The organism is Cytobacillus sp. C11.1 (assembly GCF_058145115.1).
The window spans coordinates 3,626,038-3,741,380 of record NZ_CM176935.1; the positions used below are offsets into that span (position 1 = coordinate 3,626,038).

Genomic DNA, 115,343 nt, shown 5'->3' on the forward strand with positions numbered 1-115,343 from the left:
CTGCAGAAGTAGCAGCGGCATTTGAGAAGGAAGCAAAAGCAATATCTGTGCCGGAAGAGTTAAGTGATCATGCACAAGATATCGAAGCTTCGGTTGACAGCTTATCTAAATACTATGCTAAAAAGGCTGAACTATTAAAAGCCGGTTCAGAAGACATGGCGGAAGCCGAGCCATTAAAAGAGGAATACATCAATACAATGACGAAAGTTTTCGAAGATGTCGAGCTCTCTGCTCCAGCCTTCAACAGCGTTTTCCAATAAAAGCAAAAAGGATGGTACCCGAAAGTCTTGGGGCCATCCCTTTTTTGTTTTTCTGTTTTCGCAAACTTTGTTGCTATTTAAACTGAGCTTTAATAGTACTCTGCTGCCTTTCTAAGGAATATCATGGCCCATTGAGCTTTGCAGAATCTCAAACCATTGATCTCTGTTAAGATGGTGATTTAAAGCAAGTACGGCTCGTTCAATTCGTTCCTTTTTGCCTGATCCTACAATTGGCATTATGCTTCCTGGGTGATTTAAAAGCCAGGCATAAAGAACTTCATCAATGTCACTTGCACCAATTTCTTCAGCAATCTTTATGAGTGTATTTCTCAAGCGTTCAGATTTTTCACCATCACCACTGAAGATTTTCCCTCCAGCTAAAGGCGACCAGGCCATAGGGGCGATTCTTTTTTCCTGGCAAAGGTTTAATGTGCCATCCTCAAAGTTCTCAAGATGAAAAGCCGAAAGCTCAATTTGATTCGTAATCAATTCGAAATCCAAATAAGACTGCAGCATCGTAAATTGATGGCTTTTAAAATTGGAGACCCCAAAATGCTTCACCTTGCCGGAAGTCCTCAACTCAGTAAAAGCCTCTGCAACTTCCTCAGGATCCATAAACGGGTCAGGCCGATGAATCAACAAGGTATCTATGTATTCTGTTTGCAGGTTTTTCAATGACTTTTCTGCAGACAATATGATATGTTTTTTGCTTGTATTATAGTGATGAGTTTTATTCTCCGGCCGGTTTGGCGACTCAAGCACAATACCGCATTTCGTAATTATCTCCATCCTGTCACGAAGCTCCGGTTTTAGCTGAAGAGCCTTTCCAAAAAGAGCCTCACATGTATAGCTGCCATAAATATCGGCATGGTCGAATGTCGTAATCCCAAGCTCAAGGCAATGTTCAATTAAATCGACAATTTCCTCATCATTATAATTCCAATCAGCTAATCTCCATAACCCATGAATAATCCGTGAAAATGATAAATCCTCTGCCATCTGTACTCGTTCCAAACTGTTCAGCTCCTTGGTTGTTTATTGCATTGTTATTATCTCTGAAATTGATTATAAAACCAAACGAATCGTCTTATTAGAAAGTTATCCTGCGAAGATTAGATTTCTCTGCATATAGATTTTTTTCTCTGCGTATATCCACATTTTCTCTGCATATAAAATTTTTTCTCTGCACATAACAAATTTTCACTGCTTATAGCACGAAGAGGCTATTGGTGCATTTTCCATCCATACAGCACCCATTACATACTTAATAGCAGACAGTCTTATTATTGGAAAGAATATACGCTCATACTTTTTGCGTCTGACGGAAAATTAATGAATAAGAAGGGAGGTTACAGAATGGATAAACTAATCATAAAAATCTTTAATATTCTTTTATTGATCCTGGCTGGCTCCGTTTTAACCCGGAATGGCTATATTAAAAACCAAATGAACTATTGGGCGAGAAGAGCATTTTATAATTTTCTAAGAATGGCTACATAAAAAGGAGGTGACTGTTTTGGTCATCTCCTTTTTATACACATATTTTCTGAAGTGGCTCCACCATTTGTTCATGCAATATCATAATTTTTGAAGTAAAGGAACGGTGCTCTTCATAAGTGAATTGCAGTTCATGATAAAAATCAATTAGTTCTCTAATGCTCGAAATCAGCTCTGCATCAAAGAGCCCGGATCGGTTGAGAAAAATATTTTCATATTTCTCTACAAGCTTTCTTGTTCTTTTAACCAATTTCCAAGCGTCCTTCATCCTTATTGCATCGTTCAGTTCAACAAAAAATTCATGTAAGTCTTTTTGTAAGATTTTTTTGAGTTCCTGGTTGATTATGTCAAAGGATGGAAGTTCGTTGTCCATAAAAATAAATTGCTGCAGCATAATTAAATCAGTTTTTGCATATTGCTCTTCAAAAGCCTGGTAAATTCGAAATGTATTATAAGCATCATACATAGGATGATGCGGCTCTCCAGTAAACCCAAGACCATAAAACGATAATGCCTTTTCCACTGAAGGTGATGTGCGGGCCGCCCTTTTTGTAAAAATAGCCTGAAAATCAACATATCTTTTTGATATTTTTTCAATTGTGGCCTCAGGCAGCTGATGTCTGATTGCGTCAGCCTTTAATCTCAAGAGGTCACTTGTTGACCACGAAAGGAACCGTGTCTTTTTGACGCCCCCAACCCAATAAAGAAACTCTTTGAATACCTCTGTAAAATCATCCGCTCCATTAATATCCGAATCTTTAATTCCAGTCAACTCTTTGCAAAACGCGCTTAAAGGTGATTGGTCCTGAGGACGGATGTACCGGTCAAACCCAGTGATTTTCCCTGTTTCCAGCTCATATTTAACCGCACCCAGGCGGATTGCTTCCATATCTTCAAAGAGCATTCCTTTTTTGCTGCAAAGCATTTCAAAATCAAAGAAAACCAGCTGCTTTAACTCTGCCATTCATCCATCACCCCTTTATCTATTCCAACAAGCTATTATATAGGTAAATCAGTGAATAAGGAAGGAACAAATTTATCCAGTTAACTGGAAATGGTGATTCTCAGGAGAGGCTACAGCAGGTTTTAGAAGCACACAATAAACATTAAGGGATGACTATATCTTTTTCCCCAGCTTTGTACCATATTGGTTTACGATTTCTTTTTAAACGTTTACACTGAAAGAGTACATATTTTGCAATCGCTTTATCCATAAGGCATTGCTTCCTGGATTTGAAGGATCTTTTATTTTTAAATTCGAAAGGATGAATGAACAATGGGTATTTCTTTATCTAAAGGACAAAAGATTGATTTAACAAAAACAAATCCCGGATTGTCGAAGGTTATTGTTGGATTGGGCTGGGATACGAATAAATATGATGGCGGTCTGGACTTTGACCTGGATGCAAGTATATTTTTATTGGATGCAAACGGAAAATGCGCATCTGATAAAGATTTTATTTTCTATAACCAGCTTGAAGGCGGCAATGGTTCAGTCGTACATACAGGCGATAATCGGACAGGGGAAGGAGACGGCGATGACGAGCAGGTTAAGGTAAACCTTGGCGCCGTGCCTGCAACCATCGAAAAGATTTCCTTTGTCATTACAATCCATGATGCTGAAAGCCGCGGACAAAACTTTGGACAGGTTTCAAATGCTTTTGCAAGAATCGTAAACGAAGAAACAAATGAAGAAATTATCCGCTATGATCTTGGGGAAGATTTCTCCATTGAAACTGCTATCGTTGTTGGCGAACTATACCGCCATAATGGCGAATGGAAATTCTCTGCTGTCGGTTCAGGCTACCAGGGCGGACTTGCCCGAATTGCAACTGACTTTGGATTGCAGGTAGGATAAGTTTCCTGTAGCCAGGAAGAGCAGCTGCTTTTCTTGGCTTTTTAAAATAGGGCTGTGTTAATGCTAATTGTTGGTCTTTGCATTTTGTTTATGGAACGCACTAGTTTCTCGAAAATACTTTCGTATTCCTTCGTGTGCAGTTTATTCGAGGGGGCTAATTCAATGTCCTGCGGGAATGATGATACAAGGGAGCCCCAGCAGGCTTGATGCTTCAGGAGTCTCCAGGACCGCCCGCGGTTGGCTGAGTGCCTGGTACGGAAATCAACAGGCAAGGTTTACAGGGCCTTAAATAAATATGTATTTTTCTTTTTTTAAGGAGGGGCTAATTTGGGTATTCAATTATCAAAAGGACAAAGAATTGATCTGACAAAGACCAATCCGGGGTTGACAAAGGCAGTTATCGGATTGGGCTGGGATACAAACAAGTATAGCGGCCGACAAGATTTTGATTTAGATGCTTCTGCATTTCTTGCTGATCAAAATAGCAAATGTGTGAACGACCACGATTTTATTTTTTACAACAACTTGCAGCATCCAAGCGGGGCAGTTGTACATACCGGGGACAACCGGACTGGCGAAGGAGACGGCGATGATGAACAGCTTGTTGTTGATTTCACAAAAATCCCTGCCCATGTTCATCGGATTGGAATAACAGTCACAATTCATGATGCTGAAGTCAGACAGCAGAATTTCGGCCAAGTCTCCAATGCTTTTGTAAGGCTTGTGGATGAATCAAACAATCAGGAATTGCTCCGTTTCGACCTCGGCGAAGACTTTTCCATTGAGACAGCAGTTGTATTTTGCGAATTATACCGCCATGGAAATGACTGGAAATTTAATGCCATCGGAAGTGGTTTCTCTGGCGGGCTAGCCGCCCTTTGCCGTAACTATGGTTTACAGGTGTAATTATACCTAGGTACCTGATTTGATTAGGTGCCTTTTTTTATTGAAAAGATTAAGCGCGTTAACAGGAATATGGCAAAGGCACATAAACAAGAATGCTGCTAAAACCGAAAAAAGGGCTTGCCCACAAACTAATTTATCTCTTCCATGTCACTTTATGCAAAAATCCGCTTACTATTGGAACTAATCAACCTCGTTAGGGTCACCGAATCGAAAAAAGAGCCTGCCATCGGATCTAATCAATCTCTTTAAAGGCACTGAATCGAAAAAAGAGCTCTCCAACGGAACTAATCAACCGCTATAATTCCCCTGAAAGGACAAAACCAAATATTTTGGTTAATACTCCCATACTTAAAACAAAATGAATGGGAACACTAGGTTTGAAAAACCTTGAGAGGAAGGGATGCAGCATGTCACTTGAATGGTTTGACAGGGTAAGCGGTGAATTACAGGATCATTTGGAATCAATTTGCAGTAAATATGATCAGATTGGCCATATGTCTATTGACAGGGGTGCCAAGCATCCCAGAATGGAGTTTTTTATTGAAACAGAGGATAACGAAAGGGAGTATTTTTGTACTCTCTTCTTTGATCCCCATAACGAGGAGTTCTATGTAGAAGACTTTGATTTTGAGCTTGGCCATACATCTAAAACCATGCTTTTTGATATTGAAGACATTATTGATACAGTCCATGAAAGCCTCCATGATTATATGAATGGAGAAGATGACGACTTTTATGAATTTGAAACGGATGAAGAGGACGATGTAGTCTTTGCCTCTGAAGATGATGATTATGTTATTGCGGATGAATATGAAGTCATTGAAGATGACGATGGAGATATTTTTGAGGAAGTAGATGTGGAATGGGAAACACCTGAGGTAACCGCTTTTTACAAAGAAGATGAAGTGGAAGTATCATACCAGTTTGGAGTGGTCCAGGAAACTGGTGATGGAGTGCTTCGACGGGTTAACCGCATTTGGACAGATGATGAAGAAATGATTAAAGATGAAGACCATTTTATCTTCAGTAAAGAAGAAGCGAGCACAATTATCGCCATGATTGCCAGCCATATGGATTCCTTGAGCGGACATGAAGCTGATTATCAGTAATTAAATGCTGAACTTTGTCAGTTCGTCAGCATAAATAAGTTAAAAATACTTAGTAAAGGGAAGTAACTTCCCTTTGATGACACTTATTTATCAATAACTAATTTAAATGGTTACTTACAGACCTTCCAATTACCTAAAAAGAAGTGATCGCTAAAATAGCAGCTCAAAAAGACCGTTAGACAATGCATTCAGTGTAGAAAAGCCTGTTCCCAATGGAATAGGCTTTTCTTTTTTGCAAATAGCTTTCCTAAAGGGATAGCATTCTATCTTTAGTACTATTCGCGCTTGCCTTCGCCATAAACTAATTAAAGGATAGGAAAAAGAGGTGAAAAGATGGGGATTCATGTGATTCAGTCAGGTGATAGCTTATGGGCACTTTCACAAAAATACAATGTTTCCATTCAAAGTATTATAAAGGCAAACGGCCTGGAAAATGCACCAAGAATTATCCCTGGCCTGGCTCTCTATATTCCAGAAGACGGGGCTGTAACCAGGACTTATATGGTTAAGCCGGGGGATACACTTTGGAGAATTGCCCAGCGTTTTCAAACAAGTGTAGATGCAATCCTTTCAGCAAATCCGGGAATAAGACCTGAATGGCTGTATATCGGACAAAAAATTAACATTCCTACTACCGTTAAAATGAGCATGCAAACGCTCGGTTTCATAGTTCCATATTCTTCTGAAGCTTTTATACCCATTTTTAGGCAGACAGCAAAAAACCTGACGTTTATTGCTATATCAGCCTACTCCCTTACAAAGGAAGGTTATGCATATGCAGAACTCGAAGATACGGCTATCGTTGCCGAGAGCAAGAGACTGAATGTTACTCCGCTACTAATGATCCGCAATCTGGCTTATGGAGAATTCAGCGCTGAACTTATTGGCGGAGTACTCGAAAATTCTATTTATAGACGGAACTTAATTTTAAGTTTGATGAATTTCGTTAAACAGAAGGGGTATGGTGGCGTAAGTCTGGATTTTGAATTCATTCCTCCGCCCAGGCGGCAGGACTACAGCTTATTTTTAAGAGAACTAAAAAGTGCAATGGGTTCCCTTATTCTCCATGTCAATGTCCATGCCAAAACAGAGGATATACCAACAAACCGAATTATTGGAGCTTATGATTATAAAGTGATTGGGAGTGCTGCTGATATTGTGGCAATCATGACCATGGATTACGGCTACCCGACTGGTCTCCCAGATCCGGTAGCTCCTGTATGGTGGGTAGAAGAGGTTATAAAATATTCCGTTACCCAAATTAATCCGGAGAAACTGCAAATTGCTCTGCCTTTGTATGGCTATGATTGGAGGACAGCAGACAATTTAACTCGTGCTTATTCTATGCAAGCTATTCAAAACATGGCCTTAAGCTCAGGGGCCATCATTCAGTACGATCGATATGCGGCCTCTCCATGGTTTAAATATTGGAGAGGGGCAGAAGAACATCTAGTCTGGTTCGAAGATATCCGAAGCATCACTGAAAAATATAAGTTAATTGATCAGTATAATCTTATGGGTATGACCTATTGGCAATTGAGTTTGCCTTTCCCTCAAAACTGGTCTTTTGCTGATAAAAATTTTACAATTGTAAAGCCAAGAACTTAAATAATCTCTTTCATTTCCTCTTCAAAGTAAAACATCTTCGGATTCTCTTTGATTGTATATGTGTATTTTTTCATTTTAGCCACATAGCATGATTTGTTGATCGTAACCTTCTCGCCTGTATTAATTAAAATAACGGTATCATTTTGTTCAAATTTATTTCTCCGTTTCAAAAATATCCCTGCTTTCTATACATCAATACTTAAAGTGTTATTAATCCATTATCTCATACTTCTTGGGAATTAACCTCTATTTCTGCTAATTGAAGCTTTTTAACAAATAAACGTGAAAGATGGAAGCGTGCAGCCTCCATCTTTCTTTTGCATATCGGCATGTAAATGATATATTAATCTAATTGAATATTTATATCGAATAAAACAAAGGAAGAGAGATATGACTTCAACACTCACTTACATCAGAGATTGGCAAAAAGCGATCCTGGCTGAAATTATTCATTTAAAAAAATACGGCAGCACCCGTTACTTATTGCTAAATGGGCGATTACTTTCAAAATCGGATTCATTTACTTATTTTTTTGATACACCTTCAACCATCAAAGTTCCAACAGGCTCTTCTGTGAAAATTGAATGGGGCAGCAAGAAGGTTGAGGGCCGTATTCTTTCTTCGGAAGGCAATAATGTAATTCTTGCCTTGGCGGAGAATATTGGGATGGATTTATCTGAGGCCCATTTGCTTCATGACCCTTGGGAGCTATTAGATCAGCTTTACCAGCGCTTAGAAGAAATCAAGGAGAGCAAAAGGAAAAGAGCCAGAATAAAAAAAATGATGGATCCTTCTATGCCAGCCAAACATCCCGCAGATAAAATAAAAACAAGCACACATGAGCTAATTTTACGTTCAAAGTATAATCCGGTAACGTATGTATGGGGACCTCCAGGAACGGGTAAGACCTATACACTTGCCCGTGTGGCTGCCAATAAGTATTTTAAAGGACAAAGCGTACTGATCCTTGCTCATAGCAATCAGGCCATAGATGTATTGATGGCTGAAATCTCAGCTTTTTCAGCAAATAAACGGAAAGTGCCGGACGGAGAATTGCTCAGGTATGGTTCGCAGATTGGGCCCGCTTTATTAAATCATCCTTCACTGACTGCGAACTACCTTTTACAAAAACATCATTCCGAACTTGCTGAAAGGAAAGATTCCTTATTTGAAGAGCGGCGGTTGCTAAAACATGATTTATCCCGTTCTTTCAGCAACAGAGATTCCCATCAGCTGATTGACATCGAAAAGAAACTTTCTGGAATCCTCGAAAAAATCAGGCAGAAAGAACTAGAGTTTATCGAAAGTGCTTCTGTAATAGGAACCACGTTGGCGAAAGCTGCGAGTGATCCGGCTATTTATGAGAAGAATTTTGACCTAGTCATTCTTGATGAAGCCAGCATGGCCTATGTTCCACAGGCAGCCTTTGCAGCCTCTCTAGGGAAAAGAGTCATTATATGCGGCGATTTTAAGCAGCTTCCGCCAATTGCTGCCGCACGCCATAAAATGGCTGAAAAATGGCTGAGAGAAGATATATTTCATCACTCAGGAGTTTCTGATGCAGTGAAGGATGGATATCTGCACCCCCATCTTTTTCTTTTAAAAGAGCAGCGCCGGATGCATCCTGAAATATCTGCTTTTTCCAATAAGCATATTTACCATTCTCTGGTGGGGGACCATCCGGATGTCCTTGCAGCCAGGACCGATATTGCCGCATATACACCTTTTCCCGGCAGAGCCTCCATTCTGCTTAATACTGAGGGTGCAGGGGAATATGGCATTAAAGACGGGCACACCAATTCAAGGATTAATCTGTGGGAGCTGCTGCTGTCATTTCAGCTCATTCACGAGTCCTATTTAGGAGGTAGCCGTTCAATCGGATATGTAACTCCATACCGGGCTCAGGCTGGATTAATGGAACAATTGCTTGGAGAATTGTATGAAAAAGAACTGACAGAAGCGGATATCATTGCTGCAACTGTCCATCGCTTTCAGGGCAGCGAGCGGGAAGTGATGATCTTTGATACGGTTGACTCCTTTCCACATGAAAGAGCTGGAATGCTATTGATCGGGAAAGAAAGCGAGAGGCTTTTAAACGTAGCCATTACAAGGACGAAAGGAAAATTCATCCACATTTGTGACCTGGACTTTATCCAGAAGCATGTATTCAGGAATAAAACATGGCACCGGCTGGCTGACCATCAGCTGGAAAACGGACAGGCAGTCCATCCGGATAAAATAGGCAAATGGATCAAAAATCAGCATGCACGCCTTCAATGGATGCATGCACGGAAAATGGACAGAGTTAAAGAGGATATTCAGTCTGCACAAAGGGAGATCGTTATTTCCCTGCCGGAGCCTAAAAAACTTGGAGAGGCATGGGGCAAAGCGTTTTCTTTAAGACATAAAAGAACAAAGTTAATCCTGCTTGCTCAGAATCCCATACCAGCCATTCAGGCTGACGAAGTAATTCCGCATAGCTTTCCATTTCCATTCTTATTAATTGATGGACAAATATTATGGCTTGGCATGCCTGCAGAGACGCATAAAAAGGCAAAACCTCCGTATGTAGCTGCAAGGCTGGATTCTGTGATTGCAGGCACCTATCTTACTTCACAATTCAAACAGAGATAATAAAAAAGACGCCCATAAGGGCGTCTTTTTATACGTATTGCGGCGACCCGACTGCACTCCACATAGTGCATTGCCAATTAAGGATGTCTGTCGTCTTATGCAATTAGCTCATCGCTTTATTAATATAACATTAATATTTCTTGAACACAAGACTTTTTTACCCTGAGTGCCCTTTATTGCAATCCTTGAGAAGTTCATTCAAAATATAAAAAAAAGGCTGTTTTCGCAAGCTTTGTTGTTTTTTATAGAAGTATTGAGTTCTGCTCCGGGTGGGCGGTGAGCATCCTCAGCGCGCAGGACCTGTAAGGTCTCCACTGTACCGATCCTCCCGCTGAATTTTGAATAATTACCACGCTTAGGAAATGCGAATGCATTTTCGAGGATCTCACACATTTAGCTCCAATCAATCAACCTTATTTATAAAACCTATTTAAAAACAACAATCTTTTAGAAAAGAGCCCTAAAATAAAAGCTGGGGTTGTGATCATTTGAATCTGAAACCACTAAAGGGGCAGCACCATGTATCTGCCATAACAGCAAATGCCCAAAAAAACTATGAGTTTTATACAAAAACACTTGGAATGCGTCTTGTAAAAAAGACAGTGAACCAGGACGACACTTCCATGTACCATTTATTTTATGCGGATGAAAGAGGAAACCCCGGCACTGACTTAACATTTTTCGAGATACCAAATGCTGGCCGTACCTATCGCGGAACTGACAGCATTACCTGTACCTTTTTGCGTGTACCATCAGATGAATCACTGCACTACTGGAATAAAAGGCTAGAAGATATTCGCGTTATCCATGAAGATATCCGTGAAGCAGGCGGAAGGAAGGCACTGTTTTTTGAAGATTTCGAAGGCCAGCGCTTGGCCCTTATTTCCGATCAGAATTATAGAGGGGTAAAAGGGGGACACCCTTGGAGTAAAAGTCCTGTTCCTCAAGAACATGGTATTATAGGGCTTGGACCGGTAATGTTGACAGTCTCCGATTTGGAACCGACAGAAGAAATGCTTATAAAGGTAATGGATTTCCGGAAAAAGGAACAATACACTCTCGAATTCAATGAAGAGAATACAGTACACATCTACGAAACAGGCGAGGGTGGAAACGGGGCAGAGGTCCATATAATTGAACGTCCGGACTTGGGCCAGCAGCGGCCAGGCCGCGGCAGTGTCCACCATGTTGCCTTCCGTGTAGAAGATGAAGAAGAATTGAGGAGATGGGCTCAAAAGCTAAAGGACCAGCGGATCGCGAGTTCTGGATTCGTAGAAAGATATTATTTCAAATCAGTGTATTTCCGTGAACCGAACGGGATTCTGTTTGAGCTAGCAACAGACGGGCCGGGATTTGAAGAAGATGAATCCTTCGAACATTTAGGCGAAAAGCTTGCCCTGCCTCCATACTTTGAAGGTCAGCGGGAACAAATTGAGGCAATAATAAAGCCGCTTAATACAAGTAATCCATAAAATATTTATGAGGGATGAACATGAATGTTCGTCCCTTTCTATATAAAGGAAACCTTTTATCTTGAAACTTTTTATAGAGTTTGTTCGTTTAATATATAATAAGAGGACACTATCAAGTTGAAACTTAACAGAGAATAAGAAGGAGTCACCATGGATAAATATCAAAATTTCAAAGAAGCTTTTGTAAGGTTTTGGCGAAAAAAACATTTAACACAAATACTGCTTCTTTTATTACTGACGATCATTCTTTTGACGATTTTATTTTTCGCATTTCTGGCTGCTACGGCAAACGTTGAGTCCCTTAAAGAAGGTTTAAGGCAATCTACCGTCATATACGATAAAGATGGCGATACTGCCGCAAACTTGGCAGCGAACAGGGCAGAGGGTGCTAATATTGAAGAGCTTCCTGATTATGTCGGCAATGCTGTTGTAGCTATTGAAGATGAACGTTTTTATAAGCATAACGGTTTCGATATTAAAGGAATCGCGCGGGCATTTTTCAGCAATCTATTTGCAGGAAGAATTACCGGCGGAGGCAGTACCATTACACAGCAGCTGGCGAAAAATGCCCTGCTTTCACCTGAGCAAACATATAAACGGAAAGCTGAGGAGCTGTTCCTTGCAGTTGAGATCGAAAAAAATTATAAAAAAGACGAAATCCTGCAAATGTATTTAAATCAGGTGTATTTTGGCAGCGGCGCCTGGGGAATTGAACAGGCAGCGAACAAGTATTTTAGCAAAACACCTCAGGAAATAACCATCAGCGAAAGCGCACTGCTTGCAGGGCTATTGCAATCTCCTTCTGCACTCGACCCATATAATCATTATGAAAGGGCGATGGAAAGAAGGAATGTTGTTCTTGGAAAAATGAAGGAACATAAGATGATCTCCGTGCAGGAGTATGAGAATGCAGTAAATGAACAAATAGAGCTGAAGGAAGGCACAAAGAGTAAGCAGGAAAGGAAATATCCTTACTATGTGGATGCTGTCCTGGATGAAGCAATTAATCAATTCGGCTTAACACAGGAAGAGATTTTCACAAGAGGATATAAAATTTTTACGGAAATGGACCAGAACCTTCAAACAAGCCTGGAAAAAGTATATGATAGAGACTCTATTTTCCCGCCTGGCATGAATGGCGAAATCGTCCAAAGCGGTGCAGTCCTTATGGACCCGCAAACAGGAGGAGTCAGAGGGCTTGTTGGAGGACGTGGGGAACATGTTTTCAGAGGTTTTAACAGGGCCACACATATTAAAGCCCAGCCAGGCTCAACTTTAAAGCCGCTTGCTGTTTACACACCAGCACTGGAGGAAGGCTACTCACCTACATCCATGTTAAAAGATGAACCTGTAACATATGGAGATTACACACCAGCTAATGCTTCTGGCCAATATTCCGGTGAGGTGTCTATGTATAAGGCAGTAGAAGAATCAATCAATGTTCCAGCTGTCTGGCTCCTTAACGAAATTGGATTGGATAAAGGACTTGATGCGCTTGACCGATTTGGGATCCCTCTTGAAAAAGAAGACGAATATTTAGGTATTGCACTCGGCGGAATGAGAAAAGGAATTTCTCCTCTAAAACTTGCAGAGGCGTATTCCACTTTTCCCAATGGCGGAAAAAGGCATGATGCACACTTGATTACTAAAATAGTCGGACCGACAGGAACGATAATTGCTGAACGAGACAAAAAAACTGTTAAGGTGACGAGCAAAACTGTATCAAACCAAATGACTTCCATGCTCCTCAATGTAGTTGAATCAGGCACAGGAAGCGCGACAAAAATTGAAGGAGTCCAGATTGCCGGCAAAACTGGTTCCACCCAGCTCCCATACAATGACATTAACGGAACAAAGGACCAATGGTTCGTGGGCTATACCCCTAACCTGGTAGGAGCAGTTTGGCTTGGATATGACCAAACTGACCGGGAGCATTATTTATCAAAAAGCAGTTCTGAAACGGCTGTACCTGTGTTCAGAGCGATTATGGAAGAAAGCCTGCCATACATGGAAGGTGATGAGTTCTCTACTAAATCTGTAAATGAAAAGCTGGCCAAGAAAGAGTTAACAGAAGAAATAGAGCAGACCATTAAAGAACAGACAGAAAAGATCGAAGGCAAACTTAGAGAGGATTTCCTGTATGGAAAGAAAAATTAAAAGAAGGCAAGCAGGAACTTGAGGAATTCGGTAAATTCCTCAAAGAAAAATGGGACCAATTTAATAATTAATCATAAAAAAGAGAATAGCATCCGCTATTCTCTTTTTTAATTTTCGTTAACCTTTATACTGGAATAATTCGAAAAAACAGTGTAACCTAAGTATTTATAGCAGACCCTAACACTTCGACAGCATTCGCTAGCGAAAAGCTAGCAATTAGATATTAATCGCTAGGAGGATTTTTTAATGAGTGGAGAAACCCGCATACAGCTTAATGTTCGCATATCAAAAGACACATATAATAAGCTGGATGAGATTGTTGAATACTATCAGGAAAACACGAAGCTTGGCAGAATTTATAAAGGCGATGTATTAACCGATATTATCGAAAAATCATATGAAGTAATGAATAAGCAGAAAAAGCTGAATAAAAAATTTTAGCAGATAAATTTTTTATGGGAGTATTGGAGGAATTTTTATGAGGGATGTAAAATTAACGGATATTATACAGCACCGGATTGCCCAAAAATATATAACCCGGTCCGGTATCGCTCATGCAATAGCTGTTTCCTATCATGCTTTCCAGCTTGCCAAGGATCAAGATGAAGATGTCGACTCGGCTGCAAAAGCCGGTTTTATGCATGACATTGGCCATTACACCTGGTACAAAAATGGTAAATGGGATTATGATCTTTACAGGCAAAATGATATTCATGCAATTAAAGGTGCAGAGCGAGCACATAAACTCTTAATTCGTCTTGGAGAAAACCCAGTAAAAGCGAAAGAAATTGCTTTGGCCATTCTCTTTCATACAGATTCTTTTCTGCCAGGCGGAGAGGTTGAGAGAACCCCGCTGCAATCCATTGTCAAATTGGCAGATGAAAAGGATGAAGAACCAGGAGGCGCTCATCATTATCGTGAACTTGATTTTAAAAGGGCGATGAAAAGTCTGCAGATCCTCGATGAAAAAATTGATGAATTTTTGCAGAAAAAATGAAGAATAAACAGGCATTCTGTCTTATTATGCGCTTCCCCAGGAAATCAGTTCATTATTTTCCGAGCCGGCGAAAGAAGGGAAGCGCACATAGTAAGCAGAATACTTTTAGCAGGGAGATGAATAATTGTCAAAATAGTTAAAATTTTGATAATATTTTAGTAGGAAGGTGATGGTAAAGTGCGTGCAAGAAGCCGAAAACAGCAAACATTTAATGTGGAAGAATTTAAATTTGGATTAACAACTGTCTTTCTGCATCTATCATTTTATGCACTAATCCTTTTTATACTTATACTTTTTATTGAGCTATTTAGTTAATTCCGAAATAGATTGATACATATTAAAGCCGCCTCCAGAGCAGGCTGGAAGCAGGCTCTGGAGCGGACCCTAATCTTTAGAAAGCAAACCCTTATCCATCAAATATCTTTCAACTTCTTTAAATTCCTCAACAGGTATAAATGGTACTTTCTTTTTGCGAAGAGATCCTGCAGCCCATTTTTTGCAAAGGTGTAGTCGGCATACTCTGCAGGGTGGGAATCTGGTTCACTGTCGCCAATAAAGTACACAGTTTCATACTTATTCTTAAGTTCCTGAATAACCTTTGACTTATCAATTCCATACCTATCAGAATAATGCCTGTGATTTTTATCTATATTCATATGGACATTCTTCTCATGATAATAGCCCTCATTGGAAAATACCTTAACATCTTTAATTCCATATTTATTTAAAATATGATGAATATAATAATCTGTCCCGGCACTCAAAATATAAAAATCACCTCCGTTTTCCTGGATAGATTTTATAAATTCTGGCACATCTTCATCAATAGGAATTGAAAGAATATCCTCAATAATTTGATCTTCCTCCTGGTCTATCGAGGTAAATACTCTATTTAAAAATTCGATATCCTTTATTTCACCAGCTTTCCACTGCGGCATAAGCTTACGGCCCTCTGGAAAATATTTATCCATCATAATTAAATAAAAGTCCCTCTTCGAAATGGTTCCATCAAAATCAGATACAAAAGCCCACTTTTTCATCCTATTAACCTCCCGTAATTGCATTTCTTTCTAAGATGAATTCGTTTATTAGTGCTCTATTAGCAATACCCTTTCTTTTTTATGTTCAATCAAAGAAAAATACGCCTTTTAATTTTATTCCTGAAGAGATTAATGGTATTATTAATTTGATTTTCACATAAGGAGATGAATTAGCATGGCAGAAAAAGGATACATAGTATTGAAAAATGGTGAAAAGGTAGAATTCGAATTGTACCCGGAAGCAGCTCCAGGCACCGTTGAAAACTTTAAAAAGCTTGCAAACGAAGGTTTCTATAATGGTCTAACTTTCCACCGTGTAATTCCTGGATTTGTTAGCCAAGGGGGATGCCCAAATGGAACAGGTACAGGCGGTCCTGGCTACACAATCAACTGCGAAACAGAAGGCAACCCTCATAAACATGAGGAAGGTTCCCTTTCAATGGCACATGCTGGCCGCAATACTGGAGGAAGCCAGTTCTTTATCGTTCATGAACCACAGCCGCATCTAAATGGCGTTCACACTGTTTTCGGAAAAGTTACTTCTGGCATGGAAGCAGTAAAAGCGATGAGAAATGGCGATGTTATGGAGAAAGTAGAAATCTTAGAAGGATAATTTGTTTAACACAAAAAAGAGCCGCAACGGCTCTTTTTTGCTTTTTCGCAAATAGCCTATTGTGTTATTTCTAATACTAAAGATAACGTTATACACAAGGAGATGACGAAAATGGGCGCCATTGAAAGAAGCGGCTATCGTTTTGAGCCGGAATTCAGTGTAATCAACCAAAATGGGGCTATCCATGTATATCAGAATGGAAAGTTCATAGAAGAAATTTCATTTAAATTTACTGGCAAGTTTCCAGAAAATGACCAAATTGAAGAAATCGTTGATACTTATTGCAATAATCACGGACTTTAAGGTTCCTCTTTTACTGGCGTCCTGGCATTGTCAATGACAGGACGCAGTACCTCTTCATTCATCTCAGAAATACTTTTTATTTTTTGTTCCCATTTAAGTAAGATACAATAGTCAATACCAGCATCTATGGAAGGAATGAAAATTTTATGGAGCCTATTAAAGACCATTTAAAGGAAAACCTTGATTTGCTGTTTGTCGGCTTTAACCCAAGCATTCGCTCAGGTGAGACAGGGCACCATTTTGCAAACCCCAATAACCGCTTTTGGAAAATCCTCCATGAATCTGGATTAACACCAAGGAAATTTGATCCCACTGAAGATTACAAGTTGCTGAAATTAGGCTACGGCATGACTAATATCGTACCAAGACTTACAAAAGCAGCCGATGAAATAACGAAAGAAGAATATAAAAAAGGGAGAGAAGAGCTGATTAAAAAAATTAGTGCATACAAGCCCAAGGTTGTTTGTTTTGTAGGAAAAGGTGTATACCAGGAATACAGCCGAAAAAAAAAGCTTCCCTGGGGAACCCAGGACGAATCAGTCGTGCCAGGCACCATCGATTTTGTCGCTCCATCATCCTCAGGACTAGTCAGAATGAAGGTTGATGAAATTGTTCAAATTTATGCTGAGATTCCTAAGCTAATAAGGTCCATAAAGTGAGATTTGGTTTTATTAGTCTAAAATAATTTTAATCTGATTAAAACCATGTGTCAGTTGTGAATATAGAATCGTGGCCGTACTCCAGATTAACGTCCATATTCTGAACCAAACTGCATTTTGGGCTTTATCTCCCTTCAATTAGCGACCATGTTGCGAGCCAAACAAGCATTTTTGGGCTTTATTCCTTTCGATTAACGACCATGTTGCGAGCCAAGCTGGCATTTCGGGCTTTATTCCTTTCGATTAACGACCATTTTCGGAGCCAAGCTGGCATTTTGGGCTTTATTCCTTTCGATTAACGACCATTTTCGGAACCAAGCACGTATTTTGGGCTCTATTCAATTCGTTGAGCGACCATATTTCAGGAAGAGCAGGCGTTTCGGGCTTTATTCCACTGAAACTACTTTTTTTCACGATCCTTAAGTTGTCCTTTTTATAACCAACGCCATAAAGGAAATAAGGGAAAGTAATTTTATTCAAAACTCCATAACCTAGTGCAAATAGCACAAATTCTTCCTTTTTTCTCACCCAAGTCTAGTAAATTCCCTACGAACGATACTGTCAAAAAAGATTCAGAATTGTTAAAATGGTTATAACAGCTAGAACCAGCTTCAATTTAATCTCTTAAGGAGGGAAAGAAATGGAGCAATATGTTCGCGTTATTCCTTATAAGGTGATCCAGCAGGAAGAGGAAGTTAAAGAAGTGCCAAAAGGTGTTGAATTAATTCAGGCGCCAAAGATTTGGAACGAAACCAAAGGAAAAGGCATTAAAGTTGCTGTCCTGGATACAGGCTGTGATGTCAATCATCCTGATTTAAAGGATCGTATTGTTGGCGGCCGCAATTTTACAGACGATGATAGCAGCAACCCTGATATTTATACAGACTATAACGGACACGGCACTCATGTTGCCGGTACAATTGCAGCGCAGGAAAATGATGCAGGTGTAATCGGAGTAGCCCCGGAGGCAGAACTCCTGATTGTAAAGGTTTTAAACAAAAATGGATCCGGACAATATGAGTGGATTATCAATGGCATTCATTATGCAATCGAGCAAAATGCGGATGTTATCTCGATGTCCCTTGGCGGACCGGCTGATGTACCTGAGCTGTATGATGCCATAAAATCTGCAGTCAAGAAGAATATCCTTGTTGTTTGTGCAGCAGGCAATGAAGGCGATGGGGATGATTCAACTGATGAGTTTGCTTATCCTGGCTGCTACAATGAGGTTATTAGCGTTGGAGCGATTAGCCTTGAAAGAGACTCATCTGAATTTACAAATTCCCATAACGAAATTGATTGCGTTGCACCAGGTGAAGGCATCCTATCAACCTATTTAAATGGAAAATATGCTACACTTAGCGGCACCTCCATGGCAGCTCCTCATGTCTCCGGTGCACTGGCACTGATTAAAGATTATGCAAACAGGCATTTCGAAAGAAAACTTTCTGAACCTGAGCTGTATGCACAATTAATCAGGCGGACTGTTCCGCTGGGCAATTCACCAAAGCTTGAAGGGAACGGGCTCGTCTATCTAACAGTTCCTGAGCATTTGGCCGGCATTTTTGACCAAAACTTTAAAACCATGGTTATGAATGCAATATGATTAAAGTGAACAGCATTTCCGAGGCATGGATGACAGCTCAAACGAAATATATTGATAGTGTTCAAAATGAAACTTATTATGATTCAGAGCTGGATTTAAAAAAGCAAGAGGCATACTACAGCAAGGTGGATTTTGAAAAAGAAAATATTGCAGTACAACTCCATTCGCTGCTTGAAAGTACGCACACCCATCAATTGGATTATTCACCGCATCAATATGTATATCCTTGGGTTGATTTGCAGGAGAACCTTAAGCTTAAGAGCCTATACTCTGGCACTGGACTCGACCCACTCAAAACAATTGATCAGGATTTAAGGCTCTTGCAAATGATTCAGGAAGAAGGCTTTACCTCCAGCGGGAGGGTCATTTTTAATACTGAGCATGTTGTGCCCCAATCCTGGTTTGGAGGGAAAGAGCCGATGAGAGGGGATCTTCATCATCTTTTTGCTTGTGAACCGGCATGCAATAGTATGAGAAGCAATTTTCCATACTATGATTTTGAGTCATATGTTCCTGAATTCCAAGCTGTGAAAATTAGAAACGGATGCGGGATGGCAGAAAATGAAAAGTTTGAACCTGAATATGGAAAAGGGGTCGCAGCAAGAGCAGTATTCTATTTTGCAGTAAGATATACAAAAGTGATCAAGATGGAAACCAAAATAGATCTGCACCTTTTGCTGAAATGGCATGAAGAAAATCCTGTGACTTTATATGAAAAGCACAGAAACACTGCAATCCATGATCTGCAGGGCAACCGCAATCCCTTTATTGATTATCCTGAACGTGCTAAGGAAATGCTCGGCTTATAAGTGAAACCGCCTGAATTCAGGCGGTTTTTTGTTTATAATATTGCTATAAACAACTAGTTAGAGGAGCCTTAATATGCAGCCGTTTACCATAAAAGCTATTAAGATTATTCAAAACATCCCTTCCGGAAAAGTTATGACCTATGGACAAATTGCAAAACTTGCCGGCAGTCCGCGGGGTGCAAGGCAGGTAGTCCGAATCCTTCACTCCCTAAGTGAAAAGCATCAGCTACCCTGGCATCGGGTTGTAAACGGGAAAGGGGAAATAGGCTTTAAAGATGACCTTTCTTTTAACCTTCAAAGAGAACTGCTTGAAAAAGAAGAAATTTATGTATCTACAAAAGGAATACTGGATTTGCAGGAGTATTTATATGACCCTTTATACCACCATTCGTAATCGCTCAATAAAAACCCTGTATTCCAAAGAAATACAGGGTTTCCACTAATTAGAAATACCTATTTTGTTCTTGATGCAAATTCCTTAATCATTTCAATTGTTACCAACTTCCTGGCAGGTACAATGCCCTGTTTAGATAATTCATTAATCCTCGCGGTTACTTCATTTATCTTATCCGCAGAAAAAGGCAATCCTTTTCTGCAGTTATCCAAAGCTTGTTCAATATAATTTTCACGTTCCTGATCAAGAGCTGCGAAGCTTGTTATGATTTTATTTTGTTTGCCAACATGTTCTGATATTGCTTTATGTACACTCATTCTTCCACCCCTTAAAAAATTCACTTATTGCTATCATACCATTTTTTATAAAAATTTTTTAAGATTAATTATTTTAAATAACAATAATAAATTCAGTTAAAAAAATTTGGGTATGAAGAGCCAGTCCTCATAACTTTCAAGGAGGAGAATAAAATAGTGAAGTAGATAAAAAATGAATCTTTTTCCTCATACTGGAAATAAAGGGAACTCACCTTTCAAAAAAGAAAAGGTTAGGAACTAGAAATGAAAGGTGGCTTATATATGAAAAAAACACTGAAAATAAGTATTAGCATGTTATTGATTCTTGTACTCGCATTTGTTCCTTTTTCCCAAACAGAGTCTCCTCAGGTAAAGGCTACTGAAGAAGGAAGCGATTTAGTTCAGCAACTAAACCACATCCTTAACAATGACCCCATTTTACAGGGAGCACTGGCCGGGGTCAGTATCCGTAATGCAGAAACAGGAGAATTGATTTATGACCATATAGGAGATATACGCTTACGGCCAGCTTCCAATATGAAGCTTCTGACTGCTGCTGCAGCTTTGGATACTTTGGGTGAAGATTATAAGTTCAAAACAGAACTTCTTCATACAGGTTCGCTGAACGGGCAGACTCTGCAAGGTGATCTGATCTTAAAAGGAAAAGGAGATCCCACTCTTTTAAAAGAGGACTTTGATGCATTTGCGGCAAAGGTGAAGGAGGCTGGCATCAAAGTGATTCACGGCAACCTGATCGGTGATGACACGTGGTACGATGATGAGCGCTATTCAACAGACCTTTCCTGGAGCGATGAATCCTGGTATTACGGTGCACAGGTTTCAGCATTGACTGCCTCTCCAAACGAAGATTATGATGCAGGAACTGTGATTGTAGAGGTGTATCCTGGAGAAAAAGCAGGACAAGAGCCAGTTGTTAAGATGGTGCCGGAAACAGATTACATAAAAATTGTAAACAAAGCAAAAACGGTTGAAAAAGGCGAGAATAAAGATATCAGCATTGAACGTGACCACGGCACTAACACTGTAACCATTGAAGGAGAAATCCCGGTTGACGGCAGCCGTTCCAGGGAATGGATTGCTGTTTGGGAGCCTGCTGGTTATGCACTTGATCTCTTTAAACGATCCCTTGCCGAACAAGACATCAAGCTGCAGGGGAAGATTATTGCTTCTGCTTCGCCTGAAGGTGCCAAGGTTCTTGCAGAGCATCAATCCATGCCGCTTTCAGAATTGCTTATTCCCTTTATGAAATTAAGCAACAATGGACATGCCGAAACACTCATCAAGGAAATGGGGAAAGTCGAAAAAGAGGAAGGCAGCTGGGAGAAGGGGCTTGAGGTTTTAGAAGATCAAGTCAAAGATTTTGGCATGAATGAAAAAACTCTAGTACTTCGTGATGGATCAGGAATTTCACATGTAAACTTAATTCCGGCAAATGAGATTTCAAAGCTGCTTTTTGAAATACAAGGTAAAGAATGGTTCCCATTCTATTTAAATTCCCTGCCGATTGCCGGAAACACAAACCGCATGGAGGGGGGAACTCTTCGGAATCGAATGAAAAACTCTAATGCTGTTGGAAATGTCAAAGCAAAAACCGGTTCAATCTCGACAGTCAGTTCATTATCAGGGTATGTCACAACAACTACCGGAGAAGAGCTAATCTTCTCAATTGTACTAAATAACCTAACGGATGGTTCTCGAGGAAAATTAATTGAAGACCAAATTGCCAAATTATTAGCTGACCAATAAAGACTACACTAAAAAGGGCAGGACTCCATTTTGGATTCCTGCCCTTTTCCTTAATTATTCAGCTTTGGCAGCCTGAATTTGCAGATCAATTTTCACTTTATCGCCAACAAGGACACCGCCAGTTTCAAGGGCAGAGTTCCAGGTTAAGCCGTAGTCGCTGCGCTTAATTACGCCCGCGGCACTGAATCCCACTTTTTCATTTCCCCACGGATCTTTTCCAGAACCCTCATAAGTAACCGTAAACGTTTCAGGTCTTGTTACTCCATGAATCGTTAGATCCCCTGATACATCATACTCATCGTCACCTTTGCTTGAGATGCCTGTTGATTTGAACGTCATTTTCGCGTGTTTTTCAACATCAAAGAAGTCAGCTGAACGCAGATGGTTATCACGGTCTTCATTCCGTGTGTCAATACTTGAAAGATCTACATTAAATTGAATGTCCGCTGTTGTTAAGTCCGCAGGATCTGCTTCGATTTCTGCATCAAAGCTATTAAAGCTTCCTTTCACGTTTGCGATCATCATATGTTTGATTGAAAAGTCAACACTGCTGTGTGCTGGATCAACAGCCCATTTTGTTTTTGCCATTATTTTCTCCTCCATTTGTTTTGAATCCAATTGTTTCGAATTCAAGATATTTTAATTCTAGATAAATTATATGACCGTTTCAGTTTTCTGTCAATGATATTTTTTCAAAAGATGGTAAAATGAAGACTACTTAATTTTTCCTTAAGATACATAACCTAATACATAATGATTACAGCACAAACTAATTGTGGAGTTTAAAGGGGAACGAAACATGAATCAACTTGAACAAATTTATAATAATGCTGCAGAGCACACTAAAATAAAAATACTTGAAGATGTCGACCGCTATCTTGGGAGTAAAGAGGCCATGCCAACTTATAAGGAATACCTGTCTGAAAGGTTCCATTATATCGACCAAATTTGGGTGAATGTCTGGCTGAATAAAATTACGACTAAAATTTCAAAGCACGAAAAAAAGAAGTACTTAAGCGACAAAGGATATGAAACAGAGAATGTGGACAGGAAATTGATCAATCATATATTTAGAACTGAGATGAGGGATTATCAGCCGTTTAATACCTCAGAATGGCTTAATGATAAGTTCGAAAGCAAAGATGAGGAATGGGAAGACCGCTATAAGAAAGCTCGAGCCCACTATCTTCAAAAAGCTGAAGAAGAAAGGCTGCAGCGAAAAAAGTATTTAATCCGCGAAACGATTGAAGGGAAAATTGATGAAATCATTGAACAAGAGTATAGCCTTCTTTATTTATATATAAGACATATGACAGCAAAGCAATTAGCATCGGATTTTAAAAACAAAGTAAGATACTGCAAGGTCGATACCTTTGCACTGGAAGAAAAGCTCGAGGAAGCAGAAGGCTTTAATTCCGACGAGTATAATGCTATGGCTGACTTCCTTGCCGAACTGACTGGAAATATCCATAAAACCTTGCACTGGGGCCAGGGCTATTTTGAATACGAAACCTACTACTATGTGTATAAAAACAATATTTCCGGATATCTTTCCGATACCCTGCAAACCCTTGTCCTGCAAAACCTTCCCCATGAATTATTTGAGGAGTATGAAGAAACTTACGGCAAGCCTTTGACAGGGAAGGCCATTAAAAAGCTGATTACCCATACTCTTCACGATATCAATGAGAGCTTTTTTGAAAGTATTCAGGAAGAATATGTTGAAGACCTGCTAAAGCTCGCTGACATCCCGTTTGCCCCAGATGTCCATAAAGAGTTATTTGAGAAGGACCTTAAAGACAGAGAGCGTAAAAAAGCTGAGGAACTGGCAGAACTGCAGCGGCAAAAGGAAGAAGAAGCCCGAATGCTGGAGTATGTTTTCGGACAGGAATACAGTCCTTCGGTGGAACGGGCAAAGCGCTATGTTCTTCATATTGGGGAAACCAATACAGGCAAGACCCATCACGCTCTTGAAGGAATGAAGCTGGCAGGCAGCGGTATGTACCTGGCCCCGCTTAGACTGCTTGCCCTGGAAGTATATGATAAGCTGAACCGTGATGAAGTGCCCTGCTCCTTGAAAACAGGGGAAGAAGAAAAATTAGTATCCGGTTCACAGCATCTCTCCTGCACGGTTGAAATGTTTCATGAAAAAGATTTTTTTGATGTGATCGTTATAGATGAAGCCCAGATGATTACAGATAAAGATCGCGGCTTTTCTTGGTATAAAGCGATCACAAAAGCAAATGCCAATGAAGTGCATATTATCGGCAGCCGAAGTGCAAAGAGCATGATGCTCCAGCTGCTTGGCGATGCAGACATCAAACTGAATGAATATAGCCGCGATATTCCGCTGGAAGTGGAAGAGAAAGAGTTTAAGTTCAAAAATGTGAGAAAAGGAGACGCGCTTATCTGTTTTTCCAGGAAAAGAGTGCTGGAAACAGCCTCTAGACTTCAGCAGGAAGGCCACTCGGTCAGTATGATTTACGGCTCCATGCCGCCTGAAACAAGAAAGAAACAAGTATTGCGCTTTATTAATGGCGAAACTTCCGTGATCGTGTCAACTGATGCCATTGGGATGGGTCTTAACCTGCCAATCCGCAGAATCGTCTTTCTCGAAAATGAGAAGTTTGACGGCACAAAGAGGCGGCTGCTTACATCACAGGAGGTTAAGCAAATTGCAGGGAGGGCTGGCCGCAAAGGCTTATACAATATTGGGAAGGTCTCGTTTACGAAAGATATTAAAAGAATGAAGGCATTGCTTGAAATGGAAGATGAACCTGTCCATACCTTTGCGATTGCCCCAACAAATACTGTATTTGAAAGGTTTCAAAGGTATTATCGTGATTTGGGCACTTTTTTTGAGCTATGGGATAAGTTTGAAAGCCCTAAAGGCACCAAAAAAGCGGCTCTAACAGAGGAAAGAGATCTATACGAGAGGGTTCGCGGAACTGAAATAGAAGCTAAGCTTGGCATTATGGATCTGTACGGCTTTCTCCATCTCCCGTTCTCAAAAAAAGAGAATGATCTTGTACGGCAATGGGAAGAGACCATGTATGCCATAATTGATGGTGTTGAGCTGCCCGAGCCGCGGATCAAGAACCGCAACCTCGAGGAGTTGGAACTCACATACAAAGCAATTGGCCTGCACCTTCTGTTTCTTTATCGGCTTGAACAGAGAACTGAAGCATTATATTGGGAAAGGTTACGGGAAGAAATAAGTGATCATGTCCATGAAAGGCTGAAAACAGACATTAAAGTGCTCTCAAGAAAATGCCGAAGATGCGGCAAAAAGCTTCCCTGGGAACATGAGTTTCAAATTTGTGATGAGTGCCATACTACCCACTCCAGGAAGAGATATAACTACTATAGAAGGTAAACAATCCAGGGATGATTGGATGGGATCAGAATGTTATTTGGCTGCCATTTAAGCATTAGGGAAGGCTACTTAGGGGCTGCAAAAGCTGCTGAAAAAATGAATGCTTCCGCCTATCAGTATTTCCCTAAAAACCCGAGGAGCTTAACTGTTAAGGATTTTGATCAAGAGGATGCTAGCCTTTGCAGGGATTTTTGCGAAGACCACGGGATTTTTTCTATTGCACATACACCATATCCGACAAGCCTGACACCGCTTCCGGAGAAACAGGATATTACGATTAAGTCCTTGCTGAATGACCTTGATATAGCTAACAGCTGCGGTTCAGCGGGAGTAGTCGTACATTTCGGCAGTCCTATAAGCAGCAGGGACCCGCTTGCTGGCTATCACTTAATGATTGAAATGCTAAATAAAGTGCTTAGGCAATGGGAGGGGCCGTGTCTTATTCTACTTGAAAACACTGCCGGCCATCCAGGGACAATGGGGACGACCATAGAGGAACTTGTTCAGGTCCGCAGCTTATGTGATTACCCTGACAAAATTGGCTTCTGCCTGGATACCTGCCATGCCTTTGCAAGCGACCTTTGGAATGGGGACAACCTGGAAGATTTCCTTCAAAAAGGAGAAGAACTCAACTATTTTGAGCATTTAAAAGCTATTCATTTTAATAACTCCAAATATCCATCGGGTTCAGGAAAGGACCGGCACGCCAATATATTCAACACAGGACATATAACCGAAAAACAGTTTGATGAGTTCGTAAAAGCAGAGCCATTTAAAAAGCTGCCTTTTATACTGGAAACACCGTCTGATGAAGGAATTAAACATGCAGATGAGGTAGCGCTTCTTATAAAAAAATGGGTAAATAGCACCGATGTAATTTGAAAAAGCCTGCTGGCAAAACAGCAGGCTTTTCATGATCAAGGCTTTAAAACCACTTTAATGCAATCATCTTCATGTCCATTAAAAATTTTATACCCATGACTTGCCTCATCCAGGTTAATTTTGTGCGTGATGATGTCCTTCGGATCAAATTCTTTGTTTACGATTTTCTCATATAGCTTAGGCATAAATGGTATGACAGGCGCCTGTCCCATTTTCAGCGTAATGTTTCTGGAGAAAAATGCACCCAGCGGGAACATATTATAATTTGCACCATAAACCCCGGTAATTTGGACTGTTCCTGTTTTTCTGACAGCTTTTGTCGCAATTTGAATCGGTCCCAATGTCCCGCCTTGAAGCTTTAACTTTTGCTCTAAAAACTCAAGAGGTGACTTTTTCCCATCCATGCCCACACAATCAATGACAACATCAGCTCCCCCATGAGTTATTTCCTTTAAATGCTCTCCCATATCCGGGTACTTAGTGAACTCATATACTTCCACTTTATTCGTTGCCTCGGCATGATTAATCCGGTAATCAAGATAATCAACTGCAATGACCCGCTCGGCACCTTCCATCCATGCAAATTTTTGAGCCATTAGACCAACTGGACCACAGCCCAGGACGATAACCGTATCACCCTTTTTAACACCAGCATTTACAACACTCCAATAGGCAGTAGGAAGGACGTCAGATAAAAATAACAGGGACTCATCCTCCAGTTCACACGATTCCGGAACGAGAAATGGTGTGTAATTGCCGAAAGGAACTTTTAAATATTCTGCCTGTCCTCCAGGATGATTTCCAAATTTTTCGGTGTATCCAAAATAACCTCCCGAATCATAATGCGGATTGGAATTATCGCATTGGCTGGTTTGATCCTGCTGGCAATAAATGCACTGTCCGCAAGATACATTAAATGGGATAACAACTCTGTCGCCCTTTTTCACTTTTGTCACCTCAGGGCCTGTTTCTTCGACAATGCCCATCGGTTCATGTCCGATAACATATCCTTCGGGAAGGGGCATATTCCCCTGATATAAGTGTAAATCCGAACCGCAGATCGCCGTGGACGTTATTTTAACGATAATATCATCTTTTTTTTCAAGCTTCGGGTCATCTACATTCGTAACAGCTACACGATTAGGACCCTGATAAGTGACAGCCTTCATTTTCCACACTCCATTTGTTTGTTTTCCCAAATTCGTTTCAATGAAATGAAAAAGGGATTCTGGTTTGCTATACTTGTAAAAGAATTTTTAATATCGCTGTTTTCGCAAAGTTTGTTGCTTTCGAACCATTTTTAATCACTGAGTTGATTGGAGCGGAAGGCGCGAGACTCCTACGGGAGTAGCGTTCCAAGGGAGACCCCGCAGACGCAGAGCGTCGAGGAGGCTCCCGGTAGCCCCGTGGAAAGCGAGCGCCTGCAGCGGAAATCAACGGGCAGAGTTCAAAGCAAAAACAACGATCTATACGAAAAGAACCTTTAATATAGAAAAGAAACCTACTGGCACAATAATCATCAATAATATAAGTTTCGCTCGTTTGCTAATAATTATTCGATTTGTATCATTTAACATAGGAGGGAAAAAAGATTGTTTATTGTCAAACTATATAACCAAAGCGCTGAGGTTCTCCATATAGGCCGTTTCGGAACTTTGCAGGAAGCAGAAGCGGGAGCATCCAGAGGATTAAAATACAGCAGTACAGCTATCGTCTATGATGGAGAAATACCTGTGATGCTGTTTGATCATGCTTCCTACCCGGAAGGATTCCCGCTGGGTACGGGAAATTATTAATTTTTGAAAGAGGGGGAAACCTTGAAATTAAGTATTTTGGATCAGGCACCTATTTCTTCAGGATATTCACCAAAGGATGCCTTAGAGGCATCCGCCGGGCTTGCACAAGCTGGAGAGAGGCTGGGGTATACAAGGTATTGGATTGCAGAGCATCATGATTTATCCGGTTTAGCCTGCTCCGCTCCCGAAATTATGTTAAGTTATATTGGTTCCAGAACAGATAAAATCCGTATCGGTGCGGGCGCCATTTTACTCCCGCACTATAAACCATACAAGATTGCGGAATTGTTCAATATGCTTGCTACTTTGTTTCCAAATCGAATTGACCTCGGGATCGGCAGGGCACCAGGCGGATCAGCTGAAGCCACGATGGCACTCTCCGACAATTTTTTGGAAGGTGTCCGGAAAATGCCCGAAACAGTGAAGGAGCTGCTTCAATTCTTAAACAAAGACTTTCCGGAAGATCATATGTTTTCAAGGATATCCGCTTCGCCTGTTCCAAAAATCAGCCCCGAGCCATGGATTTTGGGAACCAGCTGCAAAAGTGCTATTATGGCTGCCGAGAACGGTGCAGCCTATGCATTTGGCCAATTTATGAGCGAAAAAGATGGAGAAGATTTCATAAGGCAATACAGGGAAAATTTCAAAGTAAGAGGAAGCCTGCAGAAGCCCAAAGTGATTTTAACAGTATCCGCGATTTGTGCAGAAACGGCGGAGGAAGCAAAAGAGCTAGCTCTCAGCAGCATTCTGTGGAGGCTGAAAACAGATAAAGGCGAAGGCAATCAAGGAATCCCTTCGATTGAAGAAGCAAAAAGCTATTTTCTCAATGTAAATCAGGACCCTTTTAATAAAAAATCCAGCTTAATTATAGGCAATCCCACGGATGTTGCCCAGGAGCTTAGAGATATGCAGCACCGGTACCAGGCGGATGAGATCATGATTGTAACCATTGTTCACCGTTATGAAGACCGTCTGCGTTCATACGAACTTATTGCCGAAGAAGTACTGAGGTAATTTAAAAAATGATGAATCTCGCCCGCCTATTTTGAATACATATTCAGGGAAACCAACTATGAAAAACTTCAAAAGGGGCGGTAAATATGCCAAACTGTACACATCAGGCGGAAGTGAATGTACCAATTGGGGCGATATGGAATTTTGTCAGTGATATCGACAACTGGGCACCTCTAGTACCCGGATATATTGCACATGAGGTACTTAATAACAAAGAATCAACATGGAGCTTTAAAAGCGATTTGGGGATCCTGAAGAAAAAAATTGAATTAAAAGTGGACATCACCGGCTGGCAAGAGCCAACTAAGGTGACGTTTAATTTAACCGGGATTAATGAGAAGTTTACCGGGCATGGATATTTTCTTGCAGCCAATGGCCGAAATAATAAAAACCTGATGACTGGTGCTCTGGACATTAAGGCAGAAGGTATGATGGCTAAAGTGGCAAATTCCTTGCTTAATACATCCCTTCCTGAAATTACCACAGAGCTGACCGAAGCGGTTGCGACAAAGCTGGAAGAGGAATATAAGGAGCATGCAGGCGTTTAATCGCAGATTTAAACAAGCAGTGAAAAGAACTCATTTTCTGAGTTCTTTTTTAACCCTTATTTCGTATAGCGATTGGCGTAGCTTGAGGCAACGAATGCTTCCGGCTTTATTTTTGGCTCCAAACCGATAGACTCAATCCTCGACACCATTTCCTTCACAAATTCCCTCGTTTTATTTCTTTTGCCGGATCCGATGTCCATATGACCCTCCATCGAAAAGGAACCTCCTTTATAAATAAATGGCAGAACAATCTCAAACATCCTATCTTTTCGGTCGTCTGTAAATAGGGAGACCACTTCTTCAGTGAGAGAGGTTTCATATGAAATCCTTTCATGCAGATGCAGCATTTTTCTTGGAATAATGGTTTTTCTTATACAGGCCCAGGCTCCTTTCCTCTGGTTTTGAATCACAATTCCGGTAATAAACACTGTACGGTTGCAATGAACCTGAGAATCTGTTCCAATCATTAAACGGAAGTTTCCATCAGGATTTCTTTTCATAAATAGTAAAATACGGTTAAACACCTGATCGAACGTCAATTGCCGTTCCTGGAGATTTTGAAAATTATATTCAGCACTCACCTGTTATCACCACATTAAGTATTTTGTTTTGAAATAACACGATTTCAACAACCTTTAACTTAAAATAAAAAAATATATACTATCATTATATTGAGAGGTTTCGAACAAGTTGTTATTTTTTTAAGAAAATTGCTTTTCCAATGGAAAAACGATTCATGAATGGGAAAAGGAAGTGTGTTAAAAACTAAAGCATAAAGGAGGAAAACAGATGAATAATACGATGATTTTAATAATTAAATTTATATCCAGTGTGATTGCGTTTGCAATTGCCCTTGATGTATTTTTCGATGCCACTTTTGCTGATATCGTTTCATTCAGCATTTTGGTTACGATTATGTCCTACATGCTTGGTGACCGAATAATCCTTCCTAGGCTGGGGAACCGGAATGCCCTCATAGCTGACTTTTTTTTAGTTTATGCGGCTGTATGGGTTTTTGGAAGTGTCCTGCTGAACAGTTATTTACAAATTGCATGGGGGAGTATTATAGCTGCTGGAATCATCACTCTTTCAGAAGTGTTTGTCCATCGTTTTCTGTCAAACAGAATGGAAGTCAGCCAGGAGGAAAAGCGGAGCGAATCTGCGATGAATCCAAGACTTGCTTACGGGATGGAACTTGGGGAGGAAAAGGATCCATTAAAAGATTGAGTTTGACTATTTCTTTATATAAATTCGTTACTATACGTAAATACACGAAATTAGCGGAATAAAAAAACCAATGCAGACTTTTTATAGTCTGCATTGGTTTTTTTGATTTAATGCCATCTATTCAATGAGGTCTTTTCCTCTGAAATTAGAATATTCATTAATAGTAGAGAGGCCGAATGATAAAGGGTGTTGCACATGCACGAATTGTCTCTTATGGGCGAGCTGCTTCACATAGTGGAGGAAGATGCCCGCCAGAGAGGCTTCATTAAGATTAATAGTATTTCAGTCATTGTCGGGGATTTATCCAATGTGCTTCCGGATGCTCTGGAGCTTGCATTTTCTTTTTTTCAAACACAGTCAGACTGCATTATAGATGAAGGAACACAGTTATTGATGATCAGGGAGGAAGCAAAAGCAGCCTGCTTAGTTTGCGGGACTGATTTTGTGCCAGATTATCGAATTGCCCTTTGTTCACAATGCAATCAAACAAAAACGGTGCTGCTATCAGGCGAAACGTTTCGGATAGAGTCTTATGAAGGAAGTGATAAAAATGAAGATCAAGTTGGATGATGATGTTTTGAAGAATCAAAATAAAGCCGCTGATTTCAACAGAATCATATTTAAACGGAATCAAACACTTGTTATCAATTTGATGAGCTCACCTGGTGCCGGAAAAACTACGCTGCTTGAGCAAACTGTAAAAGCCCTTGCGCATGAATATCAAATTGCTGTTATTGAGGGGGATTTGGCAACAGAGAGGGATGCAGAACGTCTTCGTGCCTTAGGGATAAAAACGGTACAAATCAATACTGTAGGCGGATGCCATCTGGATGCAAGAATGATAGCAAAAACTTTACCAGATTTTAAGCTTGAAGAGATAGATATCCTCTTTATCGAAAATATCGGCAACCTGGTTTGCCCTTCAGGCTATGATTTAGGACAAGATTACAAAGCCGTCATCCTTAGTGTGCCAGAAGGGAATGATAAAATCCCAAAATACCCGGTAATGTTTCACCGGACCCATTTGACGATTATAAACAAAACAGATTTACTTCCATATGTTCATTTTGATTTAGAGGAAGCACGTAAGGATTTACATTGTATAAACCCCAATGCTGATTTTCTTGCGCTTTCCGCCCAAACTGGAGATGGTATGGAAGAATGGCTGAATTGGATAAAGGAAGTATACGCCAATGCTGTGCGCAGTCAAGATTAAAGTGACCGGAAAAGTGCAGGGGGTTGGGTTCCGCCCCTTTATTTACAGTCTTTCAAAAAAGTACAAGATAAAAGGAACAGTCCAAAATAATTTGGATGGTGTTCTTATTCATGCAGAGGGCTCTGACGATTTAGTTACTGCTTTTATCGACCACATACAAACCAGCCCTCCTTATCTGGCAAAGGTTAGTGAAGTCATCGTGACTGAAAACCAGCCCTCCAATTATTTGGAATTTACGATTATTCCAAGCAAACGAACAGGCTGTCATACACCTTTAATCCCTGCAGATGCCGCAATCTGCAAGGACTGCTTAATCGATATTAAAAACCCGGATAACAGACGATATCGTTATCCTTTTACAAATTGCACCCAATGCGGACCGCGCTATACGATCATTCGGGATCTTCCATATGACAGGTCCCAAACATCTATGATCGAATTCCAAATGTGCCCTTCCTGCCAAGAAGAATACGAAGACCCGCTAAATCGCCGCCATCATGCACAGCCGGTATGCTGTCCTAAATGCGGACCTGTACTAACACTTTATCATTCTAAAAAAAAGCCTGTAAAAACAACTCAAAATTCCATTCAGGAAGCTGCACGCGTTTTATCGGAAGGGAAAATTCTCGCCATAAAAGGGATAGGCGGTTATCACCTTGCCTGTGATGCACATAACCTAAGCGCGATCAAGGAGCTACGGAAACGGAAAAGAAGGCCGCAGCGCCCACTGGCGATCATGGTGAAAACACTCGAAACAGCTAAGAAGTATTGTCACGTATCAGAAGCAGAAGCTGAAATGCTAAACAGTCCTGAAATGCCTATCGTTGTATTGAGAAAAAATGAAGACTGCGGACTCCCTGAGATTTTGTCTCCAGGATTATCCACACTAGGAGTAATGCTTCCATATTCGCCTCTTCATTTTTTATTGTTTGAGACCAGCAGATTGGAGAGTATAGTCCTGACAAGCTCAAACTCTTCCGGGTTCCCGCTCCAATACAGAGATGATTCAGAGGATCTAGGTGACTTTGTTCTCACACATAACCGCCGCATCCTTCACCCTATTGATGATTCCGTTATTGAGGTGAATCAAGAAGGAGAGATCACCTTTCTTCGCCGTGCAAGAGGATTCATACCTGAAGTGTTTACAACGATGTACCCAGTCGATCACATTCTGGCATTGGGAGGCAATCAAAAAAATACGTTTGCAGCCGGGAAGGAAAATAGCATATTTATGGGTCCGCATATTGGAGACTTGGAAAATGAAGAAATGCTTCTGCATTATGAGTGCCAATTGGACCATTATATAAGCTGGTTAGGATACAAGCCAAAATACATTGCCCTGGATTCACATCCAGCCTACCTGGTAAATAAGGCGGCGAAAAGGTTAAAGGGGGCTTTAATTCCAGTGCAGCATCATCATGCACACCATGTATCTTGCATGGCAGACAATGGTCTAAAGGAGCCATGTTTCGGCCTGATACTGGATGGCACAGGCTATGGGGAAGACGGACATATTTGGGGATTTGAATTAATGTATGCCAGTGCCGATTCCTGCGAACGAATAGCACATCTCACATATAGTCCGCTGCCTGGAGGGGAAAAATCCATAAAAGAGCCATGGAGGAACGCAGCAGGGATGATCTTACACTTCTGGCCGGATCAGGGCAGGAATCTTGCTGAAAAACTTTTTCCTGAAAAGAAGCGGGAAATCGGCATAATAGAAAACATGCTTAAAAGGAAAATCAATACCCCCTTGGCCGGTACATGCGGAAGGCTCTTCGATGCTATCAGTGCCATTTTAGGTATATGCCAAACTTCAACTTATGAGGGAGAAGCCGCTATTAAGCTAGCAGATTACATGATTACGGAACAGACTAATAACTCCCCCGGCAATTACTCCTTTAAAGTCAGAAAAAACAACGGTAAACCGCATCAGCTTGATTTCTCGCCCATGTTGTATGAGATTATTCAGGACCACTTAATAGCGAGGCCGCTTCAAACAATTATTCATAAGTTTCATCAGACTCTAGTGTCTGCGTCGGTACACATGATTTTGATTTCTGCAGAAGAAAAACCGGAGCTGAACAGGCAGATTGTTCTTTCAGGAGGCTCGTTTCAAAATAAGTTCCTGGCACAAGAGCTTTCCAGACAGCTGACGCAGAATGGGTTTACTGTTTTTACACATAAAAAAGTTCCCTGCCATGACGGGGGATTATCTTTAGGGCAGTTAATTGTGGCTTCCCATAAAGTTCAAAACACTAATGAGTGAAGAAGGCGGTGATCCAATGTGCGTGGGTGTTCCATCGAAGGTAATTGAAATCGAACAAGACCGGGCTTTGGTGGAGGTTATGGGAGCAAAAATGTATGTAGGCATCCTCTTTGTCCCAGAGGTCAAAATAAATGACTATGTCCTGCTCCACGCAGGCCAGGCTATGACAATAATCAACGAGGAATTCGCCCGGGAAAGCATTGAAGAATGGAGGAAAATAATTGATGGACAGCATGGCACCTTTTTCTGATCCTGTATTAAGCCAGCGGTCGGCAGAGACAGTGATCCAGCTAGCGAAACAGTATACCAGAAAGACTGGACGCAAGCCTGTATTTATGGAAGTATGCGGCTCCCATACAATGGCTCTTGCAAAAACAGGGGTTAAAACGAGATTAAAAGATTATGTTCGATTAATAGCAGGGCCGGGATGCCCTGTTTGTGTCACAGACCAAAAAACTATTGACAGCATGATCAGCTTATCCGAAGATCCTCGCAGAATTCTATGTACTTTTGGAGATATGGTGCGCGTCCCAGGGTCCAAGCATTCTTTGATGGATGCAAAAACAGAGGGAAAGGATATTCGCGTTGTCTATTCTCCACTGGACAGCCTTCGAATTGCAGAAGAAAATCCAGATAGGGAGGTAGTATTTTTCGGGATAGGATTTGAAACCACCATCCCTCTCTTGGCTGCTGCTATAAAAGAAGCGGAAAAAAGGGGATTAAACAACTTTACAATTTGGATGACCACTAAATTGGTTGAACCGGTTTTGCGGTCACTTCTTGAGGCGGGAGAAATTCATCTTGACGGCTTTCTGCTCCCCGGCCATGTGTCCATTGTCCTTGGAAAAGAGAGCTACTCATTTTTAGCGGAGGAATACAAAATGCCTGGAGTTATTTCAGGTTTTGAACCTGTACAGCTGCTCAGCAGCATTTACAAATTATTGCAGCTATGTCTAGAGAAGAAAGCGGATATCATTAATGATTATCCATACATTGTCACGGAGACAGGGAACTTATCATCCCAAATCCTCATGCAAGAATACTTAAAGCATGCTGATGAAGATTGGCGCGGAATTGGAACGATCCCCAATAGCGGCATGGTGCTGAAAGAGGAATACGAAAAGTTTGATGCGAAAAAGAAGTTTAAGGTCATCACAGAGCCGCCGCGAAAAACGAAATGCCGCTGTGGTGAGGTAATCCGTGGCCTTGTTGAACCTGAAAAGTGTGTCCTTTTCAATAAAGCCTGTACACCTTCCAATCCAATTGGTCCATGCATGGTTTCAGCAGAAGGTACATGTGCAGCCCACTATCACTATATGAAGGAGGAGTAATCATGCAGCAGAGGATTAACCTGGCCCATGGGGAAGGCGGGGAGCTAACGCATAAACTAATTAAGAATGTCTTTGAAGAAGCATTTGGCCATGGAGAACACACCAAGTATGATGCCCCCATGTTTGAATGCAAATCTGATACCATTGCGTTCACAACTGATAGCTATGTTGTAAAACCGATCTTCTTTCCCGGAGGAAATATTGGTACGCTGGCTGTTACCGGGACTGTTAATGACCTCGCTGTCAGCGGCGCTGTTCCAAAATATATGACAGCAGGATTCATTATTGAAGAAGGACTTTCTCTTAGAGATCTAAAGGAAGTTGTAGACAGCATGGCTGCTGAAGCTAAAAAAGCAGGAATCAGAATTATTGCGGGAGACACGAAGGTGGTTGAAAAAGGGAGTGCTGATCAGTTATTTATTAATACTGCAGGTATTGGCATATTGGAAAGCGGGCAAAAACTTCAGCACGAAGACATTCAGGAAGGTGATTCTATTATCTTGAGCGGCACAATCGGAGACCACGGAATTGCAATTCTCAGTGCCAGAGAAGAGCTTGGCCTCATTTCGGATATTAAAAGTGATTGCGCCTCTCTAAATGGGCTGATTCAAGAACTGCTGCAAACGGTAAAAGGAATTCGAGCAATAAAGGATCCCACCAGGGGCGGCCTAGCCACAGCACTTGTGGAGCTTTGTGAGGATTTCCATTTTACCTCCGAGATCTGTGAGGAATCAATACCTATTAGAGATGATGTTCATGGAGCCTGCGATATCCTTGGCTTTGATCCTCTTTATCTGGCAAATGAGGGGAAAATGATTTTAATTGTAGATTCAAAAAACAAGGAACGGGTACTTCAAATCTTAAAGAAACACCCTCTAGGAGAAAAAGCTGCGGTAATCGGGCGGGTAGTCGGCAGAAATCTTAGGGCAGGGGAGCTATTTTTAAAAACGCCGCTAGGAACATCTCGGCGATTGCAGCGCCTCTCCGGAATGCTATTGCCCAGAATTTGTTAAAGTTTTCTACTCCACTGCATAAGATAGGGTATGAAAGCCTAAGGAGAGAATGTTATGCAAAACATCAGGATGCTTCAGCAGCAGGTTAATAGCCTTGTGACACAGGCACGGCATGATATTTACACCATCTCAGTCACCACAGACCATACAACCAAACAATTAAGCCTTCAGCGATTATGGGATACTTTAACGAGTATTCAATTTTTGAATGATCTTTTGGCTAACCACGCTATTCCAGCAAATAACGGTTCAGTCCTGCCGATGTTTGCTTCAAATAATCAGCTAAACTCTCAGAACACATCTGCAGCGAACCCTCCATTAATTCAGCCTAATCAATCTTTCACCATTCAAGAATTAGCGAATTACGATGGCAAAAATGGAAGGCCTGCATATGTAGCCGTGGGCGGCATCGTCTATGATGTTACCAATAACAGGGCTTGGGCCGCTGCCACACATTTCGGTTTGGTTTCAGGGAAGGATTATACCCAGGAGTTCGCCTCCTGCCACACAGGACAGCAATCGATTTTAGCGACTTTGCCGGTTGTAGGGAGGTTGGTATAATGGAAAAATATATTTTGCCGCCTGAGTCATTAACCAATGAAGCGATTGCAGCGAGGTTAACCACAGGTGCAAGAAAAGGGATTGAGGACGGTTTAATTAAAAAAAAGAACCTTGTTTACTTGGAGCTGAACGGGTGCTCCGGCAATATCATTTCTTTGCTTAATGGGGAAAATCCGGATTTTGAATATTTGATGGGCTCCATGGTCAATCTCGTTTATAGCAATAGCTTAATGGCTTCTGAGGGGAAGCAGGCCATAGAAAGGCTTATGGGCGCCTTAGATGAAGATTATATTCTAGCAGTGGAAGGAGCAGTTGCATTAAGGGATAATGGATTATATAACATAATCGGCAGCTGGCAGGAAAAACCGCTTACCGGTTTGGAAGCGGCGAAAATGCTTGGGAAAAGAGCATCCCATATTCTCGCTGTTGGAGCATGTGCGACCCACGGAGGTGTATCAGCAGCCAGGCCCAATCCTTCCCAGTCAGTAGGACTGCAGGATGTCCTCCCTGATAAGAATATGATTAAACTGCCTGGATGCCCTGTCCATCCGGACTGGTTTTTGGGAACGTTAGCCCATATTCTTTTATACGGTAATCCAGATACTGACAACCTCGGACGGCCATTAATGTTTTATAGTACGCTCATTCATGACAGATGCCCAAGGCGGCCTTTTTTTGACCGGGGTATTTTTGCTGAAAAGCTCGGGGATAAGACCTGTCTATTTAAGCTGGGCTGCCGGGGGCCAGTCACCAGGACTGATTGTCCGACAAGGCAATGGAATGGGCATGTGAATTGGCCGATAGGAGATGATACCCCCTGCATTGGCTGTGCCCAGTTTGGATTCCCTGATGCGATGGCTCCTTTTATCAGTTTTGACACGACAAGGGTGGTGAAGGATGAGTAAACGGATCGTTATAAATCCATTGACAAGAATCAGCGGATTTATGGAAATAGAAGTTGTTGTCGATCAGAATCAGGTTGTTGATGTGAAGACAAAAGGAAACCTGTTCAGGGGCTTTGAGCAAATGCTCGTCGGCAGAAGCCCCTTCGATGCTGTTTATTTTACCCAGCGCATATGCGGGATATGTTCAGCAGCCCACTCTATGGCATCTTCAACCGCTTTGGAGGATGCACTGAAAGTTAGCCCTACTGAACAAGGGAAATATTTGCGTGATATTATCCATTGCTGTGAGTTTTTACAGAACCATATCCGCCACTTTTATCAATATACTGTGCCTGATTTTGTGAAAATTGAAGGGAATACATTGCTGCAAGCAGACCATAATGATTTCAGACTGCCAAAACATGTGAATGCGGCAATTTCACAGCATTACTTCGAATCTTTGGAACTAAGCAGGCTTGCGCATCAAATGCTGGCCGTTCTCGGAGGAAAAGCTCCGCATAACCACGGTGTTTTTATCGGCGGCATAACCACTCAGGCTACAGCCGAAAAAATCGTTCATCTGGATTCCATCCTTCTGAAAATATCCAGATTTATCGATGAGAAAATGATCCCTGATGTTTTTGAAATAGCAAAGTACTACCCGGAATATTACCGCTTGGGCGGCGGATATGGAAATCTATTGACCTACGGCGCTTTTCATCATTATAAGGATAATAAAACATTATATGTTGACCCCCTTGTGTATACTGATAAAGGAATCCAGCCATTTGATGAAGCAAAAATTCAAGAGAAAATAGATTATTCCTGGTATCAGTCATCCACAACGAGTTACTTTCCTAATTATAGTATTCCTGAACCAGACCGCACTAAGCAAAAAGCCTATTCATGGGTAAAGGCCCCCAGATACGATAATCTCCCCTTTGAGGTGGGGCCTTTAGCAAGGCTGATTTTAAGCGGGGAATATACGAATGGTATCTCTGCTATGGACAGAACCATAGCCAGAGCACTGGAAGCGAAAAAAATCGCCGGAATCATGAAAACTTTATTGGATTTGCTCATCCCTAATACAGATGTTCAAAAAAAGTATGAGCTGCCAGATGAAGCTATAGGAAGAGGGCTAGTTGACACCACACGAGGTGCATTGGGGCATTGGCTTAAAATTAAGGATAAAAAGATCGCTTTCTACCAAATTATTACCCCTTCAACATGGGACTTCTCCACTCGTGACGATAACGGATACCTTGGAACAGCTGAAGAAGCGCTTATGGGCACTCCTATTCAGGATCCTGAAAACCCTGCTGAAATCGGGAGAATCCTTCGCTCTTTTGATCCTTGCATGTCATGTGCGACACACGTACATAGACCCGGAAAAGAAATCAAGACCATTCAGGTGTTCTAATGAAAAATATCATTATTTTAGGAATAGGCAATAAGCTGATGATGGATGATGGCATCGGGGTGTATCTTGTTGAAGAACTAAGTAAAACAGAGACGAATCCGCAAATCAAATATGTTATTGGCGAGTCGGACATTGATTATAGCCTTTCACAGCTTGAAGGCGCAGAATTTGTCATTATACTTGATGCAGTACTTTATGGTAGTAAACCAGGTGACCTGACAATTTTTCCGCTTGACCGGGTCCACTCACATAAGAAGCTTGATTTATCGCCTCATAACCTGCATTTATTCCAAGCTTTATACTATCAAAGAGACAAAATTAAAGGAATTCTTATCGGCATTGAACCTTCCAAAATATCTTTCCAAATGGGTTTGAGCAGAGTGCTTTCAAAGAAATGGCCCGAGATTTTATACTCAGTGAAGAAAACAATTGAGGAACTTCTTTTGAAAGAAGTTTAGTCATTCAGGGTGAACGGATTTTGGGTCATCCTTTTTTTGTGTTTTCTTTAAATAAGAATGCTTGCTATTTTTTCTGTAAACACACAATATAAATAAGGGCATAATATTCTAAAAGAATTTCTCTCCTTAAAAAATACGCTAGGAAAAGAAAGTAGGGTTTTATTTGCAGGAATTTTTATCATTAGGCATCTCAGAGCAGCTCTCAAAAACATTGCTCAGCCAGGGGATCGGGAAACCGACTCCGATTCAGGAGCAGGCAATTCCTGCTGTAATGGAAGGCAAAGATCTGATTGCCCAAGCACAAACGGGAACGGGCAAAACATTTGCTTTTATTCTGCCGATTCTGGAAAAGATCGACCTGTCTGCAGCATATATCCAAGCTCTGATTGTAACGCCTACCAGGGAATTGGCTTTGCAAATAACAGACGAGATTCAAAAGCTCACTGCAGACAATAATGCTATAGATGTATTGGCAGTATATGGAGGACAGGATGTTGACAAACAGCTCAAAAAGCTCAAAAAAAATGTTCATATCGTTGTCGGAACTCCCGGCCGTTTGCTTGACCATATTAAAAGGGAAACCATTGATTTGTCCCGCACCGATTTTTTAGTATTGGATGAAGCAGACCAGATGCTTCATATCGGATTTCTGAATGAAGTAGAAGATATTATAAAAGAAACATCGCCCGAAAGGCAGACTATGCTGTTTTCTGCAACCATTCCTGCAGAAATTCGAAAACTTGCAAAAAAACACATGAAAGAGCCAGAGTATATTCAAATTGAAAAAACTCAAGGACCTGCCCACTCAGTAAAGCAGTTGGCCATACATACAACAGACCGCGCTAAGCAGGCAACCATTATGGAGCTGGTTCAAACACACAGACCCTATTTAGCCGTCATTTTCTGCAGGACTAAACGCAGGGTAAGCAAGTTATACGAGGTACTCAAATCGAATGGTTTTCAATGTGATGAGCTGCACGGCGATTTATCCCAGGCAAAACGGGAACAAGTAATGAAACGGTTCAGGGATGCTGAAATTCAGTTATTAATTGCCACAGATGTGGCTGCCAGAGGCCTTGATGTCGAAGGAGTTACACATGTCTTCAATTATGATATTCCGCTTGATCCGGAAAGCTATGTTCACCGCATTGGAAGAACGGGGCGGGCAGGGACAAAAGGACTGGCGATTACCTTTTATTCATCTGCGGACAAGCCTCTCCTTGAAGTAATCGAAAAAGGCCTTAATATCCATATTCCTAAGCAAAATCTGGGAAATAGCAGCCAAAAGGACCAAGAAAATAAGAAACCTGCCCGGAATTCAAATAAAAGCGACCAAGCCCGAAAGCGCCAGGGCTCATCTGGAAGAGGGACGGGAGGAAGCAGGGAAGAAACAGCCCGGAAAGATAAAGACAGCAGAGGTCCAAATAAAAAAAGCAGGCAAGGGAATAGCAAGCGATCGGAAACATCAAGTTCCACTCTGTCAGGCCGCAGAACATCGCAGGGAAAAAAGAAGACTGCAGCAGCCAAGTCTATGAGAAACACGTCAAAAAAACGTGGCAGGTAATCATTATTAAAGGAGGAAGTGCACCTTGTTAAAAGAACGGATTGAAAAACACTTGAAGGAACAAGGAAACAATATTTATATGGAAGAAAAAGTATTTGCTGAAAAACACCAGCTGCTATCAGAAGCTGATGCAAATGATGTGAAGAACCCTTATAACCGGTTTGCGGATGCTTATATTGAGCGTGGTGACAAAGAAACGGAGGAAGTTCTCAGCCAGGAAACGGCAGACTTTTTAAATCAGCCGATTCAGTACTTCCAAAAAAATAAAAATGAATTTATGTACCTGGAGTCAAATTGGTTTGACCTAATAGGCGCAGAAGCGGTGTCCTTTGAAACAGATGCTGTTTTTGGGAATTATGAAGTTATGCTGGGATTGAAACTGCCCAAGAAATCAGAAGCTGCCATAAAATCATTTATAAATGAAAACACCTCATCCGGTTCTGCCAAATACAGCTTAATGTTCAGCCAGCAGGATGGGCTTTGGGATTTCAATTTCTCATTAAACGATATTGAAGGTTTTAAAGAGGATTTAACAATAAATGAAGCCTACCAATTAATATACCGTTATCTCTTTCACCTTGTTTCCACTGTAGAAGAAAAACGGGCATAATTGCAAAGAAAAAGATAAAAATATTAGGTGATAATAGGATCAGCTCTTAAATTTCATGTCCAACCATGACATTTATCATGGGTGGGACATGACACCTATGTCTTCAAAGCATGCTGGAAACCCTTTATTATTAAATTAACGTCATGATGAAGGGAATTAAAAAATGACTTCTAAACAAAAACAACTCAACTTAAAAAAACAGATGGCACCTTATGAAAAATCAGATTTAAATCGCAGTATTATGCAGTTGATCAATACTCTTGGACCATTTTTCCTGCTTTGGTTTCTTGCGTATAAAAGCTTGAGTGTGTCGTATTTCCTCACTCTGGGTATTTCCTTAATAGCGGCAGGATTTCTGATCAGGACTTTCATCATTTTCCATGATTGCTGTCACCATTCCTTCTTTAAAAATCGTTCTGCCAACAAAATTGTTGGAACAATAACCGGGATTATGACTGTTTTCCCTTATCACCAGTGGCAGCATGACCACAACGTCCACCATGCCACAAGCGGAAACCTGGACAAGCGCGGAACAGGAGATATTTGGACTTTGACAGTGAATGAATATCAGGCTGCTTCCTTTTCAACTCGTGCAGCTTACCGCATGTACCGCAATCCATTTGTCATGTTTCTAATAGGGCCGATTTATGTTTTTCTGTTAAAGAATCGGTTTAACCGCAAAGGTGCGAGGAAGAATGAGCGTATAAATACTTATCTTACAAACACCTCAATCGTTGCTTTATACGCGCTAATGTGCTGGGCAATCGGCTGGGAAGCTTTTCTGATGGTTCAGGGCCCAATATTTTTAATTTCAGGAGCAGCTGGAATATGGCTGTTTTATGTACAGCATACATTTGAGGATTCTTATTTTGAAGAAGACGATAAATGGGAATATGTCAAAGCAGCTGTTGAGGGAAGCTCATTTTACAAGCTTCCAAAAGTTTTGCAATGGCTGACAGGAAACATCGGGTTCCATCATATCCATCATTTAAGTCCGCGAGTGCCTAACTATAACCTGGAAGATGCGCATTATAATACGGCAGAGCTTAAAAATGTGCCAACGATCACACTTTCTACAAGCCTGCAGTCACTGCGATTCCGATTATGGGATGAGGAACTACAGAACTTCACAGGCTATCAGGCTGCTAAAAAAGCGGCACGCAGCAAAAAGGAAAACAGAACGGGTAAAACTGCATCAGTAAAGCCTTAACATGAGAACGGGACAAGTAACCAGTCCCCGTACTAAAGAACAGCTCCTTTGTGTTATGATGACAAAGGAGCTGTTTATTTTTATAATAGCTTGTATATATCCTCTCAATCAAAAAGGTGTCAAAATCAAACAAATGGCTTTACTTAGCCTTAAAGAAAGCAAAAGAGGTTTTCATTTATGTTTAAGAAATTCTTTAACACTTTAAAAAGCTCAGGCATCTCTCCATATATTTGGAGTGTATTTAGCATATTGCCTTTTTATTTCATATTCAGATCCACCTCTAAAATTGAAATTGCCGTAGGGATTATTCTGACGATCCTATTTTTCATTTCCTTGCGTTTTGCTTTTCTCTCTCGGCAATGGCCTGTCTATCTTTGGACTGGTATTTTAATAAGCATTTCCATTACGATGGCGATTCTTTTTCAGTTTGTTTATTTCGCTTTTTATATCGCCTATTATAATGGCCATATAACAAACAGAATTGCTTTTTTAACTCTATATGTCATTCATTTGGTCGCTACCACGATCTCAATCAATTATAATTTTGTAACACAGGACCCCTTATTTTTGGAGCAACTGCCCTTTATTATCATTATCTGGATCAGTGTTATTTTGCTTCCATTTAACATACACAATAGGAAGAAGCAGGAAAGACTGGAAGAGCAGCTGGAAGATGCCAATAAAAGGATCGCTGATCTCGTAAAGCAGGAAGAAAGGCAGCGTATTGCCCGCGACCTTCACGATACTCTTGGCCAAAAGCTATCTCTCATCGGCCTGAAAAGTGACCTTGCGAGAAAGCTAATCAGCAAAGATCCCGAACAGGCAAAGGAAGAACTTGTTGACGTCCAGCAAACCGCAAGAACGGCTTTGAACGAAGTAAGAAATATGGTTTCCCAGATGAGGGGCATCAGGCTTAAAGATGAAATCATTCTAGTTAAACAAATATTGAAAGCCGCATCGATTGACTTCATCGGCGAAGAAGAGATCAAATTAAACAATGTTTCATTATTTCTTGAGAATATTTTAAGCATGTGCATGAAAGAAGCAGTTACCAATGTCGTCAAACACAGTAAAGCGACCGAGTGCCGCATCAGCATCGAACAAAAATGGAATGAAGTCAGAATCACTGTACAAGACAATGGCATCGGAATGGTTCCCTCAAAGGATATAGGCAAAGGGTCAGGACTGCTGGGATTAGGCGAGCGCCTCGATTTTGTTAACGGGAGTCTTGATATTATTTCTAATAACGGAACCACGATAATCATGAAAGTGCCAACAGTCGTAAAGCAAACAGAAAAGGAGGAGCGTCCATGATACGGATTGTCATTGCAGAAGACCAACGCATGATGCTGGGGGCTTTAGGATCCCTGCTAAGCCTTGAAGATGACATGGAGGTTGTCGGCAAGGCATCAAATGGAGAAGAGGCCATTTCACTTGTGAAAAAACTACAGCCTGATGTATGCGTAATGGATATAGAAATGCCGGAAAAAAGCGGGCTGGAAGCCGCCGAAGAGTTGAAGGGGATAGGCTGCAAGGTAATAATTTTAACAACCTTTGCAAGGTCTGGGTATTTTCAGCGTGCATTGAAGGCGGGGGTAAGAGGATATTTATTGAAGGATAGCCCGAGTGAGGAGCTGGCCAGTTCCATCCGAAGTGTAATGGAGGGCAAGCGCATCTATGCACCCGAGTTAATGGACGATGTTTATGGCGAAGAAAACCCTCTGACAGACCGGGAAAAAGAAGTGCTTGAGCTGATTGCGGACGGAAAAAACACAAGGGAAATCGCCGATAAGCTCAGCATTAAAACAGGGACTGTGAGAAACTATATATCTGCAATTCTAGATAAACTTGAAGTAACGAACAGAATTGAAGCCATTACTCAATCCAAGGAGAAGGGCTGGTTTAAATAAGAGTCATAATTGTAATAAAGGACGGCAGCCTATTTGGCCTTGCCGTCCTTTTTCAATTTTTTCATCTCTTCCATGACCACAAAGGCAAGATCGCATCATTGCCGAACATGGAGAGGACTCCAAGCAGCGTCTGGTCAGGCACATCGCCAGCTTCCTCCTTAGGGACTGTCAGATCAATTGCTTCTTGTAAAGCCTGGTTTTTTGCCTGGCCGGGATAAGCTTTTAAATAAATTTCTTCAGGGTTCAAATCATGATTTATGCACCACTGGGCAAAAACAAGAATCATCATTTTTTCTTCGCCCTGATAGTTTTGAATAATCTTTTCTTCGAGCTCTTTATGATTCATCATACTTCTCCTTATGAGTTGATATATTTATTATAGTTCCAAATCCCAGCTATTTCATCTAATAAGGAATAGTAATTGTGAACAGAATTTTCAACATATCGGATTTATTCAAAATTTATTGTTAATTCTTATTGACATTTAATCATTAGAATATCATAATATTAGAAAAACTTATAAAAACTTTAACGGATAACTGCACTACTGCCTTGAAGTAGAAAGAGCGAAAGGCAAACCTTATCATTCCTAAGAAAAAACAGCATTAAAGTCCTTTACTAATGAAAGCCATTGCTGGATTTTTAAACTGTTTTGCATCCATATTGGTTGTTGCCGGGAAGCAAGCCCTTTCGTCCACGCTCGGAGGATGACTGGGCGTTTTTATTTACCCTCTTAAGAGCAGCAGGAACAGCAGGCATTAGGTTTTTAAATCATCTACAGATGGGGAGTAATAACAATGACAGAATTTAAAATTGAAATCAATCGTACACCAGAGAAAAAACAAAAACCTCAATTTGACAGCTTAGAGTTCGGCAAAAACTTTACAGACCATATGTTTGTAATGGATTATACTGCCGGCCAAGGCTGGCATGATCCAAGAATCATTCCTTACCAGCCGCTAACCCTGGATCCAGCAGCAATGATTTTCCACTATGGCCAAAGTGTCTTCGAAGGATTAAAAGCATACCTTACAACGGATAATGAAGTTTTGCTATTCAGGCCTGAAAAAAACATGGAAAGATTAAACCGTTCCAATTCGCGGTTATGTATCCCGGCAATTGATGAAGAGCTTGCCCTTTACGCGTTAAAAGAGCTGATTGCGCTTGACCGGGAGTGGATTCCAAATGTTGAAGGAACTTCTCTTTATATCCGCCCATTTGTTATTTCTACTGAACCTTACCTGGGAGTTGCACCTTCCAAGAGATATAAGTTTATTATTATCCTATCTCCTGTTGGCGCCTATTACAAAGAAGGCATCAATCCAGTCAAGATTGCGGTACAAAGCGAATACGTGCGTGCTGTAGCCGGCGGAACTGGTACGGCAAAAACAGGCGGAAACTATGCAGCCAGCTTAAAGGCACAGGAGCTTGCGGGTTCATCAGGATACTCACAAGTATTATGGCTTGATGGCAAAGAAAATAAGTATATTGAAGAAGTAGGCAGCATGAACATTTTCTTTAAAATAAATGGGGAAGTTGTTACACCTGCCCTTAACGGAAGTATCTTAGAAGGAATTACACGAAATTCTGTTCTTGAACTGCTAAAACACTGGAACATCCCAGTATCTGAGCGGAGAATTTCGATTGAAGAGATCTACCAGGCCCATGCAGACGGCCAGCTGGAAGAAGCCTTCGGAACGGGCACCGCTGCTGTCATTTCACCAATCGGCCAGTTCTTCTGGGAAAACAAAAAAATTGGGATCAACAATGGTGTAACAGGTGAATTATCCAAGAAAATTTATGATACATTAACAGGTATCCAAAAAGGCACTGAACCGGATCCATTCGGCTGGAGCGTAAAAGTTGAGAATAAAGAGGCAGCTGCTGTTAAATAAAATAGAAAAGAATTGGCTTGTTATTGTGGTGAAAACTCAATATTACAAGCTAAATAACATTTGAATTCACACGTTAAATTAAACAGTAGATAACACGCAAAAAAGCTCAGAGTATAAACTCTGAGCTTTTCTTTTTCAGGGAGGCTCCTTCACTTAAAGCCCCCAGTTGTTGAAGATGACATTATTCTATATCACTTGTATATTTTTCTGGTAATAGTTCCATTACATTACACTTTACTAATTTATCATTATAAGAAATGATTACATCTGTGTTTTTTCCATAATCACTAATTAACTCTCGACACATACCACAAGGAGCAACCACCCAGCATTTTTCTATATCTTCGTGTGGATGAGGGTGAGCCACCGCTACAATCGTTTCAAATTCGTGGTTTCCTTCAGATATAGACTTACCAATAGCCATTGCTTCCCCACACACTGTTATTCTTCCGACATTCGCCTCTACGTGAACTGCCGAAAAAACATTACCCAATGTTGTTCTAACTGCTGCACCAATGTGATGTCGTCCATACCTATAATTCTTTTCTATTACTTTTTCGGCTTCCTTAATCAATTCATAGTCTCTATTTTCTAAAGGCCTTACTTTTAATATAATTATTCTCCTCCCTAGTAGACCAGTTTCCCGTTCGTATAACAGAACAAGAGCATTTGCCCCCTTTATATTTTAACATATTTTACCTTTCCCTTTTGTATATATTTTAAAACCTTGAATAACACCCTTAATCTCATCAAAAATAACGAATTGACAATAGTTGTTATTATCCTGTTAATTAGTATGCTGTTCCACTTGCTAATTCGATAACTTTACATTTCGGCAAAAAAACGAATATAAATCCTATGCGATTTCATATCAAATTCCAATGCTAATTCATTGTTTCTCCACGTTATCTGACTCCTAACTATACTGAGCCGGTCCTTTTTTTTATATTAAGCATGAAACCACTTTTAAATGGGAATATAAAGAATGAACCAATTTGGAGAGGAGATGGAAAACATGGACAAGATCCAAGTCGGCGAGGTTTTTACGATCAGTGATGAGAGCGGACAGGAAATGGAAGTGGAGGTTCTTGCCTCTGCGGACGTTGAGGGAGTTAGTTATGCTGCAGTCAGCTTTGTTGATGATCTGGAGGAAGACACGGAAGAGGATATTGACGTGTTCTTCTTAAAGCTTGATGAAGATGGAGACTTTACTCCCATTGAGAGCGAAGAGGAATTTAACAAGGTCTCTGCTGTATTTGATAACATGATTGAAGAAGAATAGAAGAGAAGGGGTTATTCCTTCTCTTTTTTATATACAAAAAGGACCAGAAAAAACAGGTGAGAATATGAAAATATTGTGTATTGATGGCGGTGGGATTCGGGGTGTTTTTGCTGTAAGTATTTTAAAAGCCTTGGAGGACGAACTTAAGCAGCCTGCAGGCGATTTTTTCGACATGATTGCAGGAACCAGTACCGGATCGATAATAGCCTCTTCCTTAACCTTAAAAAAGGATATGGACAATGTATTAAAAGCGTATGAATTGTATGGAAAGAAAATTTTTGTCAAGCAGGCGAAAGTTGGCCTTTTTAAAAGCGTCTACAGCGATAAATACTTACGCCGTTTTATTCGGAAAGCCTTCGGGGAAACAGCCCTTTCCGAAATTCAAAAGCCCCTTTTAATTCCTGCTGTGGACGTCACACATGGAAAGCCGTTTGTACACCGTTCCAATTATGGCCATCCGGGCAATGAAAGCTTATCCATGAAGCTTTGGGATGCTGTTCTATCCTCCTGCTCAGCACCAGTGTATTTTCCACCTAACAATATTAATAACCGTTACTTATCCATTGATGGCGGTTTGTGGGCCAATAACCCTTCGCTAGTATGCATTACGGAAGCTATGCATTATTTTAAAAAGGAGCTAAGAAATATTAAAATCCTTTCACTCGGAACCGGATTACAGAAAATTGATTTCACCATCGACCATGATAAATATTGGGGAGTAAAGCATTGGCTTCCGTTCCAACTGCCATCCATGAAAGTCACACCAAAGCTGCTCGATCTTGCCCTTCATCTTTCATCGGAATCAGTTACATATCATTGCCATCACCTGTTGGCAGACAATTACTTGCGCATTAATGAGGAGCTTGGCGAAGAAATGCCTTTTGATGATATTCGGTTTGTGGATGAGTTGATTAATCTCGGGAAAAAGGTTTACACGGACAGAAGGAAGGAGATCAAAGAGTTTTTGCTCTCCTGATTGGATCATTTGTAAAATAAGGGATACACCTGTAAGGTAAGAGTTATCAAAACTAATAAAAGAAGGGAAATCGATCCATGCGTTTAAAAGGAAAAAAAATATTAAGTTTAGTGCATCATGACTTTGAAGATCTGGAACTATGGTATCCGATACTCAGGCTGCAGGAAGAAGGTGCAGATGTCCATTTGGCGGGGGAGCATGCAAGCGAGAAATACATTGGCAAATACGGAGTCCCAGCAACTTCCCATTATTCTTATAGTGAGGTAAAGGGGGAGGAGTATGATGCCATCCTTGTACCTGGCGGCTGGGCACCGGACAAAATCCGCCGTTTTCCGGAGGTGCTGTCCCTAATTAAGCACATGGAGGAAAATAAAAAACCAATCGGGCAAATATGCCATGCAGGCTGGGTGCTCATATCGGCAAAAGTATTGGAGGGAAAAAAGGTAACTAGCACTCCAGGGATTAAGGACGATATGGAGAATGCCGGTGCCAAGTGGTATGATGAGCCAGTTGTTGTCGACGGACACCTCGTCTCCAGCCGCCGTCCTCCAGATTTACCGGATTATTTGCGGGAACTGATTAAGGTAATTGAGAGCAAGTAAAGTTGAACTTAACAGAAAGAGCAAGGGGCTTCTCATGCTCTTTCTTTTGGCTTGTCTATTTAATCCTAATTTTTTACTGAATAGTATTTTACTGGTTTTGTATCCGAGTCTTTAAGGACCTCTGCAATCGCTCCAGTAAGACTGTAGGACCCTTTGGCATCATGGCCGACTTCCCAGATCATCATGCCCCCAAACCCGCTGGTTAATGCAAGATTTGTTTTCTTTTGCATGGTTGATTCACCATTATAATAGTAGGTTGTGCCATTCATACTGATTTTGTCCTGCCAAGCATTTTCCGGGTTGCGGTTTATAATTGCTTCATAAGATACCTGTTTGATAGAAGGATCTTCAGGCTGTGCATAAAAGGGGACACCAAGAACTAATTTTTCTTTAGAAATATTGTGTGTATCAAAGAGATTTGCCCAATAGTTTACGATATTCTCTGTAAAAGGATATGGAGACAAATTGGCTGCATTATAGCCACCATCCCAATGTCCGTCATAAGCCATGATATTGACATGATCGACCTCCCGAAACATGGAAGGCTTATAAATTATACTTCCTGCCTCTGTGCCTGTAACACTATGAATCTTCGAATGGACTGCTACAGAAAGCTCTTTATCATTTGCATGAAGCTTTTGACTAAGATCATGGATAAAAACTTCGAGGAACTCCGCTTCTTTCAGTGAACGCGGATGTTCAAAATCAATATCTATACCATCAAGTTTTTCCCTGACTGTTAAGCTGACAAGTTCATTCACCAGCTTGTTCCTTGAAGCTGGCCTTCCTATCGCTGATTTAAAATATTCATACGATTCTCCGCCTTTTATATGGAACCATCCGCCTACTGCCAGAATCGCTTTTGTATCATGCTTGTGTGCGTTCGAAACCATACTCCGAAGATTATTTAATGCCGTATCGCCATTAAAAGAAAGGCTGCCATTCTTTTCGGGGTGGGCAAATGAAAAAATAACATGCGTCAGACTTGAATAATCAACAGTATCGGGATCACGATAATCCTGTACATAACCAATCAACACCTTTGAGGATGCATCGGGTAACTCAGGAGTACTTTTTTGAACTGGATTTTTACCAGACTGAGCTGCTGTTCTTGCAAGTTTAAAAGAATCAGGCTGCTCACTATTTTTTGTAAAAATCGTTCCCGCCGCAAAACCGCCTGTAAAAATGATCGCAATCATAATAAGGATCTGATATATTTTCTTCATTAAAAGTTAAACCTCCGTTTTTCATCCCTTAAAAGTGTAACAAAAAAGGAATGAATAAGGGGGTGGTAATATCAGGCTTACATTCCATCAGTGCGCATAAAACCAAACTATTTTCCTCCTCTAAAATGCTGGACCAGTCTCTTAACATTGAAAGCTGTGAACTAAAATACCCCCAACCTATGATGTTCATCACATATCAATCTTTCTTCGTGTGTTACATTGCTAATGAGAAGTATTATCAAACTCAACAATTCAAGTTTGGTATACAGGAGGTAATGGAAATTGAGCGAAATTATTAATAACCGTGAACATCAAATAAACCTTAACAATCCTATTCAAGACACTTCAAGAGAACGCCCGCTGTATAAGCCGGAAGATCAGCCTGGGCACCCTATCCACACGTTTATTCGTGAAAACAGGGCGATTGATAAACATCTACGGGAAAAACTAAAGGTGAGTCTGGAAGCTTTTATAAACGATGATAACGAAGAAAATGTGTATAAACTTTTGGAAGACTGCACGCTTTTGCTGGATCTTGATAAACATTACAGCCGCAAAGAGAATTTACTTTTCCCATACTTGGAGAAGTATGGAATATACGGTCCCACAAACAATATGTGGAGAATTGACGATTTTATCAGGGATGGCATTAAAGAAGCTAAACAACTGCTGTCAAATTACAATGGGGACAAGCAGAAGGTAATTCAAGAAGCGCAATTTATCTTTAATGAGGTAAGTGCCATGATTTACCGGGAGGAACACATCCTTTTTCCAATGGCATTAAAAAACCTGACGGAGGATGAGTGGATCAAAATTGCGCATGAAAGCGACGAGATAGGCTTCTGCCTGACAGGCCCTGAAGCCGAGTGGAAGCCAGAACGCAAAGCGATTGGCGATAAAGCCATTTCAGAAGGCTATATCAAGATGGAAACCGGCATATTATCGTTAAAGCAGCTAGAGCTTATCTTGAATCACCTTCCAGTTGATATAACCTTTATTGACCATGAAGATGTGGTCCGCTATTTCTCCCATGGAAGGGAAAGGATTTTCGCCAGGACAAAGGCAGTTATCGGGCGCACTGTGCAAAATTGCCATCCACCGCGGAGCGTGCATGCTGTCGAGGAATTGCTGGAAGATTTTAAGGCCGGCCGTAAAGATTCTGAGGACTTTTGGATCAAGTTCAGAGACAAGTACGTTTATATCCGGTATTTTGCTGTAAGAGACGAAAACAGCTCCTATGTGGGCACCCTGGAATTTACACAAAATATCAATCCTATTCAGGAAATTGAAGGGGAAAAAAGAATACTTTCGTAAGCGAACAAAAAAGCTAAAGAGCAGAATCTCTCTTTAGCTTTTTTTTATTTTCGAAGGGTTGTTGATTTTATAGGGAACAGGCTCTTCTATAATGAATTCCTCTTCACAATCTTTCCCTTTTGGCAGTTTCTTTTTGACGATTTTTCCATCAAATTCGAGTGTTTCACCAGGCTCCAATTCAAACTTCTTCAAGGTTTTCGAATGAGAGCACCAGGCAAGGCCTACTTCAACAGGATCGTCCTGTTGAATGACGACATTCTCGAGAACGACGACTTCATCATTTTCTTCATTAAAATGATTCCAGCTTAAAGCAAATTGTTTTACTTTAGCGGAAAAATGCACTTTTTCTGCAGGAAGCTCCAACGCTGGCTGCTTTTCTTTCTTTGCTTTTTTGGCAGCAGGTTTATTCTTTGTGGGGTTTTCCTCTAATTTCTTTAGAGCATCCGCAGGTTTATCGTTATCATCCTTTAAAGCTTTCTTTTCAGATTGAACTGAAGCTGGTCCGCCAAAGTCGGCAATGATGGCTTTTCCAAAGCTCGGAGCCTGCATTTCTTTCAGATAAGCAGGGTGTATGCAGCTTAGGTTTCCGTCCTGAAATTCAATAACAAGGGTATGATAATCTCCGGATTCCCCGTAAGCCTGAAAACCCTTAATCGTAACGAGGCGCTGATGAGTTTTTTCCTTATACCAGAATTCCTTTTTTACTTCCTTTGTGGTTGATAATCCCCATTCCCTGACTTTCTCTTCATAGTGAGCATCATCTTCAAAGGTTTCATATTCACCCTTAGGAGGAAAATACGCAGTATTGTTTGCATCTTCTATTTGAGGCAGAGTAATTGCCAAGCCGTCCACATCCTTTCATGAATATTTTAATGGTCAAGTAAGATAAAATCAAAAAAGATGAAGGGTTTTACAGATAACTTTTGAATATAGTTAATAATAGAATTAAAGCTATTCTATAAAGGAGTTTAAAAGATGAATACATACAAAAACAGAAATGAAGTGCCTGAAATTGAAAAATGGAATCTAAATGATATTTATCCCAGTATGGAAAAATGGGAGGAAGACTACCAGCATATTGAAAAAATAGCTGAAAAACTGAAGGAATATGATGGCCATATTACAGATGGATCTCTCTGTATCAATATCTTGAACAAAAAGAAAAACTTTCTTACTTATTTAATAAGCTTTATGCTTATGCCATGCTTAAAACAGATGAAGATACGAGGGTGACTGAATCACAATCTTATGTGGACAGAGCGAAGCAGTTAAGTGTAATAATCAGTTCATCCACGTCTTTTTTTATGCCCTATCTTTTAAGCTTGGCGGAGAATACATTAAAGGGCTATATTGCAGAAGAAAAGGGCTTGAAATACTTCGAGGAAGACCTGCTTGAATCCTTTCGCTACAAGCCTCATGTCCTCAATAAAGATAAAGAAGAGGTTTTATCACAGTTGGGTGAGGCACTTTCCGCACCAAGCGACACGTTTGGAATGATAAATAACGCGGATATGAAGTTTGGGGAAGTAACTGGAGAAGATGGAGATAAGGTAGAGCTAACCCGTGGTATGTACGCAAAAATTATGGAAGACGAAGACCGGTCAAAACGGAAGGAAGCATATAAGGCCTACTACCAGCCATATATCCAGCTGAAAAACTCAATTGCGTCTACTCTATCGGCAGCCATCAAAAATAATGTAACAATGGCTAAAATCCGAAACTATCCATCCGCTCTTGAAAAGGGGTTGTTTGGAGATAAGGTGCCAAAAGAGGTTTATGATAACCTGATTGAAACGACAAAAAACAATATAGGGCCAATGCATCAATATACCAGGATCCGAAAGGAAAAGCTAGCCCTTGAGGAATTGCGCCAATATGACATGAATGTGCCTTTAGTAAAAGGCGTAAAGCCCGTTATCACTTATGAGGAAGCCTATGACACCATGTGCAAAGCTTTATCTCCTTTGGGGGAAGATTATGTCAGCATCCTGAAGGAATTTAAAACAGGACGCTACATTGATGTACGCGAAACGCCGGGCAAGCGGTCAGGTGCATATAATTTAGGTATATATGGTGTTCACCCATATATTTTGCTGAACCACCGTGATGACCTTGACAGCTTGTTTACGCTTGCGCATGAATGCGGCCATGGCGTACACAGCAAACTAAGCTCACAGCATCAGCCGCAAATTACCGCCCGCTATAGTATCTTTGTCGCTGAAGTGGCATCAACCGTAAATGAAGTATTGCTAATTAACTATTTATTAAACAAAGAAAAAGACGAAGAAGTGCGCAAACATTTGCTTAACCATTTTATTGATCAATTTAAGGGAACCTTTTTTACTCAAGTCATGTTTGCCGAGTTTGAAATGAAAACACATGAAATGGCGGAAAAAGGACAGCCGCTTAATGCCGAAGTCTTTAATAAAATCTATGAGGGCTTATTCCGTGAATACAATGGCAATGAAATCGTTTTTGATGAAGAAGTCAAATACGGCTGGTCGAGAATCCCCCATTTTTATCGCCCTTTTTATGTTTACAAATATGCGACAGGCTTTGCTTCAGCCATTCATCTGGCGACAAAAATTCTCGAAGGAGACAAACAAACTCTTGACACCTATCTTGAGTTTCTGAAAAGCGGCAGCTCCGATTATCCGCTGGATCTGCTGAAGAAAACAGGTGTTGATTTGACCACGCCGAAGCCAATTGAAAACTCACTCAAGAAATTCCGTGAGCTAATAGAGGAATTCGGAGAGCTATAAGTACTTAAAAAAGCCTGCTTCCAGGTTGATGGGAAGCAGGCCTTTTTTTCTATCAGACATTTCAGATACAGACATACAAATGATGGACAGATTGAAATATTCCTGCAATAATTGATGCAGACTTTTAAATGAATACTTATACAGCGAATTATTTAAGACAAAGGATGAAATCCATGAAAGTACTTCTAGCAAGCCCCAACTTTCACCAGGCAAGAGGCAATACCGTTACCGTCCAGCGGATATCTGACGGACTGAAAAAGCTTGGCATTGAAACTGAAATAATTAACGTGAAAGAGGGCAGCAAGCCTTCAAACATGCCCCAAGCTGATATTGTTCATGGTTTTCATGCTCACCGGTTTGGCCAATTTATAGACAAGCTTGATACAAAGCCAGAATCCTATTTGGTTACAATGACCGGCACTGATTTAAATGTGGATCTTTTTGATAAAATGAAAAGATCTGATGTCATTCGGACATTATCAGAGGCAAAAGCCATTCACGTGTTTGATGAAGAAGCAAAGCAGATACTGAGCAGCGAAATTTACGGTATTCAGACAAAGATCACCGTGATTCCCCAGGGCACTGTAGAGTTCCCTGAAACTGCACCGGTTATCAAAAAGGAGCAAAATACCTTTTTATTTGTTCTTCCGGCAGGAATCCGCAAGGTGAAAAATATCCCTTTCGCCATCGAGCAGCTTAAATACATTTATAAAAACCATAAAAATATCCGTCTATGGCTGGTGGGCCCTATCATTGAAGAAGATGAGGGGCGTATGGTTATGGAATTGGCAGAAAAGCATAAAGAATGGGTTCAATATCTTGGGCAGATTCCACATGAATCCATGGGAGAATTATACAAACAGGCAGACGCGGTTTTAAACACATCCCATTCTGAAGGTCAGCCTGCTGCCATTTTGGAAGCCATGCAATACAGCCTGCCTGTCCTGGCATTCAATAATTTAGGGAATAGAAATATCATCACACATAGGAATACCGGTTTAATCTATACTAATCCGGTCGAATTTCTTGATTATGCGGAGAATCTAGTCAATAATAACGAAATGAGGATAAAAATAGGGCGTGCTGCCAAATTCTATGTAGAGTGCAATCATTCTTCTGAATACGAAGCAAAAACATTGCAGAAGATCTATGAGAGTATTTTAGTAAAGAACCGCACCAGTCCTTCTTCTTCAATTGATAAATAAAAAAGGAGAGAGAAACATGTCTAAAGAAGATATTATAAAACTTACTTCTTTATCTACCAAAGGCGGCTGAGGATGCAAAATTGGTCCTGAAGACCTGGCGCAGGTTCTGCGCCATTTGCCAAAGTCTGTACCTGATCCCAACCTGCTTGTAGGGCTGGATACTTCAGATGACGCAGGCGTATATAAAATTAATGATGATACTGCACTTGTGCAGACACTAGATTTCTTTACTCCTATCGTTGATGACCCGTATATGTTTGGGCAAATTGCTGCAGCCAATTCCTTGAGCGATATATACGCAATGGGCGGTAAGCCAATAACAGTTATGAATATTGTGGGCTTCCCGATTAACAAATTGGATAAGAGCATTTTGGCGGACATATTGGCAGGAGCATCAGATAAAGTGAGAGAATCAGGTGCTGTTTTAGTTGGAGGCCACTCGATTGATGACCAGGAGCCAAAATTCGGCTTATCTGTTACAGGAACAGTCCATCCTGAGCGGGTAAGAACAAATGCCGCGGCAAAACCGGGTGACAGCCTAATTTTAACTAAGCCAATCGGCGTCGGTATTTTAACACAAGCTATTAAAAAAGACATGCTAGACCAGGAAGGCATTGACCGGGTCATGAAAGTAATGGCAGCCCTAAATAAAGAGGCTGCTGAAGCCATGGATAATTTCAATGTCAATGCCTGCACAGATGTTACAGGTTTTGGTTTGCTGGGCCATGCTATGGAGATAGCTGAAGGCAGCGGCACAGGCATTACAATCGACAGCAAATCTGTACCTGTCCTGCCAAAGACACGCGAGCTTGCCGAGCAGAATATCATCCCTGGAGGTTCTAAAAAGAACCATAAATGGCTTTCCGAACGGATTCAATATGAGAATGTTGACGAAGTAGATCAATGGATCCTTTGCGATGCCATTACATCCGGAGGCCTGCTGATCTCTGTTCCTGAAGAAGAAGCTGAAGCGCTTTTAGGCGTGCTTCATAAAAATGGAGTACAGTCAGCAGCCATCATTGGGAAAGTAACAGACAAACAGCCTGGACGGATTACGGTTATTTGATAAAAAGGACTCGCAAAGGGTCCTTTTTATCGTAAATTTTCATCGTCCAGGTACATAAATTTTTAGATCTATAATTAGGAAGTGAAAAACATGAAAAAAATACTATTGTTTTTGACCATTATTTCATTGATGCTTTTAACCGCCTGCAGTGGAGATGAATCAGAGGGTAATAAAAAAGAAGAAACAGGTGAAGCTTTTACGATTGGTGTCATTCCTGTTCAAACTGAGGGGTCCATGGAAGGCGCAATGGAAAAATTACAATCCACACTATCTGAAAAACTTGATCGCGAGGTAGCGGTTGAGGTGTATCCGGACTATAACGGGGTTGTTGAAGCCATGAACTACGATAAGATTGACATGGCTTACTTTGGGCCGTTAACTTACGTTGTTGCCCATGAAAAAAGCGGCGCAAAAGCCATCATTACACAGCTGATTGATGGAGAACCATTTTATTACTCTTATATCATTACCCACAAAGACAATCCTTGGAATTCACTTGATGAATTGCTCGAAAAGAGCAGTGAAATCGACTTTGCTTTTGGTGACATTAACTCTACCTCCGGATCTTTAATTCCTTCGATTGAACTGAAGGACCGAGAAGTTTACGAATCCGAAGAGACACATAGCTTTAACTCTGTCAGATTTACAGGTTCCCATGATGCGACGGCATTGGCTGTCCAAAATAAACAAGTCGATGCTGGTGCCATTGACAGTGCCATCTACAACCAATTAGTTGATTCTGGAAAAGTAGATGGCGACCAAATAAAAACCATTTGGGAATCAGAGAAGCTGTTCCAATATCCTTGGGCTGTACATAAGGATACGGACCAGAAAACAATCACCGCTCTTAAAGAGGCTTTTCTAGCTATTGAAGATCCAGAAATCCTTGATGCATTCGGGGCAAGCGGTTTTACAGAAGCCAGCAACGAAGATTACGAAAGCATCCGCCAGGCAGCCCTTAAAGAGGGAATCATTAAAGAATAGGGCTGATTAGATTGTGGTTTAAAAGACGCAGCATTATCACATATGCTCTATTGGCTTTATTTGTTTATTTAAGTATGAAGCTGACAGAGTTTGATTTATCCAAATTCAGAGACTTCCGAAACATGATTGATTTCCTGTCCCATTGGTTCCCGATGGATTTCTCTCTTCTTCCGAAGATTTTGGAGGACAGTCTGGAAACACTGGCCATGGCCTTTCTGGGAAGTTTTTTCGGCCTTCTTATCGGTTTGCCTTTAAGCTTTATGGCTGCCAAAAACACAGCCGGTGCACCGTTTGTTTATCATTTAACCCGTGTTGGTCTTAGCTTTGTACGATCCATACCTGAGATTGTATTTGGCTTGATTTTATTAACTGCACTTGGTCTGGGGCCTTTCCCGGCTGTATTGGCTATAATGTTTCACAATATTGGTGTATTGGGAAAATTAATCTCGGAACTTATAGAAGCATCCGATCCGGGGCCGCAGGAGGCCATGAAAGCAGTAGGCGCCAAGAATTGGTTTGCTTCCCTTTTCAGTATATTGCCGCAAATCTGGCCCAATGTTTTATCCAATTATTTCTACCGATTTGAGGTTGCCATCAGGACTTCGCTTGTACTTGGTTTTATTGGTGGGGGAGGAATTGGCCAAAGACTATTTAATGATTTTAAAACCTTCCAATATACAGCTGTATCGCTTGATGTGCTTATTATTATGATCATCGTCATTCTCGTAGACTTTTTCGGAAGCTATGTAAGGAATAGAGTTATTTAAATGGAGGCCAGCAAGATGCTTGAGATACACAATGTAACAGTCCGCTATCCAGGTATGAAGGATAAAGCGCTGAATTCTATTAACCTCACTTTCCATAATGGGGATTTCATATGTGTTCTTGGTAAAAGCGGTGCGGGGAAGTCAACATTAATACGTTGTCTTAACGGATTACAGAAACCAACATCAGGTGAGATTGTCTGGGATGGTCTTCCTTTGTCCGCTCTTAATGAAGAACAGCTCCGAAAGGTCCGCAGGGAAATGGGCATGATTTTTCAGCATTTTAACCTTGTTCCCAGATTGACTGTTTTCCAAAATGTGCTGACAGGCATGTTCGGCTACAGAAGCACCTTTAAAAACCTGTTTGGCTGGTTTACGGATGAAGAAAAATACCAAGCTAGACAAGTGATTCAGGAGGTTGGCTTGACTCCTTTTACCGATCGGAGAGTCGAGCATTTAAGCGGCGGGCAGAAGCAAAGAGTCGGCATTGCCAGGGCATTGCTGCAGCAGCCTCGGGTTCTGCTGGGAGACGAGCCTGTTGCCAGCCTCGATCCAGGCACTTCAGACCGGATCTTTAGTTTATTAAAAGATATGCACCATCGGCATAAATTGCAGACAATCATCAATGTCCATGATGTTCAATTGGCAAAACGTTATGCCACCCGCATTATTGCTTTGAAAGAAGGCGAAGTCATCTTTGATGGCAACCCTGAAGAATTTACTGATGACATGTATGTCCATACGTATGATGCTTATAGCGAAAGGCCCTATACACTTACTACCTAGGCAGAGGAGGAAATTTGATGGCAAACTGTCCATGAGTGGTCGATAGCTCGAACGTCGTGTACGATTCGAATGATCCTAATGTTATGGTATATAATAAACGGGCAACTTCTAAGAAAACAGTAGTATTAACCTTTGACGATGGACCTGGCAGAGTTCTGCCGGAAATCCTCGATATCCTGAAAGAAGAAAAAGTTCCGGCTGCCTTCTTCTGGCAGGCGAGGCTTTTATATCCGAAACGCCCATGGAAGAGAGTAATGGATGATGGGCATATGATTGGTACACATTCTTCTAAACATAACAACCTGGTAAATTTGCCATTACCCGAACAGCATCAAGATTTGCAGTACAGCAAATCAAAGATCGAAACCATTACCGGCCAGAAAGTGAAGTACTTCCGTCCGCCATTCGGGCAATACAACAACAATACGATCTCTGCAGCAAAAGAGCTGGAATTAAAAACCGTTATGTGGAGAATCTCTTCAATGGATTGGGAGCTTAGGGAAAGGCCTGAACAGATTATCACCAATGTGATTGATAACCTCGAAGACGGAGCCATCATACTTCTGCATGAACTGCCTCAGACTGTTGAAGCTCTTCCGGATTTAATTGATGAAATACGAAAGAAGGGCTATGAGTTTACCCTTCTAAAATGAGCCTATAGCCTATTGCTATAGGCTTTTTCATTTAAAATATATTTTTCTCAAATTATTGACAGCAGAAAAATAATATGATATTAAAATTATTGGATTAGCACTCCAGAAAGCAGAGTGCTAAATTGCAAAAATTCTTAAAGGAGAGGTTGATATGGAAAAGAAACAGTTTCAAGCAGAATCCAAGAGATTATTAGAAATGATGGTTAACTCCATTTATTCTCAGAGAGAGGTATTCTTAAGGGAGCTGATTTCCAACAGCAGCGATGCCATCGATAAAATTTACTACAAAGCGCTGACAGATGAGTCTTTAACCTTCGACAAAGATAGCTATTACATAAAGGTAATTCCAAATAAACAAAACAGGACTTTAACAATTAGAGATACCGGAATTGGCATGACAAAAGAAGAGCTGGAAAATAATCTTGGCATCATTGCAAAGAGCGGTTCATTGTCATTCAAAAAAGAAAATGAAATCAAAGATGGACATGATATTATCGGCCAATTCGGTGTAGGTTTCTATGCCGCTTTCATGGTGGCCGATGTTGTAACGGTGATCAGTAAAGCACTTGGCAGCACAGAAGCCTATAAGTGGGAATCTGAGGGTGCAGACGGTTATACCATCACACCATATGAGAAAGATACAGTGGGCACCGAAATTATCCTTAAGATCAAAGACAATACAGAAGAAGAAAACTATGATGAGTATTTAGAGGAATACCGCTTAAAAACCATCATCAAAAAGTACTCTGACTTCATCCGCTATCCAATTAAAATGGATAGTAAGACCAGAAAGCCAAAAGAAGGCAAAGAGGACGAATTTGAAGAGGTTTCAGAAGAACAAACGATTAATAGTATGGTTCCGATTTGGAGAAAAAATAAAAACGAGCTTACGGACGAAGATTACGAGAAGTTTTACAAGGAGAAGCATTATGGTTTTGATAAGCCGCTAAAGCATATTCATATTAGTGTTGACGGCAGCATCCGCTATAATGCGATTCTGTTTATTCCCGAAAACATTCCCTTCGATTACTATTCCAAGGAATATGAAAAAGGGCTTGAATTATATTCTAATGGCGTTTTAATCATGAATAAGTGTGCAGATCTGCTGCCGGATTATTTCAGCTTTGTGAAAGGCATGGTGGATTCGGAGGATCTATCTCTTAACATTTCTAGGGAAATGCTGCAGCATGACCGCCAGCTGAAGCTGATTGCCAAAAATATCAGCAAAAAGATTAAAAACGAACTTCAAAGCCTGCTGAAAAACGAGAGGGAACAGTATGAACAATTTTACAATTCATTTGGCAGACAGTTAAAATATGGGGTTTACAGCGATTTCGGCACCAATAAAGAAACACTGCAGGAATTACTGATGTTCTACTCTTCAAGAGAAAAGAGCATGGTAACACTTGACGAATATGTTTCTCGAATGAAAGAAGATCAGAAATATATTTATTACGCTTCTGGAGAGTCGTACGAGAGGATCGAAAAACTTCCACAAACAGAGCTGGTTGCAGATAAAGGCTATGAAATCCTGTATTTTACAGAGGACATTGATGAGTTTGCCATTAAATTGCTTATGTCCTATAAAGAGAAGGAATTTAAGTCTGTCTCAAGCGGAGACCTTGGCATTGAGGAGGAAGATGTAAAACAATCTGAAGCTGAAGAAAAAGAATACAAAGAGCTTTTTGACAGTATGAAGGAGATTTTAGCAGGAAAAGTCTCAGATGTCAGGATTTCAAAAAGGCTGAAAAGCCATCCGGTCTGCTTATCTGCTGATGGGGAAGTAACCATTGAAATGGAAAAAGTCCTCAGCTCTATGCCTGACAATCAAAATGTTAAAGCAAATAAGGTACTGGAAATCAATCCAAACCACGAAGTCTTCCAGTCATTAAAACAGGCACTGGCGAAAGATAAAGAAAAGCTTAGCCTATATACAAACCTACTTTATAATCAGGCTCTGTTAATTGAAGGCCTGCCAATCAGCGATCCCGTAGAGTTTACAAACAATATATGCAAAGTTATGGTTTAAACCATATGAAAACAGCCCGGTATGAGGGGCTGTTTTTTCTATTAGTGGCGGAAAATGCATTGATAATAAAATTCAGGTTGAGTTTGATCCTTTAAATACAAAAAATCCCAAGAGAAATTTAATCTCATACGGTTACATTAATGGATGTACAGTTATATGAAGAATAATTCACATTTATTTATACACAATAACCATAAAAGGAGGAGTAATATGCAGCATAGTAAGGCATTAGCTATTAAATTCCTAGCCAGTCTTGTTCTTCTTTATGTCATTCTTGGCCTTATTTATGGAATGAGTTTTGGAAATGTTTTTATCATAACCGCCATATTAGGAATCGCCTCCTATATATTAGGCGATATGCTAATTTTGCCGAGGAGCAGCAACACTGTTGCCACAGCGGCCGATTTTGGATTGGCATTTGTGCTAATTTGGTTTTTGAGTTCGATTTTAACACTTGGAGATAACCTCTTTATTATGTCTTTAATTGCAGCTGCGGGAGTTGCCTTGTTTGAGTACTTTTTCCATAGTTATTTAGTTAAAAATATGACAGAGGCCAGTACGGAACGAGTAACCATCAATCAGGGAAACCTGCGTTATAACACGGAAGCTTCTGAAGATTTGACACCTGTTAGGCCGGACGTTAGAAGCGATGATAAGGAGTAAGGCAAAGAGTTAGGTACTCGACTCCCTAAATGTCAGGGAGTCTGGAAATACATTCTTAGAGCTTTCGGGAAGGGGATTAGTATGTCTGTTTTCGTATATCAAACCTTTGAAGTAAAACAGGATAAATTTGTGGAAGCATTAAAGAACCTGAGAATGATTCAAAGCTATAGAAATGAAAACTATGAACATAAGATAGAACTTTTGTCTCCTATATCAGGAGCTGACCATACTTATGCTTTTTTATGTACTTATGAGGGCCTAGCAGAAATGGAGCTACAAAATAAAAAGATGTTTGAAGATGAAGAATATAAAAAGCTTATAGAGGAGTTCTTCCTTGAGGATATTGTCCAGGGCAGCATGAATACCCAGCTGTTCCGGTCGGTGACTGGGTTAAAAAGCGACAGTGCAGAGAAAAGTAAATAGACGCTTTGGAACAAGTCCTTTGCAGATTCGAAACGGAGCCGATCACCATAAGGAATCGGCTTATTTATTTGGATGTAAGTGACGTAATACTCTTACTTAAACGGACAGAAGGTCGGATAGAGGGAACCTGTTCGAAAAAGGAGGTACATCATGGATTTTTTTCTTCCCAGCGGCAATTCTTCAAAAGAAAGTGAATCTGGTGATTTAAAATGGTGGCAATTATCATTAATTGGTGTCGGATGTACAATCGGTACTGGTTTTTTTCTTGGTTCAGCAATTGGCATCAAAATCACCGGACCCTCCATTGTCTTTTCATTTATTCTAGCGGCAATCGGAACTTACATTGTTTATAACCTGTTAGCTAAGATGACAGCTGAAGACCCTCAAGAGGGATCGTTTTGCTACTATGCCAACAAAGCATATGGAAAGTGGGCCGGCTTTAGCTGCGGATGGAATTATTGGAGTTCAAACATTCTAATCATGGGAAGCCAATTAACCGCACTATCCATTTTAACAAGGTTCTGGTTTCCGAATGTCCCCCTGTGGATTTTTGCTGCTGGTTACGCAATCCTATCCATTATTGTTGTGTTAACAGGCAACAAGGGCTTTGACAAGGTAGAGGACCTTTTTGCCGTTATTAAAACAGCGGCCATTATCATGTTTATTATTTTGGCAATAGCCGCTCTGGCAGGAATTATTGATGGGGATGCCAAGCATCCTGGTTTTCCAGGTTCAGCAGGAGAATTTTTTCCTGAAGGGTGGAAAGGCTTTTGGTCTTCGTTAATTTATGCCTTTTATGCTTATGGGGGAATCGAAGTAATCGGACTAATGGCAACAAGGCTAAAGCAGAAAGAGGATGCCCCAAAAGCCGGCATAATTATGCTTATCGTACTTGTAATCATATATGTTATTTCACTTGGCTTGGCCGTTTATATGGCCTCACATGGAGCATTTAACGAAAAGGAGAGTCCATTTGTCACGGCCATGGATAAATATAATCTGGACTTCTTTCCGCACGTATTTAATGCGGCGATCATTATTGCCGGCTTTTCAACTATGACGGCGTCCCTGTTCGGTGTAACGGCTTTGCTTGTTACACTGGCCAATGATGGGGATGCCCCTGCAGTTTTTTCAAAGAAAATTAAGAAGTGGAAGGACCTGCCGCTTCCTTCTCTGGGCTTGGCAACTGGAGGGTTAATTGCTTCGATTGTCACAGCTTTGCTGCTGCCCGGGAAGATTTACGAGTATATCACAACCGCAGCAGGAATATTAATCTTGTTTAACTGGTCTTTCATTATCATCTCTGCGCTTCGTATTCTGGAGATTAAGGTTTTCGGGAAACTTATGGCCTTCCTTGGATTGATACTGATCCTGGCTGCCGTTAGCGGGACATTGCTTGAAAAATCGATCAGGCTTGGTTTCTTCGTCAGTTTAATTTTTGTGGCTATAATAGCCATCGTAGCAGTAATTATGCAGAAGAAGGTTTGGAAAAAGGCAGAGGGTTAAAAAAGGCAAAAACAAAACACCAGAGTTTCATCTGGTGTTTTGCTTTGCCTTCCATTGATTTTCTAAATCTCAATCTGCAGCTTTCCAAAGAGGACTAAACGAAAGCGAAGTGGGGAGGAGGGGTCTTGCATAAGCCAATACACATTCACCGGGGATGAAATTTATATTATTAATAAGAAGTTGGCATTTTACTTTAAATAAGGAGATAGCTTCTGTATGATGCCATAAAGCTTCGAAGCATTTTTTTCGTACATCTGCTGCGCTTTTTTAGAATCAGTCTGTAATGAAAAGACTTCCATGTCGGCGGCACACTTTTTTATCATTGCTAAGAGCAGCGGACGCTGCTGAGGAGCAGGCACATTGATGGTATCATCATATACATCTACAGTTAATTCTCCATATGAATCAATTTGGCCTAAGAATATATTATCAAGCGTTAGGCCAAGCTTTTCTATCTCCATATTCAGCCACTTTCTTGTTTTTCCAGACTCAGCTAGTGGATCATTGAGTATCTCACCATACATAATAACTGTTTGCGGCTCTTTTTCCTGTGCAACATTCATTTGAAGATCTTTTGGCGTAAGCGGCTGGTTCTCCTTTTTTAGCATAATGCTTAGATCCCCACGGGGCTCCAAAACTGCAAATTCCACATCCGTTGCTTTAAATACATTTTGCTGGCGCAGCAAAGAAGATAAATCATCAATTGAATATCTTTCTTTTTTTAGATTGTCTTCTAATATTTTTCCGTCTTTAATAAAGACCGTTCCTTTTCCTTCAAAGAAATCTCGGAAGCTTTTGCTTTTTAGGGAAAGAATATCCGCAAATAAGGTAACAAAGCCAAAGATCATGATAGAGAGAATTCCGCTGGCCCAGTGGTTATCAAGACCCATAATGATTTCACCGGCAATACTTCCGATTGTAATCCCTGAAACGTATTCAAAAAATGAGAGCTCAGATATTTGTTTTTTTCCGATGAGTTTTGTTATGACAAACAAAACTCCAACAAACAGTATGGATCGGGCACCAATCAGCAACCATTCAGGCATAGTTTCATCTCCATAATTTAATTTGGTTTATATTGAGGTTCTTCAAATTCTATAATCTTTTTCCGATTCTCAAGATCTTCTTTTATCTCAGCAATTTCCATCATCGACTCATGGAAGAGGCGTTTAGCTTCTTCATCCATAGAAGTTAATGCAAGACTGGATAATTGTATTTCAATGGAACGTATTGTTGCCAGACATTGGTTCACATTCGAAGCAATTGTCATACCAATCACACCATTCAAGTTGAGTTTTTATAAATAAAATAGGAATAGGGCTGGCAAAAGCCAGCCTGTATTATTTACTGGTTATATTGAGGCTCTTCCTGCTGAATTTCCTGCAGCCTTGGTTCAAGGCTGTCAATAATCGTTTGTGTTTGCTGTGCAGCATTCTGATAAAGCTGCTTTGCGTTTTGGTTATCAGTAGCAAGAGCAAAAGTTTCAAAACTGGCCTGGGCACTCTTAAGGCCTACAATCGCTTGCTTCACTTGAGTTCCAACTGTCATTTCATTCATTCCTTCTTTCTTTCTTTCAATTGTAATTTAAACTACACATGTAGTATTACTTTTCATTTTTTGTTTATGTATTTTTCTTAATGGTAATTTAAAGAGAGCTTTACTAAAAAACCTTCTAATAAGATAAACTGAACGTTTAGTCTACCTAATGTTCTTGCTTAAAGGCATTTTCAAAATAACTATATCCTTTCTATAACACAAACTTCTTCTTACTATTTGTATTCTTTTTATTTTCCATTCCAAATTTTAAATCCGTTCATTTCCATTTCTAAAATTGGCATAAATTTAACATCCTATTTATAGTAGCTTAATGAAAGGAGAAAAACCTAAAAATGATGGTACGAACAATTTTATTATCAGTATGGGGATATTTGGATCCAATCTATTTTCCATTTACCCGTTTGCAATATCCTGCATCAGATCAAAAAAGAGAAGGAGTTTTTCGTGTAAGATTAACAAAATACAAGGGAAAGGACATAGAACTATCAGACGGGATTATTATTCGTAAAAACGATCTTTTACTTAAAATTCATTTACATAATGTGACGCTGCTAAATGAATTCAATAACATTAAAAATGAATTATCAAAAGGGAGAGGTATTTTTAAACGAGTTAAAGAATCTATGCCTCTTTTGGCTACTTTTATTCTTAAACATCCAGAAGAAGCTAAGATAAAAGGGATTATCGGAATAACACTGATTAACAAGGGATTCAGCCCGCTTGGATTTGAATGTATACTCCCTGAAAACAAACTCTATTGCTGGTTAAAAAAAACGTTCCAATTACCCATTTTTCTTTTATCATGTTCAAAATTTTCAGTTGCTAATGTAAAAAAACATCGTACAGTATACTTAATGATGTCTAAAGAAAAGCTGATTGAGAGGTACAAATAACCAGGTTAGTTAGTTTCCTCTAACTCCCACTAGGACTATCCCTTCATTCCTCTTATAATTTTAAGAAGGGAGGGGATGTGACTATGTTATTATTTTTTATTCTAACATTTTCCGTTATTTTCACATTTATTTTATTTAAAGCGTACAAGAACACAAAAAAAGTCACAATAAATACAATTTCTGTTTCCCGTCCAAACATTACGGTATCGGGAAATAATATAAGAGTTCTTCATTTATCTGATATGCATCTCGAAAATATATCAATCAATCCAGCAGAATTATACGCGATGATTTCAAAACAGCCGGTTGATCTAATCGCTCTTACTGGAGATTTTCTCGACCGCAAACGAAGCATTTCGAAATTGGCACCCTATCTTCAGGTGTTGAAAAATACAAATCCTAAGTATGGGATATATGCTGTGTTTGGAAATCATGATTATGTCTTAAAAGGAAAGAACTTTGAGACATTGAAAAAAACTTTAGAAAAAAATGGATGTATAACTCTTCAAAATGAGCATGTTACTATTCAGATTAATGAGCAAAATTTAAATATCATTGGAATTGATAATCACAGTACGAAACACAGCGATATAAAAAAGGCCTATAAAGGTGTACCTGATGGTTACAATTTAGTATTAACCCATGATCCAAATGTTGTCCTTGAAATGGAGAATGTTCCATTTGATTACTTATTGTCCGGTCATTTTCACGGGGGACAAATTCATTGGCCGAAGCCATACCATTTGATTAAAATGGGTAAGCTTGTGCGAATGAAAATGGTCAAAGGTCTTCATTATCATGGAGGAAAACCGTTCTATATAAGTGAAGGACTCGGCCAAACAGGAGTTAACATCCGTATTGGCAGCCGTCCTGAAATCACGTTCCACGAAATTTCTTAATGCACTAAAAAAAACCTTGCCATAAAAATAAGCAAGGTTTTTTATTCTTCAAAATCTTTACAAAATGGAAGAACATTCTAGAAAAACACAAAAATATTTGAGGATATCCTCAAATATTATTTACAAATCAGACAAAAATATTGCCAGCATATTCGGTTCCCTTAAAGTACAAATTAATAAACGGAAGGTGAGAAACCTTACTTTCTTATTACCTTTAAGGGGAGTGCTAAGCCTTGAATAACTGGATAAATGCGCTTTTTAATACAGGAAGAATGACAGGGAGAATGCAGCCTTTTTTAAATATGTTTGGAAGAAGAAAAAGAAGAAACAATAGAGGAATGTTATGGGGATCTTTATTAAGCCTTGGCTTAAGTGCAGCTGCTTATGGTTTAACCAGAAACCGTAACAGAAATATGGCTCGCCCTCTTCAAAATTTAATGAACAATACTCGAATGGGAAACTTTCAGAAACCTAATTTGGCTGGTTTAACAGAGTTTGCGGAGGAATTGACTCCAAATAAAAATCCGTTAAACAACAATCCATTAAACAATAGCCCATTAAACAACAAATCATTAAACAACAATTCATCAAACAACAAATAGATTATAAAAGCCCACATTTAATGTGGGTTTTTTATATTGGCAATGGCAAATCATTTACAATAATGCCAGGAATTATGGATTCTGATTCAAAATATCCAAAACCCATTTTTTAAGATCTACAATCCGCAGGCTGTCGATACTTTTATTGGTGCTGGTAACAATAATAGGTGCCAGTGAATCAGCTTTATGCATAGAGCCATGGGCTGCACCGCCGGAATGCTGAGGTGAACTCTCTCCAATGAACTCATACCCGGGCATAGCGTCAACAATTAGGAATTCCCCATGCTGAGAATTTATAGCTCCGTATAGCCTTGCCAGTCCATCAGGATAATCTCCATAATCAATTTTCTTGTTCTTTATTGTTAAATCGAGAATGGAGAGGTTTCCTTTTAAAGACCATATTTGATTATAAACATCTTTATACGGTCCTCCAGAATTATAAATAAGAGAGCCTTCATGCTCTCCAGATATCACATGAATCATTTCATTTTCCTTCCAGGCAATCCAGCCAATTCGACTATCTGTTTGCAATGTGTGGGCAATATTTTCTAAAGAAAGACTTTCATTAATTTTATAAATATAAGCCATCCGTTCATTCGCAGTAATGACAATGTCATTGTCCTTTGAAACAGCCTTACCCAGCTTTAAAACCCTATAATCGGAGAGGATTTCCTTTAAATTAATTAAAGCTTCTTTTTTATCCTTTTTAACCGCTGACTGATAGCTGTCCCCAATTATAACCCAAATGTTATTATTAAGAGCATCTTCCCACTGCGGAAACATATTTAACACTTCCTGAAGGTGTTTATCAAGTTTTTCAATCCCTTTTGTCGTAGTTGGACCCTTTTTATGTACAGTATGGTCGTTTTCACCTAGATACATGATTGTAAATTCAGGGAGAATATTTTTTTCCAATAGATATTTTAATTCTTGAACCGCAAAGGCGTCGTTAAGTCCTAAACGTTTTACAATATGTTTATTATTAGGATCCTGGCGAATAAATGCACCTAAAGACAGCATTTTTGGCCCAGCGGTTTCATATGCTCCAGGCAAGCCACTTACCTTTGCCATAAGCTTCGGAACTTTAAGGGTATGATGATCATTTCCCCGATAAATTAATGCATTAATGGATGCAGTTTTCCTTTTGTCCTGGGCTAAATCTTCATGAATGGTCTTTACTTTTGGATTTAGGTCAACATTATTATATCGGTGCATAATATTTTCAGCAAAATTAGAAAACCCGAGCTTAAGGATTTCTAAAAAACCATTTCCATAAGTAATGATCTGCTTCTTATCATCATCAAACCAAACGAGTCCCGGGATTTTATGCTGATCCGGGTATGTACCAGTTATTAAAGAACTGTCGATCGTTACTGACATCGTTGGAAAGGAACTCACTAAATTCTTACTATATTGGCCGTTTTTTAAAAAGAAGGCTAGGGCAGGGGCCTTCTGTTCCTGAATAGCCTTTTTTAACGGCTCATCCATTAATGAATCTAAAACCAGAAGTATAATTTTAGGCGGGGAATGACTGTCTGTTAAAAAAGCCTTTGGTATTTTTTTCTGTTCTTTTGCTTTATTGCTGTTAATTATGAAGCCGATTATTATTATTGAAATAAGGATTATAAGAATCCAAAGAATTAACATATAATTTCACCTTCGTTTTGGAGTAAATTATTTATTAGATTGCTGTAACTTGTTATTGAACCAGAATTTATAAAAAAGGATTAAACACACTATAAAGAGAAGGTATGAGATAACTCCGAGTAGTAGATTATGACCTGACGAAAAAATTTGCTCTCCGCTGTAAGCAAGCAAAAACATAGGTGGCAGCATTCCAATAGCAGTGGCCATAAAAAAATACCTAAATCGAATCTCAGATGCTCCACAATAAATGTTAATCACCTGAGGAGGAATAATAGCGATCATTCGTCCAAATAGAATAGCAATAAATGCATTTTTTTCAAATACGGATTGAAATTTTTTAATTCCTTTATACCTTATCAAAAAGGCAGTGAAATAATCCCTAAAGTAATAACGGGATAAGAAAAAGTAAATAAGCGAAGCAGAGAGAATGCCAAACCAATTAACCAGCAAACCAATAATCGCACCAAATTTCACTCCCATTAATCCGGCAAATAGAGTAAAAGGCAAGAATGGAATAGATGCTATAAGAACAGAAAAGAAAAACATAACTGGAAGCCAGGAAGAGTCACTGTTTTGCAGCCAATTTAATATATAATCTTTTTTGATTAACCCGATAATCAAAATATTGATATAGGCTATTACAATCCACCATTTTCGCATTTTATTATGGCTCCTTACATAAAAGCCCTTAATTTTTACTCAATTTATCTTTCCAAAACCTTACTATCAGTATGCTTATTTTTACGTAAGGAAATGTATTAAAATGGACAAAAACATATTCTGAAACCCATCATAAAATAACATCGAGTAAAAAAAGGAGAGGAAGGTAAAGTTAAAACACTATGATCCAAACATGAATTATGGATATTATATTCCATACAGAAATTTAAAAAGTGAGACCATTCGTAACCTATGGTTTTATCAGAAGCAAAATTTACTTTAGTTTCCCATGCCATGACAGAAATTGCGGCTATGGCTTAATTGATTGGAAAAGGCTATGATTCGCAAATAGCTTATAAAACAGTTGAATCATGGGAGATAAATGAGTTCACCTATAGAAAAATATGGCATTTATTAATAATGCCAAAAGGAATGACTAGAATTGTTGATTAGCGGAGCAATCCTATAATCATTTGCTGCAATTCCAGACCATAAAAGGGAATTAGCTCATACATCAATTATTAAGCCGAAGATTCATACTCCTAAAGGGAGAATTTTATATAGGATAGGGGAATATTTAATAACCTTAATATATTTATTTTCTAGTTTACATAATATATATTATAGGAAGTAATAACGAAAGCAAAATAAAAGGTCTCATTATCTAAGTATACTTAAGATAGTGAGACGAAATAAAGATTTTTAATGAAATTTGTATCTTGAATGCTAACAGATGCTTTATAACCGTTTTCAAATTGGCTATTGATTATTAAGGGGCTCGGTACCGTTAAGTCAGTTAATATGAAATCTTTTAAGGAATAGAAATAAAAATTGGATAATCCCCCGCTTCCACCTGTCGGAATGCTGATATACATTTCTTTGATGCCATCACGATTCAAATCTTCAAATTGTATCTGTGGTTCATATCCGCCTGCAAGTTCTGTTTTGTAAGTTTTCCCGTCAGAGGCCGCTATCTCCAAAACGATTTCCTTTAAAAAAGCAGCCCCCTCTTCATAATAGACACCCTTTATGTAAACCGTATCCTCCTTCTTATCACCGGACACATCTACTTTATCTTTAGAGATCGTAATGTTTTTTTCTTCCTCTTCACCAGCGTAAACACCTGTTATGGCCGATAAAGACATAAAAAAGAAAGCAGCAAACGCAAAGAGCAATTCCTTTTTCATAATGAATCCTCCCCTATTTTTTTGTTAGTTTCCCCATGAATGGAAATTTAATGTAAGAAAGTATAAAAAAACCTCCTATCACAATGGATAGGAGGTTACCATATAATACTTATTTACCTTTTTTCTTTAAAGCACTTTCTTTTGTTTCCCATGATTCAATTCCATTAATTCCAGGGATAGAGTCAGAATAGAATACCGGATCTTTTCCTTCTTTTCGCTGGGCCTTATAATCCTTAAGTGCGGCAAAGGCAATCTTTCCAAGCATTGTAATGGCAATTAAGTTGATTAACGCCATAATGCCCATGAATAAATCAGCAAGGCCCCAAACAGTAGCCAAGTCGACCAACGCACCGAAAATAACCATGCCGATTACTCCCAGGCGGTATATGAATATAGCTAATCTGCTTTCTTTAATAAATTCAATATTCGTTTCACCGTAATAATAGTTTCCGATTACTGAACTGAAGGCAAACAGGAAAATTGAAACAGCAACAAAAATAGGTGCCCAAGAGCCAATATGTGATGATAAAGCAGTTTGTGTTAACTGTATTCCAGATAAATCAGGAGTTGTGTATGCACCTGAAAGGATAATCATAAATGCAGTCGCAGAACAAATTAAAATCGTATCTACAAATACACCTAGAGTTTGAATTAACCCTTGCTTAACAGGGTGTGTGACAGCAGCAGTTGCAGCCGCATTAGGAGCACTGCCCATACCTGCTTCATTTGAAAATAAGCCCCTTTTAATCCCCATCATAACAGCAGCGCCCATTGCTCCGCCAAATGCCTGGTCCATGCCGAATGCGCCTTTCACGATTGTCGCAATTAAGTTGGGCACTTCAGTAATATTTATAACAACTATGACAATAGCAACAATTAGATAAATCACTGCCATAACTGGAACAATCACCTGTGATACATAGGCAATTCTCTTAATACCACCAAAAATGATAATTGCAGTTAATGCAGCAAGAATCAAACCAATCGTTAAGCGGCTTGTTCCGAACGCTTCATTGAAAGCTAATGAAATTGTATTTGATTGGACTGAATTAAAAACAAGTCCGAAACAGAAAGTGATAATAACAGCAAACAGAATGCCCATCCAGCGTTTATTTAGCCCTTTTTCCATATAATAAGCAGGGCCGCCTCTAAAGCCATCTTTATCTTTAATCTTATAAATCTGAGCTAAGGTACTCTCTACAAAACTGGAAGCTGCGCCTAGAAAGGCGATAACCCACATCCAAAAAACTGCACCTGGTCCGCCGGCTGCAATGGCAGTAGCAACTCCTGCCATGTTACCGGTGCCAATCCGGGATGCAGCACTGATTGTGAAAGCCTGAAAAGAAGATATTCCACGTTTGCCTTCCGCAGATACCATTCTTTTATCTCCGAGTATTCTGAACATTTCTCCAAAGTAACGAAATTGTACAAAATTGCTTTTAACACTGAAATAAAGGCCTAAGATGACTAATACTGCAATTAGGATATAAGTCCATACTAAATCATTTAGAAAGCCTACGGCTGAATTTAAGCCTTGTAAGAATAAATCCATGCTTTTCCCCCTAGTTTTAATTTTTGAATTTTGGCATTTTACTATTTTACAAAAACAATACCTTTTCTAATCTATCAGAAGAATTTTTAATAGACAAGCCGTATATTCATTCCAGATGCTTATAAATCATTAAATACGCCTGATTACTCTGTAAAACACCAAGTATTTGATTCCCAACCGAATGTTTCCTTAAACGTTTTCATATAATTTTTTATTAGTTTTTTATACACTACATGACAAGGTTCCTCTCCTTTTCCAAATAAAAACCCCTGCAAATGCAGGGGTCACTTTATTGCCTTATTCTGTTGCTTGCCCGTTGTGATTTTGGCGATCTTCCCTCTTCCAAATACATTTAGCTTTTCCGCTCTCGGATTCATCAATAATGAACGATCCATTGGAATACCTGTCATTAAAGCGGATAGCAGAAGCTTTGACAGCTTCTACATGTCCTTTTTCAGTTTCAATGAATATATCATCGCTGCCTCTTATTATGACTGTTCCAACAATGCGGTGAGGGTTGGATTTTAATTCACGAAGCATGACCACCCCGCGCTTGGCGCGGGAAGTACGCTCAAATTCGCTTAGTTTCATTTTCTTTATGGATCCACGCTGTGTAACAATGACTACAGCCTGTTCCTTTGGATCTTCAATGAGCTGGGCGCCGGTTACAAAGTCGCCGTCTTTGAGATTTATCCCTTTCACTCCGGCCGCCCTGGCACCGACAATACTTACTTCTTCCTCATGGAACCAAAGCCCATACCCCTGATGAGTGGCAAGGAAAATTTCCTTCGTGCCACCAGTCTGATACACATCCAGAACTTCGTCATCGCCTTTTACATTAATGGCAACGAGCGGTTTGGAATACCTTTGTGCTTTATATTGCTTCAGCTCTGTTTTTTTCACCATTCCATTCTTCGTCATAAAGAGCAGGAAAGCCTCGGTTTCAAAATCTTTTACAGGAACTGCCCGTACAATGGAGTCATCCCGATCTATCGGTATGATGTTGGCAATATGCTGGCCAAGATCTTTCCATCGTATGTCTGGCAGCTGATGCACCGGACAGTATAAATAATTTCCTTTATTCGTGAATACAAGGAGAACATCGGTCGTGTTCATATCCAGCTGGGCAATCAGCCTGTCGGAATCCTTCATGCCGAAATCCTGCCCGTTTGAAGCGGCAAAGGATCGCTGGCTTGTACGCTTGACGTAGCCTTCCTTTGTAACGGTGACGATGACATCTTCACTTGCCACCAGCACTTCAAGGTTGATTTTTATTTCTTCAATTTCCGCCTCAATTCTGGTGCGGCGTTCATCAGCAAATTGCTTTTTAACGTCTTTAAGTTCCTTTTTAATCACTGAGTAAAGCTTTTTCTCACTTTCCAGAATGGCCTTCAGCTCTTGAATCTGCTTGGCAAGCTCTTCAGCCTCTGCTCTCAAAGCCGTTATATCTGTATTTGTCAAGCGATATAGCTGTAAGGAAACGATGGCTTCCGCCTGTGGCTCTGTGAACTCAAACTTGGCAATCAAATTATCTTTCGCATCCCGTTTATCCTTGGAAGCACGGATGGCCGCAATTACCTCATCCAGAATAGATAGTGCCTTCATCAAGCCTTCTACGATATGCTGGCGTGCTTCTGCCTTATGCAGGTCAAACTGTGACCTGCGGGTTACAACTTCCTTGCGGTGGCTGATGTAGGCATCTAAAAGCTCCCTGAGACCCATTAATTTTGGATGCCTGTTGTGAATGGCTACCATGTTGAAATTATAGGTTATCTGCAAATCGCTGTTTTTGTATAAATAATGCAAAACGCCTTCAGGATCCGCATCCTTTTTCAGTTCTATGACGATCCGGAGACCTGTGCGGTCCGTTTCATCGCGGACCTCAGCAATCCCTTCCACTTTACGGTCCAGGCGGAATTCATCAATTTTCTTCACGAGATTGGCTTTATTCACTTCAAAAGGAATCTCGGTGATGACAATTTGCTTTTTCCCGCCGCGCAGGTCTTCAAATTCAGATTTTCCGCGGATAATGATTTTTCCCTTGCCTGTTTCGTAGGCTTTTTTAATGCCGTCAACGCCCTGGATAATGCCTCCGGTAGGAAAGTCAGGTCCTTTAATATGCTCCATCAGTTCATCAATGGAGCAGTCCGGTTTGTCCATACGCAAAATAGCACCGTCAATGATTTCATTTAAATGGTGAGGCGGAATTTCAGTTGCATACCCCGCTGAGATTCCTGTGGAACCATTGACAAGCAGGTTAGGATACCTGGCAGGCAGGACTGTTGGCTCGTTGGATGTATCGTCAAAGTTAGGGATAAAGTCAACTGTCCTTTTTTCGATATCCTTCAGCAATTCAGATGAAATGGCAGAAAGCCTTGCCTCTGTGTAACGCATCGCTGCCGGTGGATCTCCGTCTATGCTTCCGTTATTCCCGTGCATTTCAACGAGAAGATTTCGAACCTTCCAATCCTGGCTCATCCGCACCATAGCATCATATACAGATGTATCACCATGCGGATGATAATTGCCGATTACGTTTCCTACTGTTTTTGCTGACTTTCTGAAGCCTTTATCCTGGGTATTCCCCTCAACATGCATAGCATATAAAATACGTCTTTGAACCGGCTTTAACCCGTCACGCGCATCAGGTAGTGCACGGTCCTGGATAATATATTTACTGTAGCGGCCAAAACGGTCACCCAGTACATCTTCAAGAGGAAGGTCGCGGAATTTTTCTGCAGAACTCATGATTCAGCCTCCTCCTCTAAAACAGAAATATTTTCATTTTCAAGTATGCTGCCGTCTTCTTCAAGTCCGAAGGCAACATTAGATTCAATCCACTTGCGGCGCGGTTCTACCTTATCGCCCATCAATGTTGTAATCCGGCGCTCCGCCCTTGCTGCATCGTCAATCTTCACGCGAATAAGCGTTCGTGTTTCAGGATCCATCGTCGTTTCCCATAACTGGTCTGCGTTCATTTCGCCAAGACCCTTATACCGCTGAATCATATAGCCTTTACCGACTTTTTTAATGGTGTCCTGAAGTTCATCATCACTCCAGGAATACTCAACCACTTCTTTTTTGCCTGATCCTTTGCTGACTTTATACAAAGGAGGAAGAGCAATAAATACTTTACCAGCTTCAAGAAGAGGCTTCATATAACGGTAAAAGAAAGTGAGAAGCAGCACCTGTATATGGGCTCCATCTGTATCGGCATCTGTCATGATGATTACCTTATCGTAATTGACATCATCCAGATTAAAATCAGCTCCAACACCTGCGCCGACGGCATGGATAATCGTATTAATCTCTTCATTTTTAAAGATATCCTGAAGCTTCGCTTTTTCTGTATTAATAACTTTACCTCTAAGCGGAAGCACAGCCTGGAACCGTCTATCCCTTCCTTGCTTAGCTGATCCGCCAGCGGAGTCTCCCTCTACCAGATATATTTCATTCCTTTGCGGATTGCGTGATTGGGCTGGAGTCAGTTTGCCTGATAGTACCGCTTCTGATCTTTTCCGTTTTTTTCCGCTCCTGGCTTCTTCACGTGCTTTGCGGGCAGCTTCTCGGGCCTGGTAGGCCTTGATTGCTTTTTTGATTAATAGGGAGCTTGTCTCAGGGTTTTCTTCAAGAAAATAAGACAAATGCTCAGAAACAACAGAATCAACAGCCGAGCGTGCTTCGCTTGTTCCGAGTTTGCCTTTCGTCTGTCCTTCAAACTGCAAAAGCTCCTCAGGCACCCGAACAGAGACAATAGCGGTAAAACCTTCACGGATATCGGCTCCATCCAAATTTTTATCTTTTTCCTTTAACAAATTCACCTTTCGAGCATATTCGTTAAAGGCGCGAGTCATTGCTGTTTTTGAACCCGCTTCATGTGTTCCGCCGTCTTTTGTCCGGACGTTATTGACAAAGGACAATACATTTTCCGAATAGCCGTCATTAAATTGAAAAGCGAAATCGACTTCAATTCCATTGCTTTCTCCTTCAAAGCTTACTACCGGGTGAAGGACATCTTTTTCCTCATTTAAATATTGAACGAAAGCCTCTATGCCGTTTTCATAATGAAAAACGTCATGAAAATCATTCCGTTCATCTAGGATCTCAATTTTCATTCCCTTAAGAAGGAACGCTGACTCACGAAGACGTTCACATAGTGTCTCATAATTATAAGTAGTAGTGGAGAAAATCGTCGGGTCCGGCTTAAAATGGATTGTTGTGCCCGATTGGTTTGTCTTGCCTACTTTCTCAAGAGTGGTAACCGGTTTTCCGCCATGCTCGAACCGCTGTTCATATACAAATCCGTCCCGCTTAATTTTTACAACCAGCCACTCGGAAAGGGCGTTAACAACCGAGGCACCGACACCGTGCAGCCCTCCGCTTGTTTTATAGCCACCCTGGCCGAACTTTCCCCCGGCATGTAGAACGGTCAATATAACTTCAGGCGTTGGTTTGCCCATCCGGTGCATCCCGGTTGGCATACCGCGGCCTTTATCTTGAACACTTATTGAATTGTCTTTATGTATTTTGACAATGATATGATCCCCGTAACCTGCCAGCGCTTCATCAACAGCGTTATCGACAATCTCATATACAAGATGGTGCAAACCCCTTGCATCCGTACTTCCAATGTACATCCCAGGGCGCTTTCTTACTGCTTCCAGCCCTTCGAGTACTTGTATGGCATCATCATTGTAGTCAAAAGCTTCCTGATTTTTTGCCACGAACATACCCCTTTCATTTCTTGCAGCAACACTGACCGCGAAAAAGTGCGGCTTTAGAACACCCGTATAAGTATTCGGCTCATAAACCGAATTTCCTTTATAAAATCATAAAATCCCCGATACAGGAACAGGTGTTCTATACTCATATTTTACCATATAAATTAATAAGGTCTATGCTTTATTTTATCTATTTATTTGGTTTTGGCAAATAAGTTCTTGAGTCTTACGGGATTTTTAAAGATTATTTCCATTAGCTAAACCCTTTATTTACGGGCTTCTTATAAAAAATAAAAACATGAGATCTTTTTAAGACCTCATGCCGATTTTACTTCGTTAGCGCATGTTCAACTTTAATGCAGCGGTCCATGATGACAGTGTATCCCTTTTCCTTAAGAAAATCGTATGCTTCCTGATTTGCTACACCCAGCTGAGCCCAGAAGATATCTGCATCAATTTCTGCAAATTCCCTTGCAACCTCCGGAAGAAACTCGGAGCGCCTGAAAACATTTACGATATCAATATGTCCCTCTATCTCTTTAAGACTTGAAACGGCTTTAACGCCAAGAACTTCATCAACGGCTGGATTCACCGGGATGATCTCATAACCTGCATTTTGCATTGCTTCGGAAACCATAAAAGATGTGCGTTCGGGATTTCCGCTTAAACCGACAACTGCAATCCGCTTTGACTTTTTTAAAAGAACGCCGATTTCTTCCCGGCTTGGATTTTCAATAGCCATTTAATTCCCTCCCAAATCTGATTGATTATATTTATTTTACCTAAAAATTCTAAAGTGTACTAACTTATTGCTTTGATGCCTCAATTTTCTTTAAATAAAAGTTCAATCCCCACTCTACTTTAAACCCTGCTTTTTTATATAGGGATAATGCCTTTTCATTGGTTGTGCCTGCACATAATTTTATAACAAGCGCATCATGGTGAAAAAAGAGGTCTGATACTGCCATATCGAGCAAATGCCTTCCGATTCCGGCGTGGCGGCATGTTTCGTTCACTCCTATAAACTCAATACTTCCTTCCTTTTCCTCAGAATTGTATTCTGCATACAGATAGCCTTTAAAACCATTTTTATCCGCTGCTGTATATACCTTTTGTATATCATTGATTTTTTCAATAATTTCTTTTCCTGAATAATATGTATTTGGAAAAATAGTATCATGCAAAGATATAAAATCGCTGTACTGAGACTCGGGAGTGCGATCAAAGGGAGACCCCGGGAGCAAAGCGGCGAGGAGCGTCGGACCGCCCGCGGAAAGGGAGTGCCTCGTGCTGAAATCAACAGGCAAATTTAACAGAGCCTACCATAAAAAAAATCGGCTGATTTGTTTATCAGCCGAGAACCGTTTAGTATAACACTGTTTCCAGTCTATTGATTAGCCTTTTTATGCTTGTGTTCGCTTCTTTTAACACAATATCTTTATCAACCGTTTTCAGCTTTCTATTTTCCATCAAAATTTTTCCGTTTACTAAGGTTGCCTCCACATCTGCTCGAGTTGCGGAATATACGATTCTTGAAATTGTATCAATGTCAAAAGAAGGATAAACATGAAAATCATTCAAATTAAGGATAGCAAGGTCCGCTTTCTTGCCCGGCTCCAGGCTTCCGATTTCATCCTCCATGCCAACCGCTTTCGCTCCGCCAATAGTTGCCATTTTGAATACGGTACGAGCATTCATGGCTGTTGGTCCATGAACAGGCTTTTGAATAATTGCTGCCAATCGCATTTCGTTGAACATATCGAGATTATTATTGCATGGAGCGCCATCCGCCCCCAAACTGACAAATGCCTGCCGCTCTAACAGTGAAGGAACCTCTGCGACACCCGATGCCAGCTTTAAATTGGAACCCGGACAATGGCTTACCTTCACTCCCCGCTGTTTAATAATTCTCTTTTCTTCCTCATCAAGCCAAACACAATGGGCCAGAATCAGCCTGTCATTGGCAAGTCCAATGCTGTCCAAATAAACAACATTCCTCATTCCATATTCTCTTTCAACAAGCAGGATTTCATTTGCATTTTCAGATGCATGTGTATGGACTCTAACATTGTAGCCTGCTGAAAGATCCCTAACGTTTGTAAGTAATTCTTCTGTACAAGAAACCACAAAGCGAGGGCAAAACGCATATTGAATGCGGCCGTTGTCATAATTATGCCATTTTTCCAGAAGATCCACACTGTTCTGAATGGATTCTGACGTCTTTTCCCTTAATAGAACGGGAACCTCATCGCCTTTATCCATCATGACCTTGCCTGCGAGAGCCCTAATACCGCTCTCAGCAATAGCCTGAAAAGCATATTCAGTATGATGGACCGTTTCCATATCTACCACAGTTGTCGTACCGCTTTGCAGCAGCTCTCCGATTCCAAGCATAGCAGAGTAATAGATGGATTCTTCGTCATGGGAGGCTTCGAGCGGCCATATTTTTTGTTTAAGCCAATCCAGTAATTCAAGGTCATCAGCTTGCCCGCGGAATAAGGTCTGGCAGAGGTGGATATGTGTTTGAATAAAACCGGGGATGACTGTTTTCCCTGAAGCTTCTATTACTTTATCAGCAAAAACGTTTAAGTTTGGCCCTATGTCTGCAATTCGGTCATCCACTATATAGAGATCCCCGAAGAGAATATCTTCTTTTGCATTCATTGTAACGATTTCGGCATTTTTGATCAGGATGCTGCTCATTATACTCCGCCTCCTTGAAGTGGGCTTGACTGTATAACCTTTTGTTTGCCGTAATTCAATATAAGCTGTTTGTAAAATTGGATAGACCGCCGGTAAGCTTCTATGCTTACCCATTCGTTCGGCTGGTGGGCCAGCTTCTCGTCTCCAGGACCGTAGATTAGAGTCGGAATTTCACTTCTGGGATTCAGGACAGCCCCGTCTGTATAGTAAGAGACGCCGAAATGGTCTGTATTGGATCCTCCTTTTAACATTTGAGCTATTTGAACGATACCTTCCGAAGGCTGTGTGAATATAGACGGACGGTCCAATATTGTATCAACACGATATTGGAAAATTTCATCTTGTTCTATTAACAGATCCAGCTTCCTCTTCAGCAATTCAGTAAAGCTGTAATGGGATTGGGGAGGAACTGTACGAATATCTGCTCTAATCCTGCACTTATCAGGAATCACATTCGTTTGCACTCCGCCCTCAATCATGGTCACCGCAAGGCTGCTCTGTCCGAGGGGTTCTTTCTCAGCCCTCCATCCAACCTTCATTTCATTCAGTATTTGGATGACCTTAAGCATATGATCAACCGCATTGATTCCCTGTTCCGGCATAGAGCCATGCGAGGTCTTTCCAAATGTGGTAATTTCGAGCCAGAGGGCTCCTTTATGACCGATCACAATTTTTTCATCAGTTGGTTCAGCAATGACAAGCGCATCAATCTTTCTTTTTTCATTATCTTTTAAAAATGCTCTTGCCCCGCAGCTATCAACTTCTTCGCCGGCTGTCGCGAGAAAAGTAACAGTGGCAGGAGGAATAGCATCGGTAAGGAACATTTCTTCCAATGCCAAAAACATCCCAGCCAGACCGCTTTTCATATCAGATGCGCCTCTCCCATAGATCCGCCCATCCACGATTTCACCGGAAAACGGTGAGTAATTCCATTCACCTGAACCTGGAGAAACGGTATCCATATGGCCGCATAAAAATAGCTGTTTATCGCTTTTCCCTTGAAGGGTTACCTCAAAATTGCTTCTGTTCTTATCAAGAAAAGTAACTTTATATGGAAGACTCTTTTCTTTGCATCGGGCTATAAATGCTTCTGTAACTCGATGTTCATTTCCTGGCGGATTGGAGCTGTCGATTTGGAGGAGCTGCTGAAGAAATTGGATGTCATTCATCAATCCGCCTCCACTATTTGCATTTTTAACGGGGAAACCTTAAATCCGTTTACAGGTGCCATATCCTGCGAGCAAGTGGTACAGGCGATAACCACATCACAAAGTGCTCTCAGCCTGACATAGTCACCCGGTTTGGACAGGGGCTCTGCAATTTTATAATCGCCCAAATCATCAAGCACATTGTTCATAAACAGATTGATAGGATCTGGGATAATAGCGGGATGGATGTGGAAAGCTCTCAAAGCACTTTCAAGATTGTCATGGCAATTCGGATGGTCTTCTTTGCCGAAATCCACTTTATAACGGTAATAATCGCAGGCTGGGAAAAAGAAATCATGTTTTCCGACCGTGTCCTCAACCAGCTGCATCAGCGGGCGGCGCCGATTGCTATAAAGCAAATCGCCCGTTTTTAACCGGATGCTGCTTAACGATGCCCGCATATGTACGGGAGATACATGCTCGGACGGGTCATCATAGCTGAAACAGACAAAATCGCCCACCTGTTTACCTTCCATATCAATAACAATCAGTTCCTCACCTTTGTATAGCCTGGCACTTCTGCCTTCATAAGGAGGAATAATGATTTCCTCTCGAATTTTATCTTTTTTAAAAACTTCTCCCAAGTGATCTCCTCCTTTGGTTATTATTTAAGAGCTCTATTAAACCTTCCTGTTGATTTCAGCATCAGGTGCTCAGTGTAACTGCGGGCGGTCCGACGCTCCTCGCGCGTGCGTCTTCGTGGTCTCCCTTTGACTCGCTTCTCCCGCAGGACCTTGATTAAGCATCCTTGAACTAACACAGCACGTAGAATGTGCGATGCATTTTAGAGGATCTCACGCCCTTTGCGCTCCAATCAACAGGCTGCCAAGAACAAATTTGAACTTTAAAAAAGCCTATTCAATAAATACAGCTACAGCCCTTATTGGAGAGCCAGTGCCCTTTCGGATCCTGAGCGGCAGGCCAAAATATAAAAACCGCATGCCTGCAACTTGATCAAGATTACATAAATTTTCAGTATTGGTTATTCCATATTCCCGGCAAATAAGATGGCCAGAATATTTTGGATCATCCGGATGGTCGATTGCTGGCGCATCAATGCCAATATTTACAGCACCTTTTTCAGCGAGCCATTTAGCCGCCTGGTAATCGAGCCCTGTATAGGTTGTAAGCCATTCTTCAGTTCCATATGAACGGTTGTAATGGCCTGTGTAAAGGAGAACTATATCGCCTTTCTCAATAAACTGCTGCGAACTCCGAAGAGCACACTCCAGATCTCTGCTTGTTAAATAACGGTCAGGCGGAACATGCGAAACATCGAGGCAAACAGCAGGCCCATAAAAAAATTCAAGCGGCATTTCATCAATGTATTGCCCGTTTGGGTCGTATTCATATGTTGCATCACTATGGGTAGGACCGTGTTCGTTGATTAATAAATTATTGGTAGCAAACATGAAGCCAATTTGCTTTTCACTTTCCTCGTGGGAGATATTAGGGAATATCATTGTTTTTTGGTGGAGGGGAAAGACAGGCATTCCTTGATAAATTTCCTGTGTTAAATCGACTAGTTTAACTCCCATGGTTTTCCTCCTTTAAATAAGAATAAAATTTTGTTTATATATGAAAAGCGGCAGGGAGTGCCGCTTTTATGATCAATTGATAATGGTCGGAATAATTTCAAATTTATCTACATCAATTAAGCCCATATCAGTTATTTTCCATATAGGGCTTGTGACAAGTGACCAGAAAGACAAGTGCATAAACGGAACATCCATACCGCAGCCCAGCACCTCTTTAGCAAGCAGAGATAATTCGTCTACCTTCTCACTCATTTCTTTGCCGGTTAATTCATCTGTCATTAAACCGCCGATCCTTAAAGGTAGGTCGCCTACAACTTTGCTGTCCTTAATCATCGCAATTCCGCCATCCATGGCGATTACGCGATTGACGGCAGTTACCATATCTTCATAATTTGTGCCAGTTACAATAATGTTGTGTGTATCATGAGCTACACTTTCGGCAATAGCTCCATTTTTCAGATCAAAACCGTGAAGGAACGTCTTGCCGATCTTACCTGTTCTCCCGTGCCGCTCCACTACAAGAAGCGGAAGTACATCCTGCTGCAGGCATGGCTGGACAATGCCTTCTTTCACATTTAGGGTGAATTCACGACCCCCTGTTAAATTCTGATAAGGGATCGCTTCAATCGCCCTCACCCTGGCACGGGTACCTGTTGCTTCAATTGCCAAATCCTTAACAGTAACCGGCTTGCGCTTCACTGACTTTTTTACACTTTCCGGATATATGTAAGGAGCAATCTCCATTGTTAGCCCGCCTTTTTCGGCCGCTTTTTTACCAGCCAGATAAACCTGGTCAACGGTCATACTAGTTAAATCGCTTATAACCACTATATCCGCCCTTTTACCAGGAGCAATAACCCCCACATCCTTAAATCCAAAGTGTGTGGCAGGATTGATCGTTGCCATTTGGATGGCTTCAACTGGATCAATTCCTTCAGCAATCGTACGACGGATAATATCGTTCATATGGCCATAATTTAATAAATCAGCAGGAACCATATCGTCCGAAACAAGTATGGCTCTTCTTGAATCAAGTCCGTCTTCCGTTATGGCACGAATGCAATCTGCCATATTTCTTTGTGAAGAGCCTTCACGCATAAATACGCTCACACCATAACGAAGCTTTTCCACTGTTTCTTCTTTCGTGGTCGTTTCATGGCAAGACACATGTGTTCCTCCGCTTATGATATGAGCGGCCAATTCTTTTCCAAACAGCCCTGGGGCATTTCCTTCTACAGTTTTCCCTATCGAGTTTGCATAAGAAACTGCAGCAACAAGATCATCAATCAGTTCTGGAGCATGTTCGTATACCGGCTTAATATTACTGAAACTTTGAATTTCGCCGATTCCCTGAACATAGTCATCTGAGAGAAGCTCCTTCATATCTTTCGATGTCACATCAAATCCTGAAGTTTCAAGGCCCGGGGCATCCGGCACAGCGCAAGGTACAGTAAATAATACCCTGTTTGGAAGAGTTTTTGCTTCTTCTATCATTGCCTGCATGCCTTTTACACCAAGAACATTGCCAATCTCGTGAGGGTCCCCAATTAAAGTAGTTGTTCCAGTCGGAATGGAGAGCTTGGAAAATTCTGTGCATGTAAGCATGGCACTTTCAAAATGCATGTGTGAATCAATAAAGCCCGGGCAGATAAACTTTCCTTTTACATTTTCAACCTTTGTTTTCGGTCCAATTAACTCTTTTGCATCCCCGGCCATAAGAATATACTCACCCTTAATGGCAACATCTGCTTCATAGATTTCACGGGTTATAACATTGATAAAATACCCGCCACTTAAAACCAGATCTGCATGGAGATTACTATCAAGTAATACATCAATCAGCTTGCGATGCTGGATCGCTTCTTTGATTTTTTTTGCCTCCATTGTTTACCCCCCTGTCATCGTTCCTTCCACACTATCAATAATTCCGATTATCGCAGCATCTATGGGAGCCTCTTTGTTTTGCACAGCTCTTGAAGCCATGCTTCCTGTTACGTAAATCACCTTTTCGCCAATTCCGGCTCCTACAGTATCAACGGTAATAATGGGGTTCGGTAACATGCTGCCATCCAATCCGATAGGCTGAGTGATTAATAGTTTGGTGCCCGTTAAATTTTCGTCTTTCCTTGTGGCAGTTACACGGCCCACCACCATTCCCATTTGCATACTAATCTTCTCCCTTAAAAGATTGTTCAAAAGTCGGGAAATTAGCGCCTTCCTGTTTGAGCAATCACTAAAATGTTTTGAGCAATATATTTAATTCCTTGGCGACATCCCTCGCTAGAGGCGTAATGATGCTTCCGCTATGAATTCGTATTACAGCCTGATTATGCTGATGGGCATACCTGATTGTTTCCTCTGAAATGACAGTTTTTTTATTCACCTCAGGCGTGAAATCGGCTTTTTCATTGTCGGAAATCAATGTAATGCCCATTGATTTCAGCTGAACCAGCTGCTGCAGCAGAGTTCTTTTCAATAGCGCAGGCCCTTTATCCATTCCTTTCAACTTCCAATAAGGATCATGTGGATCTGCGCCGGTTTTTAGTGCCGCAACCTTTTTGCCTTGTAAAAGAGCTTCCAGAATCATGCGAACAAATGGCCTTTGGTCATTCAGGGATAAGAGGTCATTTATTAAGGAGAAAGAAAGGATGGGGAGAAAAATTCCATCAATCTCTCTTAAAATTTTTTCACTCAGAAACGACTGTGGGATCCAATCATCATTCCCGGCAGCCTTGATAAGTTCACCTGGCTGCATTCGGGCCACGATTGTGTCTTCACCTGTTATTCGAAGAGTAATAGAATCTTTTTGCATTCCCTTTAAGTAAGAAAATCCCGGTTCCATTCCAATCATATGAGAGGTTAATAGAGCCAGGACATATGGTTTTCTGGGGAATTTGCCTCCACGGTGGTAAATCTCTTGCAGAGTGTGTTTGACCATTTCACTCTGCACAGCATTATCCATGCTTATTCACCGATCTTTTTGGATAACAATGCTCTTTCAACCTCACTGTGAGGGCGAGGGATTACGTGTACGGATACCAGTTCACCAACACGGCTTGCAGCTTCTGCCCCTGCATCTGTTGCAGCTTTAACTGCCCCAACATCTCCTCTGACCATTACTGTAACAAGGCCGAATCCCACTTTTTCGTATCCGCAAATCTCTACATTTGCAGCTTTAACCATTGCATCAGCAGCTTCAACAGCCCCGACAAGACCTTTTGTCTCAACTAATCCTAATGATTCTCCCATGATATTTCCTCCTTAAATTGTGTTGTTATTCTTTCTCGCCATCCGCCCCGTTATTGCTTTTCTTCTTATCTTTCTTTTTTGAAGCCTCTGTTTGTTTGGTTTTGCTTCCGCTTTCTGCTTGGGCATCAGCCTTTTGTTCCGGCTGGTTTTCTGTGCCTTCTGCATTCTTCTCATTCAGCTTAAAATGGGGAAGCAGCTTGCCGGAAACCTCACTGTGGGCTCTTGGAATAACATGGGATGAAATCACTTTCCCAACCCTTTCAGCTGCAGTTACTCCTGCATCAACCGCAGATTTTACGGCAGCCACGTCTCCATTAAAGTGAATCGTAACACCAAGATATCCGTTGACCCCGATTACTTTTTCGATGCCTGCAATTTCTACATTAGCTGCCTTTACTGCAGCATCTGCAGCCGAAACCGCGGTAGTATAGCCAACTGTTTCGATCAGTCCCAATGCCTGCAATTATGATGCCTCCTTCCATGGGAATTACAGCAATAAATTATTTTGTATGATTACTTAATTCTTTCGGCTTCCTTTTTCAGATCCTCTGAAATCTTGGAAACTGAATTATATTCTCCATAGATTAACAGGTAGTTTTTTTCAAAGGAGAATCCTGCAGATATGGCCGGATTCCTTTTTAAATAACGGTCAGCCAATAAAATGCCTGTATAATAATCAGATCCTTCAATCACTGCGGCACCACTCACGGATGCCTGAATGTCAAGCTGTTTCGTCAGCCATGGGCTCGGAGCCTTGGCTTTAAATACCTGGATTTTTTGATAAGATTTTTGGGTAATCTTTTTATAAAAAACCTTCACTGCTTCCAGAAGCACTTGTTCGTTGTCTTCATACAATTCCAAAACAAAACTCTGCCGGCTTTCCTTATCCCACGTTAAACAATACTTGATGGAAGGGTATTCTCTTAAAAGGTCATTTAAGTAAAAAAGCTGTCCTGCCGTACAATTTTCGGAAGTGATCACGCCGATTGAATTTGACTTTAATGAACGCTGAAATGTATTTTCCAGGCTTGAGTGCAAGTCATTGAAAAGCCATGCTTTAATGCCATCTGCTGTTTGACCCATTAGTTTGCTTTCTCTAACCGAGGGTTTCTGCTGAGAAGAAAAAGATTCATAGGAGCTTGCAGGCTTTTTGCCCTGGATTAGGGATATGGTTTGCAGCTGCGCGAGTGGCTCTTTTGAATATTCTTTGGCCCTACTTTGGGAGCCGTTCGAAGACTGCTGCGGCTTTACTTGTTTAGATATATACGTACTGTGATGAGAAGTTGGAGCAGCAGCAGCAACCGAAAGCCTTTTTTCCATTTTTGCACGCTGATAATTCGGACGGCTGATCCCCGGTATTACTTGTTTACTCTTTATTTCCTTCACAGGCGGCTGTTCAGTTTTCTTTGCTTGAGGAGGTTTTGCCATAATAGGATTCACCTTTGGCTTTTGATACTGCTGCATGACTTCCTGGACCACACTTTTTATGAAATCCGACACTCAATTTCCACCTCCTTTATAGGATTTTGCTCAGTTCAGAGTGGGGGCGAGGAATTACATTAGCTGAAACGAGTTCCCCGCCAGTCTTGCTGTGGGCGGTTTTCCCCACCTCTACAGCTGCTGTTACGGCTGCAACATCCCCTTCAACGATTACGGTCACAAGTCCCGATCCCACGCGTTTCATATCAACTAAACTTACATTTGCAGCTTTAGTCATTGAATCGAGCGCTTCAATCGCGGCTGTTAATCCCCTTGTTTCGATCATGCCAATTGCTTTCATTTTAATCCTCCTCTACAGAGACAGCGGAAGGTGCTATTTTTTAAGCTTATTTGATATTTTTAAATTGCTATAAATAGTCTTCAAGATTCACTTCAAATGGAATCGATGTTCTCTTAAATAACTCTTCCTTTCCAAGCGGATAGGTAGCATCGATTCCCATTTTGTCGGTGACTCCCTTTAAATGGTGAGAAGATTCCAGCGGCGATCCTTTTGCACCAGGGACAATAAAGACATCATCAGAAGCCTGAACCCTGGTTGCAATGGCCCATTCCACATCGTCCGAATCAAAAATGTCCACATCATCATTCACAACTACTACATGCTTCAAATCTTTATCACTGGCAAAAGCGGCCAGTGCAGCCTGTTTTCCATCCCCTTCATGCCTTTTTTCAATTTGGATTACCGCATGATACCGAGCCACGCCTCCCATGGGGATATGGACTGCTTTTATATTGGGAACAACCTGCCTGACCGTACTGAATAAGGTTGCCTCCCTGACTAATGCCATTGGAAGCCTTTCTTCATAGCTTGAAGGGAAAATAGTCTGAGCGATCGCATCATTACGATAGGTAACAGCAGAAAATTCAACGATCGGCTGAGGAGTTCGGGTTCCATAGTACCCAGCTAATTCGCCAAATGGCCCTTCCATTTCTCTTTCATGAGGAAGCATTCGGCCTTCAAGAACGATCTCGGCCTCGGCCAGGACTTCCAAATCTACTGTTTTGCAATGTACAACATCAAGGGATTGTCCAAGTAATGCACCTGCCACATCCAATTTATCTGTATGGTAGAGATGGGTGCTGATCTGGGAGCTCAAGACAACAGCAGGTACAACACCGAACATAACTGCCACGTCCATTGGTTCCCCCATTTTTTCATAATGTGCATACTGTTCCAATAACTCGGGAGAAGTGATGAGAATATTGGTACGGTTTCCGCCCAAATATTGCATCCTTCTGATCGAGGTATATCGTTTCTGGCCTGTCAAATCTTTCACTACAAGAATGCCTGAAACATAGTAAGCGCCGGAATCTTCAGCATGATAGGTTGGAATAGGAAACAAATCTGCCAGATCAAAATCGCCTGTCACCAGGTTTTCCTGAACAGGTCCGGTTGGCTTAAGTGTTGTTGGGATGGGATTGACGATCGATTCGATTATTTTAGGAACCAGGTCAGATGCCGTGATTCCCATGCTATCTGCCAGCAGATCCCTATCACCTCCAAGACCGGCAGCCATCGGGGTGTGATAGCCCTTTATCTTTTCAAATATAAAAGGTTCCCTTCCATTTCTGGCATTAACCACAGCACCAAGCTCATATAAAGGATCCACTTCTTTTCTAATCCGGTGAAGCAAGCCTCTTCCTTCCCAATTATCCAAAAGAGCCCTCATTGTTACTGGGTTCATTGTGCTTCCCCCCATCTTTCCAAAAGCTGATGATCAATATCCAGCATATCCAAAATACGGGAGACCATAAAATTGGCCAGCTCCCATATCTCTGTAGGCTTATGGTAAAAGCCTGGCGATGCTGGCATGATGCATGCTCCGCTTTCAGCAAGAGCTGTCATGTTCCGCAAATGTATTAAATGGAAAGGAGCTTCCCGCGGAACAATAATAAACTTCCTGTTTTCTTTTAGCACTACACTCGCTGCCCTGCTTAGTAAAGTGTCTCCCACTCCATTTGCAATTGCACCCAATGTATTCATGGAACAAGGAACAATCACCATCCCATCTGTCTGAAAAGAGCCGCTCGCAACCGAGGCAAAAAGGTTCCGGTTGCTATGTATAGTGGCATATTCCTTGAGCTCCTCCATCTTGACTCCGCATTCAAATTGCATGACCTTTTCTCCCATCTCCGTTGCAATCAAATGCGTGTCTATTCCCAGTTGGTGGAGGGCGCGGATCAATGTATATCCATACAGTGATCCGCTTGCCCCGGTAATTCCCACTAATATCCGCTTTTTTCTTTCGGATGTAAGTGATTTAGACAACTTTATTGTCTTGGGAGAACTTCTTTTTAGCCAAATCCTTATATTCTTCAGTTGTCAAGATGTCCCCAAAGATGTCTATATCACGCAAACCTGATACATGCATATCATCATCCTGAGAGGCAGTTCCATCTGAAATGCAGATAACGTTATAGCCATGATATAAAGCATCAGACGCTGTGCTTCGTACACAAACATTCGTCCAAACACCTGTTAACACGACTGTATCAATTTCTTCTTCTCTTAAGAAAAGATCGAAATCTGTATAGCTGAATGCGCTGTGACGTCTTTTTTGCACAACATAGTCACCTTTGCTTTCATCAGGCTGCAGTTCGGGAATGAACTGGGAACCCCATGTACCTTTCACTGCATGAACTGGCCGCACCCGGAAATCGCGGTCATTTTTCCGGTGAGCTTCCTGGACATGAACCACCTGGATATTATTTTCATGTGCAAAGTCAATAAGCTCTTGAATTTTTGGAACGATTTTTTCGCCGTTTTCGCAGCGCAAAGCTGCTTTTTCCCCGATAAAATCATTCAGCATATCAATAATAACCACACAATGCTTATTTCCTCTAAGTTCCATCCAATCCCAACCTCTCTCTATATTGTTATCTCTTTAAAACTTTACTGTTGATTTCTGATCAAGTAGCTCAGGAACAGCTGGCGGTCCGGGATCTCCTCAAGGACCTAACCTGCAGGGTCTCCTTTTGACCCGAACCTCCGGCTGGACATTGAATCAATATCCTCGAATAATTACCGCACCAGAAGAATGCTTTTACGAGGAATCTCTTGCCTTACGCTCAATCAACAGGGTTCCAAAATCAACAAAAACTTTAACAGAGCTTTATTGTTTTACTGCTTCTTTGGAAGCTACCTTCACTTCATTGTATTTCTCATATTTAAATGTTCTCTCCAGTCGCTGAATGCTTTGACGAGGTACAAATTCTCCGTATCCGGCTTCGCCAAGAATACCTTTATCCTCCTCAAAGACAGTATTACCGCGGACAATCGTCTGTACCGGCTTTCCTTTAAGCTTCATGCCATGCAGCGGGTTATATTTAGCCATGGATTCTGTTTTTTGCTCATCAATTACATATTCTTTGTTAAGATCAATGACCGTGAAGTCGGCATCAGCCCCAATTTCCATTGAACCTTTTTTCGGATAGATGCCATAATGGATTGCTGCATTTCGGCTTGTAACCTCAACAAAGCGGGAAAGGGATAACCTGCCTTTGTTTAAACCTTCACTCACAAGGATTGGAACCATTGTTTCTACACCGGGGATTCCCGGGAATGTATTCCATATTGTCGCTCCTGGATAGTCTTTTTCGGTAGCAATTTCATATGGAGCATGGTCTGTTCCAACAAAATCAATCGTTCCATCAGCAAGTGCCTGCCAGTGAGACTCATTGTCTTCTTTTCCGCGCAATGGAGGTGCGATTTTTGCGTATGCTCCGCGTTCAGTCATAGCATCCTTGGCATTTAGCACCAAATAATGAGGGCAAGTTTCTGCAGTTACCTTGACACCGCGTTTCTTAGCTGCTTTTACTAGCTCGACGCCTTCCTTTGTGCTCATATGTACAACATGAACACGTGCATCTGTTGCTTCTGCAAAGCTGAGGATTAACTCAATTGCCACTTTTTCAGCAAGGCTGGAACGTGCTTCAGCCCATGCAGGACCATCCATTCTGCCTTCTTTCTCAAGCTTTTTGGAATAGAAGGTGCATATATCATAATTTTCAGCATGAACACCAATTGGCAGGCCTGTTTTGGCAACATTGCTGAAAATCTCCAGCATTTCAGCATCGGAGACTTTAGGGAAGGTTGGCACTGAAGGGGTCATATAGACCTTGAATGCAACAACCCCTTGATCGATCTGAGGATAAATATTGTCAATCCATCCTTCTCGGGCATCTTCACCAGTCATTCCGCCCCAGAAGCAATAATCTATATAAGCCTGATCCCGGATTGGCGCAATTTTCTTATTAAAGCTCTCGCCGTCGCGGACAGAAGGTTTACTGCAGCAAGGCATATCAATGATGGTAGTTAAACCGCCGGCAGCAGCCGACCGGCTGCCAGTCGCGAAAGTTTCCCTATGGGTAAAACCGGGATCCATGAAATGGGTGTGTGGATCGATACAGCCTGGCACAACGAGCTTTCCATCAATATCAATCACTTTTTTGGCATTAAGGAAGCTGATATCATTGGTATAGCCTACAATCTTCCCATCGTTTACCAGAATGTTTGTTAATACTTGACGATCTCCCTGAGGAATATTTGCGTTTTTCAAAATTAAATCCATATACCCTGCTCCTATCTATTATTTGGATTTCTGCTTCATGGCAGATTGAAAGAAATAATTCTATTAAATCGCTTCAGCTGAGTGATCACTCTTCAGCTGTTCGATTCTTTCTCTATCACTTATATTTAAATCTTTGTGATTAAATACCAAATTTAATAAAATTGCCGTAATACTTCCTAGTACAATTCCATTTTCCACTAGTAAACGGGCACTAGTAGGGAGACTTTCGAAGATTTGCGGAACTACGGCTGAGCCCAGTCCAATGCCTATTGAACAAGCCACAATCAGCAAGTTTTCATTTTTGGAGAAATCTACGGATGAAAGCATTCTAATACCTGAGGATATAACCATACCGAACATTGGGATCATGGCCCCGCCCAGTACAGCCATAGGAATAATTGTTGTTAAAGCAGCTACTTTAGGCAAAAGCCCAAGAACCATGAGAATTACTCCAGCAGCGATAACGACATTCCTGGTCTTTACCTTGGTTAGGGCAACAAGTCCCACGTTCTGTGAAAAAGAAGTATATGGAAAAGCATTAAAAATGCCTCCTATTGCAACAGCAAGCCCCTCTGCCCGAAGTCCCTTTTTAATATCTTTGGAGTCTAGCTTTCTATCACACACATCACCAAGCGCCAAAAATACCCCCGTAGACTCTATCATGCTTACAATGGCAACAAGAGTCATCGTAAGGATTGCAGATGCATTGAAGGTCGGAAAGCCGAAATAAAATGGCTGGACAACATGAAACCAGGAGGCACCCGAAACTTCCGACAAGTTAACCAGCCCCATAAAATATGCAACAAGGGTTCCTGCGATGAGTGAAAGCAAGACAGAAATGGCTCTCATATACCCTTTAAATAATCGGTTCATGACAATAATCAGCACAAGGGTAAATACGGCAAGAAACAGATTTTTTCCACTTCCATAATCCGGTGATCCAAGTCCGCCAGCTGCATTATTCATCGCAACCGGAATAAGTGAAACCCCTATTATCGCCACAACCGAACCTGTAACAACAGGCGGGAAAAAGCGCATGATTTTACTCATAAACTGAGACAAAATCATAACGATGATGCCTGAAGCGATAATGGCGCCGTAAATGGCAGTAATCCCCTGCAGATTGCCAATGGCGATCATCGGGCCTACAGCTGTAAACGTACACCCCAGGATTACAGGCAGTTTTATGCCAAAATGCTTCCCCCCTATCACTTGAAGCAAAGTGGCAATCCCGCAAGTAAATAAATCAATTGAAATCAAGTAAGCAAGCTGCTGAGCGTTTAAGCCAATTGCAGGGCCTACGATTAGCGGTACAATCACAGCTCCCGCATACATGGCCAGTACATGCTGAAACCCTAAAGTCCCTACCTTCCAAGGATTTAATTTTTCCAAAAGCTTCCCCTCCAGGTTTTTTCTTTTGTTCTCTTTTGCATGGACCAGCAACAACGAATGTCCAAATCACCTCCCTTAAAAAAAGATATAAAAAAAACCGCAGCAATAGAACACATCACAAACGGATGATCTATTACTGCGGTTTCATAAAGCTTTCGGTAAACAAAAGCTGAAGGAACCGCCTTCATATGGATTTAAGATAAATGCGTAATACACAGCTATCCCAAATATAATCTTTTACTCTTTGAAGTATATGATTGTGCATGCTTCTTCTGTAACAGGATCATAATCTTTTAAAATGGTCCTTACTTCGAGATCAAGAGTTGCTTCAATATGCACCTTAAACAACGATTTAAACTCTGCAATCAATGCAGAATCAACCGAAAAGGTTAAGTGGTTAAAGTTTTTGCTTAGCATCTTCAGTGCCTGTACACGCTTGTGCTGTGCAAAAATGATCACTCTGTCATCAAAGGTTTCAATCCGCTGTTTTTTTACTCCCACACCATATATCTCCTGGTTAATGCGGTTATATAGGTGAGCAAGCTCTTTTTTAAAAGTTGGATGAAATTGTGATGAGGTATAAGTCATAATGTCCTCCTGTTAAACACTATATTAAACAAACAGGTTTTATGCGTCAATATTATTTTTTCAGAAAATTTTGACTTGACAAAATATTAAGGGAGCTATTAAACTTCAAAGCAACTCACCCCTTATTTCTATATAAATTGGCCATAATCCTCTCTATGAAAGAAAATACTATCCTGATTTTCGTATAACCTCAAAAATTGGTTTGAGGGTCTCTACTAGGAACCGTAAATTCCTGACTACGAAAAGAGATGTGTGCTTTTATCTGCACGAGACTCTTTTCTGATTTGGGAATTTTTTTATGTTTTTTAGTCTATTTAGAAGAAAAGGCATAATATCTTAGTTAAAAACACCAAAACTTCCAGACCACAAAACTCCAAAATTAAATCTGCCAAAAAGGTCTAACTGCCTATACAGTTCTGTGTAATCAAAATTAATAGGCTGATTATGGGAATTCCTATTGATTCCCTTTCAATAAGGAGGCATAAAATTGAAAACCATTCAATTAAGAGTTAATGGAGTACAGTGCTCGATTACCTGCCCGCCTGCCAAAACTCTTCTCGATGTCCTCAGAGAAGATTTCGGGCTGACTGCAAGCAAAGAATGCTGCGGAAAAGGAGAATGCGGCTCCTGCTCTGTATTAATCAATAACGAGGTTGCCTGTTCTTGTCTTGTCCTTGCCGGTCAGGCAGAAGGTCAGGACATCATCACTTGCGAAGGTGTGGGGCTAACTCCCCACCTGGATGTAATTCAGGAGTCTTTTGTTGAAGAAGGTGCTACACAGTGCGGTTACTGTACACCTGGAATTATTGTTTCTGCAAAAGCTTTTTTAAACGGAATTAACCACATTCCAACTACGGATGAAATTAAAACAGCACTAGGCGGGAACCTATGCCGCTGCACAGGATATACCAAAATTATCAAAGCTGTCCAATCAGCAGCTGCCAAAAATAATTCTAAAGAGGAAACCATTTCAAGTTAATGGCAGGCGCGGCCATTCTCTTGGCAGCAGGACAGTCTACTCGGATGGGGGAATTAAAAGGATTGCTTCCCTGGCATGGACGGACATTATTTGAATACCAGCTGCAGACCCTGCTCGAATCACCATTTTCAGATGTGATCGCTGTTGTAGGCTACAGGTCAGAAGATTTAGAAACGATTGCAATAAACTATCCTGTCAAAGTGGTTAAAAATGACTTATTTCATACTGGGAAATGTTCCTCCATCATTGCAGGCCTTAATACAACAAACGATTCCGCGCCGAACATACTAATTACAGCGGTAGACCAGCCATCATCAGCCCAGACATTAAACCGGCTTTATAACGTACAAATCAAAGAAAACAGCCTAATTACAGTCCCAGCCTTTCAGGGTAAAAGAGGACATCCCGTTGTTTTTTCTTCCGTTTTGCGTGAAGAGCTTTCTGCCATCAAAGAAGAAACTAAGGGACTGAGAAGCATTTTTCAAAAGCATAAGTGCCTCGTAAAAGAAGTTCCTGTAGATGATGCTTCTATCCATTTGAATTTAAATACTCCGGAAGATTATTTACATGCATTAAAAAATTAGGTTCTGTTAAATGGGCCTGTTGATTTCAGCACGAGGCACTCCCTTTCCGCGGGCGATCCGACGCTCCTCGTCGCTTTGCTCCTGCGGGGTCTCCCATTGATCCGCACTCCCGCAGGACGTTGAATAAGCATCTCGAATAAACACCGCACGAAGAAAATGCGAATGCATTTTCGAGGAGCTCGTGCCTTCCGCTCCAATCAACAGGGTGTTAAAACAACAATAAGCTTTAACAGAGCCAAAAATTAAAAAAGGAGGTTTGCCCATGCTTGTTTCTGAAATTGATATGATCACACCATCCTCTCTTTCTGAATGCCTTGCATTTCTGGCCCAAACGAATAAAAATCATAAATTGCTTGCAGGCGGTACAGATGCAGCAGTACGGATGAAGGAAGGAAAATGGCGCCCTGAGGTTTGGATTAATATTAAGAACTTAAAAGAACTTCGCTATATCGAAGAAAAAGAAGGCTGCATCCATATCGGCCCCTTAACTACACACACAGACATTGTCAGATCTCCCCTGCTTCAGAGAAAAGCGGATGTTCTGGTTGAGGCGGCCCGCGAGGTTGGGGCTACGCAAATGCAAAACATGGGAACAATTGGCGGCAATATCGGAACTGCTTCACCGGCAGGAGATACAATCCCGGCTTTATATGTCCTTGGTGCCTTACTTGAAATCAGCTCCTTAAACACCAAAAGGCTAGTTCCCATTGAACAGTTTTTCACTGGTCCGGGAAGGACTGTTTTAAGAGTGAATGAAATGATTACGAACATCTTGATTCAGCCGCAGGTGCCAAACGAGATCGGGATTTTCCAAAAGCTTGGACCCAGGAAAGCCCAATCTATTTCCATTGTGAATGTCGCGATTTCCTTAAGGATGATTGAAGGCCGGCACTGCCAGGGCGGGAAAATTGCTTTTGGAGCGGTCGGTCCAACGATCATCCGTGCGAAAAAATGTGAAGCCCTTCTTTCACAGGGACCGCTGACAGAAGATTTAATCCAGAATATCGCCAAGATTGCCTGGAAAGAAGTCATGCCTATCACAGATGTCAGAGCGACTGCAACCTATCGGCGCGATATGGCGAGCGCTCTGCTGGAAAGAGGATTATACCGATTGATCAGGAGGTGGGAAAACAATGACCGATAATCAGACCAGTCCTGAATCCTTCAAGTGGGTTGGAAAAAGAGTCAAGAGAATAGACGGCCCTGAGAAAGTAACAGGGGAATTAAAATATATGACGGATTACCATTTCGATAACATGGTATGGGGAAAAGTATTACGGTCCGAATATCCTCATGCGAAAATTAACCATATTGACACGGAAGAAGCCAAAGAGCTTCCTGGAGTGATATGTGTTTTGACACACAAGGACATTCCCGGATTTAACGGATTTGGAATCGTTGTCCCTGATCAGCCAGTCCTTTGCTCCAAAGTGGTCCGCTGCACGGGCGATGCTGTAGCGCTTGTGGCAGCAGAAACACTGGAAATTGCCGAACAGGCTCTCTCTCTAATTAAAGTGGATTACGAACCATTGGAGGTTGTGGCAGATGCAGAGTTTGCAATGACATCTTCTGCTCCCCGGCTTCATCCTGACGGGAATATTCACAGTCACGTAGCCATCAAAAACGGGGATACCGAAAAGGCGTTTCAGGAAGCGGATATTATTATTGAAAATACCTTTTATTCCCCGCGGCAAATGCATGCTTTTATTGAGACGGAAGGCGGCTGGGGTGTTATGGATGAGGAAGGATTTATTACGATACGCTGCCCAGGCCAGTATGCATATCGGGACCGGATGCAGATTGCCCGTTCGCTTGCCTATAACCCTGAACGCATTCGGGTGATCTCAAGTCCTATTGGCGGTGCTTTTGGCGGGAAAGATGAAATCACCGTTCAAATTTATCTTGCATTATTAGCCATGCATACGAACAGCCGGCCTGTTAAAATCCATTACAGCCGAGAAGAGTCGGTTGTTGCCGGCATAAAACGGCATCCCTTTAAAGTCCAGATGAAAACAGCGGCCAAAAGGGATGGAACACTCCTGGCAAATGAGGTTAGGGCAGTTGGTGATACAGGCGCTTATGCATCCCTGGGCGGAGCTGTTATTGCACTTGCCATAGAACATTCTTGCGGCCCCTATAAGATTCCGAATGTTGATCTTGAAGGATTCTGCGTTTATACAAACAATGGCATTGCAGGGGCGTTCAGAGGTTTTGGCGTGAACCAGGTTTGCATGGGGATTGAAACGCATATGGATATGATTGCAGAAAAGCTGGGTATTGACCCAATAGAGCTGCGTAAAAAAAATGTTTACCACCAGGGTGAAGTTTCAAGTGTTGGGCATGTCGTCAAATCGAGCGTTGGGACTTTTAAGACACTTGAAGCAGCGGAAAATTGTGATTTATGGCGAAATAGAGAAATATATAAAGCTGAAGTAAGTGAACCCTGGAAAAAGAGAGGAATCTCATTGGCTACCTCCTTCCATGGGATCGGAATGGGAATCGGCCTTCCGGACTATGGTGCTGCATCAATCGAATTGCTGCCGGATGGGAAATTTCTAGTTGGTGTGGGGTGTGAAGAAATCGGCGGCGGAAACAGTACGGTCTATGCCCAGGTGGCTGCGGAAATACTTAATTGTGATATCTCAAATATTCATGTGGTCCAGGGCGACACTTCCCGCACCTTGGATGGAGGAACCGTTACTGCCTCGCGTTCAACCTATACAGGCGGCCGGGCTGTTGCTACTGCTGCCCCCAATATGGTGAAACTGCTGACGCAAACAGCAGCAGAAATGTTGAACATACCTGTTTCTAAAGTAACAATCAACACGAATCATATTGCAGCAGAAAAGAAAAAATTAACCTATCAATCCATCTATCAATACCTTTTCAATAATCGTAAAACTACTAGAGTTGAAGGGCATTTTTACCTTCCTAAAGAAAAAGAAGAGATTGAAGGATCAGGCGGAGCCCCCCATCATTTGTACGGCTATTTAACTCATGTCGTGATGGTTGAAGTAGATATGCTCACCGGGGAAACAGATGTCCTTCGTGTCGTTTCCATTCCGGATGCAGGCAAAGTTATGAACCCGCAGGGCCTTGAAGGGCAAACGGAAGGCGGAGCCGTAATGGGGATTGGCTATACACTTTTTGAAGATATTCTGATTGAGGATGGCTATCATAAAACCCGCAACTTTACCGACTATATTATTCCAACGATACTGGAAACTCCTATAATCGAGACCTTCCCTGTTGAGGAAGCGGAAGCAACAGGACCTTTTGGGGCTAAGGGGATCGGTGAGGTAGTGATGATTCCGATAATTGCAGCTATTATGTCGGCAATCTATGATGCAACAGGTGCAAGAATCTATCATTTGCCTGCTACCCCGGAACGGGTATTTAACGCGCTAAAAGAACTAAAAAATAAAAAGACCCAGTCTGCAAGGTGATCCAATTGATGACCCTTGATATGTATAAAAAACTTGAAGAAGCGATAAATAACCGGAAAGATATATTCCTGCTGACGATTACCGACCATTCGGACATCAGGCTGATTGGATCAAAAGCATTGCTGCACACAGACGGCAAGCTATATACCAGTTTCCCTTTAGATGCTGATTTAAAACAAAAATTAGGTGAAAACTGCCAAAAATTCACAAGAAAAAAATCCTCAGGTTCAGTAAGATTTTTCAGCAATAATACATCTGTAGAATGCTTTGCAGAATACTTCCCTGCCCCCCTTCACCTTATTGTCGCTGGTGCCGGCCATGTTTGTGAACCTATGGCTAAAATGGGTAGAATGCTCGGCTTCTATGTTACAGTAATTGATGACCGGCCCGAATTTGCTAATAGAAATCGTTTTCCCCAAGCGGATGAGGTAGTTTGCGAACCTTATATAAGCTATTTCAAGAACGTAGACATCACGGAAAAAACTTATATTCTTCTTTTGACCAGAGGGCATAAATTTGATGTTTTGAGCCTAACTGAGCTTTTAAATCGCAATGAACAGCCTGCTTATATCGGCATGATTGGCAGCCGCAGGCGAATCTCAGGAGTATTTGAGGAGATACGCCAGGAATACCCAGAAGAAAGCTTTGATCATCTCTATACTCCTGTCGGCCTCGATATTGGTGCAGAAACACCTGCCGAGATTGCCGTCAGCGTGATGGCCGAAATTTTAAAAGTTAAAAATCAAAAATCCGGCAGCTCTTTGAGTGAGAAAATCAAAAAACATGCCAAAAAAGGTTTTCATGAGGGGGCCGGCACATGGAACAAATGCACCTCTTAAGGCGGTCTATGGAAATCATGAAAGGGGGTGAAAAAGCCGCACTGGCAACCATTATCCGTACGAAAGGGTCTACTCCCCGAAAAGCAGGAAGCAAAATGATTGTTTATTCTTGTGGAAGAATTGAGGGAACCATCGGGGGCGGCTGCGGAGAGGCAATAGTAATAGAAAAAGCGCTTGAAGTGATTAAGACGAACATGCACAGCCAGCAGCGTGTTGATCTCACAAAAGGTCTCTTTTATGAAGATGGCGGAATTTGCGGCGGCATTATGGATGTCTTTATTGAACCACTATAATACTTTTTTATCAGATTTAGATGTTAAATCGATTTCGCGGATATATCCGAGATTCCGTGAATAAAATGGTATTTTCGCGGATAAGTTTATATTTAACTATTTCTCGCAGAAAGATTTAGCTATTTTAATAGTTAAATTGCACTTTCCGCCGATTAATCCAGTAAATTAACAGATTTCCTATTATAAAATTTTATCTTTGGACAATAAATATTGAATTTTTTTCGGTTCCAGCTTATTTGCACTAGGACTTGCTGACCTCGTAATGCAAATTTAAGCAAGGAGTGATCATTCATGTCGATGATTGAAAAGGATTTAGGGTCCGGTCTCCCTCCCTCCTCCCAGGCAAGCCTTTTAGAAAGAATTTTTAAGCTGTCTGAACGGAAAACGAACGTAAAAACAGAAATTCTCGCAGGCATTACTTCATTTATGACGATGAGCTATATTATTTTTGTGAACCCGAGCATATTGGCTGATGCCGGAATTCCCAAAGAAGCTGCATTAGCTGCAACCATTTATGCAAGTGTATTTTGTACACTTTTAATGGCACTTTGGGCCAACTTCCCAGTAGCAGTTGCACCTGGAATGGGATTGAATGCATTTTTTGCTTATACGGTTGTGCTTGGGCAGGGACTATCCTGGCAGACAGCCTTAGGTGCTGTTTTTATATCGGGTATAGTATTCCTAATCCTGACCGTTACCGGTGTCCGGCAAAAAATAGTCGACGGCGTCCCCGGTGTGCTGAAATCAGCTATAGGAGTCGGGATTGGTTTATTCATTGCCTTTATTGGCCTGAAAAATGCTGAGCTTGTCGTAGCAAATGAAGCCACTTTTGTGGGGCTCGGAAATATCACAAGTACAGGTCCCCTTCTTGCGCTATTCGGACTGATTACTGCTGCTCTATTAATGGCTAAAAAAGTGAAAGGCGCCCTTTTAATCAGCATTTTGGGCACTAGCGTATTAGCCATGATAGTAGGCTTTATCGCCTATCCAAAAGCAATCAGCGATGTTGCTTCCCTTTCATTGCCCAGCATGTCTGAGACTTTTATGGCAATGGACATTATGGGAGCCATTCAATATGGTATTATTTCTGTCATTTTCTCTTTCACTATTGTTGAATTATTTGATAATCTTGCCACATTAATCGGATTATCCAAAAAAGCCGGCCTTACAGACGAAAACGGCAAAATAGAAAATCTGGACCGCGCCCTACAGGCAGATGCAGTTGGAACTATGGCAAGTGCAACTTTTGGAAGTACAGCCCTAAATGCATATGTCGAAAACGCAACTGGTATTTCCGAAGGCGGACGTACGGGATTAACCGCTTTAACAGTAGGTGTGCTATTCTTCCTTTCACTTATCTTCGCTCCGCTAATCTATTTCATTCCATCCGTAGCAACTGCACCTATACTCATTCTAGTCGGAGCCTTAATGCTTAGTGAAATTAAGCATATCAGCTTTGATGATTTTACAGATGTTATACCTGTATTTTTAACGATTGTTCTAATGCCATTAACCTTTAGCATAGCGCAGGGTCTGGCTTTCGGCTTTATCTCCTATACCTTGCTAAAGCTTTTAACCGGCAAGCGAGACCAGATCCACTGGATTATGTATTTTGTGAGCGCAGCTTTTATAATCAACTTCATCATGGGCGGCCATTAATTTCAGACTCTGTTAAATTGGCGTGTTGATTTCCGCTCCAGGCACTCATTGAACAGCGGAGGGTCCGGAAGCCTCCTCGGCGCATTCATGCCTGCGGGGTCTTCCTTTGACACGCTTCTCCCACTGAAGTCTCGCGCCTTCCACTCCAATCAACAGGGTGCAAAATACAGCAATAAACTTTAACACAGCCTAATTTTTATAAAAATGGAGGAGTTTAAATGGAGCTAACATTGGGTGTTTTAAAAAGAAGAATTGACGTAGCAGCCAAAAGGACTCCTGCCGATACCGTTATTAAAAATGGGAGAGTTATAAATGTTTTTACAAGAGAGATACTCCAAGAAGATATTGCGATTGTTGATGGCTATATCGCAGGACTGGGAAACTATGAAGGGAAGCAAACCATTGATGCAGCGGGCAGCTACATTGCCCCAGGTTTCATTGATGGGCATGTCCATATTGAATCGGCGATGGTCACGCCTGCTGAATTCAGCAATGTTGTCATCCCACATGGTGTAACGACCGTTATCGCAGATCCTCATGAAATTGCAAATGTCAGCGGATTAGCAGGCATTGATTTCATGCTCAAAGCTTCAGAGGATATTCCGCTTGATGTGTTTTTTATGCTTCCTTCCTGTGTACCCGCAACACCATTTGAAAACGCGGGTGCAGAACTAAGTGACACGGATCTTGAAGACCTTTACGCCCATCCGAGAGTGATCGGCCTTGGCGAGGTTATGGATTATCCCGCCGTTATGCAAAATCATGAAGGAATGTTAAAAAAGCTTGAAGGCGCAAGCAGCAAAGGCCATTATATTGATGGGCATGCTGCTGGATTGAATGCTGATGGCATCAATGTATACATGTCAGCAGGGATTAGGACCGACCATGAATGCATTAATGCTGAAGAAGCACTAGTTCGTCTTCGCAGAGGCATGCATGTCATGCTGAGAGAGGGATCTGCTGCCAGAGACTTAATCGCTCTCTTAAAAGCAGTCAACGAGCAAAACTCACGACGCTGTTTATTCGTGACCGATGACAAGCATCTTGACGACCTAATGAACGAAGGCAGCATTGACCATAATGTCAGAATGGCTATAAATGAGGGCGTTGACCCCATACTTGCTATCCAAATGGCCACTCTGAACGCTGCAGAATGCTTTGGCCTCAAGCATAAGGGCGCGATCGCTCCAGGTTATGAAGCGGATCTGCTGTTTCTAAGCGATCTGAATACCATTAACATCGAAAAAGTCATGAAGAGCGGCAAACTTGCTGCAGAAGGCGGAACCATCAAACATCCTGCCAGGAGCAATATGGCTCCTGCTCCTCCTATCATAGACAGTGTCAAGATTAATCGTTTAAGTTATGAGGATCTTAAGATATGCATTGGAACTGGCGATGCCCAAATTATTGGTATTATACCGAACAGTATTGTTACCAAGCACCTGGTGGAAAAACCGGATAATCTCAAAGGCTTATTCCAGCCCAACCCTGAAAAAGATTATTTGAAGCTTGCCGTGCTTGAGAGGCATAAAAACAGCGGTAATCTCGGCCTGGGCATAGTAAAAGGGCTGGGCATCAGCAGAGGTGCAATTGCTTCAACCGTGGCACACGATTCCCACAATATCGTCGCAGCCGGCACCTCTGATGAAGATCTGCTGCTTGCGATTGAACATACTGCAAAAATGAAAGGTGGGCTCGCAATTATACAGGATGGTAAAGTCCTCGCAGATCTTGCCCTGCCGATAGCCGGCCTGATGACAGATCAGGATTCTGCCTTCATCTGCAAACGTTTATCAGAATTAAATCAGGCGCTTCGAACAATTGGCTGCAGCATGCAATTTAACCCCTTTCTAACACTATCGTTTTTGGCTCTCCCTGTCATTCCTGAGCTTAAGCTGACGGATAAAGGCCTGTTTTCCGTAAAAACTTTCCGCCACATATCGGTTGCTGAACAGACTCTGCAATAAAAAATGAGGCCGGGATAGACTCCCGTCCTCATTTTATTTTTTAGCTCTGTTAAAGCTGATTATTTGTTGATATTTGGACCCTGTTGCTGGAGTGAAGGAGTGAGATCCTTGAAAAAGCATTCGCATTTCCTTCTTGCGGTGTTCATTCGGAGATGCTTAATCATCGGCCAGCGGGAGAAGCGGAGACAAAAGGAGACCCCCCGCAGGCTTAATGCTTGATGAGCGTCGGATCGCCCGCGGTCCGCTCAGCACCTGGAGCGGAAATCAACAGGCAAGTTTAGCAGTGCCTATTTTTTAGTAACTTGCTCATTTCCTAAAGACAATGCCGTCCACGCAGATTCGTCAGCAAAATACCGGCTCCAGCTAGCAACGCCGGCCAATTTGTATTTTCTTGCTAAATCAGCTCGTTTTTTCAGGGATAATTCATCTTCGAGCCATATCCTGTACGTGGTTTGATCTTCTTCCGAATAATGCTCAGCATAATTTTGTCCGCTTGCATTATCATAAGCTGGACTAATCTTGTTCTCATTAAGCCATTCTTTTACTTTATTCATGGATAAAGCCTTGGATGACACTTCACCAGACTGTTTTTGTTCCCATAGCCTTGCATATAAAGGAACTCCCAATATTAGTTTTTCATTAGGTACTACCTCCAGAAGATTTTTAAGGTTTTCCTCCACCCACGGAAGGCTCGCCACACTCCCGGCAACCGGAGAACTTCCCCAATGTTCATCATAAGCCATGACCACCATATAATCCGCTATCTCGGCAAGTTGATCCCGTTCATAAAAAGCTGACCAATTTCCGCTGGATGAAATGAAGGTAATATCCATTGACACAATCAAACCTGCTTCATGAAAATAAGGAGTTGCTTCACGGACAAACTGCGTAATTAGAGGCCCATCCACCGGGTTGACATTTTCAATATCAAGATTGATTCCGCTTAGTTCATACAGCTTGCTGAAATGAAGCAGCTGGCGAATCATGTTCTGCCTTGACTCGAAGGACTGGAACGCTTCATGGGTCAAAAACGGATCAAACGCATTTGAGAACAAGCCCCATACTTGGTAACCCTGCTGCTGTGCCCACCTTGAAAACTCAATCGAGCCGCGGTTCTTGATAGAGCCATCTTCCTTAGAAAGTTCAAACCAGGTTGGAGATACGACATTGACACCAGGCATCTTTGGAATCTGCGAAGTATTGGGATTATGCGAATAAACGGCCTCCCAGGTCAACTGGATAGGCCCTTCAATTCCTGGCACATGTTTCACCTCTTCCTCAATAGCAATAGAAACTTGCTCTGTTTTACCTTTTACGATGTATTCTTTGTTTAGATAACCAGCTGTCCCATCTTTTTTTCTAACAAAATAGTAATCTTCTTTAACATCCTCAACCAAAATTTCCTCTTTTGGGGAAACAGAAGCTGTATACGGTGACTGCAAACTGGCTTCAGTGCGAAGGCGGAGCATTTCTTCATGAATTTCTTTATCAGCTACTTTTCCGGCAGCCAGCTCCTCTCCGTCTTTTTGCACCCATATAGTTCCTGAATCCGCAAGAATCGAATATGTTATCGGGTAATAAGTTAAAAGCGGCTCAATCGCCAGATATTTTTCTCCTCCATGTTGTTTAAAAACACTAAAATGCAGCTCGACTGGCTTCTCGTTAACGTAATATGTAAGAGATTCAGATGGCATCTGCACCACTTTATGTTTAGTTGCTATAATAATTGACTGCGATTTTTCATCAAAAAGGATATTCTCATCGATAAACCCGTTTAAAAAAGATAGCGGCAAATAAACTGCTTCTCCTTCAATTAGGGCATTGCCCTGCTGCCTTCCCTCAAATAAAATGGGATTTTCACCTTTAAAATAAGGTGCTTTTTCCTTTGATGCAAAAGGATATATCAGCATAAACACACTGGAAAGCATCAGTATACAAGCGAACAAAAGCCCCGCAAAAATAAGCTTTTTTACTGGAGGCTTTTGCTGGTTTGTTTCAATATGAGCCATTGCCATTTCCTCCCCTATAGCAATCGTATCGAACTGTTCATAAAATGGGAAGAAATTTAGAACGGCATCAGGTTCGCACTAATTTCTTTTCCCCCTTATATAACGAACGAAATATAAGAAAAGTTTCGAAATTAGTGCAATTTAGCAGCAATTTTTTTAATAGGTTGTAAATTGAGTAAGTTTTTGCAACCTATAGGTAATATATTTTAAAGCTGGCAGCTTTTCATTCGATTTATAATCATTAGTATATAACGCTCCTTTATTTTCCCATAGTCTATGAAAATAAGCATCCACATCCTGCATGACTTTCGATTGGGGAGGAGCGATAATTTTTAAATCTGTTTCCAAATTCAGGTCATCCAAATTTCTCCTCGTAAAATTAGCTGACCCCGCGATTATAATGCTATTTTCTTTTCCGGTTATATACATTAGTTTCGGATGATATTGTTCAGTACCTGTGTTATACCAGCGGATCTTAATATTCTCATTGCCGAGCTTGTCCAATTCCGCTGCCACTGGGATATTCGGAAGGCCAACCTTTTCCGATCCAAATGCGTTCTGATTGGGATCGAGTATCATTTTAACCTTTACTCCCCGGTCAGCAGCATCTTTTAAAGCCTTAACCACTTCCCGGTCTGCCAGATAAAACATGCCCAGCCAGATAGTTTCACCTCGCTTCGCTTCATTAATCTCTTTGACAATATGTTTATATATTTTTCCTTCTGTCAGTACCTGAGCCTTCGCTGTACTGTTTTCTCCTTTTGTCAGGGACTTAAAAGCTGGAAGATTGCCGGATGCTGAATAGTCTACAACTGCCTGTTCGGATTTAACCAGGTCAGACAAAATAGGCCCCTTCACTTCAAAAGCTATATTTGAATGGAACCCGCTTGCATTATGTGGATTCCCGGATGTAACAATTCCTGTTTTTTCTGTTACAAATACCTTTCGATGATTTGCTTTAATGTTCATAAGATCCAGATAAGAACGGAATGTTACATCTGGTGCATTCTTGGCTAGCGGATTAGGAAGCCACCCTTCTCCACCCTGGCCGAACCATTGTAAGAACACACGCCAAAAAGCGGAATAGATTGGATTTGAATCTCTTAAAGGTATAAGTGCAGTAAAAACTACATTTACTCCATTCTCTTTAAGTTCCTCAAGTTCCGGTATCCTATGGGATCCATAGGTGCTGTTAATACGATCCGTAATAACAGTGATCTCCATATCCGGGTATTTTTCCTTTTGGGCAATAAGTTTGTCTGTTATTTTGCCGCTTATATCCGGAAAATCCTGATCGCCATCATGATAGCCATTAAATAGAAACATATCCATCACAATGAAATCTTCTGCTTCTCCAATCGCTTCAGTTATGCGCTGAAATATTTGCTGATCACTTTCCCTCTTGCCATTTTTCTTTTCATAGGTAAGATCATATAAAAATTGAACATCTTCGACAGGAAAAATATCTCCCTCGAAAGAAAGACCTTTTGGCAATGGTTTATTGCTTTGAAAGATAATAGTTGAAATTAAAATAAGAATCAGGCTCAAAACGGGAATCCATAATCTTTTTCTTTTAATAAAACCCTGAACCTTTTGCACTAAGAGTCCCCCTACAGTCAGATACCTATATATAGACCATTTTTGACCAATGTAAACGCTCCTATGCTTCTCAAAGCAAAATAAAAAGACGGAGGATTGTGCCTCCGCCTTAAAAACTGTCCCATTGGCTCAGTTGCCATTTACCCTACAAGCTTAACAAGCATATGTGACAGCTTATGTTTCTCCTCTTCAGTGCCTACCTTCCAAAGTTCCTGAAGCAGCTTCTCTTCACGATTACGGGGATCCTCTTTAGATGCTAAATAGTCACCCACTTTTTGGGCTGTGTTGGCAAGCTGTTCCTCACCCATGCCCATCTTTTTGCCCATTGAAACTTTTCCGCTTAGATAATCTTTAAATTCATCAAAGTTAGAAAGAATTTCTTCCTTCTTTTCACTTCCCATATTGTTAAGTTTTTGTTCCACATTTCCTGCTTGTCCATTTGTATTATTCATGTTTTGTTCCATCCTGCATCTCTCCTTTTTAATGGTTTGATTGCTGTGACAGTTAATAATTACCCGAATATTCCTATATCAAACAATTTACAGAGAGTTTGACCTTTAGGCTGCGTATAATGAAAAATATATGGATAACTTTTCATTTGCACATGGTATGCAGCTTTGCTGACATGGTACAATATAGTAACGATGAATGTGTGAAGGAGAGTTTTCATGATTTATGGAATTATTATCATTTTAGCTTATTTGCTTGGCTCCATTCCTTCCGGTTTAATTGTGGGGAAAGCATTTTATGGAGTGGACATCAGGGAGCATGGAAGCGGTAACTTAGGAGGAACCAATACTTTTCGGACTCTCGGCGTCAAGGCCGGGATGATCGTAACAATAGCTGACATTTTGAAAGGTACCCTTGCAGCCGTTCTTCCCTTTATTTTTGGATCGGACATGCATCCTTTAATGGCTGGTGTTTTTGCAGTAGTTGGACATATGTATCCCCTGTTTGCAGGATTTCGCGGCGGAAAGGCGGTCGCAACATCAGGCGGCGTGCTATTGGCCTATGTACCTCTTATGTTTCTCATTATACTGGGTGTTTTCTTTTTAAGCCTATACATAACGAAGTATGTATCACTAGCTTCAATCATGGCTGCAGTGGCCTCAATTATTTATGCGCTGATTGTTTGGGATATACCCCTTATTATCGTTGTATCCATCCTTGGCTTCTTCGTTATCTACAGGCACAGGGCAAATATCAAGCGGATCAGGAACAAAACAGAACCAAAAATTAAATGGCTTGGTTAATAGAACAAAAAGCAGCAGAATTGTTTCTGCTGCTTTCTCTATTCCACTCGTGTAATACCAAAGTCTTTTAAAGCCTGCATAAGATTATTATACATTTTTACTTGGTCAAAGCGGATTCCTAATGTGACGATTGAATGTGCCAGTTCCGGCCTCATCCCTGTTAAGGACACTTCTACCCCTGTCAGTTCTAGGGCATCAATGATTTTAAACAATTCCTGCGCAACCATCGTATCTACAACCAAAACACCAGATAAATCAACGATTAAGCAATTGACTTCCTTCTCGCTGCTTTCCCTTAAAGAGTGCTCCATCAGTTTTTTTGCACGATGTGTATCGATATCGCCAATAAGCGGAAGTACAGCCACTGCGTCCGTTATTGTTATGATCGGTGTACTTAATTCATCGATCATTTCCTGCTGTGATCGCATTCGTTTAACTGTATAAGCACTATATGATACAGTAAATCCCTCTATCATCCCATCCAGAGCAATATCTACCTTCCTTCCCAGCTTTAATGCTTCTGAAAGGTCAATATTATTTTCCAGAAAAAACCTCTCAAGATAATCCCAGAGCACATCTCGAAAAACATTAAACTGGGAAATGGATCTTGTAAGGCCGATATCAATCCTTGCCCTTCTTTCACCTGCTTCCCTGCTCCATGCTTCCAGGTTCCCCTCATACTCGCGGGAAAGACTATTAGCAATAACTTTAATAAGTTCATGATTGGAATCAATTAGCTCTTTTACAATCTTTTGCGGCATATGATTGGAATAAATGGATGAGTCATCCTCTCCCCGCCTTATAGATAGCCACTTTTCAGTAATCGTATCGCTATTTTCAAGTAGATAATTTTTTAGTTTTTCATTTGCTGTCATTCTATTTGCTCCTTCAAAGCCGTATCGTTTTGTTGATTCTGTGTTTTTAATAATATTATACTAGTCATATAGACCTATTCTGTATCAATCTAACATAAATCGATGCCTGCGATTTTAATTAATTTAGACAATATTTAAAGCTTACTATTGATTTTGGCATCCTGTTAATTTTAGCGGATGGCGTGAGATCCCCGCGGGAGAATCAAGTCAAGGAGAGATTTCGCAGCATTTCACGTCAATAAGCATCGGACCGTCCTGCGTTTTGGTGCGTGCCTGGAGCGGAAATTACAAGCTAGTTTAACAGAGCCTTATCCTTTTTTACATAAAGAAACATAATCTGCTATCATTCGCCATACATTAGTTTAGGGCTGATAAATCACTTTTTACTTACCACAAAATGATATTTATAAACTTTGAAAAAGCGGCTTCAGCCAAAACACTTTTATAGTTAGGATGATTAATTAATGTATTTAACAAAGAGTTTATTAGAAAAAATGCCTTTTCCCTATTTTTTAATAAATGAAAAATACGAGATCCTGTCTGCTTCATTGGATGTAGATAATAAGTTGACTGGGCAATTATTTACAAATTTTTTGGCAACCGATGAAGTTATCAGCTTTAAAGAAAATTTAGACAGGAACGGATATAAAGTAATTAAAGTAAGAAAAGAGGATAGGTATCTGCCTCATCGAATATATGTGGTTGAGGATGAAGAAGACCGTCATCACCTATTCTGTTTTCCTCTATCCATAGAAGACCAGGAATTTAAGAAAACGGCTGATCGGGTCGAAAAGAAGCTACTGCAATTTAATGTTCAACTGATGGAAAAAAAGCAGTACTTTGAACAAACAGCAAAAGAAATTCATGAAGCTTCACTCACATCCGAATATATGTCCAACGTTGGAAAGCTTGCAGCTGGCATTGCACATGAAATCCGGAATCCCCTAACGACAGTTAAGGGTTTTATTCAGCTTATAAAACCTTATTTAATTGATATTGGCAAAGAGCAATATGCTGACATCGCATTGGAAGAGATAAATCGCGCAAACGATATTATTTACGAATTTTTAAACGCCGCTAAGCCCTCGGAGAAGAAGAAAACAGAAGTATGGCTCAACAAACTTATCCAAGAAATGACCTTATTATTTGAAAGCGAAGCACATCTTCATAATATTAATTTTTCCATACAGCCTTGTGATGCAAATCCATGTGTTCTTGGTGATAATAACCAGATTAAACAGGTGTTGGTAAACATTTTAAAAAACGCGTTAGAAGCCCTTCAAAATGTTAACAGGTCTGATAGCATGATCCGAATATACGCTGAAACAAAACAAGAAAAAGCCTATATAATTGTGGAGGATAACGGTCCGGGGATGTCACAGGAGACTGTGGACCAATTATTCGTCCCTTTTTATACAACTAAAGCAAACGGAACGGGCATTGGCCTGTCGATTTGCAAGAAAATCATAGAGGAACATGGCGGAAATATAGTCCTCTACTCCCACCCTGGTTCGGGTACAGTATTTACGATTGAACTTCCCCTATTTTCAAACCAGAAATAAATAGGACTATCTTTGTTCGTTAATTTGTCAAAAAATAAAGAAAATTCCCTTCCGTTAGCTAGTAAACTAAAAGTAGAACAATAATTGAATTAGCGGAAGGTGAGTTTGATGAAAAATACAGAAATGATCAAAGAGCAAAGCTATATTTTCACCACTTCTGTCATCGAAGCTTCCCAGAAAGAGGATTTCATAGTTGAACTTTTTGAATTTTGTCTTGAAAGGGATAGTGAAAGTTTACCATTCAAAGTTTTGACTAACTTTGATGAACTAATTGATTTCATTGAAGAGATGGATTTGAATTAAAAAAGCGATGCCACCGGCACCGCTTTTAGTATTTGGCTCTGTTAAAGCTTATTGTTGTTTTTAACACCCTGATGATTGGAGCGGAAGGCACTAATCCCGCGAAAATGCATTCGCATTTTCTTCGTGCGGTGTTTATTCGAGGATTCTTACTCAATGTCCTGCGGGAGTGCGGGATCAAAGGGAGACCCCGCAGGAGCATAGCGACGAGGAGCGTCGGACCGCCCGCGGCCTGCAGCGGAAATCAACAGGCTAATTTAACAGAGCCTAGTATTTAAAAATCAATGATTAAATTTTTAACAACTGAAAGCGCCCTCTTCCAAAGACATCTTCAACATAGTCAAGTTTGGTGCTGTCAAAATAAACATAGTCACGATCATGGATAAGCACATCTATCCCTTCTATCTCCAGCACTTTATCCTCATTTAACGGCTGCTCTTCCAGAGACAGCTTTAATTGTGGACCGCCTCAGCCAATTCCCATGGAAAGCCGTACATACAATTGTTCCGCTGGCTTACCTTTCTTCTCATTTTCAATGGCATTGGAAAGTACATTTATCGTATTGCGAGTCATCTTAAACATCTAATTCACCTCTATAGATATTTTTCTTTATTTTACCCATGAATGGGTTAAAGAAACGACAAAAACAGACAAAAATAATTAAATTTTAAAAATATAGAGAAAAATATATAAATTTATATTATATTAAATTTAAGACCAATTTTAAATCTTAATGCTTCCATGTTAAGGGGATAACTTTTATGAAAATGAGAAAGACGTTCTTGCTTACCACACTTCTTTGCACAGTATTAGTTTTACTTTCATCCTTTCTGATTTTTAAAATGTATACGGAAAATAAGGCTGCCGCAGCAGTTAAAAAACCTGCGCAATTGCATTATCAGTCCCGGGAGTCTGTTATGGGAAACAAAGGGCTGAAAGAGGAGGCAACTATTGGGGCAATTGGTGATATCCTGATCCATGATTGGGTTTATAACGATGCAAAAACAAAAGCAGGCTATGACTTCAAGCCAATGTTCGAGCATATGAAACCATTACTGGGGGAGCCTGATCTTCTTCTTGCGAATCAAGAAACAATTTTGGGCGGAACGGATATTGGTGTTTCCAGTTACCCAATGTTCAATAGTCCTCAGGAGGTGGGAGATGCCTTAATCGATGCAGGGATTGATATTGTTTCAACAGCAAATAATCACTCACTGGATAAGGGTGAAAAAGGCCTTAAAGCGTCCCTTGACTATATGGATCAAATTGGATTGCCGCATGTGGGAACAAGCAGGTCTGCAAGCGAACGGAAAACATTAAAAGTCATGAGTAAAAACGGGATTAATATCGCTTATTTATCTTATACCTATGGCACAAATGGCATTCCTGTCCCCAAAGGAAAGGATTATCTTGTTAATTTAATTGATAAACCTCTCATGCAGGAGGAAATTCACCGAGCTAAAAATGAAGCAGACATCGTTGTCATGAGCCTGCATTGGGGAAATGAATACCAGCTCCAGCCTACGGATGAGCAAAAGGAGCTTGCGAAGTTTCTTGTTGATGAAGGTGTCGATATTATATTTGGCCACCACCCTCATGTACTCCAGCCCATGGAATGGATTGAAGCTAAAGATGGACGAAAATCCCTAGTCGTATATTCCCTTGGCAATTTCCTGTCAGGCCAAATGCGTGATTATAAAGATATTGGCGGCCTGGCAACAGTGCATATCACTAAATATATTGACCAAAAGGGCGTCAGAATCGAACTTACCAATCCAAGTTTCTTTCCAACCTATGTAAGCAATAAACAGCTAAAAAATTACCGAATCGTCCCCTTAAAGGATGCTGGCAGCTATGGACTGAAAAATGCAGATTCCAAATACAAAGAAATTCAGAAGCACATGCTTGGAAATCTTCAATAAAGCGCCTTGACCAGGCGCTTTTTCATGTGGGATAAGTGGTAAAATAATCTTTAGATCAAAGGGGTGATGGTGATGGAAGATTCTCTTTTTAAGAAAAAAGATTTTGCCTATTTACAGCTGAGCATTTTTCTGGCTGTTCTTCTGCTTTTACAAAATAAACTTTTTACTTTTGCTTTTAT

General features: G+C 40.9%; 112 protein-coding genes, 4 pseudogenes and 1 riboswitch (2 of these 117 only partly in view). Of the genes and pseudogenes, 71 read left to right on the top strand and 45 right to left on the bottom strand.

The genetic code is table 11. The features are described 5' to 3' along the window. Positions 1 to 260, top strand: partial view of a hypothetical protein gene (locus tag AC3ZVC_RS18015; RefSeq protein WP_490064572.1) — the 3' portion only. It extends 232 nt beyond the left edge of the window; the window shows 260 of its 492 coding nt (coding positions 233-492); its start codon lies beyond the left edge, outside the window; the stop codon is at positions 258 to 260. 111 nt (positions 261 to 371) lie between these two features. Here AC3ZVC_RS18015 and AC3ZVC_RS18020 read toward each other — a convergent pair whose 3' ends face one another. After that, complete coding sequence (locus tag AC3ZVC_RS18020; protein ID WP_490064573.1) at positions 372 to 1,274, bottom strand: aldo/keto reductase; 903 nt, start codon at positions 1,272 to 1,274, stop codon at positions 372 to 374. A 342-nt stretch (positions 1,275 to 1,616) separates the two neighbouring features. Here AC3ZVC_RS18020 and AC3ZVC_RS18025 point away from each other — a divergent pair, with 342 nt between their 5' ends. After that, a complete protein-coding gene (locus tag AC3ZVC_RS18025; protein WP_214726679.1) occupies positions 1,617 to 1,760 on the top strand; it encodes a hypothetical protein in 144 nt (47 codons plus the stop codon). 31 nt (positions 1,761 to 1,791) lie between these two features. Here AC3ZVC_RS18025 and AC3ZVC_RS18030 read toward each other — a convergent pair whose 3' ends face one another. Next, positions 1,792 to 2,721 carry a 3'-5' exonuclease gene (locus AC3ZVC_RS18030; RefSeq protein ID WP_490064574.1) on the bottom strand — a complete coding sequence of 310 codons (930 nt, stop codon included), beginning with the start codon at positions 2,719 to 2,721 and terminating at the stop codon, positions 1,792 to 1,794. A gap of 312 nt (positions 2,722 to 3,033) precedes the next feature. Here AC3ZVC_RS18030 and AC3ZVC_RS18035 point away from each other — a divergent pair, with 312 nt between their 5' ends. The 4 genes from AC3ZVC_RS18035 to AC3ZVC_RS18050 all read left to right on the top strand — a co-directional run bounded on the left by AC3ZVC_RS18035 (position 3,034) and on the right by AC3ZVC_RS18050 (position 7,238). Further along, on the top strand, positions 3,034 to 3,615 hold the full coding sequence (locus AC3ZVC_RS18035; RefSeq protein ID WP_490064575.1) for a TerD family protein: 582 nt from the start codon (positions 3,034 to 3,036) through the stop codon (positions 3,613 to 3,615). A 327-nt stretch (positions 3,616 to 3,942) separates the two neighbouring features. Further along, positions 3,943 to 4,521, top strand: a complete 579-nt coding sequence (locus AC3ZVC_RS18040) for a TerD family protein (protein WP_490064576.1) — start codon at positions 3,943 to 3,945, stop codon at positions 4,519 to 4,521. 407 nt (positions 4,522 to 4,928) lie between these two features. Further along, complete coding sequence (locus tag AC3ZVC_RS18045; protein WP_490064577.1) at positions 4,929 to 5,630, top strand: hypothetical protein; 702 nt, start codon at positions 4,929 to 4,931, stop codon at positions 5,628 to 5,630. A 333-nt stretch (positions 5,631 to 5,963) separates the two neighbouring features. Further along, positions 5,964 to 7,238 carry a LysM peptidoglycan-binding domain-containing protein gene (locus AC3ZVC_RS18050; protein WP_490064578.1) on the top strand — a complete coding sequence of 425 codons (1,275 nt, stop codon included), beginning with the start codon at positions 5,964 to 5,966 and terminating at the stop codon, positions 7,236 to 7,238. Here AC3ZVC_RS18050 and AC3ZVC_RS18055 read toward each other — a convergent pair. Then, positions 7,235 to 7,408, bottom strand: coding sequence for a hypothetical protein (locus AC3ZVC_RS18055; RefSeq protein WP_181396072.1), 174 nt, complete (start codon positions 7,406 to 7,408; stop codon positions 7,235 to 7,237). The two genes, AC3ZVC_RS18050 and AC3ZVC_RS18055, sit on opposite strands and share 4 nt — an antisense overlap. Positions 7,409 to 7,628: 220 nt before the next feature. On the opposite strand from AC3ZVC_RS18055, the gene AC3ZVC_RS18060 reads away from it, so the two are divergent. The 5 genes and pseudogenes from AC3ZVC_RS18060 (at position 7,629) to AC3ZVC_RS18080 (ending at position 14,498) form a co-directional block, all read left to right on the top strand. Then, the gene (locus tag AC3ZVC_RS18060; protein WP_490064579.1) at positions 7,629 to 9,872 is read left to right on the top strand and encodes a DEAD/DEAH box helicase; all 2,244 of its coding nucleotides are present in this window, start codon (positions 7,629 to 7,631) and stop codon (positions 9,870 to 9,872) included. A gap of 488 nt (positions 9,873 to 10,360) precedes the next feature. Beyond that, entirely contained in the window at positions 10,361 to 11,344 is a 984-nt protein-coding gene (locus tag AC3ZVC_RS18065; RefSeq protein WP_490064580.1) for a ring-cleaving dioxygenase, read from the top strand. Positions 11,345 to 11,494: 150 nt separating this feature from the next. Then, positions 11,495 to 13,572, top strand: a pseudogene (locus AC3ZVC_RS18070) (transglycosylase domain-containing protein). A gap of 175 nt (positions 13,573 to 13,747) precedes the next feature. Next, complete coding sequence (locus AC3ZVC_RS18075; RefSeq protein ID WP_490064582.1) at positions 13,748 to 13,942, top strand: hypothetical protein; 195 nt, start codon at positions 13,748 to 13,750, stop codon at positions 13,940 to 13,942. Between the two features lie 37 nt (positions 13,943 to 13,979). After that, positions 13,980 to 14,498: an HD domain-containing protein gene (locus AC3ZVC_RS18080; protein WP_490064583.1), complete on the top strand. Its 519-nt coding sequence runs from the start codon at positions 13,980 to 13,982 to the stop codon at positions 14,496 to 14,498. Between the two features lie 384 nt (positions 14,499 to 14,882). On the opposite strand, the pseudogene AC3ZVC_RS18085 reads toward AC3ZVC_RS18080, so the two are convergent. Continuing rightward, positions 14,883 to 15,538: pseudogene (locus AC3ZVC_RS18085) on the bottom strand (MtnX-like HAD-IB family phosphatase). Positions 15,539 to 15,713: 175 nt separating this feature from the next. On the opposite strand from AC3ZVC_RS18085, the gene AC3ZVC_RS18090 reads away from it, so the two are divergent. From AC3ZVC_RS18090 to AC3ZVC_RS18115, 6 genes are all read left to right on the top strand, one after another. After that, positions 15,714 to 16,151: a peptidylprolyl isomerase gene (locus AC3ZVC_RS18090; RefSeq protein WP_490064584.1), complete on the top strand. Its 438-nt coding sequence runs from the start codon at positions 15,714 to 15,716 to the stop codon at positions 16,149 to 16,151. 111 nt (positions 16,152 to 16,262) lie between these two features. Continuing rightward, complete coding sequence (locus AC3ZVC_RS18095; protein WP_490064585.1) at positions 16,263 to 16,454, top strand: YbxH family protein; 192 nt, start codon at positions 16,263 to 16,265, stop codon at positions 16,452 to 16,454. A gap of 146 nt (positions 16,455 to 16,600) precedes the next feature. Further along, positions 16,601 to 17,113 (top strand): mismatch-specific DNA-glycosylase, encoded by a 513-nt coding sequence (locus tag AC3ZVC_RS18100; protein WP_490064586.1) that lies wholly within the window; start codon positions 16,601 to 16,603, stop codon positions 17,111 to 17,113. A gap of 640 nt (positions 17,114 to 17,753) precedes the next feature. Then, complete coding sequence (locus tag AC3ZVC_RS18105) at positions 17,754 to 18,719, top strand: S8 family peptidase (RefSeq protein WP_490064587.1); 966 nt, start codon at positions 17,754 to 17,756, stop codon at positions 18,717 to 18,719. After that, entirely contained in the window at positions 18,716 to 19,528 is an 813-nt protein-coding gene (locus tag AC3ZVC_RS18110; RefSeq protein ID WP_490064588.1) for an endonuclease I family protein, read from the top strand. The genes AC3ZVC_RS18105 and AC3ZVC_RS18110 overlap by 4 nt, the downstream gene beginning before the upstream one ends. 73 nt (positions 19,529 to 19,601) lie before the next feature. Further along, positions 19,602 to 19,922 carry an MGMT family protein gene (locus AC3ZVC_RS18115; protein ID WP_490064589.1) on the top strand — a complete coding sequence of 107 codons (321 nt, stop codon included), beginning with the start codon at positions 19,602 to 19,604 and terminating at the stop codon, positions 19,920 to 19,922. A 59-nt stretch (positions 19,923 to 19,981) separates the two neighbouring features. Here the strand turns inward: AC3ZVC_RS18115 and AC3ZVC_RS18120 are convergent, their stop codons facing one another. Beyond that, entirely contained in the window at positions 19,982 to 20,239 is a 258-nt protein-coding gene (locus AC3ZVC_RS18120; RefSeq protein WP_490064590.1) for a YpbS family protein, read from the bottom strand. A gap of 261 nt (positions 20,240 to 20,500) precedes the next feature. Here AC3ZVC_RS18120 and dacB point away from each other — a divergent pair, with 261 nt between their 5' ends. Next, positions 20,501 to 21,985 (top strand): D-alanyl-D-alanine carboxypeptidase/D-alanyl-D-alanine endopeptidase, encoded by a 1,485-nt coding sequence (dacB, locus tag AC3ZVC_RS18125; RefSeq protein ID WP_490064591.1) that lies wholly within the window; start codon positions 20,501 to 20,503, stop codon positions 21,983 to 21,985. 54 nt (positions 21,986 to 22,039) lie between these two features. Here the strand turns inward: dacB and AC3ZVC_RS18130 are convergent, their stop codons facing one another. Then, positions 22,040 to 22,573 carry a YceI family protein gene (locus AC3ZVC_RS18130; protein WP_490064592.1) on the bottom strand — a complete coding sequence of 178 codons (534 nt, stop codon included), beginning with the start codon at positions 22,571 to 22,573 and terminating at the stop codon, positions 22,040 to 22,042. Between the two features lie 211 nt (positions 22,574 to 22,784). Between AC3ZVC_RS18130 and AC3ZVC_RS18135 the strand changes: the two genes are divergently transcribed. Further along, entirely contained in the window at positions 22,785 to 25,361 is a 2,577-nt protein-coding gene (locus tag AC3ZVC_RS18135; protein WP_490064593.1) for a DEAD/DEAH box helicase, read from the top strand. Between the two features lie 15 nt (positions 25,362 to 25,376). Beyond that, positions 25,377 to 26,243, top strand: coding sequence for a deoxyribonuclease IV (locus AC3ZVC_RS18140; RefSeq protein ID WP_490064594.1), 867 nt, complete (start codon positions 25,377 to 25,379; stop codon positions 26,241 to 26,243). A gap of 35 nt (positions 26,244 to 26,278) precedes the next feature. Here the strand turns inward: AC3ZVC_RS18140 and AC3ZVC_RS18145 are convergent, their stop codons facing one another. Then, a complete protein-coding gene (locus tag AC3ZVC_RS18145) occupies positions 26,279 to 27,412 on the bottom strand; it encodes a zinc-dependent alcohol dehydrogenase (protein ID WP_490064595.1) in 1,134 nt (377 codons plus the stop codon). A 423-nt stretch (positions 27,413 to 27,835) separates the two neighbouring features. On the opposite strand from AC3ZVC_RS18145, the gene AC3ZVC_RS18150 reads away from it, so the two are divergent. From AC3ZVC_RS18150 to AC3ZVC_RS18160, 3 genes are all read left to right on the top strand, one after another. Further along, the gene (locus AC3ZVC_RS18150) at positions 27,836 to 28,039 is read left to right on the top strand and encodes a hypothetical protein (RefSeq protein WP_490064596.1); all 204 of its coding nucleotides are present in this window, start codon (positions 27,836 to 27,838) and stop codon (positions 28,037 to 28,039) included. 21 nt (positions 28,040 to 28,060) lie between these two features. After that, positions 28,061 to 29,053: an LLM class flavin-dependent oxidoreductase gene (locus AC3ZVC_RS18155; RefSeq protein ID WP_490064597.1), complete on the top strand. Its 993-nt coding sequence runs from the start codon at positions 28,061 to 28,063 to the stop codon at positions 29,051 to 29,053. An 86-nt stretch (positions 29,054 to 29,139) separates the two neighbouring features. Beyond that, complete coding sequence (locus tag AC3ZVC_RS18160; RefSeq protein WP_490064598.1) at positions 29,140 to 29,601, top strand: SRPBCC family protein; 462 nt, start codon at positions 29,140 to 29,142, stop codon at positions 29,599 to 29,601. A 56-nt stretch (positions 29,602 to 29,657) separates the two neighbouring features. On the opposite strand, the gene AC3ZVC_RS18165 is transcribed toward AC3ZVC_RS18160, so the two are convergent. Further along, on the bottom strand, positions 29,658 to 30,182 hold the full coding sequence (locus tag AC3ZVC_RS18165) for a ribonuclease H-like YkuK family protein (RefSeq protein ID WP_490064599.1): 525 nt from the start codon (positions 30,180 to 30,182) through the stop codon (positions 29,658 to 29,660). Between the two features lie 208 nt (positions 30,183 to 30,390). On the opposite strand from AC3ZVC_RS18165, the gene AC3ZVC_RS18170 reads away from it, so the two are divergent. The 16 genes from AC3ZVC_RS18170 (at position 30,391) to AC3ZVC_RS18245 (ending at position 45,274) form a co-directional block, all read left to right on the top strand. Further along, positions 30,391 to 30,828 (top strand): YndM family protein, encoded by a 438-nt coding sequence (locus AC3ZVC_RS18170; protein ID WP_490064600.1) that lies wholly within the window; start codon positions 30,391 to 30,393, stop codon positions 30,826 to 30,828. Positions 30,829 to 31,023: 195 nt separating this feature from the next. After that, entirely contained in the window at positions 31,024 to 31,398 is a 375-nt protein-coding gene (locus AC3ZVC_RS18175; RefSeq protein WP_490064602.1) for a hydrogenase maturation nickel metallochaperone HypA/HybF, read from the top strand. Further along, complete coding sequence (hypB, locus tag AC3ZVC_RS18180; RefSeq protein WP_490064603.1) at positions 31,379 to 32,044, top strand: hydrogenase nickel incorporation protein HypB; 666 nt, start codon at positions 31,379 to 31,381, stop codon at positions 32,042 to 32,044. Before AC3ZVC_RS18175 ends, hypB begins: the two co-directional genes overlap by 20 nt. Beyond that, complete coding sequence (gene hypF / locus AC3ZVC_RS18185; protein WP_490064604.1) at positions 32,022 to 34,313, top strand: carbamoyltransferase HypF; 2,292 nt, start codon at positions 32,022 to 32,024, stop codon at positions 34,311 to 34,313. Before hypB ends, hypF begins: the two co-directional genes overlap by 23 nt. Before the next feature lie 16 nt (positions 34,314 to 34,329). Next, positions 34,330 to 34,563 carry a HypC/HybG/HupF family hydrogenase formation chaperone gene (locus tag AC3ZVC_RS18190; RefSeq protein WP_490064605.1) on the top strand — a complete coding sequence of 78 codons (234 nt, stop codon included), beginning with the start codon at positions 34,330 to 34,332 and terminating at the stop codon, positions 34,561 to 34,563. Then, positions 34,538 to 35,644, top strand: a complete 1,107-nt coding sequence (hypD, locus tag AC3ZVC_RS18195; RefSeq protein WP_490068959.1) for a hydrogenase formation protein HypD — start codon at positions 34,538 to 34,540, stop codon at positions 35,642 to 35,644. Before AC3ZVC_RS18190 ends, hypD begins: the two co-directional genes overlap by 26 nt. 2 nt (positions 35,645 to 35,646) lie before the next feature. Then, positions 35,647 to 36,657: a hydrogenase expression/formation protein HypE gene (hypE, locus tag AC3ZVC_RS18200; protein ID WP_490064606.1), complete on the top strand. Its 1,011-nt coding sequence runs from the start codon at positions 35,647 to 35,649 to the stop codon at positions 36,655 to 36,657. A gap of 54 nt (positions 36,658 to 36,711) precedes the next feature. Then, the gene (locus AC3ZVC_RS18205) at positions 36,712 to 37,218 is read left to right on the top strand and encodes a cytochrome b5 domain-containing protein (protein ID WP_490064607.1); all 507 of its coding nucleotides are present in this window, start codon (positions 36,712 to 36,714) and stop codon (positions 37,216 to 37,218) included. Beyond that, positions 37,218 to 38,123 (top strand): hydrogenase small subunit, encoded by a 906-nt coding sequence (locus tag AC3ZVC_RS18210; protein WP_490064608.1) that lies wholly within the window; start codon positions 37,218 to 37,220, stop codon positions 38,121 to 38,123. The genes AC3ZVC_RS18205 and AC3ZVC_RS18210 overlap by 1 nt, the downstream gene beginning before the upstream one ends. Beyond that, positions 38,116 to 39,522 carry a nickel-dependent hydrogenase large subunit gene (locus tag AC3ZVC_RS18215; RefSeq protein WP_490064609.1) on the top strand — a complete coding sequence of 469 codons (1,407 nt, stop codon included), beginning with the start codon at positions 38,116 to 38,118 and terminating at the stop codon, positions 39,520 to 39,522. Before AC3ZVC_RS18210 ends, AC3ZVC_RS18215 begins: the two co-directional genes overlap by 8 nt. Beyond that, positions 39,522 to 39,980 carry a hydrogenase maturation protease gene (locus AC3ZVC_RS18220; protein ID WP_490064610.1) on the top strand — a complete coding sequence of 153 codons (459 nt, stop codon included), beginning with the start codon at positions 39,522 to 39,524 and terminating at the stop codon, positions 39,978 to 39,980. Before AC3ZVC_RS18215 ends, AC3ZVC_RS18220 begins: the two co-directional genes overlap by 1 nt. 163 nt (positions 39,981 to 40,143) lie before the next feature. Then, positions 40,144 to 41,544: a DEAD/DEAH box helicase gene (locus tag AC3ZVC_RS18225; RefSeq protein WP_490064611.1), complete on the top strand. Its 1,401-nt coding sequence runs from the start codon at positions 40,144 to 40,146 to the stop codon at positions 41,542 to 41,544. Between the two features lie 25 nt (positions 41,545 to 41,569). Further along, a complete protein-coding gene (locus AC3ZVC_RS18230) occupies positions 41,570 to 42,154 on the top strand; it encodes a branched-chain amino acid aminotransferase (protein ID WP_490064612.1) in 585 nt (194 codons plus the stop codon). A gap of 163 nt (positions 42,155 to 42,317) precedes the next feature. Further along, positions 42,318 to 43,364 carry a Delta(5) desaturase DesA gene (gene desA, locus AC3ZVC_RS18235; RefSeq protein ID WP_490064613.1) on the top strand — a complete coding sequence of 349 codons (1,047 nt, stop codon included), beginning with the start codon at positions 42,318 to 42,320 and terminating at the stop codon, positions 43,362 to 43,364. A 177-nt stretch (positions 43,365 to 43,541) separates the two neighbouring features. Beyond that, positions 43,542 to 44,678 carry a sensor histidine kinase gene (locus tag AC3ZVC_RS18240; RefSeq protein ID WP_490064614.1) on the top strand — a complete coding sequence of 379 codons (1,137 nt, stop codon included), beginning with the start codon at positions 43,542 to 43,544 and terminating at the stop codon, positions 44,676 to 44,678. Beyond that, on the top strand, positions 44,675 to 45,274 hold the full coding sequence (locus AC3ZVC_RS18245; RefSeq protein WP_490064615.1) for a response regulator transcription factor: 600 nt from the start codon (positions 44,675 to 44,677) through the stop codon (positions 45,272 to 45,274). Before AC3ZVC_RS18240 ends, AC3ZVC_RS18245 begins: the two co-directional genes overlap by 4 nt. Positions 45,275 to 45,303: 29 nt before the next feature. Here the strand turns inward: AC3ZVC_RS18245 and AC3ZVC_RS18250 are convergent. Continuing rightward, positions 45,304 to 45,620 (bottom strand): annotated as a pseudogene (locus tag AC3ZVC_RS18250) (hypothetical protein). A gap of 451 nt (positions 45,621 to 46,071) precedes the next feature. Here AC3ZVC_RS18250 and AC3ZVC_RS18255 point away from each other — a divergent pair. Then, positions 46,072 to 47,169 (top strand): branched-chain amino acid aminotransferase, encoded by a 1,098-nt coding sequence (locus AC3ZVC_RS18255; protein ID WP_490064616.1) that lies wholly within the window; start codon positions 46,072 to 46,074, stop codon positions 47,167 to 47,169. 181 nt (positions 47,170 to 47,350) lie between these two features. Here the strand turns inward: AC3ZVC_RS18255 and AC3ZVC_RS18260 are convergent, their stop codons facing one another. Beyond that, entirely contained in the window at positions 47,351 to 47,782 is a 432-nt protein-coding gene (locus tag AC3ZVC_RS18260) for a cytidine deaminase (RefSeq protein ID WP_490068960.1), read from the bottom strand. 402 nt (positions 47,783 to 48,184) lie between these two features. On the opposite strand from AC3ZVC_RS18260, the gene AC3ZVC_RS18265 reads away from it, so the two are divergent. The 3 genes from AC3ZVC_RS18265 to AC3ZVC_RS18275 all read left to right on the top strand — a co-directional run bounded on the left by AC3ZVC_RS18265 (position 48,185) and on the right by AC3ZVC_RS18275 (position 50,029). Further along, on the top strand, positions 48,185 to 48,451 hold the full coding sequence (locus AC3ZVC_RS18265; RefSeq protein ID WP_490064617.1) for a DUF1292 domain-containing protein: 267 nt from the start codon (positions 48,185 to 48,187) through the stop codon (positions 48,449 to 48,451). Between the two features lie 64 nt (positions 48,452 to 48,515). Next, the gene (locus AC3ZVC_RS18270) at positions 48,516 to 49,427 is read left to right on the top strand and encodes a CBASS cGAMP-activated phospholipase (RefSeq protein ID WP_490064618.1); all 912 of its coding nucleotides are present in this window, start codon (positions 48,516 to 48,518) and stop codon (positions 49,425 to 49,427) included. A 77-nt stretch (positions 49,428 to 49,504) separates the two neighbouring features. Then, positions 49,505 to 50,029 carry a type 1 glutamine amidotransferase domain-containing protein gene (locus AC3ZVC_RS18275; protein ID WP_490064619.1) on the top strand — a complete coding sequence of 175 codons (525 nt, stop codon included), beginning with the start codon at positions 49,505 to 49,507 and terminating at the stop codon, positions 50,027 to 50,029. Between the two features lie 65 nt (positions 50,030 to 50,094). Here the strand turns inward: AC3ZVC_RS18275 and AC3ZVC_RS18280 are convergent, their stop codons facing one another. Continuing rightward, positions 50,095 to 51,255, bottom strand: coding sequence for a glycosyl hydrolase family 18 protein (locus AC3ZVC_RS18280; protein ID WP_490064620.1), 1,161 nt, complete (start codon positions 51,253 to 51,255; stop codon positions 50,095 to 50,097). A 315-nt stretch (positions 51,256 to 51,570) separates the two neighbouring features. Between AC3ZVC_RS18280 and AC3ZVC_RS18285 the strand changes: the two genes are divergently transcribed. Beyond that, positions 51,571 to 52,569, top strand: coding sequence for a DUF438 domain-containing protein (locus AC3ZVC_RS18285; protein ID WP_490068961.1), 999 nt, complete (start codon positions 51,571 to 51,573; stop codon positions 52,567 to 52,569). 33 nt (positions 52,570 to 52,602) lie between these two features. On the opposite strand, the gene AC3ZVC_RS18290 is transcribed toward AC3ZVC_RS18285, so the two are convergent. Further along, positions 52,603 to 53,412, bottom strand: coding sequence for a hypothetical protein (locus AC3ZVC_RS18290; RefSeq protein WP_490064621.1), 810 nt, complete (start codon positions 53,410 to 53,412; stop codon positions 52,603 to 52,605). 132 nt (positions 53,413 to 53,544) lie between these two features. Here AC3ZVC_RS18290 and pepF point away from each other — a divergent pair. The 11 genes and pseudogenes from pepF to AC3ZVC_RS18345 all read left to right on the top strand — a co-directional run bounded on the left by pepF (position 53,545) and on the right by AC3ZVC_RS18345 (position 65,410). Continuing rightward, positions 53,545 to 55,331: pseudogene (gene pepF, locus AC3ZVC_RS18295) on the top strand (oligoendopeptidase F). 173 nt (positions 55,332 to 55,504) lie between these two features. Next, positions 55,505 to 56,536 (top strand): glycosyltransferase, encoded by a 1,032-nt coding sequence (locus tag AC3ZVC_RS18300; RefSeq protein WP_490064623.1) that lies wholly within the window; start codon positions 55,505 to 55,507, stop codon positions 56,534 to 56,536. A gap of 16 nt (positions 56,537 to 56,552) precedes the next feature. Beyond that, a complete protein-coding gene (gene selD, locus AC3ZVC_RS18305) occupies positions 56,553 to 57,602 on the top strand; it encodes a selenide, water dikinase SelD (RefSeq protein ID WP_490064624.1) in 1,050 nt (349 codons plus the stop codon). Between the two features lie 90 nt (positions 57,603 to 57,692). Continuing rightward, on the top strand, positions 57,693 to 58,586 hold the full coding sequence (phnD, locus tag AC3ZVC_RS18310) for a phosphate/phosphite/phosphonate ABC transporter substrate-binding protein (RefSeq protein WP_490064625.1): 894 nt from the start codon (positions 57,693 to 57,695) through the stop codon (positions 58,584 to 58,586). A gap of 11 nt (positions 58,587 to 58,597) precedes the next feature. Further along, the gene (gene phnE / locus AC3ZVC_RS18315; RefSeq protein ID WP_490064626.1) at positions 58,598 to 59,353 is read left to right on the top strand and encodes a phosphonate ABC transporter, permease protein PhnE; all 756 of its coding nucleotides are present in this window, start codon (positions 58,598 to 58,600) and stop codon (positions 59,351 to 59,353) included. 15 nt (positions 59,354 to 59,368) lie between these two features. Further along, the gene (gene phnC / locus AC3ZVC_RS18320) at positions 59,369 to 60,136 is read left to right on the top strand and encodes a phosphonate ABC transporter ATP-binding protein (protein WP_490064627.1); all 768 of its coding nucleotides are present in this window, start codon (positions 59,369 to 59,371) and stop codon (positions 60,134 to 60,136) included. Between the two features lie 56 nt (positions 60,137 to 60,192). Beyond that, on the top strand, positions 60,193 to 60,789 hold the full coding sequence (locus tag AC3ZVC_RS18325) for a polysaccharide deacetylase family protein (RefSeq protein WP_490064628.1): 597 nt from the start codon (positions 60,193 to 60,195) through the stop codon (positions 60,787 to 60,789). 151 nt (positions 60,790 to 60,940) lie between these two features. Next, positions 60,941 to 62,818, top strand: coding sequence for a molecular chaperone HtpG (gene htpG / locus AC3ZVC_RS18330; protein ID WP_490064629.1), 1,878 nt, complete (start codon positions 60,941 to 60,943; stop codon positions 62,816 to 62,818). A 210-nt stretch (positions 62,819 to 63,028) separates the two neighbouring features. Continuing rightward, positions 63,029 to 63,481: a YndM family protein gene (locus AC3ZVC_RS18335; RefSeq protein ID WP_490064630.1), complete on the top strand. Its 453-nt coding sequence runs from the start codon at positions 63,029 to 63,031 to the stop codon at positions 63,479 to 63,481. A gap of 81 nt (positions 63,482 to 63,562) precedes the next feature. Then, positions 63,563 to 63,904 (top strand): hypothetical protein, encoded by a 342-nt coding sequence (locus tag AC3ZVC_RS18340; RefSeq protein ID WP_490064631.1) that lies wholly within the window; start codon positions 63,563 to 63,565, stop codon positions 63,902 to 63,904. Between the two features lie 150 nt (positions 63,905 to 64,054). Beyond that, the gene (locus tag AC3ZVC_RS18345) at positions 64,055 to 65,410 is read left to right on the top strand and encodes an amino acid permease (protein ID WP_490064632.1); all 1,356 of its coding nucleotides are present in this window, start codon (positions 64,055 to 64,057) and stop codon (positions 65,408 to 65,410) included. 188 nt (positions 65,411 to 65,598) lie between these two features. Here the strand turns inward: AC3ZVC_RS18345 and AC3ZVC_RS18350 are convergent, their stop codons facing one another. From AC3ZVC_RS18350 to AC3ZVC_RS18360, 3 genes are all read right to left on the bottom strand, one after another. After that, complete coding sequence (locus tag AC3ZVC_RS18350; protein ID WP_490064633.1) at positions 65,599 to 66,456, bottom strand: DUF421 domain-containing protein; 858 nt, start codon at positions 66,454 to 66,456, stop codon at positions 65,599 to 65,601. Between the two features lie 17 nt (positions 66,457 to 66,473). Next, on the bottom strand, positions 66,474 to 66,680 hold the full coding sequence (locus tag AC3ZVC_RS18355; protein WP_490064634.1) for a DUF1657 domain-containing protein: 207 nt from the start codon (positions 66,678 to 66,680) through the stop codon (positions 66,474 to 66,476). Between the two features lie 74 nt (positions 66,681 to 66,754). Beyond that, positions 66,755 to 66,958, bottom strand: coding sequence for a DUF1657 domain-containing protein (locus AC3ZVC_RS18360; protein ID WP_214726739.1), 204 nt, complete (start codon positions 66,956 to 66,958; stop codon positions 66,755 to 66,757). A 341-nt stretch (positions 66,959 to 67,299) separates the two neighbouring features. On the opposite strand from AC3ZVC_RS18360, the gene AC3ZVC_RS18365 reads away from it, so the two are divergent. The 3 genes from AC3ZVC_RS18365 (at position 67,300) to AC3ZVC_RS18375 (ending at position 69,361) form a co-directional block, all read left to right on the top strand. Further along, on the top strand, positions 67,300 to 67,860 hold the full coding sequence (locus AC3ZVC_RS18365) for a YkoP family protein (protein ID WP_490064635.1): 561 nt from the start codon (positions 67,300 to 67,302) through the stop codon (positions 67,858 to 67,860). Positions 67,861 to 67,943: 83 nt separating this feature from the next. Then, the gene (locus AC3ZVC_RS18370; protein ID WP_490064636.1) at positions 67,944 to 68,759 is read left to right on the top strand and encodes a metallophosphoesterase; all 816 of its coding nucleotides are present in this window, start codon (positions 67,944 to 67,946) and stop codon (positions 68,757 to 68,759) included. A 233-nt stretch (positions 68,760 to 68,992) separates the two neighbouring features. Then, entirely contained in the window at positions 68,993 to 69,361 is a 369-nt protein-coding gene (locus tag AC3ZVC_RS18375; protein ID WP_490064637.1) for a hypothetical protein, read from the top strand. 72 nt (positions 69,362 to 69,433) lie between these two features. Here the strand turns inward: AC3ZVC_RS18375 and AC3ZVC_RS18380 are convergent, their stop codons facing one another. From AC3ZVC_RS18380 to AC3ZVC_RS18500, 25 genes are all read right to left on the bottom strand, one after another. Beyond that, on the bottom strand, positions 69,434 to 71,008 hold the full coding sequence (locus AC3ZVC_RS18380; RefSeq protein WP_490064638.1) for an alkaline phosphatase family protein: 1,575 nt from the start codon (positions 71,006 to 71,008) through the stop codon (positions 69,434 to 69,436). Between the two features lie 27 nt (positions 71,009 to 71,035). After that, on the bottom strand, positions 71,036 to 71,668 hold the full coding sequence (locus AC3ZVC_RS18385; protein WP_490064639.1) for a TVP38/TMEM64 family protein: 633 nt from the start codon (positions 71,666 to 71,668) through the stop codon (positions 71,036 to 71,038). Between the two features lie 674 nt (positions 71,669 to 72,342). Continuing rightward, positions 72,343 to 72,855, bottom strand: a complete 513-nt coding sequence (locus AC3ZVC_RS18390) for a hypothetical protein (protein ID WP_490064640.1) — start codon at positions 72,853 to 72,855, stop codon at positions 72,343 to 72,345. Between the two features lie 109 nt (positions 72,856 to 72,964). Next, entirely contained in the window at positions 72,965 to 74,407 is a 1,443-nt protein-coding gene (locus AC3ZVC_RS18395) for an alanine/glycine:cation symporter family protein (RefSeq protein ID WP_490064641.1), read from the bottom strand. Positions 74,408 to 74,704: 297 nt separating this feature from the next. After that, a complete protein-coding gene (gene parC / locus AC3ZVC_RS18400) occupies positions 74,705 to 77,155 on the bottom strand; it encodes a DNA topoisomerase IV subunit A (protein WP_490064642.1) in 2,451 nt (816 codons plus the stop codon). Beyond that, on the bottom strand, positions 77,152 to 79,131 hold the full coding sequence (gene parE / locus AC3ZVC_RS18405; RefSeq protein ID WP_490064643.1) for a DNA topoisomerase IV subunit B: 1,980 nt from the start codon (positions 79,129 to 79,131) through the stop codon (positions 77,152 to 77,154). Before parE ends, parC begins: the two co-directional genes overlap by 4 nt. 325 nt (positions 79,132 to 79,456) lie before the next feature. Beyond that, positions 79,457 to 79,870 carry a CoA-binding protein gene (locus tag AC3ZVC_RS18410; RefSeq protein ID WP_490064644.1) on the bottom strand — a complete coding sequence of 138 codons (414 nt, stop codon included), beginning with the start codon at positions 79,868 to 79,870 and terminating at the stop codon, positions 79,457 to 79,459. A 64-nt stretch (positions 79,871 to 79,934) separates the two neighbouring features. After that, on the bottom strand, positions 79,935 to 80,312 hold the full coding sequence (locus AC3ZVC_RS18415) for a GNAT family N-acetyltransferase (protein ID WP_490064645.1): 378 nt from the start codon (positions 80,310 to 80,312) through the stop codon (positions 79,935 to 79,937). Positions 80,313 to 80,493: 181 nt separating this feature from the next. Then, positions 80,494 to 81,831, bottom strand: a complete 1,338-nt coding sequence (locus tag AC3ZVC_RS18420) for a 5'-deoxyadenosine deaminase (protein WP_490064646.1) — start codon at positions 81,829 to 81,831, stop codon at positions 80,494 to 80,496. Beyond that, a complete protein-coding gene (locus tag AC3ZVC_RS18425) occupies positions 81,831 to 83,000 on the bottom strand; it encodes a M20 family metallopeptidase (RefSeq protein ID WP_490064647.1) in 1,170 nt (389 codons plus the stop codon). The genes AC3ZVC_RS18420 and AC3ZVC_RS18425 overlap by 1 nt, the downstream gene beginning before the upstream one ends. After that, complete coding sequence (locus AC3ZVC_RS18430; protein ID WP_490064648.1) at positions 83,000 to 83,623, bottom strand: DUF1989 domain-containing protein; 624 nt, start codon at positions 83,621 to 83,623, stop codon at positions 83,000 to 83,002. Before AC3ZVC_RS18430 ends, AC3ZVC_RS18425 begins: the two co-directional genes overlap by 1 nt. Positions 83,624 to 83,893: 270 nt before the next feature. After that, on the bottom strand, positions 83,894 to 84,577 hold the full coding sequence (locus AC3ZVC_RS18435; RefSeq protein ID WP_490064649.1) for a cyclase family protein: 684 nt from the start codon (positions 84,575 to 84,577) through the stop codon (positions 83,894 to 83,896). Between the two features lie 72 nt (positions 84,578 to 84,649). Then, positions 84,650 to 86,461: an adenine deaminase gene (gene ade / locus AC3ZVC_RS18440; protein ID WP_490064650.1), complete on the bottom strand. Its 1,812-nt coding sequence runs from the start codon at positions 86,459 to 86,461 to the stop codon at positions 84,650 to 84,652. Positions 86,462 to 86,464: 3 nt separating this feature from the next. Further along, positions 86,465 to 86,743, bottom strand: coding sequence for a EutN/CcmL family microcompartment protein (locus AC3ZVC_RS18445; RefSeq protein WP_490064651.1), 279 nt, complete (start codon positions 86,741 to 86,743; stop codon positions 86,465 to 86,467). A gap of 67 nt (positions 86,744 to 86,810) precedes the next feature. After that, positions 86,811 to 87,539, bottom strand: coding sequence for a hypothetical protein (locus AC3ZVC_RS18450; RefSeq protein WP_490064652.1), 729 nt, complete (start codon positions 87,537 to 87,539; stop codon positions 86,811 to 86,813). A gap of 2 nt (positions 87,540 to 87,541) precedes the next feature. Then, positions 87,542 to 87,826 carry a BMC domain-containing protein gene (locus AC3ZVC_RS18455; protein ID WP_026581688.1) on the bottom strand — a complete coding sequence of 95 codons (285 nt, stop codon included), beginning with the start codon at positions 87,824 to 87,826 and terminating at the stop codon, positions 87,542 to 87,544. A 25-nt stretch (positions 87,827 to 87,851) separates the two neighbouring features. Beyond that, positions 87,852 to 88,289 (bottom strand): BMC domain-containing protein, encoded by a 438-nt coding sequence (locus AC3ZVC_RS18460; RefSeq protein ID WP_490064653.1) that lies wholly within the window; start codon positions 88,287 to 88,289, stop codon positions 87,852 to 87,854. Positions 88,290 to 88,339: 50 nt separating this feature from the next. Continuing rightward, positions 88,340 to 89,326 carry a hypothetical protein gene (locus AC3ZVC_RS18465; protein ID WP_490064654.1) on the bottom strand — a complete coding sequence of 329 codons (987 nt, stop codon included), beginning with the start codon at positions 89,324 to 89,326 and terminating at the stop codon, positions 88,340 to 88,342. A 16-nt stretch (positions 89,327 to 89,342) separates the two neighbouring features. Then, positions 89,343 to 89,606 (bottom strand): BMC domain-containing protein, encoded by a 264-nt coding sequence (locus tag AC3ZVC_RS18470; protein WP_490064655.1) that lies wholly within the window; start codon positions 89,604 to 89,606, stop codon positions 89,343 to 89,345. 67 nt (positions 89,607 to 89,673) lie between these two features. Continuing rightward, the gene (locus AC3ZVC_RS18475; RefSeq protein WP_490064656.1) at positions 89,674 to 91,011 is read right to left on the bottom strand and encodes a UbiD family decarboxylase; all 1,338 of its coding nucleotides are present in this window, start codon (positions 91,009 to 91,011) and stop codon (positions 89,674 to 89,676) included. Continuing rightward, positions 91,008 to 91,595, bottom strand: a complete 588-nt coding sequence (locus AC3ZVC_RS18480; RefSeq protein WP_490064657.1) for a UbiX family flavin prenyltransferase — start codon at positions 91,593 to 91,595, stop codon at positions 91,008 to 91,010. Before AC3ZVC_RS18480 ends, AC3ZVC_RS18475 begins: the two co-directional genes overlap by 4 nt. After that, positions 91,588 to 92,178, bottom strand: a complete 591-nt coding sequence (locus tag AC3ZVC_RS18485) for a cysteine hydrolase family protein (protein WP_490064658.1) — start codon at positions 92,176 to 92,178, stop codon at positions 91,588 to 91,590. The genes AC3ZVC_RS18480 and AC3ZVC_RS18485 overlap by 8 nt, the downstream gene beginning before the upstream one ends. A 261-nt stretch (positions 92,179 to 92,439) precedes the next feature. Beyond that, entirely contained in the window at positions 92,440 to 93,897 is a 1,458-nt protein-coding gene (gene allB, locus AC3ZVC_RS18490) for an allantoinase AllB (RefSeq protein ID WP_490064659.1), read from the bottom strand. 63 nt (positions 93,898 to 93,960) lie between these two features. Further along, positions 93,961 to 95,289, bottom strand: a complete 1,329-nt coding sequence (locus AC3ZVC_RS18495) for a nucleobase:cation symporter-2 family protein (RefSeq protein WP_490064660.1) — start codon at positions 95,287 to 95,289, stop codon at positions 93,961 to 93,963. A 237-nt stretch (positions 95,290 to 95,526) separates the two neighbouring features. Next, positions 95,527 to 95,877: a Na-translocating system protein MpsC family protein gene (locus AC3ZVC_RS18500; RefSeq protein ID WP_490064661.1), complete on the bottom strand. Its 351-nt coding sequence runs from the start codon at positions 95,875 to 95,877 to the stop codon at positions 95,527 to 95,529. Between the two features lie 160 nt (positions 95,878 to 96,037). Continuing rightward, a riboswitch (purine riboswitch) is annotated at positions 96,038 to 96,136 on the top strand. A gap of 228 nt (positions 96,137 to 96,364) precedes the next feature. Between AC3ZVC_RS18500 and AC3ZVC_RS18505 the strand changes: the two genes are divergently transcribed. The 8 genes from AC3ZVC_RS18505 to ade (AC3ZVC_RS18540) all read left to right on the top strand — a co-directional run bounded on the left by AC3ZVC_RS18505 (position 96,365) and on the right by ade (AC3ZVC_RS18540) (position 105,644). Continuing rightward, positions 96,365 to 96,856, top strand: coding sequence for a (2Fe-2S)-binding protein (locus AC3ZVC_RS18505; protein ID WP_490064662.1), 492 nt, complete (start codon positions 96,365 to 96,367; stop codon positions 96,854 to 96,856). Continuing rightward, positions 96,856 to 97,440, top strand: a complete 585-nt coding sequence (locus AC3ZVC_RS18510) for a nucleotidyltransferase family protein (RefSeq protein ID WP_490064663.1) — start codon at positions 96,856 to 96,858, stop codon at positions 97,438 to 97,440. Before AC3ZVC_RS18505 ends, AC3ZVC_RS18510 begins: the two co-directional genes overlap by 1 nt. A 262-nt stretch (positions 97,441 to 97,702) precedes the next feature. Continuing rightward, positions 97,703 to 98,584 (top strand): FAD binding domain-containing protein, encoded by an 882-nt coding sequence (locus AC3ZVC_RS18515; protein WP_490064664.1) that lies wholly within the window; start codon positions 97,703 to 97,705, stop codon positions 98,582 to 98,584. Then, positions 98,574 to 100,886: a xanthine dehydrogenase family protein molybdopterin-binding subunit gene (locus AC3ZVC_RS18520; RefSeq protein WP_490064665.1), complete on the top strand. Its 2,313-nt coding sequence runs from the start codon at positions 98,574 to 98,576 to the stop codon at positions 100,884 to 100,886. Before AC3ZVC_RS18515 ends, AC3ZVC_RS18520 begins: the two co-directional genes overlap by 11 nt. An 8-nt stretch (positions 100,887 to 100,894) precedes the next feature. Continuing rightward, positions 100,895 to 101,725: an XdhC family protein gene (locus tag AC3ZVC_RS18525; RefSeq protein WP_490064666.1), complete on the top strand. Its 831-nt coding sequence runs from the start codon at positions 100,895 to 100,897 to the stop codon at positions 101,723 to 101,725. Next, positions 101,704 to 102,018 carry an XdhC family protein gene (locus tag AC3ZVC_RS18530; protein ID WP_490064667.1) on the top strand — a complete coding sequence of 105 codons (315 nt, stop codon included), beginning with the start codon at positions 101,704 to 101,706 and terminating at the stop codon, positions 102,016 to 102,018. The genes AC3ZVC_RS18525 and AC3ZVC_RS18530 overlap by 22 nt, the downstream gene beginning before the upstream one ends. Before the next feature lie 291 nt (positions 102,019 to 102,309). Further along, positions 102,310 to 103,677, top strand: coding sequence for an NCS2 family permease (locus tag AC3ZVC_RS18535; protein ID WP_490064668.1), 1,368 nt, complete (start codon positions 102,310 to 102,312; stop codon positions 103,675 to 103,677). 218 nt (positions 103,678 to 103,895) lie between these two features. Further along, positions 103,896 to 105,644: an adenine deaminase gene (gene ade, locus AC3ZVC_RS18540; protein ID WP_490064669.1), complete on the top strand. Its 1,749-nt coding sequence runs from the start codon at positions 103,896 to 103,898 to the stop codon at positions 105,642 to 105,644. A 287-nt stretch (positions 105,645 to 105,931) separates the two neighbouring features. Here the strand turns inward: ade (AC3ZVC_RS18540) and AC3ZVC_RS18545 are convergent, their stop codons facing one another. The 3 genes from AC3ZVC_RS18545 to AC3ZVC_RS18555 all read right to left on the bottom strand — a co-directional run bounded on the left by AC3ZVC_RS18545 (position 105,932) and on the right by AC3ZVC_RS18555 (position 109,716). Beyond that, positions 105,932 to 107,653 (bottom strand): glycosyl hydrolase family 18 protein, encoded by a 1,722-nt coding sequence (locus AC3ZVC_RS18545; RefSeq protein WP_490064670.1) that lies wholly within the window; start codon positions 107,651 to 107,653, stop codon positions 105,932 to 105,934. 156 nt (positions 107,654 to 107,809) lie between these two features. Continuing rightward, entirely contained in the window at positions 107,810 to 109,252 is a 1,443-nt protein-coding gene (locus AC3ZVC_RS18550; protein ID WP_490064671.1) for a phospholipase D family protein, read from the bottom strand. Between the two features lie 140 nt (positions 109,253 to 109,392). Continuing rightward, positions 109,393 to 109,716 carry a DUF3243 domain-containing protein gene (locus AC3ZVC_RS18555; RefSeq protein ID WP_490064672.1) on the bottom strand — a complete coding sequence of 108 codons (324 nt, stop codon included), beginning with the start codon at positions 109,714 to 109,716 and terminating at the stop codon, positions 109,393 to 109,395. Positions 109,717 to 109,920: 204 nt separating this feature from the next. Here AC3ZVC_RS18555 and plsY point away from each other — a divergent pair, with 204 nt between their 5' ends. Further along, the gene (gene plsY, locus AC3ZVC_RS18560) at positions 109,921 to 110,505 is read left to right on the top strand and encodes a glycerol-3-phosphate 1-O-acyltransferase PlsY (protein WP_214726771.1); all 585 of its coding nucleotides are present in this window, start codon (positions 109,921 to 109,923) and stop codon (positions 110,503 to 110,505) included. A 38-nt stretch (positions 110,506 to 110,543) separates the two neighbouring features. Here the strand turns inward: plsY and AC3ZVC_RS18565 are convergent, their stop codons facing one another. Then, complete coding sequence (locus AC3ZVC_RS18565; protein WP_490064673.1) at positions 110,544 to 111,380, bottom strand: STAS domain-containing protein; 837 nt, start codon at positions 111,378 to 111,380, stop codon at positions 110,544 to 110,546. Positions 111,381 to 111,844: 464 nt separating this feature from the next. Between AC3ZVC_RS18565 and AC3ZVC_RS18570 the strand changes: the two genes are divergently transcribed. Both AC3ZVC_RS18570 and AC3ZVC_RS18575 read left to right on the top strand, forming a co-directional pair. Further along, entirely contained in the window at positions 111,845 to 112,942 is a 1,098-nt protein-coding gene (locus AC3ZVC_RS18570) for an ATP-binding protein (protein WP_490064674.1), read from the top strand. A 108-nt stretch (positions 112,943 to 113,050) separates the two neighbouring features. Next, a complete protein-coding gene (locus tag AC3ZVC_RS18575) occupies positions 113,051 to 113,245 on the top strand; it encodes a hypothetical protein (protein WP_490064675.1) in 195 nt (64 codons plus the stop codon). A 285-nt stretch (positions 113,246 to 113,530) separates the two neighbouring features. On the opposite strand, the gene AC3ZVC_RS18580 is transcribed toward AC3ZVC_RS18575, so the two are convergent. Continuing rightward, complete coding sequence (locus AC3ZVC_RS18580) at positions 113,531 to 113,656, bottom strand: hypothetical protein (RefSeq protein ID WP_490064676.1); 126 nt, start codon at positions 113,654 to 113,656, stop codon at positions 113,531 to 113,533. 347 nt (positions 113,657 to 114,003) lie between these two features. Between AC3ZVC_RS18580 and AC3ZVC_RS18585 the strand changes: the two genes are divergently transcribed. Together AC3ZVC_RS18585 and AC3ZVC_RS18590 are read left to right on the top strand one after the other, a co-directional pair. Continuing rightward, positions 114,004 to 115,164, top strand: a complete 1,161-nt coding sequence (locus AC3ZVC_RS18585; protein ID WP_490064677.1) for a CapA family protein — start codon at positions 114,004 to 114,006, stop codon at positions 115,162 to 115,164. Between the two features lie 72 nt (positions 115,165 to 115,236). After that, positions 115,237 to 115,343 carry the beginning of a CPBP family intramembrane glutamic endopeptidase gene (locus AC3ZVC_RS18590; protein WP_490064678.1) on the top strand. 709 nt of this gene lie beyond the right edge of the window, so only the first 107 of its 816 coding nucleotides appear in the window; the start codon lies at positions 115,237 to 115,239; the stop codon falls past the right edge of the window.

Excerpts from the sequence above, each read along its gene's own strand:
- AC3ZVC_RS18025 (WP_214726679.1), top strand. The coding sequence starts at position 1,617 with ATGGATAAACTAATCATAAAAATCTTTAATATTCTTTTATTGATCCTG.
- AC3ZVC_RS18030 (WP_490064574.1), bottom strand. The coding sequence starts at position 2,721 with ATGGCAGAGTTAAAGCAGCTGGTTTTCTTTGATTTTGAAATGCTTTGC.
- AC3ZVC_RS18035 (WP_490064575.1), top strand. The coding sequence starts at position 3,034 with ATGGGTATTTCTTTATCTAAAGGACAAAAGATTGATTTAACAAAAACA.
- AC3ZVC_RS18045 (WP_490064577.1), top strand. The coding sequence starts at position 4,929 with ATGTCACTTGAATGGTTTGACAGGGTAAGCGGTGAATTACAGGATCAT.
- AC3ZVC_RS18050 (WP_490064578.1), top strand. The coding sequence starts at position 5,964 with ATGGGGATTCATGTGATTCAGTCAGGTGATAGCTTATGGGCACTTTCA.
- AC3ZVC_RS18060 (WP_490064579.1), top strand. The coding sequence starts at position 7,629 with ATGACTTCAACACTCACTTACATCAGAGATTGGCAAAAAGCGATCCTG.
- AC3ZVC_RS18075 (WP_490064582.1), top strand. The coding sequence starts at position 13,748 with ATGAGTGGAGAAACCCGCATACAGCTTAATGTTCGCATATCAAAAGAC.
- AC3ZVC_RS18080 (WP_490064583.1), top strand. The coding sequence starts at position 13,980 with ATGAGGGATGTAAAATTAACGGATATTATACAGCACCGGATTGCCCAA.
- AC3ZVC_RS18090 (WP_490064584.1), top strand. The coding sequence starts at position 15,714 with ATGGCAGAAAAAGGATACATAGTATTGAAAAATGGTGAAAAGGTAGAA.
- AC3ZVC_RS18095 (WP_490064585.1), top strand. The coding sequence starts at position 16,263 with ATGGGCGCCATTGAAAGAAGCGGCTATCGTTTTGAGCCGGAATTCAGT.
- AC3ZVC_RS18100 (WP_490064586.1), top strand. The coding sequence starts at position 16,601 with ATGGAGCCTATTAAAGACCATTTAAAGGAAAACCTTGATTTGCTGTTT.
- AC3ZVC_RS18105 (WP_490064587.1), top strand. The coding sequence starts at position 17,754 with ATGGAGCAATATGTTCGCGTTATTCCTTATAAGGTGATCCAGCAGGAA.
- AC3ZVC_RS18110 (WP_490064588.1), top strand. The coding sequence starts at position 18,716 with ATGATTAAAGTGAACAGCATTTCCGAGGCATGGATGACAGCTCAAACG.
- AC3ZVC_RS18115 (WP_490064589.1), top strand. The coding sequence starts at position 19,602 with ATGCAGCCGTTTACCATAAAAGCTATTAAGATTATTCAAAACATCCCT.
- AC3ZVC_RS18120 (WP_490064590.1), bottom strand. The coding sequence starts at position 20,239 with ATGAGTGTACATAAAGCAATATCAGAACATGTTGGCAAACAAAATAAA.
- dacB (WP_490064591.1), top strand. The coding sequence starts at position 20,501 with ATGAAAAAAACACTGAAAATAAGTATTAGCATGTTATTGATTCTTGTA.
- AC3ZVC_RS18130 (WP_490064592.1), bottom strand. The coding sequence starts at position 22,573 with ATGGCAAAAACAAAATGGGCTGTTGATCCAGCACACAGCAGTGTTGAC.
- AC3ZVC_RS18135 (WP_490064593.1), top strand. The coding sequence starts at position 22,785 with ATGAATCAACTTGAACAAATTTATAATAATGCTGCAGAGCACACTAAA.
- AC3ZVC_RS18145 (WP_490064595.1), bottom strand. The coding sequence starts at position 27,412 with ATGAAGGCTGTCACTTATCAGGGTCCTAATCGTGTAGCTGTTACGAAT.
- AC3ZVC_RS18160 (WP_490064598.1), top strand. The coding sequence starts at position 29,140 with ATGCCAAACTGTACACATCAGGCGGAAGTGAATGTACCAATTGGGGCG.
- AC3ZVC_RS18170 (WP_490064600.1), top strand. The coding sequence starts at position 30,391 with ATGAATAATACGATGATTTTAATAATTAAATTTATATCCAGTGTGATT.
- AC3ZVC_RS18175 (WP_490064602.1), top strand. The coding sequence starts at position 31,024 with ATGCACGAATTGTCTCTTATGGGCGAGCTGCTTCACATAGTGGAGGAA.
- hypB (WP_490064603.1), top strand. The coding sequence starts at position 31,379 with ATGAAGATCAAGTTGGATGATGATGTTTTGAAGAATCAAAATAAAGCC.
- hypF (WP_490064604.1), top strand. The coding sequence starts at position 32,022 with ATGCTGTGCGCAGTCAAGATTAAAGTGACCGGAAAAGTGCAGGGGGTT.
- AC3ZVC_RS18190 (WP_490064605.1), top strand. The coding sequence starts at position 34,330 with ATGTGCGTGGGTGTTCCATCGAAGGTAATTGAAATCGAACAAGACCGG.
- hypD (WP_490068959.1), top strand. The coding sequence starts at position 34,538 with ATGGACAGCATGGCACCTTTTTCTGATCCTGTATTAAGCCAGCGGTCG.
- hypE (WP_490064606.1), top strand. The coding sequence starts at position 35,647 with ATGCAGCAGAGGATTAACCTGGCCCATGGGGAAGGCGGGGAGCTAACG.
- AC3ZVC_RS18205 (WP_490064607.1), top strand. The coding sequence starts at position 36,712 with ATGCAAAACATCAGGATGCTTCAGCAGCAGGTTAATAGCCTTGTGACA.
- AC3ZVC_RS18210 (WP_490064608.1), top strand. The coding sequence starts at position 37,218 with ATGGAAAAATATATTTTGCCGCCTGAGTCATTAACCAATGAAGCGATT.
- AC3ZVC_RS18215 (WP_490064609.1), top strand. The coding sequence starts at position 38,116 with ATGAGTAAACGGATCGTTATAAATCCATTGACAAGAATCAGCGGATTT.
- AC3ZVC_RS18220 (WP_490064610.1), top strand. The coding sequence starts at position 39,522 with ATGAAAAATATCATTATTTTAGGAATAGGCAATAAGCTGATGATGGAT.
- desA (WP_490064613.1), top strand. The coding sequence starts at position 42,318 with ATGACTTCTAAACAAAAACAACTCAACTTAAAAAAACAGATGGCACCT.
- AC3ZVC_RS18240 (WP_490064614.1), top strand. The coding sequence starts at position 43,542 with ATGTTTAAGAAATTCTTTAACACTTTAAAAAGCTCAGGCATCTCTCCA.
- AC3ZVC_RS18245 (WP_490064615.1), top strand. The coding sequence starts at position 44,675 with ATGATACGGATTGTCATTGCAGAAGACCAACGCATGATGCTGGGGGCT.
- AC3ZVC_RS18255 (WP_490064616.1), top strand. The coding sequence starts at position 46,072 with ATGACAGAATTTAAAATTGAAATCAATCGTACACCAGAGAAAAAACAA.
- AC3ZVC_RS18265 (WP_490064617.1), top strand. The coding sequence starts at position 48,185 with ATGGACAAGATCCAAGTCGGCGAGGTTTTTACGATCAGTGATGAGAGC.
- AC3ZVC_RS18270 (WP_490064618.1), top strand. The coding sequence starts at position 48,516 with ATGAAAATATTGTGTATTGATGGCGGTGGGATTCGGGGTGTTTTTGCT.
- AC3ZVC_RS18275 (WP_490064619.1), top strand. The coding sequence starts at position 49,505 with ATGCGTTTAAAAGGAAAAAAAATATTAAGTTTAGTGCATCATGACTTT.
- AC3ZVC_RS18280 (WP_490064620.1), bottom strand. The coding sequence starts at position 51,255 with ATGAAGAAAATATATCAGATCCTTATTATGATTGCGATCATTTTTACA.
- AC3ZVC_RS18300 (WP_490064623.1), top strand. The coding sequence starts at position 55,505 with ATGAAAGTACTTCTAGCAAGCCCCAACTTTCACCAGGCAAGAGGCAAT.
- phnD (WP_490064625.1), top strand. The coding sequence starts at position 57,693 with ATGAAAAAAATACTATTGTTTTTGACCATTATTTCATTGATGCTTTTA.
- phnC (WP_490064627.1), top strand. The coding sequence starts at position 59,369 with ATGCTTGAGATACACAATGTAACAGTCCGCTATCCAGGTATGAAGGAT.
- htpG (WP_490064629.1), top strand. The coding sequence starts at position 60,941 with ATGGAAAAGAAACAGTTTCAAGCAGAATCCAAGAGATTATTAGAAATG.
- AC3ZVC_RS18335 (WP_490064630.1), top strand. The coding sequence starts at position 63,029 with ATGCAGCATAGTAAGGCATTAGCTATTAAATTCCTAGCCAGTCTTGTT.
- AC3ZVC_RS18340 (WP_490064631.1), top strand. The coding sequence starts at position 63,563 with ATGTCTGTTTTCGTATATCAAACCTTTGAAGTAAAACAGGATAAATTT.
- AC3ZVC_RS18345 (WP_490064632.1), top strand. The coding sequence starts at position 64,055 with ATGGATTTTTTTCTTCCCAGCGGCAATTCTTCAAAAGAAAGTGAATCT.
- AC3ZVC_RS18350 (WP_490064633.1), bottom strand. The coding sequence starts at position 66,456 with ATGCCTGAATGGTTGCTGATTGGTGCCCGATCCATACTGTTTGTTGGA.
- AC3ZVC_RS18355 (WP_490064634.1), bottom strand. The coding sequence starts at position 66,680 with ATGACAATTGCTTCGAATGTGAACCAATGTCTGGCAACAATACGTTCC.
- AC3ZVC_RS18360 (WP_214726739.1), bottom strand. The coding sequence starts at position 66,958 with ATGACAGTTGGAACTCAAGTGAAGCAAGCGATTGTAGGCCTTAAGAGT.
- AC3ZVC_RS18365 (WP_490064635.1), top strand. The coding sequence starts at position 67,300 with ATGATGGTACGAACAATTTTATTATCAGTATGGGGATATTTGGATCCA.
- AC3ZVC_RS18370 (WP_490064636.1), top strand. The coding sequence starts at position 67,944 with ATGTTATTATTTTTTATTCTAACATTTTCCGTTATTTTCACATTTATT.
- AC3ZVC_RS18380 (WP_490064638.1), bottom strand. The coding sequence starts at position 71,008 with ATGTTAATTCTTTGGATTCTTATAATCCTTATTTCAATAATAATAATC.
- AC3ZVC_RS18385 (WP_490064639.1), bottom strand. The coding sequence starts at position 71,668 with ATGCGAAAATGGTGGATTGTAATAGCCTATATCAATATTTTGATTATC.
- AC3ZVC_RS18390 (WP_490064640.1), bottom strand. The coding sequence starts at position 72,855 with ATGAAAAAGGAATTGCTCTTTGCGTTTGCTGCTTTCTTTTTTATGTCT.
- AC3ZVC_RS18395 (WP_490064641.1), bottom strand. The coding sequence starts at position 74,407 with ATGGATTTATTCTTACAAGGCTTAAATTCAGCCGTAGGCTTTCTAAAT.
- parC (WP_490064642.1), bottom strand. The coding sequence starts at position 77,155 with ATGAGTTCTGCAGAAAAATTCCGCGACCTTCCTCTTGAAGATGTACTG.
- AC3ZVC_RS18410 (WP_490064644.1), bottom strand. The coding sequence starts at position 79,870 with ATGGCTATTGAAAATCCAAGCCGGGAAGAAATCGGCGTTCTTTTAAAA.
- AC3ZVC_RS18420 (WP_490064646.1), bottom strand. The coding sequence starts at position 81,831 with ATGAGCAGCATCCTGATCAAAAATGCCGAAATCGTTACAATGAATGCA.
- AC3ZVC_RS18425 (WP_490064647.1), bottom strand. The coding sequence starts at position 83,000 with ATGAATGACATCCAATTTCTTCAGCAGCTCCTCCAAATCGACAGCTCC.
- AC3ZVC_RS18435 (WP_490064649.1), bottom strand. The coding sequence starts at position 84,577 with ATGGGAGTTAAACTAGTCGATTTAACACAGGAAATTTATCAAGGAATG.
- ade (WP_490064650.1), bottom strand. The coding sequence starts at position 86,461 with ATGGAGGCAAAAAAAATCAAAGAAGCGATCCAGCATCGCAAGCTGATT.
- AC3ZVC_RS18445 (WP_490064651.1), bottom strand. The coding sequence starts at position 86,743 with ATGCAAATGGGAATGGTGGTGGGCCGTGTAACTGCCACAAGGAAAGAC.
- AC3ZVC_RS18450 (WP_490064652.1), bottom strand. The coding sequence starts at position 87,539 with ATGGATAATGCTGTGCAGAGTGAAATGGTCAAACACACTCTGCAAGAG.
- AC3ZVC_RS18455 (WP_026581688.1), bottom strand. The coding sequence starts at position 87,826 with ATGGGAGAATCATTAGGATTAGTTGAGACAAAAGGTCTTGTCGGGGCT.
- AC3ZVC_RS18470 (WP_490064655.1), bottom strand. The coding sequence starts at position 89,606 with ATGAAAGCAATTGGCATGATCGAAACAAGGGGATTAACAGCCGCGATT.
- AC3ZVC_RS18475 (WP_490064656.1), bottom strand. The coding sequence starts at position 91,011 with ATGAACCCAGTAACAATGAGGGCTCTTTTGGATAATTGGGAAGGAAGA.
- AC3ZVC_RS18485 (WP_490064658.1), bottom strand. The coding sequence starts at position 92,178 with ATGGAACTTAGAGGAAATAAGCATTGTGTGGTTATTATTGATATGCTG.
- allB (WP_490064659.1), bottom strand. The coding sequence starts at position 93,897 with ATGGATTTAATTTTGAAAAACGCAAATATTCCTCAGGGAGATCGTCAA.
- AC3ZVC_RS18500 (WP_490064661.1), bottom strand. The coding sequence starts at position 95,877 with ATGACTTATACCTCATCACAATTTCATCCAACTTTTAAAAAAGAGCTT.
- AC3ZVC_RS18510 (WP_490064663.1), top strand. The coding sequence starts at position 96,856 with ATGGCAGGCGCGGCCATTCTCTTGGCAGCAGGACAGTCTACTCGGATG.
- AC3ZVC_RS18515 (WP_490064664.1), top strand. The coding sequence starts at position 97,703 with ATGCTTGTTTCTGAAATTGATATGATCACACCATCCTCTCTTTCTGAA.
- AC3ZVC_RS18520 (WP_490064665.1), top strand. The coding sequence starts at position 98,574 with ATGACCGATAATCAGACCAGTCCTGAATCCTTCAAGTGGGTTGGAAAA.
- AC3ZVC_RS18525 (WP_490064666.1), top strand. The coding sequence starts at position 100,895 with ATGACCCTTGATATGTATAAAAAACTTGAAGAAGCGATAAATAACCGG.
- AC3ZVC_RS18530 (WP_490064667.1), top strand. The coding sequence starts at position 101,704 with ATGGAACAAATGCACCTCTTAAGGCGGTCTATGGAAATCATGAAAGGG.
- AC3ZVC_RS18535 (WP_490064668.1), top strand. The coding sequence starts at position 102,310 with ATGTCGATGATTGAAAAGGATTTAGGGTCCGGTCTCCCTCCCTCCTCC.
- ade (WP_490064669.1), top strand. The coding sequence starts at position 103,896 with ATGGAGCTAACATTGGGTGTTTTAAAAAGAAGAATTGACGTAGCAGCC.
- AC3ZVC_RS18545 (WP_490064670.1), bottom strand. The coding sequence starts at position 107,653 with ATGGCTCATATTGAAACAAACCAGCAAAAGCCTCCAGTAAAAAAGCTT.
- AC3ZVC_RS18555 (WP_490064672.1), bottom strand. The coding sequence starts at position 109,716 with ATGGAACAAAACATGAATAATACAAATGGACAAGCAGGAAATGTGGAA.
- plsY (WP_214726771.1), top strand. The coding sequence starts at position 109,921 with ATGATTTATGGAATTATTATCATTTTAGCTTATTTGCTTGGCTCCATT.
- AC3ZVC_RS18565 (WP_490064673.1), bottom strand. The coding sequence starts at position 111,380 with ATGACAGCAAATGAAAAACTAAAAAATTATCTACTTGAAAATAGCGAT.
- AC3ZVC_RS18570 (WP_490064674.1), top strand. The coding sequence starts at position 111,845 with ATGTATTTAACAAAGAGTTTATTAGAAAAAATGCCTTTTCCCTATTTT.
- AC3ZVC_RS18575 (WP_490064675.1), top strand. The coding sequence starts at position 113,051 with ATGAAAAATACAGAAATGATCAAAGAGCAAAGCTATATTTTCACCACT.
- AC3ZVC_RS18585 (WP_490064677.1), top strand. The coding sequence starts at position 114,004 with ATGAAAATGAGAAAGACGTTCTTGCTTACCACACTTCTTTGCACAGTA.